At 65.1% G+C, this 112,443-nt stretch carries 110 protein-coding genes, 1 other RNA gene and 1 pseudogene (2 of these 112 only partly in view); 73 read left to right on the top strand and 39 right to left on the bottom strand.

Annotation, left to right across the window (positions count from 1 at the left end; genetic code table 11):
- From H4W01_RS15130 to H4W01_RS15160, 7 genes are all read left to right on the top strand, one after another.
- Positions 1 to 563, top strand: partial view of a hypothetical protein gene (locus H4W01_RS15130; RefSeq protein WP_006023610.1) — the 3' portion only. Its footprint begins 16 nt before the window's first position; only the last 563 of its 579 coding nucleotides appear in the window; its start codon lies beyond the left edge, outside the window; it ends in the stop codon at positions 561 to 563.
- 1 nt (position 564) lies between these two features.
- On the top strand, positions 565 to 3,966 hold the full coding sequence (locus tag H4W01_RS15135) for a UvrD-helicase domain-containing protein (protein WP_006023609.1): 3,402 nt from the start codon (positions 565 to 567) through the stop codon (positions 3,964 to 3,966).
- Between the two features lie 81 nt (positions 3,967 to 4,047).
- Positions 4,048 to 4,794 carry a multiubiquitin domain-containing protein gene (locus H4W01_RS15140; protein WP_006023608.1) on the top strand — a complete coding sequence of 249 codons (747 nt, stop codon included), beginning with the start codon at positions 4,048 to 4,050 and terminating at the stop codon, positions 4,792 to 4,794.
- Positions 4,769 to 5,941, top strand: coding sequence for a ThiF family adenylyltransferase (locus H4W01_RS15145; RefSeq protein ID WP_006023607.1), 1,173 nt, complete (start codon positions 4,769 to 4,771; stop codon positions 5,939 to 5,941). The genes H4W01_RS15140 and H4W01_RS15145 overlap by 26 nt, the downstream gene beginning before the upstream one ends.
- Positions 5,938 to 6,378 carry a DUF6527 family protein gene (locus H4W01_RS15150; RefSeq protein ID WP_006023606.1) on the top strand — a complete coding sequence of 147 codons (441 nt, stop codon included), beginning with the start codon at positions 5,938 to 5,940 and terminating at the stop codon, positions 6,376 to 6,378. The genes H4W01_RS15145 and H4W01_RS15150 overlap by 4 nt, the downstream gene beginning before the upstream one ends.
- Before the next feature lie 277 nt (positions 6,379 to 6,655).
- Complete coding sequence (locus tag H4W01_RS15155) at positions 6,656 to 6,892, top strand: DUF2158 domain-containing protein (protein ID WP_006023605.1); 237 nt, start codon at positions 6,656 to 6,658, stop codon at positions 6,890 to 6,892.
- A gap of 11 nt (positions 6,893 to 6,903) precedes the next feature.
- On the top strand, positions 6,904 to 10,008 hold the full coding sequence (locus H4W01_RS15160) for a DEAD/DEAH box helicase (protein ID WP_006023604.1): 3,105 nt from the start codon (positions 6,904 to 6,906) through the stop codon (positions 10,006 to 10,008).
- Positions 10,009 to 10,314: 306 nt separating this feature from the next.
- Here H4W01_RS15160 and H4W01_RS15165 read toward each other — a convergent pair whose 3' ends face one another.
- A complete protein-coding gene (locus H4W01_RS15165) occupies positions 10,315 to 11,676 on the bottom strand; it encodes a tyrosine-type recombinase/integrase (RefSeq protein WP_006023603.1) in 1,362 nt (453 codons plus the stop codon).
- A 689-nt stretch (positions 11,677 to 12,365) separates the two neighbouring features.
- Complete coding sequence (locus H4W01_RS15170; RefSeq protein ID WP_209612059.1) at positions 12,366 to 13,259, bottom strand: LysR family transcriptional regulator; 894 nt, start codon at positions 13,257 to 13,259, stop codon at positions 12,366 to 12,368.
- A 110-nt stretch (positions 13,260 to 13,369) separates the two neighbouring features.
- Here H4W01_RS15170 and H4W01_RS15175 point away from each other — a divergent pair, with 110 nt between their 5' ends.
- From H4W01_RS15175 to crtI, 7 genes are all read left to right on the top strand, one after another.
- Positions 13,370 to 14,929, top strand: coding sequence for a proton-conducting transporter transmembrane domain-containing protein (locus H4W01_RS15175; protein ID WP_334685295.1), 1,560 nt, complete (start codon positions 13,370 to 13,372; stop codon positions 14,927 to 14,929).
- 31 nt (positions 14,930 to 14,960) lie between these two features.
- The gene (locus tag H4W01_RS15180) at positions 14,961 to 17,381 is read left to right on the top strand and encodes a YbcC family protein (RefSeq protein ID WP_209612062.1); all 2,421 of its coding nucleotides are present in this window, start codon (positions 14,961 to 14,963) and stop codon (positions 17,379 to 17,381) included.
- A 95-nt stretch (positions 17,382 to 17,476) separates the two neighbouring features.
- A complete protein-coding gene (locus tag H4W01_RS15185; RefSeq protein WP_209612064.1) occupies positions 17,477 to 17,749 on the top strand; it encodes a hypothetical protein in 273 nt (90 codons plus the stop codon).
- Positions 17,750 to 18,164: 415 nt separating this feature from the next.
- Positions 18,165 to 18,788: a LuxR C-terminal-related transcriptional regulator gene (locus tag H4W01_RS15190; protein ID WP_209612066.1), complete on the top strand. Its 624-nt coding sequence runs from the start codon at positions 18,165 to 18,167 to the stop codon at positions 18,786 to 18,788.
- A gap of 255 nt (positions 18,789 to 19,043) precedes the next feature.
- The gene (locus H4W01_RS15195) at positions 19,044 to 19,811 is read left to right on the top strand and encodes a bacteriorhodopsin-like (protein ID WP_209612069.1); all 768 of its coding nucleotides are present in this window, start codon (positions 19,044 to 19,046) and stop codon (positions 19,809 to 19,811) included.
- A gap of 4 nt (positions 19,812 to 19,815) precedes the next feature.
- Positions 19,816 to 20,760, top strand: a complete 945-nt coding sequence (locus H4W01_RS15200; RefSeq protein WP_209612071.1) for a Brp/Blh family beta-carotene 15,15'-dioxygenase — start codon at positions 19,816 to 19,818, stop codon at positions 20,758 to 20,760.
- On the top strand, positions 20,757 to 22,376 hold the full coding sequence (gene crtI, locus H4W01_RS15205) for a phytoene desaturase family protein (RefSeq protein WP_209612074.1): 1,620 nt from the start codon (positions 20,757 to 20,759) through the stop codon (positions 22,374 to 22,376). The genes H4W01_RS15200 and crtI overlap by 4 nt, the downstream gene beginning before the upstream one ends.
- Before the next feature lie 44 nt (positions 22,377 to 22,420).
- On the opposite strand, the gene H4W01_RS15210 is transcribed toward crtI, so the two are convergent.
- A complete protein-coding gene (locus H4W01_RS15210; RefSeq protein WP_209612076.1) occupies positions 22,421 to 23,308 on the bottom strand; it encodes an NAD(P)/FAD-dependent oxidoreductase in 888 nt (295 codons plus the stop codon).
- 90 nt (positions 23,309 to 23,398) lie between these two features.
- Complete coding sequence (locus H4W01_RS15215) at positions 23,399 to 23,824, bottom strand: fasciclin domain-containing protein (RefSeq protein ID WP_209612078.1); 426 nt, start codon at positions 23,822 to 23,824, stop codon at positions 23,399 to 23,401.
- 632 nt (positions 23,825 to 24,456) lie between these two features.
- On the opposite strand from H4W01_RS15215, the gene H4W01_RS15220 reads away from it, so the two are divergent.
- From H4W01_RS15220 to H4W01_RS15245, 6 genes are all read left to right on the top strand, one after another.
- On the top strand, positions 24,457 to 25,272 hold the full coding sequence (locus H4W01_RS15220; protein WP_209612080.1) for a sterol desaturase family protein: 816 nt from the start codon (positions 24,457 to 24,459) through the stop codon (positions 25,270 to 25,272).
- A gap of 45 nt (positions 25,273 to 25,317) precedes the next feature.
- Positions 25,318 to 26,403, top strand: a complete 1,086-nt coding sequence (locus H4W01_RS15225) for an AraC family transcriptional regulator (protein WP_209612082.1) — start codon at positions 25,318 to 25,320, stop codon at positions 26,401 to 26,403.
- A gap of 286 nt (positions 26,404 to 26,689) precedes the next feature.
- Entirely contained in the window at positions 26,690 to 27,049 is a 360-nt protein-coding gene (locus H4W01_RS15230) for a thiol-disulfide oxidoreductase DCC family protein (RefSeq protein ID WP_209612084.1), read from the top strand.
- Positions 27,046 to 28,389, top strand: a complete 1,344-nt coding sequence (locus tag H4W01_RS15235; protein WP_209612086.1) for an ABC1 kinase family protein — start codon at positions 27,046 to 27,048, stop codon at positions 28,387 to 28,389. The genes H4W01_RS15230 and H4W01_RS15235 overlap by 4 nt, the downstream gene beginning before the upstream one ends.
- A 557-nt stretch (positions 28,390 to 28,946) precedes the next feature.
- A complete protein-coding gene (locus tag H4W01_RS15240) occupies positions 28,947 to 29,558 on the top strand; it encodes a response regulator transcription factor (protein WP_010404657.1) in 612 nt (203 codons plus the stop codon).
- A 130-nt stretch (positions 29,559 to 29,688) separates the two neighbouring features.
- The gene (locus H4W01_RS15245) at positions 29,689 to 30,378 is read left to right on the top strand and encodes a PAS domain S-box protein (protein ID WP_209612088.1); all 690 of its coding nucleotides are present in this window, start codon (positions 29,689 to 29,691) and stop codon (positions 30,376 to 30,378) included.
- A gap of 17 nt (positions 30,379 to 30,395) precedes the next feature.
- On the opposite strand, the gene H4W01_RS15250 is transcribed toward H4W01_RS15245, so the two are convergent.
- Positions 30,396 to 32,525: a putative bifunctional diguanylate cyclase/phosphodiesterase gene (locus H4W01_RS15250; RefSeq protein ID WP_209612090.1), complete on the bottom strand. Its 2,130-nt coding sequence runs from the start codon at positions 32,523 to 32,525 to the stop codon at positions 30,396 to 30,398.
- A gap of 373 nt (positions 32,526 to 32,898) precedes the next feature.
- On the opposite strand from H4W01_RS15250, the gene H4W01_RS15255 reads away from it, so the two are divergent.
- Entirely contained in the window at positions 32,899 to 34,773 is a 1,875-nt protein-coding gene (locus H4W01_RS15255; RefSeq protein ID WP_209612092.1) for a methyl-accepting chemotaxis protein, read from the top strand.
- An 83-nt stretch (positions 34,774 to 34,856) separates the two neighbouring features.
- Here H4W01_RS15255 and flaF read toward each other — a convergent pair whose 3' ends face one another.
- Complete coding sequence (flaF, locus tag H4W01_RS15260; RefSeq protein WP_010404661.1) at positions 34,857 to 35,216, bottom strand: flagellar biosynthesis regulator FlaF; 360 nt, start codon at positions 35,214 to 35,216, stop codon at positions 34,857 to 34,859.
- Positions 35,217 to 35,371: 155 nt separating this feature from the next.
- Between flaF and motA the strand changes: the two genes are divergently transcribed.
- The 13 genes from motA to H4W01_RS15325 are packed head-to-tail and all read left to right on the top strand — an operon-like array spanning position 35,372 to position 44,737.
- Positions 35,372 to 36,256, top strand: coding sequence for a flagellar motor stator protein MotA (motA, locus tag H4W01_RS15265; RefSeq protein WP_010404662.1), 885 nt, complete (start codon positions 35,372 to 35,374; stop codon positions 36,254 to 36,256).
- Positions 36,231 to 36,557 (top strand): STAS domain-containing protein, encoded by a 327-nt coding sequence (locus H4W01_RS15270; RefSeq protein WP_334685296.1) that lies wholly within the window; start codon positions 36,231 to 36,233, stop codon positions 36,555 to 36,557. Before motA ends, H4W01_RS15270 begins: the two co-directional genes overlap by 26 nt.
- Positions 36,554 to 36,919 carry a response regulator gene (locus H4W01_RS15275; protein ID WP_010404664.1) on the top strand — a complete coding sequence of 122 codons (366 nt, stop codon included), beginning with the start codon at positions 36,554 to 36,556 and terminating at the stop codon, positions 36,917 to 36,919. Before H4W01_RS15270 ends, H4W01_RS15275 begins: the two co-directional genes overlap by 4 nt.
- On the top strand, positions 36,916 to 39,069 hold the full coding sequence (locus tag H4W01_RS15280; protein ID WP_209612095.1) for a chemotaxis protein CheA: 2,154 nt from the start codon (positions 36,916 to 36,918) through the stop codon (positions 39,067 to 39,069). The genes H4W01_RS15275 and H4W01_RS15280 overlap by 4 nt, the downstream gene beginning before the upstream one ends.
- Entirely contained in the window at positions 39,066 to 39,572 is a 507-nt protein-coding gene (locus tag H4W01_RS15285; RefSeq protein WP_010404666.1) for a chemotaxis protein CheW, read from the top strand. The genes H4W01_RS15280 and H4W01_RS15285 overlap by 4 nt, the downstream gene beginning before the upstream one ends.
- Positions 39,569 to 40,453 carry a CheR family methyltransferase gene (locus H4W01_RS15290; RefSeq protein ID WP_209612099.1) on the top strand — a complete coding sequence of 295 codons (885 nt, stop codon included), beginning with the start codon at positions 39,569 to 39,571 and terminating at the stop codon, positions 40,451 to 40,453. Before H4W01_RS15285 ends, H4W01_RS15290 begins: the two co-directional genes overlap by 4 nt.
- Entirely contained in the window at positions 40,450 to 41,490 is a 1,041-nt protein-coding gene (locus H4W01_RS15295; RefSeq protein ID WP_010404668.1) for a protein-glutamate methylesterase/protein-glutamine glutaminase, read from the top strand. Before H4W01_RS15290 ends, H4W01_RS15295 begins: the two co-directional genes overlap by 4 nt.
- On the top strand, positions 41,490 to 41,879 hold the full coding sequence (locus H4W01_RS15300; RefSeq protein ID WP_010404669.1) for a response regulator: 390 nt from the start codon (positions 41,490 to 41,492) through the stop codon (positions 41,877 to 41,879). The genes H4W01_RS15295 and H4W01_RS15300 overlap by 1 nt, the downstream gene beginning before the upstream one ends.
- A gap of 4 nt (positions 41,880 to 41,883) precedes the next feature.
- Positions 41,884 to 42,411, top strand: coding sequence for a chemotaxis protein CheD (locus H4W01_RS15305; protein ID WP_010404670.1), 528 nt, complete (start codon positions 41,884 to 41,886; stop codon positions 42,409 to 42,411).
- Complete coding sequence (locus tag H4W01_RS15310) at positions 42,411 to 42,743, top strand: hypothetical protein (protein ID WP_010404672.1); 333 nt, start codon at positions 42,411 to 42,413, stop codon at positions 42,741 to 42,743. The genes H4W01_RS15305 and H4W01_RS15310 overlap by 1 nt, the downstream gene beginning before the upstream one ends.
- A gap of 1 nt (position 42,744) precedes the next feature.
- Positions 42,745 to 43,575: a flagellar motor protein MotB gene (locus tag H4W01_RS15315; RefSeq protein WP_010404673.1), complete on the top strand. Its 831-nt coding sequence runs from the start codon at positions 42,745 to 42,747 to the stop codon at positions 43,573 to 43,575.
- A 13-nt stretch (positions 43,576 to 43,588) separates the two neighbouring features.
- Complete coding sequence (locus tag H4W01_RS15320; RefSeq protein WP_209612101.1) at positions 43,589 to 44,041, top strand: hypothetical protein; 453 nt, start codon at positions 43,589 to 43,591, stop codon at positions 44,039 to 44,041.
- Positions 44,042 to 44,095: 54 nt separating this feature from the next.
- On the top strand, positions 44,096 to 44,737 hold the full coding sequence (locus H4W01_RS15325; protein ID WP_209612103.1) for a PilZ domain-containing protein: 642 nt from the start codon (positions 44,096 to 44,098) through the stop codon (positions 44,735 to 44,737).
- Positions 44,738 to 44,778: 41 nt separating this feature from the next.
- On the opposite strand, the gene fliP is transcribed toward H4W01_RS15325, so the two are convergent.
- The 3 genes from fliP to H4W01_RS15340 are packed head-to-tail and all read right to left on the bottom strand — an operon-like array spanning position 44,779 to position 46,416.
- On the bottom strand, positions 44,779 to 45,546 hold the full coding sequence (fliP, locus tag H4W01_RS15330) for a flagellar type III secretion system pore protein FliP (RefSeq protein ID WP_209612105.1): 768 nt from the start codon (positions 45,544 to 45,546) through the stop codon (positions 44,779 to 44,781).
- Complete coding sequence (locus H4W01_RS15335) at positions 45,539 to 46,180, bottom strand: flagellar biosynthetic protein FliO (protein ID WP_209612107.1); 642 nt, start codon at positions 46,178 to 46,180, stop codon at positions 45,539 to 45,541. The genes fliP and H4W01_RS15335 overlap by 8 nt, the downstream gene beginning before the upstream one ends.
- On the bottom strand, positions 46,180 to 46,416 hold the full coding sequence (locus H4W01_RS15340; protein WP_010404683.1) for a FliM/FliN family flagellar motor switch protein: 237 nt from the start codon (positions 46,414 to 46,416) through the stop codon (positions 46,180 to 46,182). Before H4W01_RS15340 ends, H4W01_RS15335 begins: the two co-directional genes overlap by 1 nt.
- A gap of 112 nt (positions 46,417 to 46,528) precedes the next feature.
- On the opposite strand from H4W01_RS15340, the gene flgC reads away from it, so the two are divergent.
- The 5 genes and pseudogenes from flgC (at position 46,529) to flhB (ending at position 49,397) form a co-directional block, all read left to right on the top strand.
- Entirely contained in the window at positions 46,529 to 46,936 is a 408-nt protein-coding gene (gene flgC, locus H4W01_RS15345; RefSeq protein WP_010404686.1) for a flagellar basal body rod protein FlgC, read from the top strand.
- A 12-nt stretch (positions 46,937 to 46,948) separates the two neighbouring features.
- The gene (gene fliE, locus H4W01_RS15350; protein WP_010404689.1) at positions 46,949 to 47,269 is read left to right on the top strand and encodes a flagellar hook-basal body complex protein FliE; all 321 of its coding nucleotides are present in this window, start codon (positions 46,949 to 46,951) and stop codon (positions 47,267 to 47,269) included.
- A gap of 12 nt (positions 47,270 to 47,281) precedes the next feature.
- Positions 47,282 to 47,545: pseudogene (locus tag H4W01_RS15355) on the top strand (flagellar biosynthetic protein FliQ).
- A gap of 4 nt (positions 47,546 to 47,549) precedes the next feature.
- Entirely contained in the window at positions 47,550 to 48,335 is a 786-nt protein-coding gene (fliR, locus tag H4W01_RS15360; protein WP_010404693.1) for a flagellar biosynthetic protein FliR, read from the top strand.
- A 3-nt stretch (positions 48,336 to 48,338) separates the two neighbouring features.
- Positions 48,339 to 49,397, top strand: coding sequence for a flagellar biosynthesis protein FlhB (gene flhB / locus H4W01_RS15365; protein WP_209612110.1), 1,059 nt, complete (start codon positions 48,339 to 48,341; stop codon positions 49,395 to 49,397).
- A 3-nt stretch (positions 49,398 to 49,400) separates the two neighbouring features.
- Here the strand turns inward: flhB and H4W01_RS15370 are convergent, their stop codons facing one another.
- Entirely contained in the window at positions 49,401 to 49,817 is a 417-nt protein-coding gene (locus H4W01_RS15370) for a flagellar assembly protein FliX (RefSeq protein WP_209612112.1), read from the bottom strand.
- Positions 49,818 to 49,870: 53 nt separating this feature from the next.
- Here H4W01_RS15370 and H4W01_RS15375 point away from each other — a divergent pair, with 53 nt between their 5' ends.
- From H4W01_RS15375 to H4W01_RS15395, 5 genes are all read left to right on the top strand, one after another.
- Complete coding sequence (locus tag H4W01_RS15375) at positions 49,871 to 51,007, top strand: flagellar basal body P-ring protein FlgI (protein WP_010404699.1); 1,137 nt, start codon at positions 49,871 to 49,873, stop codon at positions 51,005 to 51,007.
- Positions 51,004 to 51,306, top strand: a complete 303-nt coding sequence (locus tag H4W01_RS15380; RefSeq protein WP_209612114.1) for a rod-binding protein — start codon at positions 51,004 to 51,006, stop codon at positions 51,304 to 51,306. Before H4W01_RS15375 ends, H4W01_RS15380 begins: the two co-directional genes overlap by 4 nt.
- Complete coding sequence (locus tag H4W01_RS15385) at positions 51,296 to 51,718, top strand: flagellar protein FlgN (protein WP_209612116.1); 423 nt, start codon at positions 51,296 to 51,298, stop codon at positions 51,716 to 51,718. The genes H4W01_RS15380 and H4W01_RS15385 overlap by 11 nt, the downstream gene beginning before the upstream one ends.
- 331 nt (positions 51,719 to 52,049) lie before the next feature.
- Positions 52,050 to 53,351: a sensor histidine kinase gene (locus H4W01_RS15390; RefSeq protein WP_334685297.1), complete on the top strand. Its 1,302-nt coding sequence runs from the start codon at positions 52,050 to 52,052 to the stop codon at positions 53,349 to 53,351.
- A gap of 78 nt (positions 53,352 to 53,429) precedes the next feature.
- Entirely contained in the window at positions 53,430 to 54,647 is a 1,218-nt protein-coding gene (locus H4W01_RS15395; RefSeq protein ID WP_209612121.1) for a histidine-type phosphatase, read from the top strand.
- On the opposite strand, the gene H4W01_RS15400 is transcribed toward H4W01_RS15395, so the two are convergent.
- Positions 54,644 to 54,937 (bottom strand): chorismate mutase, encoded by a 294-nt coding sequence (locus H4W01_RS15400; RefSeq protein WP_209613393.1) that lies wholly within the window; start codon positions 54,935 to 54,937, stop codon positions 54,644 to 54,646. The genes H4W01_RS15395 and H4W01_RS15400 overlap by 4 nt on opposite strands.
- Before the next feature lie 104 nt (positions 54,938 to 55,041).
- Between H4W01_RS15400 and H4W01_RS15405 the strand changes: the two genes are divergently transcribed.
- Complete coding sequence (locus tag H4W01_RS15405; RefSeq protein ID WP_209612123.1) at positions 55,042 to 56,058, top strand: polyprenyl synthetase family protein; 1,017 nt, start codon at positions 55,042 to 55,044, stop codon at positions 56,056 to 56,058.
- A gap of 99 nt (positions 56,059 to 56,157) precedes the next feature.
- Positions 56,158 to 56,346 carry a hypothetical protein gene (locus tag H4W01_RS15410; protein WP_102650788.1) on the top strand — a complete coding sequence of 63 codons (189 nt, stop codon included), beginning with the start codon at positions 56,158 to 56,160 and terminating at the stop codon, positions 56,344 to 56,346.
- Positions 56,347 to 56,359: 13 nt separating this feature from the next.
- Here H4W01_RS15410 and H4W01_RS15415 read toward each other — a convergent pair whose 3' ends face one another.
- Entirely contained in the window at positions 56,360 to 57,322 is a 963-nt protein-coding gene (locus H4W01_RS15415; protein WP_209612125.1) for a cation diffusion facilitator family transporter, read from the bottom strand.
- 125 nt (positions 57,323 to 57,447) lie between these two features.
- Here H4W01_RS15415 and hrpB point away from each other — a divergent pair, with 125 nt between their 5' ends.
- Together hrpB and H4W01_RS15425 are read left to right on the top strand one after the other, a co-directional pair.
- Positions 57,448 to 59,982 carry an ATP-dependent helicase HrpB gene (gene hrpB, locus H4W01_RS15420; protein WP_209612127.1) on the top strand — a complete coding sequence of 845 codons (2,535 nt, stop codon included), beginning with the start codon at positions 57,448 to 57,450 and terminating at the stop codon, positions 59,980 to 59,982.
- 9 nt (positions 59,983 to 59,991) lie between these two features.
- On the top strand, positions 59,992 to 60,273 hold the full coding sequence (locus H4W01_RS15425; protein ID WP_010404729.1) for an ETC complex I subunit: 282 nt from the start codon (positions 59,992 to 59,994) through the stop codon (positions 60,271 to 60,273).
- Between the two features lie 27 nt (positions 60,274 to 60,300).
- Here H4W01_RS15425 and H4W01_RS15430 read toward each other — a convergent pair whose 3' ends face one another.
- The 4 genes from H4W01_RS15430 to H4W01_RS15445 are packed head-to-tail and all read right to left on the bottom strand — an operon-like array spanning position 60,301 to position 63,003.
- Complete coding sequence (locus tag H4W01_RS15430; RefSeq protein WP_209612130.1) at positions 60,301 to 60,813, bottom strand: NUDIX hydrolase; 513 nt, start codon at positions 60,811 to 60,813, stop codon at positions 60,301 to 60,303.
- Positions 60,810 to 61,493, bottom strand: a complete 684-nt coding sequence (locus H4W01_RS15435; RefSeq protein WP_209612132.1) for a TPM domain-containing protein — start codon at positions 61,491 to 61,493, stop codon at positions 60,810 to 60,812. Before H4W01_RS15435 ends, H4W01_RS15430 begins: the two co-directional genes overlap by 4 nt.
- A complete protein-coding gene (locus H4W01_RS15440; protein WP_209612134.1) occupies positions 61,493 to 62,398 on the bottom strand; it encodes a TPM domain-containing protein in 906 nt (301 codons plus the stop codon). The genes H4W01_RS15435 and H4W01_RS15440 overlap by 1 nt, the downstream gene beginning before the upstream one ends.
- Positions 62,399 to 62,418: 20 nt before the next feature.
- Positions 62,419 to 63,003 carry a LemA family protein gene (locus H4W01_RS15445; RefSeq protein WP_209612136.1) on the bottom strand — a complete coding sequence of 195 codons (585 nt, stop codon included), beginning with the start codon at positions 63,001 to 63,003 and terminating at the stop codon, positions 62,419 to 62,421.
- Positions 63,004 to 63,085: 82 nt separating this feature from the next.
- Between H4W01_RS15445 and mscL the strand changes: the two genes are divergently transcribed.
- Positions 63,086 to 63,514, top strand: coding sequence for a large conductance mechanosensitive channel protein MscL (mscL, locus tag H4W01_RS15450; protein ID WP_209612138.1), 429 nt, complete (start codon positions 63,086 to 63,088; stop codon positions 63,512 to 63,514).
- 159 nt (positions 63,515 to 63,673) lie between these two features.
- Here the strand turns inward: mscL and H4W01_RS15455 are convergent, their stop codons facing one another.
- Complete coding sequence (locus H4W01_RS15455; protein ID WP_010404742.1) at positions 63,674 to 64,105, bottom strand: RrF2 family transcriptional regulator; 432 nt, start codon at positions 64,103 to 64,105, stop codon at positions 63,674 to 63,676.
- 58 nt (positions 64,106 to 64,163) lie between these two features.
- On the opposite strand from H4W01_RS15455, the gene ssrA reads away from it, so the two are divergent.
- Positions 64,164 to 64,506: a transfer-messenger RNA gene (ssrA, locus tag H4W01_RS15460) on the top strand.
- Between the two features lie 68 nt (positions 64,507 to 64,574).
- A complete protein-coding gene (dinB, locus tag H4W01_RS15465) occupies positions 64,575 to 65,663 on the top strand; it encodes a DNA polymerase IV (protein WP_209612140.1) in 1,089 nt (362 codons plus the stop codon).
- Positions 65,664 to 65,669: 6 nt separating this feature from the next.
- Here dinB and H4W01_RS15470 read toward each other — a convergent pair whose 3' ends face one another.
- From H4W01_RS15470 to H4W01_RS15480, 3 genes are read right to left on the bottom strand one after another with little or no spacing between them, the layout of a single operon-like run.
- The gene (locus tag H4W01_RS15470) at positions 65,670 to 67,055 is read right to left on the bottom strand and encodes a UdgX family uracil-DNA binding protein (protein WP_209612143.1); all 1,386 of its coding nucleotides are present in this window, start codon (positions 67,053 to 67,055) and stop codon (positions 65,670 to 65,672) included.
- Between the two features lie 11 nt (positions 67,056 to 67,066).
- Positions 67,067 to 68,317: a putative DNA modification/repair radical SAM protein gene (locus H4W01_RS15475; protein WP_209612145.1), complete on the bottom strand. Its 1,251-nt coding sequence runs from the start codon at positions 68,315 to 68,317 to the stop codon at positions 67,067 to 67,069.
- 57 nt (positions 68,318 to 68,374) lie between these two features.
- On the bottom strand, positions 68,375 to 68,782 hold the full coding sequence (locus tag H4W01_RS15480) for a hypothetical protein (RefSeq protein ID WP_209612147.1): 408 nt from the start codon (positions 68,780 to 68,782) through the stop codon (positions 68,375 to 68,377).
- A gap of 147 nt (positions 68,783 to 68,929) precedes the next feature.
- Between H4W01_RS15480 and H4W01_RS15485 the strand changes: the two genes are divergently transcribed.
- Positions 68,930 to 69,235 (top strand): hypothetical protein, encoded by a 306-nt coding sequence (locus tag H4W01_RS15485; protein WP_010404751.1) that lies wholly within the window; start codon positions 68,930 to 68,932, stop codon positions 69,233 to 69,235.
- A 5-nt stretch (positions 69,236 to 69,240) separates the two neighbouring features.
- Here H4W01_RS15485 and H4W01_RS15490 read toward each other — a convergent pair whose 3' ends face one another.
- The 4 genes from H4W01_RS15490 to H4W01_RS15505 form a co-directional block, all read right to left on the bottom strand.
- Entirely contained in the window at positions 69,241 to 72,642 is a 3,402-nt protein-coding gene (locus tag H4W01_RS15490; RefSeq protein ID WP_209612149.1) for a chromosome segregation SMC family protein, read from the bottom strand.
- A 162-nt stretch (positions 72,643 to 72,804) separates the two neighbouring features.
- Positions 72,805 to 73,548, bottom strand: a complete 744-nt coding sequence (locus H4W01_RS15495) for a thioredoxin domain-containing protein (RefSeq protein WP_010404753.1) — start codon at positions 73,546 to 73,548, stop codon at positions 72,805 to 72,807.
- 28 nt (positions 73,549 to 73,576) lie between these two features.
- A complete protein-coding gene (locus tag H4W01_RS15500) occupies positions 73,577 to 74,305 on the bottom strand; it encodes a thioredoxin domain-containing protein (RefSeq protein ID WP_209612151.1) in 729 nt (242 codons plus the stop codon).
- Positions 74,302 to 74,856, bottom strand: a complete 555-nt coding sequence (locus tag H4W01_RS15505; protein ID WP_209612153.1) for a DUF721 domain-containing protein — start codon at positions 74,854 to 74,856, stop codon at positions 74,302 to 74,304. Before H4W01_RS15505 ends, H4W01_RS15500 begins: the two co-directional genes overlap by 4 nt.
- A 14-nt stretch (positions 74,857 to 74,870) precedes the next feature.
- Here H4W01_RS15505 and H4W01_RS15510 point away from each other — a divergent pair, with 14 nt between their 5' ends.
- The 3 genes from H4W01_RS15510 to nudC are packed head-to-tail and all read left to right on the top strand — an operon-like array spanning position 74,871 to position 78,105.
- Positions 74,871 to 75,911 (top strand): A/G-specific adenine glycosylase, encoded by a 1,041-nt coding sequence (locus H4W01_RS15510; protein WP_209612155.1) that lies wholly within the window; start codon positions 74,871 to 74,873, stop codon positions 75,909 to 75,911.
- Positions 75,905 to 77,227, top strand: a complete 1,323-nt coding sequence (locus H4W01_RS15515; RefSeq protein WP_209612157.1) for a serine hydrolase domain-containing protein — start codon at positions 75,905 to 75,907, stop codon at positions 77,225 to 77,227. Before H4W01_RS15510 ends, H4W01_RS15515 begins: the two co-directional genes overlap by 7 nt.
- Before the next feature lie 11 nt (positions 77,228 to 77,238).
- Entirely contained in the window at positions 77,239 to 78,105 is an 867-nt protein-coding gene (gene nudC / locus H4W01_RS15520; protein WP_209613394.1) for an NAD(+) diphosphatase, read from the top strand.
- Between the two features lie 24 nt (positions 78,106 to 78,129).
- Here the strand turns inward: nudC and H4W01_RS15525 are convergent, their stop codons facing one another.
- From H4W01_RS15525 to H4W01_RS15545, 5 genes are read right to left on the bottom strand one after another with little or no spacing between them, the layout of a single operon-like run.
- Complete coding sequence (locus H4W01_RS15525; RefSeq protein ID WP_209612160.1) at positions 78,130 to 78,348, bottom strand: hypothetical protein; 219 nt, start codon at positions 78,346 to 78,348, stop codon at positions 78,130 to 78,132.
- 59 nt (positions 78,349 to 78,407) lie between these two features.
- Positions 78,408 to 79,388 carry a Rieske 2Fe-2S domain-containing protein gene (locus H4W01_RS15530; RefSeq protein WP_209612162.1) on the bottom strand — a complete coding sequence of 327 codons (981 nt, stop codon included), beginning with the start codon at positions 79,386 to 79,388 and terminating at the stop codon, positions 78,408 to 78,410.
- Complete coding sequence (locus H4W01_RS15535) at positions 79,385 to 79,996, bottom strand: septation protein IspZ (protein WP_209612164.1); 612 nt, start codon at positions 79,994 to 79,996, stop codon at positions 79,385 to 79,387. The genes H4W01_RS15530 and H4W01_RS15535 overlap by 4 nt, the downstream gene beginning before the upstream one ends.
- Entirely contained in the window at positions 79,993 to 80,769 is a 777-nt protein-coding gene (locus H4W01_RS15540) for a MerR family transcriptional regulator (RefSeq protein WP_010404770.1), read from the bottom strand. The genes H4W01_RS15535 and H4W01_RS15540 overlap by 4 nt, the downstream gene beginning before the upstream one ends.
- A gap of 60 nt (positions 80,770 to 80,829) precedes the next feature.
- On the bottom strand, positions 80,830 to 81,720 hold the full coding sequence (locus H4W01_RS15545) for a prephenate dehydratase (protein ID WP_209612166.1): 891 nt from the start codon (positions 81,718 to 81,720) through the stop codon (positions 80,830 to 80,832).
- A 156-nt stretch (positions 81,721 to 81,876) separates the two neighbouring features.
- Here H4W01_RS15545 and H4W01_RS15550 point away from each other — a divergent pair, with 156 nt between their 5' ends.
- Positions 81,877 to 82,506: a c-type cytochrome gene (locus H4W01_RS15550; protein ID WP_209612168.1), complete on the top strand. Its 630-nt coding sequence runs from the start codon at positions 81,877 to 81,879 to the stop codon at positions 82,504 to 82,506.
- 43 nt (positions 82,507 to 82,549) lie between these two features.
- Here H4W01_RS15550 and H4W01_RS15555 read toward each other — a convergent pair whose 3' ends face one another.
- The 3 genes from H4W01_RS15555 to H4W01_RS15565 all read right to left on the bottom strand — a co-directional run bounded on the left by H4W01_RS15555 (position 82,550) and on the right by H4W01_RS15565 (position 84,925).
- Entirely contained in the window at positions 82,550 to 83,488 is a 939-nt protein-coding gene (locus H4W01_RS15555; RefSeq protein ID WP_334685298.1) for a TIGR00730 family Rossman fold protein, read from the bottom strand.
- A gap of 184 nt (positions 83,489 to 83,672) precedes the next feature.
- Entirely contained in the window at positions 83,673 to 84,344 is a 672-nt protein-coding gene (locus tag H4W01_RS15560) for an extensin family protein (protein WP_209612170.1), read from the bottom strand.
- Positions 84,345 to 84,379: 35 nt separating this feature from the next.
- Complete coding sequence (locus H4W01_RS15565) at positions 84,380 to 84,925, bottom strand: DUF4328 domain-containing protein (protein WP_334685299.1); 546 nt, start codon at positions 84,923 to 84,925, stop codon at positions 84,380 to 84,382.
- Positions 84,926 to 85,162: 237 nt separating this feature from the next.
- On the opposite strand from H4W01_RS15565, the gene H4W01_RS15570 reads away from it, so the two are divergent.
- The 4 genes from H4W01_RS15570 to H4W01_RS15585 all read left to right on the top strand — a co-directional run bounded on the left by H4W01_RS15570 (position 85,163) and on the right by H4W01_RS15585 (position 89,577).
- The gene (locus H4W01_RS15570; protein ID WP_209612172.1) at positions 85,163 to 86,296 is read left to right on the top strand and encodes a phosphoserine transaminase; all 1,134 of its coding nucleotides are present in this window, start codon (positions 85,163 to 85,165) and stop codon (positions 86,294 to 86,296) included.
- 138 nt (positions 86,297 to 86,434) lie between these two features.
- Positions 86,435 to 88,012 carry a phosphoglycerate dehydrogenase gene (serA, locus tag H4W01_RS15575; RefSeq protein WP_209612174.1) on the top strand — a complete coding sequence of 526 codons (1,578 nt, stop codon included), beginning with the start codon at positions 86,435 to 86,437 and terminating at the stop codon, positions 88,010 to 88,012.
- A 66-nt stretch (positions 88,013 to 88,078) separates the two neighbouring features.
- On the top strand, positions 88,079 to 88,471 hold the full coding sequence (locus H4W01_RS15580; RefSeq protein ID WP_334685300.1) for an endonuclease domain-containing protein: 393 nt from the start codon (positions 88,079 to 88,081) through the stop codon (positions 88,469 to 88,471).
- On the top strand, positions 88,468 to 89,577 hold the full coding sequence (locus H4W01_RS15585) for an ATP phosphoribosyltransferase regulatory subunit (RefSeq protein ID WP_209612176.1): 1,110 nt from the start codon (positions 88,468 to 88,470) through the stop codon (positions 89,575 to 89,577). The genes H4W01_RS15580 and H4W01_RS15585 overlap by 4 nt, the downstream gene beginning before the upstream one ends.
- A gap of 7 nt (positions 89,578 to 89,584) precedes the next feature.
- Here the strand turns inward: H4W01_RS15585 and H4W01_RS15590 are convergent, their stop codons facing one another.
- On the bottom strand, positions 89,585 to 90,418 hold the full coding sequence (locus H4W01_RS15590; protein ID WP_435803910.1) for an alpha/beta hydrolase: 834 nt from the start codon (positions 90,416 to 90,418) through the stop codon (positions 89,585 to 89,587).
- Positions 90,419 to 90,703: 285 nt separating this feature from the next.
- Here H4W01_RS15590 and H4W01_RS15595 point away from each other — a divergent pair, with 285 nt between their 5' ends.
- From H4W01_RS15595 to H4W01_RS15620, 6 genes are all read left to right on the top strand, one after another.
- Positions 90,704 to 91,993, top strand: a complete 1,290-nt coding sequence (locus H4W01_RS15595; RefSeq protein WP_010404786.1) for an adenylosuccinate synthase — start codon at positions 90,704 to 90,706, stop codon at positions 91,991 to 91,993.
- 109 nt (positions 91,994 to 92,102) lie between these two features.
- On the top strand, positions 92,103 to 93,017 hold the full coding sequence (locus H4W01_RS15600) for a haloalkane dehalogenase (RefSeq protein WP_010404789.1): 915 nt from the start codon (positions 92,103 to 92,105) through the stop codon (positions 93,015 to 93,017).
- The gene (locus H4W01_RS15605; RefSeq protein ID WP_010404791.1) at positions 93,014 to 93,427 is read left to right on the top strand and encodes a DUF1330 domain-containing protein; all 414 of its coding nucleotides are present in this window, start codon (positions 93,014 to 93,016) and stop codon (positions 93,425 to 93,427) included. The genes H4W01_RS15600 and H4W01_RS15605 overlap by 4 nt, the downstream gene beginning before the upstream one ends.
- The gene (locus H4W01_RS15610) at positions 93,424 to 94,074 is read left to right on the top strand and encodes a 2-hydroxychromene-2-carboxylate isomerase (RefSeq protein WP_209612178.1); all 651 of its coding nucleotides are present in this window, start codon (positions 93,424 to 93,426) and stop codon (positions 94,072 to 94,074) included. The genes H4W01_RS15605 and H4W01_RS15610 overlap by 4 nt, the downstream gene beginning before the upstream one ends.
- A gap of 72 nt (positions 94,075 to 94,146) precedes the next feature.
- On the top strand, positions 94,147 to 94,533 hold the full coding sequence (locus H4W01_RS15615) for a DUF4345 family protein (RefSeq protein WP_209612180.1): 387 nt from the start codon (positions 94,147 to 94,149) through the stop codon (positions 94,531 to 94,533).
- Positions 94,530 to 96,221 carry a sulfatase-like hydrolase/transferase gene (locus H4W01_RS15620; protein WP_209612183.1) on the top strand — a complete coding sequence of 564 codons (1,692 nt, stop codon included), beginning with the start codon at positions 94,530 to 94,532 and terminating at the stop codon, positions 96,219 to 96,221. Before H4W01_RS15615 ends, H4W01_RS15620 begins: the two co-directional genes overlap by 4 nt.
- 147 nt (positions 96,222 to 96,368) lie before the next feature.
- Here the strand turns inward: H4W01_RS15620 and H4W01_RS15625 are convergent, their stop codons facing one another.
- Positions 96,369 to 97,424: an outer membrane protein assembly factor BamB family protein gene (locus H4W01_RS15625; protein ID WP_334685301.1), complete on the bottom strand. Its 1,056-nt coding sequence runs from the start codon at positions 97,422 to 97,424 to the stop codon at positions 96,369 to 96,371.
- An 828-nt stretch (positions 97,425 to 98,252) separates the two neighbouring features.
- Between H4W01_RS15625 and H4W01_RS15630 the strand changes: the two genes are divergently transcribed.
- The 6 genes from H4W01_RS15630 to H4W01_RS15655 all read left to right on the top strand — a co-directional run bounded on the left by H4W01_RS15630 (position 98,253) and on the right by H4W01_RS15655 (position 106,161).
- A complete protein-coding gene (locus H4W01_RS15630; protein ID WP_083834087.1) occupies positions 98,253 to 98,342 on the top strand; it encodes a potassium-transporting ATPase subunit F in 90 nt (29 codons plus the stop codon).
- 13 nt (positions 98,343 to 98,355) lie between these two features.
- Positions 98,356 to 100,047, top strand: a complete 1,692-nt coding sequence (gene kdpA, locus H4W01_RS15635; RefSeq protein WP_209612185.1) for a potassium-transporting ATPase subunit KdpA — start codon at positions 98,356 to 98,358, stop codon at positions 100,045 to 100,047.
- Between the two features lie 13 nt (positions 100,048 to 100,060).
- Complete coding sequence (gene kdpB / locus H4W01_RS15640) at positions 100,061 to 102,088, top strand: potassium-transporting ATPase subunit KdpB (protein ID WP_209612187.1); 2,028 nt, start codon at positions 100,061 to 100,063, stop codon at positions 102,086 to 102,088.
- Between the two features lie 11 nt (positions 102,089 to 102,099).
- On the top strand, positions 102,100 to 102,696 hold the full coding sequence (gene kdpC / locus H4W01_RS15645; protein WP_209612189.1) for a potassium-transporting ATPase subunit KdpC: 597 nt from the start codon (positions 102,100 to 102,102) through the stop codon (positions 102,694 to 102,696).
- Positions 102,693 to 105,335 (top strand): DUF4118 domain-containing protein, encoded by a 2,643-nt coding sequence (locus tag H4W01_RS15650; RefSeq protein WP_209612191.1) that lies wholly within the window; start codon positions 102,693 to 102,695, stop codon positions 105,333 to 105,335. Before kdpC ends, H4W01_RS15650 begins: the two co-directional genes overlap by 4 nt.
- 148 nt (positions 105,336 to 105,483) lie before the next feature.
- Positions 105,484 to 106,161, top strand: coding sequence for a response regulator (locus H4W01_RS15655; protein WP_209613400.1), 678 nt, complete (start codon positions 105,484 to 105,486; stop codon positions 106,159 to 106,161).
- A gap of 9 nt (positions 106,162 to 106,170) precedes the next feature.
- Here H4W01_RS15655 and H4W01_RS15660 read toward each other — a convergent pair whose 3' ends face one another.
- Positions 106,171 to 107,601: a glycosyltransferase family 2 protein gene (locus H4W01_RS15660; protein WP_209612193.1), complete on the bottom strand. Its 1,431-nt coding sequence runs from the start codon at positions 107,599 to 107,601 to the stop codon at positions 106,171 to 106,173.
- A 106-nt stretch (positions 107,602 to 107,707) separates the two neighbouring features.
- On the opposite strand from H4W01_RS15660, the gene H4W01_RS15665 reads away from it, so the two are divergent.
- Positions 107,708 to 108,268 carry a cytochrome b gene (locus tag H4W01_RS15665; RefSeq protein WP_209612195.1) on the top strand — a complete coding sequence of 187 codons (561 nt, stop codon included), beginning with the start codon at positions 107,708 to 107,710 and terminating at the stop codon, positions 108,266 to 108,268.
- Positions 108,269 to 108,281: 13 nt separating this feature from the next.
- On the opposite strand, the gene H4W01_RS15670 is transcribed toward H4W01_RS15665, so the two are convergent.
- The 4 genes from H4W01_RS15670 to tkt form a co-directional block, all read right to left on the bottom strand.
- A complete protein-coding gene (locus H4W01_RS15670; protein ID WP_209612197.1) occupies positions 108,282 to 109,091 on the bottom strand; it encodes a Cof-type HAD-IIB family hydrolase in 810 nt (269 codons plus the stop codon).
- Positions 109,088 to 110,071, bottom strand: a complete 984-nt coding sequence (gene gnd, locus H4W01_RS15675; RefSeq protein WP_209612199.1) for a phosphogluconate dehydrogenase (NAD(+)-dependent, decarboxylating) — start codon at positions 110,069 to 110,071, stop codon at positions 109,088 to 109,090. Before gnd ends, H4W01_RS15670 begins: the two co-directional genes overlap by 4 nt.
- Positions 110,072 to 110,082: 11 nt before the next feature.
- Entirely contained in the window at positions 110,083 to 111,192 is a 1,110-nt protein-coding gene (tal, locus tag H4W01_RS15680) for a transaldolase (protein WP_209612201.1), read from the bottom strand.
- Positions 111,193 to 111,304: 112 nt separating this feature from the next.
- Positions 111,305 to 112,443, bottom strand: partial view of a transketolase gene (gene tkt / locus H4W01_RS15685; protein WP_209612203.1) — the 3' portion only. The gene runs 946 nt beyond the window's last position; the window shows 1,139 of its 2,085 coding nt (coding positions 947-2,085); its start codon lies beyond the right edge, outside the window; the stop codon is at positions 111,305 to 111,307.

The following is a 112,443-nucleotide window of genomic DNA, read 5'->3' on the forward strand; positions in this document are numbered from 1 at the left end:
GACGTCCATCCCGCGAGGCCGTGCTCGACGCGTTCGCGGTCGAGAGCGAGCCTGGCCGGTCGACCTTGGAACGCTATCTGCGGCTATACCCGGAATATGCCGGGGAGCTCATCGACCTCTCGCGCGAACTCAGCCGCGAGGCTTATGAAGATGCCGCACCCCTCTCTGCTACCGATCGGGCGCTGATCGACGCTGCCTGGTCGCAACACGCGAAGGTTATGCCGGCGGCAGCAGCCGACCCTTTCGCGGCGCTGACGGTCGATGACTGGCGCGCCGTCGCGCAGCGTCTGGACGTGCCCCGGCAGGTCGTGACCGCACTGCGCGAACGGCGGGTCTCTCTCGTCAGTATCCCGCGACGCTTCCTGGCGATATTGGCGGATGCGATGCGCAGCTCTGTCGCACAGTTGGAGTCGTCCTGGGGGCCAGCGCACCTGATTGTCGCGCGCAGCTATAAGGCCGACAGCAAACCGGTGGCCGGCGAGCAGGTCACCTTCGAGCAAGTGCTGATCGATGCCGGCGTCCCGGCCGAGAAGCGCGCCCGGCTGTTGGCGGAGGCGGACTGACATGGACAGTGTGGAGCTCGCCAGGCAAGTCGCCGCCGAGCTTCACGCTCGCCTCGTTGCATCCGGCGCCGATCCCTGGTCGCCCTATGACTTTGCTGTCGCCGAGGCCAAGCGGCGGGGGATTGATGTCGAACGGACTGCCGCCGGCGCAGCCGTCCTCAATGGCGGCCGCGCGACTTTCGTCGCCGCCGACGATCTGATTCTTCACGAGAATATGGGCTCTCCGTTCGAGCAAGCTTTCCTCGTGGCGCATGAGATCGGCCATGTCGAGCTGGGCGACGATCCTGGTGGCGAAGCGGCGCCGATGATTGATCCGGCACGCCCGGCCGAGCCCTCACCAGTCGGAATGGATCGGGTTGTCGATTATGGACGCCGGCAACGCCGCGAAGTCCAGATGGACCTGTTCGCGCGCGAACTGCTGCTTCCGCGCACCGTCGCGCGGGCGCTCCATGTCGACCAAGGGCTCGCCGCGTCCGCCATCGCCGCGAAGCTCGGCGCGCCGTTCGAGGTCGTCGCGCAGCAGTTGTTCGATGCTTTGCTGCTGCCGCCCGTGCCTCCCGCCGCGACTGCGGCGCATGTCGAACGGCCGCTCAATCCGCTGCAAGCGGCCGCTGCGGCGCATCGCGGCGAAGCCTATCTGCTTGAGGCGGGGCCTGGCACCGGCAAGACGCAGACGCTGATCGCGCGCGTCGAGGGCCTTCTAGGCGAGGGCGTCGATCCACGGCGCATACTGCTGTTGACCTTTTCGAACAAGGCAGCGGGCGAGATGGCCGAGCGGATCGCGCGCAAGCGGCCCGAGGCTGCGGCCGCGATGTGGATCGGCACGTTCCATGCCTTCGGCCTCGATATCATCCGTCGTTTCCATGCGGAGCTCGGCCTGCCGAAGGACCCGCGGATGATGGACCGGACCGAAGCGGTCGAACTCCTCGAGGGGGAGTTCCCGCGGCTTAGGCTCGCGTACTACCGCAATCTTTACGATCCGACCCAGATCATTGCCGACATGTTGGCCGCCGTATCGCGGGCGAAGGATGAGGTGGTCGACGCCGAAACCTACGCCGCGCTCGCCGACGCCATGCAGGCGAAAGCCCAGGACTCGGATGCGCGCGAGGCGGCGGAACGCGCCGGCGAGGTTGCCCGCGTCTACGCGGCCTACGAACAGCTCAAGCGCAACGCGCATTGCATCGACTTCGGCGATCTTGTCGCCTTGCCGGTGCAACTGCTCGAAAAGGAGGCGGCCATCTGCGCGGCGCTGCAGGCGCAATATGATCATGTCCTGGTGGATGAGTATCAGGACGTGAACCGCAGCAGCGTGCGGCTGCTGAGCGCACTGCGGCCCGACGGCCGCAATCTCTGGATGGTCGGCGACGCCAAGCAGTCGATCTACCGGTTTCGCGGTGCCTCATCCTTCAACATAACCCGGTTCGGCAAGGAGGACTTCGCCGGTGGCAATCGCGGTCGATTGAAGCGTAATTATCGTTCGGTGCCGGAGATTGTCGCCAGCTTCTCCAGTTTCGCGATCACGATGCGCGCCGGCGATGCGGATAGTGGCCTCGACGCGGACCGCGACGCCAATGGACATAGGCCCGAGTTGCGCACGGTCCAGCGCGCCGAGCAGCAGCAGGTCGCCCTGGCCGACGCTATCGAGGAGCTGCGGCGTGACGGCTACGCCTATCGTGACCAGGCGGTCCTGTGCACCGGCAACGAAAAGCTGTCGACGATCGGGCAGGACCTGGAACGGCTCGGCGTGCCGGTCCTCTTCCTGGGAAGTCTGTTCGAGCGGGGTGAGGTCAAGGATCTCCTGGCTCTCCTCTCGATCCTGGTCGATCGGCGCGCCATGGGCCTGGTGCGCATTGCCTGCTGGCGAGACTTCGCCACCTCCTTTGCCGATGTGGTCGCGGTCTTCGACCATCTGCGGGCGGCCGAGCACGCGCCGGCGGGCTGGCTGCGGCATGGCGAGGCGATCCCCGGTTTGAGCGACAGGGGGCGGCAGACCGTTGCCAAGCTCGCGACTGCGCTCGATGGTTTCGATCAGACGGCCTCGCCCTGGACCGTGCTCGCGACGCTGTTGCTCGATCGCACACGCATCGCCGCGCGCCTGGGCGCGTCGGAGGATCTCGCCGACCGCACACGGGGCATCGCGATCTGGCAATTCCTCAACTTTGTGCGGGTACAACCGGCCGGACGCGGGCTGCCCATCACGCGCCTGCTCGATCGTGTGCGCAGGCTCGTGCGGCTCGGCGACGACCGCGACCTGCGCCAATTGCCGGCGGCCGCCCAGCATCTCGACGCCGTGCGGCTGATGACCATCCATGGCGCCAAGGGCCTAGAGTTCGGTGGCGTCCATATTCCTGGGCTTAACAGCGACACGATCCCACGCACGCCGCCGGCGCCGCCCTGTCCGGCGCCCGACGGGATGATCGCGGGGGCGGAGGGCAGTGCGCTGGAGGCGTTCCGCGCAGGTCAGGCCGAGGAGCAGGAGTGCCTATTTTACGTGGCGCAGTCGCGCGCCCGCGATCGCCTGATCCTTTATGCGCCGACCGAGAAGAGTAACGGCCACAACCGACCGCTTTCGCCATTCCTCGACCGTCTCGGGGCGACCTTAACACGCCGTTCGCTCGTGCCGGCACGGCCGCTTCCCGTGGCCGCGGAAGCTCGGGATATCGATTTGGTGGTCGACGGACGGCTGCGGTTAGGCGCCCCGCAGATCGCTCTTTATGAATCCTGCCCGCGTCGCTTCTTCTACACGCATGTCCTGCAGGTCGGCGGCCGGCGAACCGCGACCGCCTTCATGCATCTGCATGAGGCGGTTCGCGTGGTGGTCGAGGCGGTGATCGCGTCGGATGGACCCGTGTCCGAGCAGGCGCTGCAAGATCGCATCGATGCGGCGCTCGCCGGCGAGGGGCTCGGCGAGCACGGCTATCGCGCGGAATTCCGCGATCTGGCGCTGGCAATGCTGCGCTTCTTCCTGGCGAACCGCGCCGAAGCAGTCCCCGAAGCGCCGGTCGCGCTCAGCCTCAGTTTCGGCGGCGAGGAGATCATCGTTCGGCCGGACGAGGTGCTGGTGCGGCCGGACGGCATCCGCGCCGTGCGCCGCATTCGCACGGGTCACATGCGGTCGGCCGAGGGCAAGGATGTCGGCGCGGCGGCGCTGATGCTGGCGGTCAGGCAGTCCTTTCCCGGCGCGGTCGCAGAGCTCGTCCATCTTTCCGACGGCGAGGCACATGCGCTTGCCTTGTCCGATCGGGAGCTGAAGGGGCGCAAGGACAAGCTCGCAAAGTTTCTCGGCGACATCCGCGCCGGACGGTTTCCGGCCGAGGTTTCGTCGCGCACCTGCCCGAACTGCCCGGCCTTCTTCATCTGCGGGCAGACCCCCGACGGCCCCTTGCAAAAAAAGTTCGTCTGACCTTACCGGTCGGCCTCCCTCGCTCCGATTGGACCCTTAGAGCCGCGGCGCTGCCTCGGCCGAACCTAAGGACCCAATCTTATGAACACCGAAGAACTTCTTGATTACGACGATCTCGGCAACGCCCTGCGCGAAGGCCGGGCGTTGCGTCCGGCGCGGGGGTATCGCTTTCTCCTCGCGCAGGGCGATCTCAACTTCCAGTCCCGTGTGGTGAGCGATCCCGTGCCGCTCGGCCGCCAGTTGCTGGAAGCCGCGGCACTCGACCCGCGGGACGGTTACAGCCTCATCGCGATCCTGCCCTCGGGCGATTTCGAGGATGTGAGGCTCAACGAGCCGTTCGACCTGCGTGAGCGCGGCGCCGAGCGGTTCATCGCCTTCCAGACCGACCGCGACTTCAAGCTGACCCTCAACGACCACGAGCTGCTCTGGGGCAAGCCGGTCATCAGCGGCACGGTGCTCTACGGCCTCGCCAAGCCCGGCGAGGGGGAGGCCGTCTTCCTCGAGGTTCCCGGCGGTGAAGATCGCCTGATCGAGCATGGCGAGCTGATCGATCTGGTCCAGCCCGGCATCGAGCGGTTCATCACCGCGCGGCTGACGTTCGAGATCATCGTCAATTCGCGGCCGCGCACGGTGAACGCCCGCACGGTGACGTTCGAACAGATCGTCCAGCTCGCCTTCCCGGGCCAGCACGAACCCAACGTCGTCTTCTCGATGACCTATCGGCACGCGGCGTCGACGCCGCCCGCCGGTGAGCTCGGGGTTGGCGGCTCCGTCGACGTCAAGAAGAAGGGCACGGTGTTCAATGTCACGCGCACTGTTCAGTCGTAATCCGGACCTCAAGCGGCTGCGGGACGAAGGCTACTTCGTCCAGCAGCAGGGCGGGTATCTCGTTATGCGCGAGGTGCCGTATGTCGATGCGCGCCGGGAGGTGCGCATCGGCACCCTCATCTCCAGCCTCACGCTGGCCGGAGATCAGACGCGCCCGCCCGACACCCATGTCATCCACTGGGACGGCGATTTCCCGTGCCACGCCGACGGCAGGCCCATCCAGGGCATCTCGCATGCGGCCGGCGCCTTCGATCTCGGCCACGGCCTGAAGGCGACGCACAGCTTCTCCAGCAAGCCAGACGGCGGCTACTCGGACTACCACCACAAGATGACGAGCTACGCGAATATCCTCGCGGGCCCGGCCGCAGTGCTGAAGTCCGGCGCGACGCCTCGCACCTTCCGCGAACCGGAAGAGGAGGAGGACAGCGTCTTCAACTATGTCGAGACCGCCTCCGACCGTGTCGGGATCGGCGTCCTGACCGAGCGACTCGTCAACGAGCGGGTCGCCATCATCGGCGTCGGGGGGACCGGCGGCTACATCCTGGATTTCGTCGCCAAGACGCCTGTCCGGGAAATCCGGCTGTTCGACAGCGACGAGTTCCTGACCCATAACGCGTTTCGCGCGCCGGGCGCTCCGAGCCTGGAGGAATTGCGGGAAGCGCCCAAGAAGGTCGAATACCTGAAGCGCATCTACAGCCGGATGCACCGGAACATCGTGGCGCACGATGTCGCGCTCGGCGTCGACAACATTCACCTTCTCGACGGCGTCACCTTCGCGTTCCTGTCCCTCGATGCGGGTGACGCTAAGCGGCTGATCGTAGAGAAGCTCGAGGCGATCGGCGCCGCGTTCGTCGATGTTGGCATGGGGCTCGAGCTCGACGAGGGGTCGCTGGGCGGCATCCTGCGCGTCACCGCCAGTACGCCGGAGAAGCGCGATCACGCGCGGCAGCGCATTTCCTTCGTCGGCGGCGGCGCCAAGGACATCTACGCCTCCAACATCCAGGTCGCGGATCTCAACGCCCTGAATGCTGTCCTCGCGGTCGTCAAGTGGAAGAAGATTCGCGGCTTCTACCGCGACCTCGAGCGCGAGCATCACTGCACCTACACCACCGACGGCAACATGCTGATCAACGGGGATCTCGCGTGATACGGCACAAGCGACTCGAACATCGTTTCGTCGAACACATCCCTGAGCGCCTTGAGGCAGGCATTCTCTATGTTTCGATGGAATATGCCACATCAGCCCACAGCTGCTGCTGCGGTTGCGGCGAGGAGGTCGTCGCCCCCTTCACGCCGACGGACTGGAAGATGACGTTCGATGGCGAGACCGTCTCCCTTCGGCCGTCGATCGGCAATTGGACGCTGAAATGCCGGTCACACTATGTGATCGACCGCAGCAAGGTGATCGAGGCCGGCCCCTGGAGTGACGAGCAGGTCGAAGCCGAGCGTCGTCGTGACCGCGCTGCCAAAGCGCGCTTCTACGGGCAGACGCCAGCGATCGAACTTGCCGTTCAGCCCGCTCCCGTCAAGGCGGCTCCCGGCTTCTGGCGCCGCGCCTGGCGTTGGCTATCTGGCAGATCGTGACGATAGGCCCGACGGCAGGTTGCCGTCGGGCTATCCCGCTTCGGAACGCAGCGCAGCCCTAAGAGACAAATCAAGAACATCTATCAGGAGCTTACACGGTCTTCGCCGAAATCCTTGTGCAAGGAATGACCGACACACCATATATTGATGTTAGGCATGGGGCGATCTCCTAGCACGTGCGCGTCTCCACTCATGGTGGTGGGGACGTGGGCGAGCTTCTTGCGACCTCCTCCGGTGCCTGGCGAGGACAGATAGGCATCGAGAAGGAGCGTGGAGAATGGATGCTACCGAATTCAAGCCCGGCGATCTTGTGCGGGTGAAGTCAGGCGGGCCGATCATGACGGTCGAGCAGGTCGGGAAGACGGCCATGCTGGAGGAGGATGCCGTCTGGTGTGTCTGGTTCGAGAAGGTGGGCAACAAGCAGGTCGCGCGGAAAGACACGTTCGCGCCGGTCGTGCTGGAGAAGGCTGAGAAGCCACGAGCCGCGTTCTCCGTCGGCGTCGTTCGGGCGTAGCGTGGTGCCTCATGCCGTTTCGCGGCCTGTTCATCGGCATCGACCGTTATAGCTCGACCGGCATTGATGAGCTGACCTGCGCGCGTCGCGACGCGACGGCGCTGGAGGCACTGTTCTTCGACACGCTGGGCGGCAGCACAGTCTTGCTGGCAGATGCGGAGGCCACGCGGCAGCGGATTGAGGACGCATTTGCCGACCTGGCCGGCTGCGGCCCCGAGGATACGGTGGTGATCGCGTTCTCCGGCCATGGGTCGGAGACACATGAGCTCGTCACCCACGACGCGAATCCAGATGATCTCGCCGGCTCCGCGATCCCGCTCGAGCTGTTGCAGGAATGGTTCTCGCGGATACCGGCAAAGCGCCTGATCCTGTTCCTCGACTGTTGTTTTTCCGGCGGCATTGGGGCGAAGGTTCTGCACGTCGATGCGAAGCCGCGCAGCCTTTTGTCCGCCGAAGCGCGCCTGGCTCAGCTTGGCGGCGCTGGTCGGATCATCTTCACCGCCTCCGCGGCGACCGAGCCCGCCTATGAGCACCGCCGGTTCGGGCACGGCTTTCTGACCCACTTTCTGCTTGAGGCGCTATGTGGCGCCGAGGAAGTCGTGAGCGGCGGCAAGCTCTCGCTCTACCGCCTCCTCGAGCATGTCACGAGCCGCGTCCGGGCGGCCGCGCTGCAGGGCGGCAAAGAGCAGAACCCGACCATGCGCGGGAGCATCGACGGCGATGTCGCGTGGCCCGTGTTCGTGCCGGGCGCTAAGTATCGGGCGGCCTTCCCGGCGCGTCTGCCTGCCAAGGTGACGTCCGATCTTGCCAGCCTCTCGTCGGCCGGTTTCCCCGACGCGCTTGTCACCGCCTGGGCTGGAGCGATCCCGTCCTTGAATGCGCTTCAGATCTCCGCCATCACCGACTTCGGCGTGCTGGACGGCGAGAACCTGGTGGTGTCGGCCCCGACATCCTCGGGCAAGACGATGGTGGGCGAGCTCGCGGCGCTCCGGAACGTGCTGGATCGCAAACGGGCTTTGTTTCTGCTGCCGCTTAAGGCCCTTGTGGCAGACAAGCGGCGGCACTTCGAGAGCGTCTATGGCGGTTTCGGGGTCCGCACGGTGGAAGCGACGGGCGAGACGGACGACATCGCGCCTCTGCTGCGGGGCCAATACGATGTCGGTCTCCTGACCTATGAGAAGTTCGCCGCGATCGCGCTGACATTCCCTCATGTGCTGGCGCAGGTCGGCGCGATCGTGATCGACGAAGCGCAGATGATCGCCGACCGTGGCCGCGGCGCGAATCTGGAGTTCATTTTGACGCTCATCCGGATGCGCCGGCGTGAGGGGATCGAGCCCCAACTGATCGCGCTTTCGGCTGTGATCGGGGACACGAACGGCCTTGAGCAATGGCTCGGCGCGCGGCTCTTGCGGCGCACGGAGCGGCCCGTTCCGCTTGAGGAGGGCTTGTTGCTCGGCACCGGGCATTTCCGCTTTCTTGACCCGGAGAATGGCAATGAGCAGGTTGAGGGGCCGCTCGTTCGGCGTCTTGTCGGCGGCAAAGGATCCAGCCAGGATTGGATCATCCCGCTGGTGCGCAAGCTTGTGGCCGAAGGCCAGCAGGTGATCGTGTTTCGCGAAACCAAGGGCGAAGCCCGCGGCTGCGCCAACTATCTCGCAGAGTCGCTCGGATTGCCTCCGGCTGCCGAGGCGCTGACGCAGATGCCCGGCGGCGATCCCTCGCAGGCCAGCGCCGACTTGCGGAGCGCGCTGGGGCGCGGCGTCGCTTTCCACAACTCGGATCTCGACCGCGAAGAGCGGCGCGTCATCGAGGAAGAATTTCGCCGTAGCGGCTCGGGCCTGCGCGTCATCGCAGCCACGACGACGCTGGCGATGGGCGTGAACACGCCCGCGTCATCGGTCATCATCGCCGGCTTGAATCATCCCGGCGACGAGCCCTATTCGGTAGCCGAATACAAGAACCTAGTCGGTCGCGCGGGAAGGCTTGGCTTCGCCGAGAAGGGAGCTTCGTATCTGCTGGCGCTCGATCCGCGCGCCGAGCATGATCTGTGGTCGCGATACGTGACCGCGGAGCCGGAAGACTTGGTGTCCCGCTTCCTCGACGGTACAACCGACCCACGCTCCCTGATTATCCGCGTCCTAGTCGCGGCACAACGAGCGGCCGGCGAAGGCGTGCCGAGCGAGGAGATTGTCGAATTTCTGGAATCGAGCTTCGGCGCGTTCCAAGCCCGGCGCGCCCATAGCGCGTGGCAGTGGAGCCGGCCGGATCTGCTTTCGGCCCTAGCGGATTTGGAACGCCACGGCCTGGTGCAGAAGAACGCTACAGGCGCGTATGAATTGACCAAGCTGGGCCGTCTCGCTGGCGAAAGCGCGGCAGAGGTCGGGTCCATCGTCGCGCTCGTAGATTGCCTCGGCTCGCTTCAGCCCCAAGAAATCAGCGATCCCGTCCTGATTGCCGCAGCTCAAACGACGGTCGAGGTCGATCAACTCCTTTTTCCGATCAACCGAAAAAGCACGCAGAAAGAGCCTCAGCTATGGCCCAACGAGCTGCAGAGGCAGAATGTGCCGTGGCACGTCCTGAACGCGCTTCAGCGCGGGACAACAGAAGATCATCAGGCGACCCTGCGTGCGAAGAAGGCGGTCGCTTGTCTTTTGTTCGTGTCCGGTCGTGCCATGAGCGAGATCGAGCGCGTGCTGACGCAGTTCGGTGGTGCGTTTGGCGGCGCCGCCGGCCCCATACGCGCGGTCGCAGCGCGGACTTGCGATCTGATGCCGGTCGCGGCTCGCGTCGCCGAGATCCTGCACCCCACGCTCGATCTCGGTGACCGTGTGAGACGTCTGGCGATCCGGTTGACATATGGCGTGCCCAGCGCCGCCGTCGACCTCGCCCAATTCGCTGGAGCCGATTTGCTGCGGGGCGACTATTGCCGCTTGGCCGCCGCGCAGCTCTGTGAGCCCGAACAGATCGACGCCGCAACTGATGACCAAATTCTGGCATGCGTGGACAAGGACAGGCGCAAGCTTGCACTTGTCCGCGATGCGGCGAAGCGCGTTGCCAAGCGTCGGGCCGAAGCGGTGGCGCCTTCCGCCCCGATCCTTGAAGTATATGTGCCCTAAATTGCGCGCAACGGGGGCGTGAGGCGATTGCGTCAGATGCCCCCTCTGCGAGACGTTCCTGCCTCAGAAAGTCTCCAATGCTGGCGGAGCCAATGCGGCAGCGGGCGATCAAGCGGTCGAACGAGACAACGCGCCGCTACGGCTGCGCTCGGTGTGCAGGAGTGTCAGGATGGTCTGCCGGTTCGGAGCAAATGACCTGGTCGCCGATGGCGCCAAACCGAAGATCGTCGATTTCTTCAAAAAGCTTTTTCGACTGCATCGTGGGCGGCGATGAATTGCTCGCCGACCAGTGGCTGATCGCAAGCCTCAAGCTGCCAAGCGACGCTCCTCGTCCTCGGCTTCGTTCCCCGGCTCTCCAACCGCTTTGGTCAGGAAGAGGTCAAGCGCAGCTCGACGAGAATCACGATCCAATGCGTAGGCCGTCTGTTTGAATTCGATCCCCTCGAGTAGCCCTTGGATGTAACCGGAGATCGTGTCGGCGGCCATGATGAGCGCAGTGTCGAGCGTGTGAATGTATTTGCTCGTCACCGAGCCCTTGGAGTGGCCGACGAGCGCCGCGATGGTCACCTCGGTGAAACCGAGATCGTTGGCGATGCTGGCAAAGCTGTGACGCAGGACATGCGGGGTGACGCCGGCGAGCGGACTGTCGCTGAAAATCTGTTCCCAATGGTTCGGGAAGCTGCCGAACGCATGGTCCTCGCCCTGACCTGGGAAGACATAGGTGCCCGCTGCGGTCTTGCGCCGTTCCTCCAGATACTCGACGACGGGCAATCCGATTGGACGAATGGACTCACCTTCCTTGCTGTCCACCAGGCGCATGCAGCTCGCGTCGGTGTCAGCTTCGATCCACATTAGCGAGATCATTTCCGAGCGGCGGCAGCCGGTGAGCGCGATCTGCCGGATGATGTCCACGGTCATGGCGTATTTTTCGTTCGCCGCGGCATCGCGAAGCATTTGCCCGAGGGTGCGATACTCCGCCTCGGTCAGCCTACGATTCCGAACATTGTCCTTGGGCTTCTTGATGCCGTGCGCCGGATTGACCTCTATAATCCCAGCATCGACAGCGTAGGTGAGGATTCCGCCCAATAGGCCGACGGTGCGCGTGGCGGTGCCCGCGCCACCACGAACAATGGCCTTTCCTCGCAGCTTTTTCGTCTTGACGGCGACGCGCGTCTTGCCGGCCATGATGTCCTTCAAGACCTTGTTGATGTCGGCCTTGGTGAGATCCTTGACCCGGCGCGCGCCGATCAGCGGGATGATGTGCCGCTCGATACGGCCAGTGTCGGTGACGATGGTGGTGGGCTTTTTCGGTCGCCCGCCCTTACCCAGAATGAGGCCCGCGTTCAGATCAGCGGTATAGAGGGCGCAAAGCTCCTTGACCGTGATGGCCTTGTGATCGAGCTGACGTTCTTCGGAAGGGTTGTCGCCGCGCGCGACGCGCCCGAGTTGGACCTTCGCTTCTTGCCGGGCTGTCTCCGGCGTCCACACGCCATGCAGGCCGATGGTGTAGCGTCGCGTGCGTCCAACAGCGCGATATTGGATGAGGTAGCTGCGCTTGCCGGAGGCGAACACGCGGAGGCCGAAACCGGGCAGTTCGTCGTCCCAGATAAAATAGTCCTTCTCGCGAACATCGGCAGCGTCCACGATCCGCTTGGTCAGCTTTGCCATGAGGTGTTCCCCTCGCTAGTGAGGGGCTGCTTCCGCGGAAGCACCACGGAAGCAACCGGATGGATATCGGAGCGAAATTCTGGATAGACAGTTCGGCGCGGAAATACGAATTGTCTAGTATCTTCAGTTACATATCGCATTGTAGCGTGCCCTGTCGTGCATTTAGGATAGGCAGGCTAAATTGCTCCGAAGGCAGAGGCCACTGGTTCGAATCCAGTCGGGTGCACCATAAAATCAATGACTTAGCTGGTCATCGCAGTCGCCGTACGGAAAACGTACGAAAAACATCATCGGACAAAATGCGATTAGATGAACTCGCGATAAAACGAATCGTCAGGCGCAGCCGGTTGCAATTCAGATGGGGTCTGCTCTCAACACAGATCGAATACGAATTCGCGGGAGAAATTTGAGTTTTTCGGATAATAATCCGATATAGCAAGGTTAATTATCAGGTCAGAGTATCCACTCAAGCTTTTCCTACCAGAGAATTTGCGACTTTCTGGTCCGACCTGAAACAACTTCGGACCGCTGCCCTCCCATTCTGTCGTTCGACGAGCCAAGCGTTGATGCCAATGTCAGTACGCGCTTAGGATAAGCTTACGCCTGAAATACACCGGCAAGTGCCTTCGTACCAAAAGCCGTCACCCCGGACTTTGGGTGGAAAGCGCCAATCGGGAAGCGACCCATCTTCAGGAGACAGGGAATGTCCCGTCCGCGCCATCCAGAAGCGACCGGACAATCGAGTTCGGAAAGCGGCGACCGATTGTGACCGCGTAAAACGTCTCGGCCAGACCAGGAAGTGCATCCGCTTCGATAAGGGCACCCGACGCAAGCTCGTCGCGGACGGCAATCGAGGGCAGGACCGCCAGAGCAAATCCCTCACGGGCAAGCAGGCGCATCATCGCAATGTCGTCGACCTCAGCGGCGATTTGCAGTCTGACGCCCAAACGGTCGGCGAGCGCGTCGCACTCGGCACGGATGCTGTTGCCAAGGGTCGGCAAGATGATGGGATAGGCCGCGAGGAGCGTGGCGACCGAGCGCACCTTGCCGAGCAACGATGGTGATCCGATCAGACTGATGGGCTGTTCGGAAAGCTTGTGTGTGATGAACGGTGTGAGCGCGTCGCTGGCCGGCGTCTGATTGGTCAGCACCACGTCGAGCTTGAGCGATTGCAGGCCAGCCAGAAGTTCCAGCGGACTACCCGAACGCAGCACGATTTCGACGTCGCTCCGGTGGAGCAACGGCCGCAGGAAGCTGATCTGAAAGTTGCGCGAGAGTGTCGCAAGGGCACCGATTCGCACAACCTGCCGCGCCGAGCCGGTTTCACGTAGCGTGCCGAGCAATTCCTCACCCGTCGCAAAGATCGCGTCGGCATGATCGAGCGCAATCCGGCCCGCCTCGGTCAAATGGAGCTGACGCGCCCGCCGCTCGAACAGCTGATGGCCCAGCTGATTTTCCAATTTGCCGATTTGCACCGACAAGGCCGATTGCGAGACATTCAGCCGCTCGGCGGTGCGCGTCAGATTGCCATCCTGCGCGACGGCCCAGAAATAGCGCAGATGGTTGTAGTTCAGATCAGCCATATTCATTCATAAAACAGAATGATTTCGGCTAAACAATGAATTTTTTTTGCATGCCCAGTGTGCGCTAGCGCGTCATTGACGCCACCAGGCCGAGCAACCGGGGATTTTTCTTGTCCATCTTCATCCTGCCCCTCGCGGCCCCCTTACTGATGTCGATCGCCGCGCTGATGGGTTTTCTGAAGCCGTATCGACCATCAGGGGGGCTGCTAAAGGCCATCGAATTTTTCTCTGCGCTTGCCGTCGCGGCGGCCCTTGCGTGCGCGGCCCTTCTTATCGGGGCGGGGCCCGGAACCAGCGCTGTTCTCGGGTCAGACGGCTTCGGCTTGTCCGCACGGCTCGACGGTGTGAGTGCGGCGATGCTGCTGCTCGTGACGTTCATCGGCTGGATCGTGGTGCGGTTTTCGGTGGTCTATCTCGATGGGGAAGCACGCCAGGGCGCTTTCATGGCCTGGCTGTGTCTTACGCTGGCCGCGGTTATGCTGCTCGTCATCGCCGGGTCGCTGGTGCAACTGGTCGCGGCGTGGATGGCGGTCAGCTTCTGCATCCACCGATTGCTGCTATTCTATCCCGATCGGGTCGCGGCACAGCGGGCCGCGCGCAAGAAGCTTGTATCGGCGCGCCTCGCCAACCTCTCGTTGGTCGCGGCGGCCGGCTTGCTGGCGATCGCATACCGGACGAGCGATATTGCGACGATCCTGGACGCCGCCCGTGGTGGCCAAGGCGGTGGCGTGGCGCTGGCGGCGGCCGGGCTGCTGGCGGTCGCGGCGGTGCTCAAGTCCGCGCAGTTTCCGCTGCATGGCTGGCTGACGGAAGTGATGGAAGCGCCCACGCCGGTCTCGGCACTGCTCCATGCCGGCGTGATCAATGCCGGGGGGTTCCTGCTGATCCGCTTTGCCGATGTCATGCTGCTCGCACCGGCCGTGCTGGCGGTGCTGGTGATGATCGGCGGGTTCACCGCGCTGTTCGGCGGGCTGGTCATGCTGACCCAGCCGGCCGTCAAGACCTCGCTTGCCTGGTCGACCGTCGCGCAGATGGGGTTCATGATCATGCAATGCGGGCTCGCTTTGTTTCCGCTCGCTTTGCTCCACATCCTCGCGCACTCGCTCTACAAAGCGCATTCGTTTCTTTCCTCGGGTGGCGCGGTCGAGCGGGTTGCCGCGCTCCGCCGCCCGGGATCTGTGGCAATCCCCAATGCCAAGGCGGTCGGTCGCGCCTTTATTGCAGCACTCGCGGCCTATGCCGGGATCGCGCTGGCGTTCGAGTTTCAGGCGCCATCGGTGCAGGGGACCGCGCTCGGCGCGATCCTGATCTTTGGCGTCGCCTATCTGCTCGCCCAGGGGCTGGCCGATGCCGCGCCGCACGCCTTGACGCGGCGCATGGCAGCCTATTCGCTCGCCGCATCGCTTGGCTATTTCACATTGCACGCTTTGGCGAACTGGCTGACGGCGGGCACGTTGCCCGCCACGCCCGCGCCGGGTCCGCTGGAATGGACGCTGATCGTGCTCGGCGTCCTGAGCTTCGGCGTCGTCGCCATCGCGCAAGCGATGTTCCCGCTATGGGCGTATCACCCGGCGGCAGCGGGCCTTCGCGTCCACCTCTCAAATGGCCTGTATGTCAATGCCTTGCTCGATCGCCTGCTCGGCGGCTGGACAGTGCGGCAGTCGCATTGAGCCGGCCGACATTCCTTCGGAGACATTCCCAATGCTGCCCCATGGTGACCCCCTAATCCTGACAAGCGACGCGCTCCATGCCGCTGCCGACGCTGCTGCGCTGGCCGTTCCCCCGGTCTGGCCGCTGGCTTCCAGCGTCGCGGTAAATCCGTATCTCGGACAGGCCGACCGTGATCTTGCCGAGACCGCAGCGTTGCTCGGGCGGGTTGCGGGAACGCCGGTGACGATGCCACGCGGCTGGTATCGCGATCAAATCGCCAGGGGCGTGGTTTCCGACGCCGATCTGACAGCGGCATGGGAAAACACCCGCTCTCCACAGCGCCCGCCTTCGGTGGCGGCGCTCAAATTGGCCCTTGAGCAGCCGAGCGCCGAACTCGTGCCCTTGCCGACGATCGCCGATCTGGCGGCGAATGCGGCAGGAATCGATTGGCCTGGCGTCCTTGCCGAGCGCTTCGGTGCCTGGGCCGGGGGCTATTTCGATCAAGGTCAAGCGCTGTGGGCTGCACCGCGCGGCCAGAGCCCCTATGCCGCCTGGCGAGCCGTCGCGACGCATGACCTCACGCCGGAGATCGTCGGGCTGCGCGGTTTTGCCGCCTTTGTAGCGGATGCGCACGGCAATGCCGCTGACGCCATCGCGCGAGCCGCGAGGCGGCTCGGCCTGACCCAGCCCGCGCTCCAAACCTATTTCCACCGGCTGCTGATCACTTTGGGCGGATGGGCACAATATGCGCGGTTCCACCGGTGGCAAGCCGAGCTTGCCGGGCGCGACGACGACACGATGACCAGTTTTCTGGCGATCCGCCTGCTCTGGGAAGAGGCGCTGTTCGTGCAATATGAGGCGACGATCGGCGCAGAATGGGCCGAGACGATTGCGGCCTTTGCCCAGCCGATCGCGCCATCCGAGGCGCAGATAGTCGATGCGATCCTGCAGGAAGCGTGTGAGCGCGCGGCGCACCGTGCCTTAGCGGAGATACTCGCAAGTGCGCCGGTCAATCACTGCTCCATGCCGCCCGTGCTGCAAGCGGCGTTCTGCATTGACGTCCGCTCCGAGGTCTATCGCCGCGCGCTTGAATCGATGGACCCGCGCATCCAGACGCTTGGCGCTGCCGGCTTTTTCGGCATGACCGCGTCGCACCGGCGCTTTGGTTCGGATGTCGCTGAACACCGGCTGCCGGTGCTGCTGAAGGCCGGGCTGACTTCACGATCAGGCGGCGATGCCGATCAGGCGGCCGATCGTTCGCTGCGCTACCGTGAGCGGGCAACGCGGGCGTGGGGGCGATTTAAGCTGGCCGCTGTATCCTCATTCGCGTTCGTGGAGGCGACCGGGCCCGCCTACATCGTCAAACTCGTGCGCGATGCTTTGGGCCTCCATCCAAATGGCGTGCCCAACGATCCGGTCCCCCAGCCTGATCCCGCGATTGATCTGCCGACGCGGATTGCGATGGCGACGTCGATCCTGCGCGCTACCGCGTTGACCGAAACCTTCGCGCCGCTGGTCCTGCTGGTCGGCCATGGTGCCAATGTCGTCAACAATCCGCATGCGAGCGGCCTGAATTGCGGCGCCTGCGGTGGCTATTCGGGTGAGGTCAACGCGCGGCTGCTGGCCGGATTGCTCAATGATCCAGCCGTGCGTAACGGGCTGGCGGGCGAGGGTATCGTCGTCCCCGAAGAGACGCTCTTCATCGCCGGGCTGCACGATACGACGACTGACCGGGTTTTCCTCTATGGTCAGGACCATTCCGCCCCAGCGCATGCGGCCGATATCGCCCGTGCCGAAGCCTGGCTGTCGGCGGCGGGGATGATTGCCCGCACCGAACGCGCGCTGCGTCTGCCCCGCGTCCGCAGCGGGGCGCATATTGCGCGGCGCAGCCGTGACTGGGCCGAGACCCGGCCCGAATGGGCGCTGGCCGGATGTAAGGCGTTCATCGCCGCGCCGCGCCGCCGCACCTCCGGCAAAAACCTGAACGGTCGCGCATTTCTGCATGAGTATGACTGGCGGCAGGATACGGGCTTCGGCGTGCTCGACCTGATCATGACCGCGCCGGTTGTCGTCGCCAGTTGGATCAGCTTGCAATATTATGGATCGGCAGTCGCGCCCGCGCTGTTCGGCGGCGGCAACAAGCTGCTCCACAACGTCATCGGCGGCATCGGCGTGGTCGAGGGCAATGGTGGTATGCTGCGGGCTGGTCTGCCTTGGCAATCGGTGCATGACGGTGTTGCCTTGGCCCATGAGCCGCTGCGGCTCAGCGTCTGCATCGAAGCGCCGCGCGAGGCGATGACCGCCATTCTCGCCCGGCACCCTGGCGTCCGAGCGCTGTTCGACAACGCGTGGCTGCATTTGTTCGCGCTCGACGACGCGGGTCGGATGGCCTGGCGCTACCATGGCAATCTGCGCTGGGTGCCGATGATCGAGAGTGAGGTCAGCGCCCCGGTGGCAGAATTGGTTGCCTGAACCATGCGGATCGCTACGCTATATGGGGGCGCCGAGCAGGCCGTGCTCGCGACGATGCGCGGAGCCAGCCTTCCGCAATATGGGGTGCGCAACCCATGATCCCGCGCGTGACCCCGTTTGCACGGCAGGAGCCCGAAATCCTCCGGTCACGCGCCAATGCACGGATAGCGTGGGTGCTGAACCATCCCCATATGAGCGATTGGCTGAAAGCAGCTTTGCGATCCGCCCAGGCGCTGGACCCGATCGCGATTCAGAATGACATTGAAATACTCCGCCACCTGATCACGTTGCGTGTAAATGCCGAGGTCGAGCTCGCATTGAGCCGCTCCTCGACCGGCGAGTGCCCGATGTCGCCTGAGGCTGATTGAAAGGCGGCGATCAATTTGTGCCTATGACAACACTGTTAAAGTTCGGACCATTTCATGCCGCGCTCGCCTGGGGAATCGAAGCGTTCGTATCAACCAGCGTTTGGAGGCAAGAACTGCGGCAGGTGGGTTGAATGGCCGGATTCGGCGCGCGTCCGCGTTCTGGAAATGCCGTGCTTTGGGCATGGCCGCCATTTCTACAGCTCCGTGGCTTCCGGGCATTTTGGCAAATGCAATGGTGAACAGGTTTTGAGAAAGCGGCTTCCTGGATCGCCGCTGGGGGTAACCCGCAACCCGGCTTTTCGCTCAGCGCTCCCAATCGGGAAGGTCGGAAATCGCAGATCACGGTCAACAATTTGAGTGCCACATCGTCGCGCCATCGGTATGCAGGTAGATATGCATCGGACTAGCAGCTGACATGGCACAACAGGCCGATTTCTCTCCCACACGGGACCGTCATCTACGTCTCGTCGCCGATAGCCCGATCCCCTCGGTGATCAGCGATCCGCGGTTGCCCGATAATCCAATCGTCGCGTGCAACGACGCGTTTTGTGAGCTCACCGGATATCCGGTCGAGGATGTTGTTGGACGCAACTGCCGCTTCCTTTCGGGGCCAGCGACCGAGCCGTGGCTGACCGAGGAGATCCGGCGTGGCGTGCGCGAGCATTGTCCGGTGCTCGTTGAGATCTTGAATTACAAGCGCAACGGGCAACCGTTTCGCAATGCCGTCCTGGTCGCGCCAATCTACGATGAGAATGACGCGCTGCTCTATTTCCTCGGATCGCAGATCGAGATCGATTCTGCTGCGGCGACGCCGTCGAGCATGCGGCGCATTCGCGCCGCCGAGATGGTCAAGGCACTGTCGCCACGGCAGAGTCAGGTGCTCAAGCTCGTCGCGAATGGCCTGCTGAACAAGCAGATCGCAGCGGAGCTCAATTTGGCGGAAAAGACCGTCAAGATGCATCGCGCCATTCTCATGAACCGACTCGATCTGCACACAACCGCGGACCTCATCCGCCTTGCCGTCGAGGCTGGCCTGTAACGGCTAAGGATCTCGCTACGGCACAAAGCCCGTATCGCTGAAAAAACGACTCCGGCCTACGTATCCAATGTCGCCACAGCGGCGTTGCCGCACGCCTTCCGCCATTCGGCGTGCGGTCGGGCCAACCCTCACCCATCTGGTGCTGCTGTGGCGACATATTCGGGGAGATATCGGTCCGTCGCAACAGTTTGGCGACATCCCGCATGCTCCCTGCCCGGTACAACCGTGCCGCGGATCATTGCGACGGAGATTTCGATGGATATCGTCACGCCCTTCCAATTCTCGCTCGTCTACAACGCGTTTTCCTTCACCTTCGCGGCGATGGGGGCCGCCACCGCCTTCCTCTGGCTCAGTCGCGCACAGGTCGCGCCGGCCTATCGGACTGCGCTCACCATTTCGGGGCTGGTCACCGGCATCGCGGCCTATCATTACTTCCGCATCTTCGAGAGCTGGAACGCCGCCTATACCTTCAAGGATGGCGTGGTCACCGCGACGGGTTTTGCGTTCAACGACGCCTATCGCTATGTCGACTGGCTGCTGACCGTGCCCTTGCTGCTCATCGAACTGGTGCTCGTGATGCGACTGTCGCGTGAGGAGACGTCGTCCAAGGCGATCCGCCTCGGCTCGGCCGCCGCGCTGATGATCGTGCTCGGCTATCCGGGCGAAATCGCCAGCGACATTCCGACGCGCGCGATCTGGGGTACGCTGTCGGCGATCCCGTTCCTCTACATCGTGTGGGAATTGTTCAGCGGCCTCGGCGCTTCGATCAAGCAACAGCCTGCGGGTGCACAGGAGCTCGTCCGCAAGGCGCGCTTGCTGACCTTCGCGTCATGGGGCTTCTACCCGATCGTTTACATGGCACCCTATGCCAGGCTGACCGGTGGGACCGCGACCACGACGATCCAGATCGGCTATACGATCGCCGACATCGTCGCCAAGGCCGGGCTCGGGATCCTGATTTTCCTGATCGCGCTCCGCAAATCCGAAGCTGAAACTGACGGGCATAAGGGCTACGCCGCCTGATATCATGACCGCGCTTACCTATCACCGTAGGCCGCTGCACCGCCGTGCTCCTGTGGAGCGCGGCGATGTCGTTTATCCGGCCTATTGGATCGCCGCTGGCGCGCTGATCGTGGCGGCGCTGTTCCGAGTGCCGCTGGGCCAACCGGCGGCGGTGGCGGCAGCGACGATCGTCTTCATCGGCGGCGGGCTGCCGCACGGTGCCTATGACATCGCGCTGTTGCGGCGTTCGGTCGCGCTGGGCCGAGCGGGCGTCGGGCTCGCCGTCGGCGGATATGCCGCAACAGCGTTGCTGATGGTGGTGCTATGGATGACCGTGCCGTTGGTGGCACTGGTGCTGTTTCTGGCGGTCGCCGCAGTGCATTTCGGCGAGGATTGGCTGATGCTCGAAGAGCCGCTGCTGCGTTTCGCAGCGGGGGTTGCGGTGATCGCAGCGGCCACGATCGGCCATCCCGCCGAGGTGTCGGCGCTGTTCGTCGGGATGAGCGATCCGCGCGCTGCGGTGATCGCCCGGATCATCATAGCCGCAGCGCCGGTTGCGTTACTGGTCACCGCAGTCGGAATTGCCGCCGCGTGGCGGGACGGGAGCCGACACTGGGCCGCAGCGATGGCGCTGTGCTTCGCGCTGCTGCTGGTCCTGCCACCGGTCGCGGGGTTCGCGCTGTTCTTCGTCTTCCTGCATTCTCCGCGGCATCTGGCGCAGACCCGCACCCTGTTGCGCGACCTGACGCTCGGCCGATGGCTCGGCAGCGGTGCGCTGCTGTCGGGCCTCGCCATCCTCGGCTGGTGGGCGATACGATCGTTAGCACCGTCGACCTTCGCGCCAATATTTGTGGCTCAGGCGTTTCAACTGCTGGCATCGGTCGCGGTGCCGCATTTGCTGCTCTCGCACTGGCTCGAAGGACGGCTCCGCGCCGTTGCTTCCTTTGAAGAAAAGACCCTCACAGTATGACGCGTCGCACTGCTATCGTGATCGGCTCGGGCATTGGCGGCATCGCTTGTGCAATCCGCCTCCAGAGCCTCGGCTTCGACACACGCATCGTCGAGCAGCTCGATGATGTCGGGGGCCGCGCCTATGTCCGGCGTGCCGAAGGGTTCACCTTCGACATGGGGCCGACGGTGCTGACCGTGCCGCATTTCATCGAGGAATTGTTCTCGCTCGAGCGCGATGTGGCAATGCTGACCGCGCCCGATTTTCCAGACGACGTGCTGGGCGATGGCCAGCGGATCGTGTCGGGCATCAGCGGCGGCCCCCACACCAGCCGCTATCTCGACATCGTGCCGGTGCTGCCGTTTTACCGCATCTATTTCGACGACGGCACCTTCTTCGATTACGACGCCGATCCGGTGAACGTCCGTGCCCAGATCATGCGGCTCGCACCCGAGGATCTCGACGGCTACGACCGCTTTCACGAGGCGGCGCGCGCGATCTTCCAGCGCGGTTTCCTTGAGCTCGGCTATACCTATTTCGGCAGCCTTGGCGCGATGCTCAAGGTCGTGCCAGACCTGTTGAAACTCGGCGCGGTTCAGCCGCTCTTCTCGCTCATCAGCAAATATTTCAAGAGCGACAAGATGCGGCAGGTGTTCAGCTTCGAGCCGCTCCTGATCGGCGGCAATCCACTCAAGGTGCCCGCCATCTATGCGATGATCCACTTTGTCGAGAAGACCTGGGGCGTGCATTATGCAATGGGCGGCACCGGCGCCCTGGTGAAGGCGCTGGTCGTCAAGTTCGAGGAATTGGGCGGAACCGTGCAGTTGAACGCCAAGGTGGCGCGGATCGACGTCGCGAAGCGCGGCCGCAAGCGCGTCGCGACGGGCGTCACGCTCGCCGGCGGCGAGACGCTGGCGGCCGATCTCGTCGTGTCGAACGGCGATTATGCGACGACCTATCTCAAGCTGATCGACAAGCCGCACCGGCGGATCAACCGCGACGCGGTGGTCAAGTTCCGCAAGCAGAGCATGTCGCTGATGGTGATCTATTTCGGCTATGCGATGCGCGACGGCGATCCCGATCTGCGGCACCACAACATCATCCTCGGGCCGCGCTACGAGGAGCTGCTGACCGATATCTTCGAGCGCAAGATCCTCGCCGAGGACTTTTCGCAATATCTGCATATCCCGACGCTGACCGATCCGAGCCTCGCGCCGCCGGGGCACCATGCCGCCTATACGCTGATCCCGGTGCCCAACACGCTCGGCGAGGTCGATTGGGACGCGGTCGGCGAGGGGTTCGCGCAGAAGGTGCTGACCTTCCTCGACGAGCGCGGCTACATTCCGGACCTGCGCGAACGGCTGGTCTATCGCAGCTTCGTCACGCCCGACTATTTCGAGCAGGTGCTCGGCGCCTATGCCGGCAACGGCTTCGGGGTCGAGCCGCGGCTGACGCAGACCGCGTTCTTCCGCCCGCACAATCGCAGCGAGGACGTCACCAACCTCTACCTCGTCGGCCAGGGGACGCAGCCAGGCGGCGGAACGCCGTCGGTGATGATGTCCGCCAAAATGACCGCGCGCGAAATCGCGCGCGATCATGCCATCGATCCGCACATCGTCGCAGGGATGCCCGGCTAGCGATCGACCGCGAGGATTCGCTCGGCGAGGATTTGCCCGGACAGTCAGGCGCTTTCGATGCGCGGTGCCAGCAGCCAGTCGCCGACCGCGCCGATCCGCATCGCCTCGTTCCACAGCGCGCCGTGTTGCGTGGCCTTGGCGCGCGCGTAGCGCCAGCGATGGCCGATCTTCACGACGGGCGTTGGAAGCGCGTGCGCCGCGTGCGCGGCAAACGCCCCGAGCAGCGCCTCGACCACGCTGGCCTCGTCGTCCTCGAGATGATCGCGCGACCAGTCTGGCGTAGCCTGGATAACCCAGGATTCGATCCCACTCCGGCCGGGTTTGGCGCTGTTGCGCGCCGCCCAACCGATAATGCCCGCATCGCGAAGAATGTCCTTGGCGATCGCGATCCGGTCGCCGAAGCCCAGCATTGCCGTCCAGCATGGCGCGGACGGGCAGGCTTGCGCCATCGCCGCCATTGCCGGGTCGTGTGCAACCAGCAAGGGTGCGGCTTGCTCGGCAGGGGTTGCGACGATCACTGCGTCCAATGGTTCGTCGGAAACGGGATCGAGGAACCAGGTGCCATCGATACGGCGAAGGGCGTCGACACGGGCATTCGCCTCGACAGCCAAAGCTTGGGCCATCGCTTTCACGACGGCGTTCATTCCAGGAGTTCCCACCCAGGCATCGTCACCCGCGCTTGGCCAGGGTGCCACGATGCCGGACGCGTCCCATTGCGCCACCGTCGATGCAAAATGCGGATCGCGCGCTGTGAAATATTGCGCGCCATGGTCGAATGAGACGGCGCCGACGGGCGATGCAATGTGCCGGGTCGCCATTCGCCCGCCAACGCCGCGTCCCTTGTCGAAGACCTTGACGGTATGCCCGGCCGCCTGGAGCCGCTGTGCGCAGGAAAGCCCCGCGATCCCCGCGCCGACAATGCCGATGCTCATTCTGCGGGTCATATGGGGTCCAGTCGAGCTCGATGGCGATCGTGCCAGCGACCCGGGGGCTTCGCTCCCCCAGGTCGCTGGTCGAGAGGATCAGCCCTTGGGCAGAAGCACGGTGTCGATCACGTGAATCACGCCGTTTGTGCAGTCAATGTCGGCGGTCACCACCTTGGCACCATCGACCGTGACGCCGTCGGTACCATCGACATGAACCGTCGCGCCACCGGCGGTGGTCGGGTTGAGCACCTGGCCCGCAACATCCGCTGCCATCACTTTGCCCGGGAGGACGTGCAGCAGCAGGATCGCGGTGAGTTTCTCCTTGTTTTCGGGCTTCACCAGATCGTCGACGGTGCCGGCGGGTAACGCAGCGAACGCATCGTCGGACGGCGCGAACACGGTGAACGGTCCGTCGCCCTTCAGCGTATCGACCAGGCCTGCCGCCGTAACGGCTGCGACCAAGGTATTGAAGGAACCTGCGGCGACGGCGGTATCGACGATGTCATGGGTCGTATCGGTCATGTCTGTTCCTCGAGTTGGGCAGGGTTCAGGCCGGAGCGAACGGTTTCAAGGGGCCTGAAATGGGCGAATCCTGCAAGCGCTGCTTCGCCCACGCAGCTGCCCTCGCATTGCCCCACCTTGTCCTCAATACGGGCTTTGAACCATCTTGCGCTTGATTGAGCCCCGCGCAGGATCGCGCTCTCGATCGAGCCCGTGGCACTTGATATCGGGACTGGATCTCGAACTCGCGGCTGATGTTGCAAAGAAGCTCGGCAGACCGAGCGCAGGGCGCATCAAGATCTGGACAAACGGCAGGTTTCGGGATGCGGGAAACCGGCCTCGGTGTCGCGTATTGGATGCTCATATCCGTGCACTCGGAGATCGCCTAGCGGCCGGTCCCTCCACACAACTCTCTCTCAAAATCGTGTTAGCTGAGGAATACGGTTGAAACCGGGACGCAACCTACGGTGCGTTCCTCGCAATGCGTCCAATGTGATCGGCGCAGCAAGGCGGCGATGCCAAGGTCGGCCGCGATCAGATATCGGTGCCGTACAGCGGTCGATTTCCGAATTTGACCAGCCCTTTTCGAGTTTTTGCAGGGATTGAGCGGTCGCACTCCGCCAAATGTTGCGGGCCCTCTTGGAGTACGCCCGATGAATTACGCCGACGCGCTCGCGATCGCGGTCAACGTCACCCGTTTCTATCTGCCCTACGAGCTCACGCGCTACTTCGTCGCAGCGGGCGTAATCGCCGGCCTGGTCTGGCTGACCAAGCGCACGCCCTGGCGCTCACGCCAGATCCAGCCGCGTCTCCCGGCGCGAAAGGACCGCGTGCGCGAAATCGCCTCGTCGCTCAGGACATGCTTCGTCTATCTGCTGGTCGCAATTCCGCTCGCCTGGGCCATGCATGCCGGATTGCTGTCGCGCGACGCGGCTGCGCATTCGCTCGGCTACATCCTGCTGTTGCTCGCTGCCATGATCGTTGGGCACGACGCCTATTTCTACTGGACGCATCGAGCGATGCACACGCGCTGGCTGTACAAGACCTTCCACCGCCATCATCACCGCTCGGTGACGCCTTCGCCTTGGACGGCCTACAGCTTTGCGACGCCCGAGGCGTTCGTCAACGCGCTCTACTTCCCGCTGTGGCTGTCGCTGGTGGCGACCCCGCATGTCGTGACCTTCAGTTTTCTCGGCGTGCAGATCTTTCGCAACACCGTGGCGCATGCCGGGCTCGAACTGCACCCACGCTGGTGGCTGCGCACGCCGCTGACAAGCTGGATCAGCACCACGACGCACCACGATTTGCATCACAATGGTGCCTTCCAGCACAATTACGGTTTCTGGTTTACCTATTGGGATCGGCTGATGGGTACCGAGCATCCGCAGTATCGCGAAGTTTTTGCACGGGTTACCGCGTCGGCACGCGATCCGCAGCGGAATCTGCTTCCCCAGCCAGCCGGGGAATGATCCACGCGCTTGTGGTCATGCAGGCGAACTGACAGCATTGCGCCCATGACTCTGACCGACCTCGATCTGGTCGCGCGCGGCGGCGCGCTGGCGCTCCTGCTGTTGCTGGGGGCGGTGCTGTTGCGCGACCAGCGCGCGGCGATACCCGCGCGGATGGGGGTCGCACTGATCGCCGCGATCGCCTGCAACCTGATCGCCGAGGGCTACGGGTTACAGCGATTCCCACAGCCTGTCGCGATCGCATTGATCCTCGGCGAAGGGGCGATCTCGGGATTTTTCTGGCTGTTTGTCCGCAGTTGGTTTGATGACGAAGCGCACTTCGGATGGTTCAGTTGGTCCGTCGTCGGCGCGATCGCGGGGGTGTCCCTCGCCAACTACCTGCTTTGGTCGCCTACCGCCGGGGGGTATTGGCCAACGGATTTGGTGATGCACGCGTCATGGATCACGCTGCCGGTCCTTGCGCTGTGGATCGCCTGGCGTGGTCGAGACGACGACATGGTCGAGGCGCGCCGGCGGCTGCGGATCGGCTTCGTTTGGGCGACAGGAGGCGCGCTGCTGCTCATCAACCTCATCCACGTCACCAAGAATGTGCTGGCACCTGGACAGCGCGCACCGCTGGTACACATATCTACCGCGCTGCTCACGCTGAGCGTGGTGGCCGGGCTGTGCTACATCCTGCTGCACATGCGCCGCGCCGACATTTTCCTCGGCGCGGCGGCACCGACGAGCGCAGCCGCGGCCGATCAAGACCCGGCCGCTAAGGCGCTGGTGGCACGGCTGCAGGCGCATATGCGCGCGCAGCGCTGCCACCGCGACGATACGCTGACCATCGCCGCGCTGGCCCTGCAACTGGGGGTGCCCGAGTATCGCCTGCGCCGCACGATCAACGGCGAGCTTGGCTTCCGCAACTTCGCGGCGTTCCTCAACAGCTATCGGCTGAGCGAAGTGAAGGCGGCGTTGAGCGACCCCGCGCAGCGTAGCGTGCCGATCTTGACGATCGCGCTCGACGCAGGCTTCGGATCGCTCGCGAGCTTCAACCGCGCGTTTCGCGTCAGCGAGGGGCTGACGCCCAGCGCGTTTCGGACTGCCTCCCAAGCGAAGCCCGCTGCGGACCAGCTATTCCTCAGTTGACCGGGTCCGTTTCCGTGGGCCCCGGTTAATGGCCACGCGTTCAATGTGCTTGGTCGTGCTGATCGAGGCGGTGGTCGCGAAGCTAAATCGTCGAATCTAAGCTGACAGATCAGAAAAATTTCCCAATGACCTGAGTGCCCATCTTCTCCATGCCGGGTGCACCATTCTCAAAATCGGGCGCATCTCAGCCGCCACGGCGCGGCGACAGACGCCGCCCTCCCCTTCCCGACCATCATAATTTCACGAATGCTGTGCGACGGCGACGATGCCGCCCTACATAGTGCCCATGACCACGCTTATCGTCTGGCACGATGGTGCCTGCCCCCTCTGCGCCCGGGAAATCGCAGTAATGCGGCGGCTCGATCGCCGCGGCGCAATTCACTTCATCGATGCCGCCGCCGAGGACACGGTCTGCCCGATTGACCGGGCGGCGCTGTTGGCGCGCTTTCACGCTTGCGAAGATGGGGCGATGCTGAGCGGGGCCGCCTCCTTCGCGGCAATGTGGCGCGCCATCCCGGTGCTGCGCCCGCTCGGGCTGGCGGCGCGCACTCCATGGGTGTTGAGGCTGCTGGAACGAGGCTACCAAGCCTTCTTGCGCATACGGCCGCGTTTGCAGCGCCTCGCCAGGACACGGTGGCCCGCATGACCGACGACACGGACGGACGGCGCGATGCAAAGGCGCGCGCGGTGCCGAGCGGTCGATTGTCGCGATTGGGCCAGTTCGGGCGGCTGGCGGGCGGCGTCGCGGGCGGCATGATCGCCGAGGGCGCGCGGCGGCTGGCCGAGGGCGAACGCCCGCAGATGCGCGACATGCTGCTAACCCCTGCCAATGTCGGCCGCATCGCCGATCGGCTGTCGCATTTGCGCGGGGCAGCGATGAAGCTTGGGCAGATGATTTCGATGGATGCCGGCGACATGTTGCCGCCGGAATTGGCCGACATCATGGCGCGGCTGCGCCAGAACGCCCACCGCATGCCGCCCCAGCAATTGCAGCAAGTCCTCGCCGCGCAATGGGGCAAGGACTGGCGGACGCGCTTTGCCCGGTTCGAGGTAACACCGATCGCAGCCGCCTCGATCGGGCAGGTGCATCGTGCGCGCACCCGCGATGGCCGCGACCTGGCGATCAAGGTGCAATATCCCGGCGTGCGCGAAAGCATCGATGCCGATGTCGACAATGTCGCCACCTTGCTGCGCGTGTCGGGCCTGCTGCCGCGCGATCTCGACATCGCGCCGCTGCTCGCGGTCGCCAAAAGCCAGCTGCGCGAAGAGGCGGACTATTTGCGCGAAGGCGAACAGATGACGCTGTTCGGCGCGCTGCTCGCCACCGACGCCGACTATGTCGTTCCCGCGCTCGACCCCGCTTTCACCACGCAGCACGTGCTGGCGATGGACTTTGTCGAAGGCCAGCCGATCGAAACGCTGGTCGATGCCCCACTTGCCACGCGCAATCGCGTGATGGGTGCCTTCATCGCCTTGGTGCTGCGCGAGCTGTTCGAGTTTGGCGTGATGCAGACCGATCCGAATTTCGCCAATTATCGGTATCAACCGGCGACGGGTCGGTTGGTGCTGCTGGACTTTGGCGCGGCGCGCCCGGTTCCGGCGGCCATCTCAAAGGGCTATCTGGATCTGCTGCGCGCCGCGATGGCGGGCGATCCCGATTCGGTCCGCGCGGCAGCGCTGGCCGCGGGCTTTGTCGGTGCGGGCGCGATCACCCACCACCGCGACTCGATTGACCGGATGATCGCGGTGGTGGTCGCCGAGATGCAGCGGACCGGCCCGTTCGACTTTGGCGACCGCGGCTTTGTCGAAGTGCTGCGCAACCAAGGGATGGAGGTCGCCGCCGATCGCGCCGCGTGGCACATCCCCCCGCCCGACATGCTGTTTGTCCAGCGCAAGATCAGCGGCACCGCGCTTTTGGCGGCACGGCTCAAAGCACAAATCGATGTCGGGGCGATGCTGGAGCGCTATCTCGCGCCCAACGGGTGATCCGCAAACTCAGTTGGGTGGTGATCCAAGACCGGCCAAAGCTTGTCGCGTGCCCGCAGCCGTCACGCGCGAGCGCGTCGCTATCGTCTCACGCGATAGCGTGCGATGACGGGACCGACCCGTTGGTTACGCCGGAACGCAGGCCTCGGTGCGCGACCGAGAGCAGCTTTGTCGCCAAAGTAAATCCCTTTTTTCCCCAATCTCATCATCCATTTTTGTTATGGAAAGTGCTTTTTTTAGGTGTAATGATGAAATGTGGTTTTACGAGCAGTATCCTCGATCCATACATCTAACCGGCGCAATTGTCGGCTTGAATCTGTTGTACGTTTTTCATGTCGCCATCGGACACGTCACAACAGCGACAACGCCCCTGGCGCGGATGTGCATTTGCACAATATTGCTGCAGCGCAAGAGAGACCGCTTTGGTCGACTCGCTTTTATTGCGGTGAAATTGCTTCCATCGACCGCGCCGATCGCCATGTGATCCGTGCGCCGCCGTTCCTTGTTGCGAAGAACGGGTTTCAGAGAACAAGTTCGCCACGGCCAGCGGGGTAGGTATGTTGAAACAGATTTATATCGTGGACGACGATGAGCCAGTGCGCAAGTCGCTGCAATCCTTGCTCAACATGCGTTCCGAATTCATCATTCGCACCTTCAGCTCGGGCGACGAATTTCTGGCGGCGGCGCAAACCCTCGAACCCGGCGTCGTGCTGCTGGATGTGCACATGACGGGCGCGTCCGGGATGGACGTGTTGACGGCGATCAGCGCGCGCGATTTGCCGCTGATTTGCGTCATCATCACCGGGCATGGCAATATCAGCATGGCGGTCGAGGCGATGAAAGCGGGCGCAATCGATTTTCTGGAAAAGCCGTATGATCACGGGTCGCTGATCAACACCATCGAACGCGCTTATGATCGCCTGCAAAAGGTCGGGGCGGACGCCGCGCGTGTCCTGGCTGCACAACAATCGATCGCGCGCCTTGCTCCGCGCGAGGTCGACGTCTTGATGGGTTTGATCGCGGGGAAGGTCAACAAAGTGATCGCGCACGAACTCGACATCAGCCCGCGCACGGTCGAGGTTTATCGCGCCAATTTGATGACCAAGCTCCATGTCCGCTCGCTACCCGATGCGCTGCGCATCGCGTTTGCTGCCGGGCTGGTGGATTGATCAAGCTGCGCTGTGGTGGAGCTTCAGTCCGCGGCGGCAGCGGTGACACTGCGCGCGGCTCTCCGTGCGGTGTCGTCTTTTTCCGACAAGCGCTCCACTATTCGCCCCAATAACCGTTCCGATATGGTGTATGGTGCCCGGCATCATGGGCTGTGAGCGAACGGTGATGAACGGTGCGCGGGAATCGGACAAGCCAGCGGATGACGATCATGCGGTCGCGCGCGCCATCTTGGCCATTGTTCCGTTTCCGATGATGATCGTCGACGATCGCGGCATTCTGCAGTCGTCCAACCAACATGCCGAGATGTTGTTCGGCCTTGAAGGCAGGCTCGCCCCGGGCCGCAATATCAGCGACTTGATACCGCAACTGTACCATCACATTTGCGATAAGACCGTTGCGGACTATGCCGCCAGCGTGGACGGCGAACGGATCGCGGAAAGTCGCGTGTTCATCGCGCGTCATCGCGACGGCTACGAAATTCCGGTGGCGGGCCTCGTCAGCAAAGTGGTGATCGACGGGCAACGGGTATTTGCCTGTTCCTTACAGACCCTTTCGGACTGGCTTGGCACCGGTGCCCCCACCGCGCATCTGGACGACGGGGATGCGAACGCGATTGGATCGGACCATATCGCGGCACTGCTGGTGCATGAGCTGAACCAACCGATGACCGCGATGACCAATTTTCTGGCCGCCGCGCAAATCGCCCTGATGGCGGGCTCCGCGCCCGAAACGATCACCGGCTTCGTCAAGGATGCCAGCGCGCAATCCCTACGCGCGCGCGACCTGCTGCAACGCCTCCGCACCATCTTCGCGAGCTGAATCCACGATCGCAACCGTCAAGAGCGCATCGGCACCGCGCGGAGCGACGGCCGTGCGAGCCCGCCCAGTTCCCGCCCGCCAGTCGCGATCAGGGCTTTGGCCTTGCCGGCGGGCATGCCCTTGCCGAACAGATAGCCCTGGCCAAAATCGCACCCCCAATCGGACAGATGTGCCCATTGGCTCATCTCTTCAATGCCCTCGGCAGTGATCGCAAGATCAAGGCTTTTCCCGAGTGTGATCATGGCGCGCACGATCCCCTCGTTCTTGCTGCCCTGGTCGAGCCCGCGCAGGAACGACCGGTCGATCTTGATCTTGTCGAACTTGAATTCGCGCAGATGATTCAAACTGGCATAGCCGGTCCCGAAATCATCGAGCGCAACGCGGATGCCGTTCTTTTGCAGACGACTGAGCACTTTCTTGGTCGTACCAAAGTCGGTGATCAGGGCATTTTCGGTGATCTCCACCTCGATCCGCTGCGGCGCGATGCCATAGCGATCCAGGATAGCAACCAGCTTCGATGCGATCTGCGGATCGCGCAATTGGCTTGGCGCCAAGTTGATCGAGAAGGTCAGCGTCTCCGGCCATTCCTGAACCTCGCGGCAAACCCGTTCCAACAGCCGATAGGTCAAATCCGTCAGCACGCCGATTTCATCCGCTACTGGAATGAACACGTCGGGCATGACGACCCCGCAGTGCGGATGAATCCACCGCGCCAGCACCTCGAACCCGACGAGCCGTCCGCCATCGATCGCAACCAGCGGCTGATAATAAGGCACAATTTCGCCCGCGCTCACCGCGCGCCGGACATCGGCATGCATCATGGCGCGCGCCTGGACATTGTCTTCGATCGCCGGATCGAAGAATCGATAGCGTCCGTCCCCGCCCGTCTTGGCTTGATACATGGCAAGATCGGCCGCTCGCAGCAGCGCCGCCGGGCTGGTGCCATCGTGCGGGAAGAGCGCGATGCCGATCGCCGCGCCGACCTCGACCACCGCATCTTCGAGTTGAATCGGGCGGGAAATGATGACGCTGAGCAACTGGGCAACGCGCGCGGCATGGCTGCGATCGGTCGAAGAGGGGAACACCACGGCAAATTCGTCGCCGCCAAGGCGCGCAACCGTACCCAGTTGGTCGCGATGGGCCATGAAACGTTGCGCGAGTTCACTGAGCACGATGTCGCCGGCATCATGCCCATAAACGTCGTTGACCGGCTTGAAGCGATCGAGATCGATCATCAGCACGGCGGCAGGATGGTCCGCATTGGCGGTGACGCGGCCCAGCATCTCGGTAAAGAACCGGCGATTGGGCAGCCCCGTCAACGCGTCGTGCCGCGCCAACCGCTCGGCGCGCGCTTGCGCCTCAAGCGTGCGCTCATGCTCCGCCTCGATCAAACGGGCCTGGGCGCGGAACACATCCAGCGCCCGCACCATCGCGCCGATCTCGTCGCGGCGTTCGCTGCCGACCAGCACGACGTCGGTTTTGCCCGCCGCCAGCGCGCTCAGCGACTTGGTGATATCGACCAGCGGCCGCACCACCCGTCGGTGGATGAAGATCTGGATCAGGAAGCGCGCCAGGATACCAATCGCCGAAAACGACAAGACGAACACCGCGACAAAATGCGCTGCCTCGGTTGCGGTCTGGCCGGATTGATCGGCATTGGCGCGAAACTGATCTGCCAAAGCATCGGCGTGACGGTCGAAATCGAGATATTTGGCCTCCAGCTCGCCGCGGAAGAGGCCGAGCGCGTCCGCGGCATGCCCAGCCCCGATCGCGGCGACCATGCGCTGTTGCGTCTTTTGATAGGCCACCCAGTCCTTCTCCATCCTATCGACCATCGGTCTGAGCGGACCGGGCGGCGTCAGGCCGCATAACCGCGAGAGTTCGGCGGTCAGCGCGCGGCTGCGCGTGGCCAGCAATGCGCGGGCAGCCGCGCCGTTCTCCAGCAGCAGCGATGCCTGGGCGACACGATTTTCGGAAATCAGATCCGCGACTTCCATCACCGACGAGACGCGGCGGATGTCCTGAACATTCTGCTGCATCGCCAGGCTGGTCTGATGCATTCCGCCAACGACCAGCGCCGCGACTGCAAAAAACAGCGCGGCACCGAGCACCTGCAGCCTTGCAATCCTGGTTCCGATATTGGTCATGCTCATATCCCGCGCGGTGACACGGCGCGCGACGGCGACGCAGCCATGCGCAAGGTTCCGGGCCAGATCCCTAACCTTCATCATAGAGGATTTGCGGGAGAGGCCGTCGTTCTGTGGTCGCGCGACCATCATCTCTTGGGATGGCTGCCGCCCCCCGCAAACGCGCAGTGACGATTCCCGCTACATTCGCGGCGTGTCGAATTCAGCGACCACGCGGACGCTCAACCTCCCGCGTTCCCGCTGCCTGGACTGTGCCGCTGCGCAGAGGTGAGTGCCCAATTTGCACAGGACGCCGCCAAGATCGCCGCAAACATCCTATAATTCCTACGAAACGGACAATTGCTTCCTTTCCCCGCCCACCCCGGAGAGTTCAATGCGCTTTCTCGACAATATGAAAATCGCCCAGAAGATCATTTCACTGCTTGTCTTTCTGGGTTTGATCACCGCGCTCATCGCCTATCTCGGCGCATCGTCTGTTACGCAGACAAACGCGAGCTATACCAAACTCGCCGAACACGAACTGCAGATTCCAGCAATGCTAACGCGCGCCAATCGCCGCGCCGTCACGATGGATCTGATCGCCTATCAGGCGATGGTCTATGATGCGTCTACCACGACGGCGAAGACCGCCCCGGCGAGGCAGGAGGAATTCTACAAATCTGCGCTCGACTATCTGCGCCAGGCGAAGGAACTCACGCCCCGCTACACGGCCGAACTCTCGCAGTTCGAGGATCGCATCAACCAATTGCATGCCATCACCGAGAAGGCCACCAAGCTCGGCGCGCTCAACCGTAATGCCGAAGCGACCGCATTGCTGCGCCCTGCTGACGAAATGCTCGAGCCACTGGCGAAGGATATTTCGGCGTTCAACGACCGCTTGATCGCCGAAGGCAAGAAGCAAACCGCTCAGTTGAATGCAAATGCGGCGTCGACGACGATGACGCTCACGATCGTGAGCATCCTCGGCATCGCGATTGGCATCGGCCTCAGCATGGTGGTCGCACGCAAGGGCATTACCGGCCCGCTCGCCCGCCTGCAGCACACGATGGCGACGCTCGCCGCCGGAAATAATGCGGTCGAGATTCCCTTTGCCGATCGTACCGACGAAATTGGCACCATGGCCGACACCGTCCGCGTGTTCCGCGACGCGGCGCTGGAACTGGAAGCCGCGCAGATGGCCAAGGCCCAGGAAGACGCGACGCAGCAGATGGTCGTCGCGACCGTCGGCGAAAATCTCGGCGCACTGGCCGCAGGCGATCTGACCGCGACGATCAATACCGAATTCCCTGGCAACTATGCCGAACTCAAGACCAACTTCAACGCCGCCACCGCAGCGTTGCGCGGTCTCATCGGCGGGGTCGTGGAAAGCACCTCGGCGATCGGCACGGGTTCGAATGAAATCGCGCAGGCGTCGGAAGATCTCGCACGCCGGACCGAAGGCAATGCTGCCAGCCTGGAAGAAACCTCCGCCGCGATCACGCAGATCGACGGTCGCCTGAAGGCGAGCGCCGATGCCGCCGGGCGCACCGTTGCCCGTGCCGACGGCGCGATCGCCACCGTCTCGGGCGGTCGTGAAATCGCCGATGAAGCGGTGCAGGCCATGGGCCGCGTGTCCGAAAGCGCCAAGGGCATCGACAGCGTGATCGAAGGCCTCGACAAGATCGCGTTCCAGACGCGCGTTCTGGCGATGAACGCGGCCGTGGAAGCGGGCCGTGCAGGCGATGCCGGTCGCGGCTTCGCGGTCGTCGCCGATCTCGTCTCGGCGCTGGCAATGCGCGCCGAAGAAGAGGCCAAGCGCGCCCGCGACCAGTTGACCGTCACGCAGAGCGAAATCCTGTCCGCGGTTGGCGCGGTGCAGAAGGTCGATGGCGCGCTGGTCAACATCGCCGGTGACGTTGGCGAAGTGCACAAGCTGCTGGGCGATATGGCCGCCGACAACCAGGCCCAGGCGGCCGCGATCTCGCAGATCAGCGTTGCCGTCGGCAGCATGGATCGCGCGACGCAGCAGAACGCCGCGATGGTCGAGCAGACCTCGGCTGCCGCCCGCAACCTGACCACCGAGGTCAGCTCGCTGTCGCAGCAGACCGCCCGCTTCGACATTGGCGGCAACGCCGCCGCTCGCCCGGTGGCCCGGCCCGCTGCAAAGCCCCGCGCCGCAGCACCGGCCCGGAAGGAAAAGGCCCCTGCCTATACGTCGCCGGTGAAGGCGCTTGAATCGGTCAATGGGGAGGATTGGGCCAGCTTCTGAGCCCATCCGACCCAAATAAAGGGGCACCGCAGATCTTCTGCGGTGCCCCTTTTTGTGTCTGGGCGACGGGAGCGGCGGGAGGGTCAGTTCACCAGCGCGGGCGCGCGCAGCCCTTCCATGATCGTGCGGTTCAAATCGATCAGCGTCTCGATCTTCTCCCGGCCCATCATCACCTCGGTGGTGAAGCGATCCACGAACAGCGCCAGCGAAATGATCTGCGCGCGCAATGTCTCGGGCAGCGCATTGCCGGGCGCGGCGCAATCGCTGGCAAAGGTGCACCACATCTCGCGATTGCGGTGCAGCGGCTGGATCAGCGCCCCGCCCGACAGGCGCGCGGCCTGCGCATCCATCAGTTCGCCGGTAATCTGGCTCAGCAGGCGGGCCTCGGCCGCGCGCGGCGTTTCGGCGCGGCTCCGGGCGCTTTGATAAGCATGCAGTGACATGAAATCTCCTCTTACGGTTCTGTTATCATTCTAGGCGGTCGGAGGCCGTCATCTTGGGAGGATTGCAGATTTAGTATCGTTCCAGCGCCCAAGCGCGCGCGTTCATCCTATAATCAAAGGGTCACCCACCTTTCATTGCGGACGCGTTATCCATCATGCTGAACGGTATCGGCTTCATAGTGATCCTCGGCTGCGTCTTCGGGAGCTTCCTGCTCTCGGGCGGCAAGCTGGCGGTCGTGCTGGAGGCGCTGCCGCACGAACTGATGGCGATCATGGGCGCAGCGATCGGGTCTTTCATCGTCGCCAATTCGCTTGGCACGATCAAGAAGGCGATGGGCGGCTTGCTGCGCGCGTTCAAAGGCGAGCGCTGGAAGTCGAGCGACTATCGCGATCTCTTGACCATGATGTTCGGCCTGCTCACCACCTTCAAAAAGGGTGGCGCGACCGGGATCGAACCGCATCTGGACACGCCGTCGGAGAGCAAGCTGTTCTCGCCCTATCCCCGGCTGCTCAAGGACCATCACCTGATCGAATTCATCTGCGACTATCTGCGCATGATGACGGTCAATTTCGAAGACCCGAACCAGCTTGAATCGGCAATGGAAGCCGATATCGACAAGCACCACCACGAGGAATTGGCCCCGCAGCACGCGCTGCAGATCATGACCGACGGCTTGCCCGCCATCGGCATCGTCGCCGCCGTGCTCGGCGTCATCAAGACAATGGGCTCGATCGACCAGCCGGTCGAAGTGCTCGGCGCGATGATCGGCGGCGCGCTGGTCGGCACCTTCCTCGGCGTGTTGCTGTCTTACTGCATCGTCGGCCCGCTTGCGTCGAAACTGCTCGAAGTGATCGAAGCCGATTCCAAACCCTTCCTGGTCGCGAAGTCCGCGATCGTTGCCTACGCGCAGCACGTGCCCGTCCAGGTCGCGGTGGAAATAGCCCGACGCATGGCGCCCTCGGCCCATGCCCCAACCTTCCAGCAGCTCGAAGCCGCACTCGACGAGGCGAAAAATGAACTCAATGCCAAACCCGCTTGACCCCGAGACCGCATCGTCGGTGATCCACCTGCCGTCGCATGCGACGACGGTGACCGCCGAGGATCTGCTCACTCGGCTGATCAGCGCCGCCGACGATGGCGTAACGACCATCGACGCGTCCGCGAGCGAGAGCCTCGGCCAGGCCGCGCTGCAAGTGTTGCTGGCCGCGCGCATCGAAGCGCGCGACGCCGGACAGGAATTTCACATCATCGACCCCAGCCCCGCCTTTCTCGAACGGATCGAGAAGTGCGGTCTTGCCGACGCGATCGGCCTCATCAAAACCATCGGAGACCAGGCGTGAGCAAGTTGATCCTGACCGTCGATGATTCTGCCAGCATGCGTATGCTGCTGAAGGCATCGTTGACCGCACAAGGCTATCGTATCGAAAGTGCCAATGACGGCGAGCACGGGCTGGAGCGCATGCGCGAAGTCCAGCCCGACCTGCTCATCACCGACATCAATATGCCCAAGATGGACGGGTTCGAGCTGATGGAGGCCGTGCGCGCAGAGCCCGCCTTCCGCGGCACGCCGATCCTCGTGCTGTCCACCGAATTCTCCGACGAGAAGAAGATGCGCGCCCGCCAGGCCGGCGCGACGGGATGGATCACCAAGCCGTTCGACCCGGCAAAACTGGGAGCCGCCATTCGGCGGGTGTGCTCATGAGCGACGAAATGGACGAAATCCAGGGCATCTTCTTTGAAGAATGCGCTGAAGGACTGGCCGTCGCCGAACAGGGCCTGTCGGCCATGCGCGCGGGCGACCTGTCGTCGGAAACCATCGCCGGTGTGTTCCGCGCGGTGCATTCGATCAAGGGCGGGGCCGGCGCATTCGGTCACGCAGCGCTGACGGCGTTTGCCCATCGTTTTGAAAACGTGATGGACGAAGTCCGTGCCGGCCGCATTCCCGCAACGCCCGGCGTGACCGACGTCATGCTGTCGGCGTTCGACATCCTGACCGACCACGTCGCCGCCGCGCGTGGCACCGCGCCCTTGCCACAGGATTCTGCTGTTCTGGCCGCGCTGGAGAATGTGCTCGAAACAAAAGGCGTCGGTGTCGGCGGCGGTGCGACCGCTGCATCCGCGCCAGCCACGCCCGAAGCCCCCCAGCCCGAGGCCGAGGAAAGCGACGAGGACGAATTCGGGTTCCGCCCGGTCGGTGTCGCGCTCGACATCTTCGATACAGCGGAAGAGCCGGTCGAGCCCGACTGGATCATCGATTTCGCTCCATCGCACGCCGCCTTGGCCAATGGCGGCGAGCCGCTGTTGCTGGTGCGCGAAGTCGAAGCGCTTGGCGGCACGATTGCAAATGTCGATCTGTCGGCGCTGCCGCCGCTGCGCGCAATGGAACCTGAGCAGAGCTATTTGCGCTGGACCATCAACGTCCCGGCAAGCGTGGAAGAATCCACGCTGACCGACTGTTTCGATTTCGTAGCGCCGGATTCGGTCGTCAGCATTGTCCGCGCGGAATCCGCCGCTCCCATCGCTTCGGTCACGGCCACAGCCGAGCTCGACCCGATCCGGGAAGACCTTGCAGAGGCGGCACCCGAACCGTCGGCACCGACGCTTACGCTGGTTCCAACGGCGTCGCCGTCGCCAAGCGCCGTCCCGCCCGAGCGCGCGCCTGAACCCGCCGCCCAGACCATCCGCGTCGATCTGATCAAGCTCGACCTGCTGCTCAACCTGGTCGGCGAGCTTGTCATCCGCAACTCGATCCTCGCCGATCGCTTGACCCCGGCTGACCAGCAGCGCGTCGAACTGCCCGAGCTGGCGCGCCTCACGCGCCAGATCCAGGACAACGTCATGTCGCTGCGCGCGCAGCCGATCCGCCAGGCATTCAGCCGCGTGCCGCGCATGCTGCGCGATCTCTCGGCCGAAACCGGCAAGCAGGTTATCCTGGAAACCACCGGCGAGACGACCGAAGTCGACAAGGGCGTGATCGAGAAGATCGGCGATCCGCTGACGCACATGATCCGCAATGCGATCGACCATGGCATCGAGCCGCCCGCCGACCGCATCGCCAAGGGCAAGGACGCCCATGGCACGATCCGGCTTTCGGCCGAACAGAAGGGCGCGCGCATCTTCGTCCGCGTGGCCGATGATGGCCGCGGCATCGACCGCGTCCGGGTCCGCGCCAAGGCGATCGAAAAGGGCATCATCCAGGCGGATGCGCAACTGACCGACGAAGAAATCGATCAGCTGATCTGCGCGCCCGGCTTCTCCACCGCCGAGACGATCTCGAACATTTCGGGTCGCGGCGTTGGCATGGACGTGGTCCGCTCGAACGTCGAGGCACTGGGTGGCCGCGTCGAGATCGCCTCGACCCCCGGCGAAGGCACGACCTTCACGATGATCCTGCCGCTCACGCTAGCGATCCTCGACGGGATGATCGTGCGCCTCGGTGGGCAACGCTACGTCCTGCCACTGGCGAACGTGATTGAGACCGTCCAGCCCGCCCCCGGCCAGGTCAAGCGCACCAGCCCGACCAACGAAGTGATCGACATGCGGGGCCAGTATCTGCCGGTCAAGCGTGCGACCGACATCTTCGATCTGCCCGGCAGCAACCGCAGCCTGGAGGATTCGCTGGTGGTGATCGTCGAAAGCGAAAGCGCCGGCCATGTCGGCCTGATCGTCGACACGATCGATGACCGCCGCGAGGTCGTCATCAAGAGCCTCGACCAGAATCTCTACCCGATCCGCGGACTGGGTGGCGCGACCATCCTGGGTGACGGATCGATCGCCCTCATTCTCGATATCGAGGCGCTGGTTGCCTCGAACAGTTTCAACCGCTTCACTCCAAAAGGAATCGCAGCATGAGCTCGCTCGACCACCGCACCGCGAACAAGCAGGCCGACCGTAAGATCGTCACCTTCTCGCTGGGTCATCAGACCTTCGGGATCGACATGCACTCGCTGATCGAAATCCGCGAGTGGGAAGAGCCGACCCCGCTGCCGACCGTCCCTTCCTTCATCAAGGGCGTCACCAACCTGCGCGGCAACGTCGTCCCCGTCATCGGCCTGGCCGAGCGCCTGGGCTGGGAGCCGAGCAAGATCCATGCACGCAGCTGCGTACTGGTCGTGTCGATCGGCGAAAAGCAGGCCGGTTTCCTGGTCGACGAAGTCAGCGACATCGTTTCGATCGGTGACCAGGAAATTCAGCCGGCACCCGATGTCGAAATCGGCGAGCCGAGTGTCATCCTCGGCCTCGTTCGCGTCGAATCCCGCACGATGGAAGCGCGCGGCGACGACACCGGGCAGATGATCCTGCTGCTCGATCTCGACGGCCTGTCGCTGACCCGCCATCTGGAACTCGTAGCGTGAGCGCGGCCGGGGGCGCCCCCGCCGCGCCCGCCGGCGGCACGACCATGACCAACGCAGAACTGACGTCGTCGGATTTCGCAGCGATCGCGGCAATCATGCAGAGCGATGCGCGAATCTCGCTCAGCGCGGGCAAGATGACGTTGGTCCAGTCTCGGCTGGCCAAGCGGCTTCGACAACACGGCTTGGCGCAGTTTCGCGATTATGTCGCGATGGTGCAGTCGGACGAGACGGAACGCGCGTCGATGGTGGTCGCGCTGACCACCAATCACACGCATTTCTTTCGCGAGGTCCATCACTTCGACCATTTCCGCAAAGTCGTTGTGCCCGAACTGAAGCAGCGCGCTGCCAAGGGGCACCCGATCCGCATCTGGTCGGCAGGATGTTCGAGCGGAGAAGAAGTGTACAGCATCACCATGTGCCTGCTCGGCCCCGATCGGGCGTCGGCAAGCTGGGTGCGGCACGCCGATATCCGCTTGCTCGCGACCGATCTGTCGCCACCCGTGGTCGAAGCGACCAGGCGCGCGGTCTATGACGCCGCGACCGTCCAGCCCATCCCCGCCGAGTATCGCTCGACATGGATGCGCCAGGAGGGCGAGGATTACGTCATGGTCGACGAAGCGCGCGCGCTCGTCACCGCCAAGGTGCTGAACCTGTTCGAACCATGGCCGCTGCGCCAGCTCTACGACGTGATCTTCTGTCGCAACGTGATGATCTATTTCGACGAAGAGGCGAAGGCCGAGTTGGAAGAACGCTTCGTCGATCAGCTCGCGCCAGCGGGACATCTCTACATCGGCCATTCGGAACGTCTCATCGGGGTCTCGGCGACCAAGATGCGATCGAGCGGCCAGACCATTTACGCCAAAATCGAGGGCCGCTCATGACCCGCCGTGTCCGAACCCTGATTGTCGACGACAGCGCCACGATGCGCGCGACGCTCAAAATGATGCTGTCGGCCGACCCCGAAATCGAAGTCGTCGGCATGGCTCCCGAGCCGTTTGCCGCCCGCGAAATGATCAAGTCGCTCAATCCTGACGTGCTGACGCTCGACGTCGAAATGCCGGGAATGGATGGCCTGTCCTTCCTCGAACGCGTCATGCGCCTGCGGCCCATGCCGGTGGTGATGTGTTCGACGCTGACCGCGCATGGAGCCGAGGTCACGATCGAGGCGCTGCGCCTGGGGGCGGTCGATTACATCGCCAAGCCCACCGGCACGCCCGAAGATATCGCCCGCGACGCGACCCTGCTGTGCGAAAAGGTGAAGGCCGCCGCCCGCGCTTCGGTGCGGCCGGGACCGACGCCAAATCTCACGCCGGCCAAAGGTGGCGGCGTCAGCAAGGGGTCGATCATTGCGATCGGCTCGTCGACCGGCGGTGTCGAGGCGTTGTTCTCATTGCTGAAGGCCATGCCCAAGGACAGCCCGCCGATCCTGGTGGTCCAACACATGCCCGCCGCGTTCACCCGCAACTTCGCGGCACGCCTCGATGGGGAATGCGCCGTAAAGGTGGTGGAAGCGACCAATGGCAGCCCGGTCGAGCAGGGAACCGTCTATATTGCTCCTGGGGGGAGAGCACATATGGAACTCGCGACAAACGGCGAACGCCGCATCAAACTTCGCGAAACCGACCCGATCAGCGGCCATCGTCCGTCGGTCGACGCGCTGTTCCGTTCCTTCTGCCCGGTCGCGTCCGGATCGGTCGGGGTGATCCTGACCGGCATGGGTGCCGACGGGGCCCAGGGCCTGCTCGAAATGCGGCGCGCCGGTGCGCGCACGCTGGGGCAGAACCGGCAGACGTGCGTCGTCTACGGCATGCCGCGCGCGGCGATGGAAATCGGCGCAGTGATGGAAGAAATCAGCCTGTCCGCCATGCCCGAGGCGATCCTTGCGGCATGCCGGGCCAAGCCTCTGGGAATTGTCTGATGCCTGCCGCTGCACAGATCAAGGTTATGGTGGTCGACGACCAGACGAGCATGCGCGCCATGATCCGGCGCACGCTCCAGGATCTCGGCTTCAAGGACGTGCGCGACAAGGGCAGCGCGACCGAAGCGTTGAGCGCGGTCCGCAGCGACCGCGTTCATCTCATCATTTCCGATTACAACATGCCCGAAATGGACGGGCTCCAGTTTCTGGAGCAAGTCCGTGCTGATCCGGTGATCGGCAAGACCGTCTTCATCATGCTGACCGGTTCCTCGGACCGCGATCTTGTACAGAAGGCGGCGGCGCTCGGCGTCAACAACTACGTCGTGAAGCCGTTTGCGCCGGCTGCCCTCAAGGAAAAGATTGAGCGCGTCTTCGGCGCGCTGACCTGACGCCATGCGGAGGATCAACATCATCCAGGGCGAGCATTGCGTCGTATCCGAACCGGATACGATGGTGACGACCCTTCTGGGCAGCTGCATCGCAGTCTGCCTGAACGACAGCGTCTCGCGGATCGGGGGCATGAATCACTTTCTGCTCGGCGAACCGGGAGCCGATGTCAAACCGCGGCCCGACGAGATGCAACGCTATGGCGTCCACGCCATGGAATTGCTGATCAACGGGATGATGGCAAAGGGCGCGTCGCGGGCGCGGCTGAAGGGGCATATATATGGCGGTGCCAATATCATCGCCGGGCTCGGCTCGATCGGGTCGCAAAATGCGGAGTTCGCGCGTCGATTCCTGGAAACCGAAGGAATCGAAATCGGGCACGTCGATATTGGCGGGCGATCCGCCCGCAAGATCGAGTTCATTCCCTATCAAGGGCTGAGCCGCAGCAAGAATGTGTCGGATCCGGTTCCCGTCGTCCGCGCCCCCGCCCCTATCCTTGCCCCGGCCAGCGATGGCGAACTGGAGTTGTTTTGATGGCCTATCTTCCTTCGATCACAACCCAGGACGGATCCCCTGCCACCGGTTTCGATCCCTTTTCGGGCCTGTTGCACGGGGTCATGGCGGCCGAGCTGCGCGAAATTCGCGAGCAGTTGGAAGGCCTGGCCGAAGTGCTCGTCGCCGACGAGCACTTCGTGACCAGCTTTCTGGAGCAATTGCAGAGCTTCGATTATCTGATCCAGCATGCCGATGAGTGCGCCAATCTGATGGATCGCATCGCGGCTGGCGAAAATTCGCTCGAGGCGATCAAGCACGTTCGGCTTGGCGCGGTGCAGGAGCGCCTGCGCATCGCGCTGATCGGAACCTGACATGGCCGGCAAAGCTGCCGATGATCGCCCGATCATCATCAAACGCGTCAAGAAGATCGCCGGCGGCCATCATGGCGGGGCGTGGAAAGTGGCCTATGCCGATTTCGTGACCGCGATGATGGCATTCTTCATGCTGCTGTGGCTGTTGTCGAGCCCCGACAAGGCGAAGCTGAAGGGGCTGGCCGAATATTTCACGCCGTCCCCGCCGAGCAGCGCGAGCGGAACGGGCCCGCAAGGCGGCGCACCGGGATCCGGCGCGGGCAGCCGCTCCAAGGGTAAGACCTCGACCGAGCAAGCTGCGGCTGGACCAGCGCGCGGCGGCACCGCGACCGTGCCCGATGCGTCGCAACGCGTGGTTGCCGCAGAATTGCAGATCGCGATCGACAGCATCGCCCAGCCCAGTGACGGCAAGAAAAACGTCACGCTGGCGGTGGCCCGCGATGGGCTGCGCATCACCTTGATGGATAATGACCGTCAATCGATGTTCCGCCCCGGGACCGCCGAGCTCAATCCTTATGCCCGGATCATGCTGGGCAAGATCGCCGAAAAGCTGTCGCACACCTCTGCCCAATTGGCGATCGAGGGCCATACTGACGGGACCGGCGGCCAAAGCGACGCGAACTGGCAGCTCTCGGGCGCGCGCGCGCTCGCTGCACGATCGGCGCTGATCGCGGCGGGCATGACGCCCGATCGCTTCGCCGAAATCGTCGCGCTGGGGGCGAGCCAGCCAGTCTATCCCGAACAACCCGATCGCCCGGAAAACCGGCGCATCACCGTCGTAGTGATGGGCCAGCAATCGGCGCTGCCAAGCGACGCCAGCTTCAAATTCTAAGGATATCCGGGTCGTGAAACGCGTGCTCTCCCTGTTGTTGCTGCTCATCCTCGGCGTCGCGATCGGCGGCGGCGCTGGCTATGGCGCGGTGCTGTTGTTCGCCAAACCGGGCGGCGGCGAGCCCAAGGCGGCCGCGACCCCCGCCGCAGAACCGCCGCGCAGCTTCGTCTCCAGCGCCAAAATCCTGGCGCCGCTGGTCTTTCCAGACGGTCGCCTGGCCGGTTACGTCAATTTCGACGTGTCGCTCGAGGTGGCGGGCGACAAGGCCGAGACGGTCACGTCGAAGCTGCCGCTGATGCTCCACGCGATCAACATGCGCACCTGGCGGACCCCGCTCGCGACCGGGCCTGACGGGCTGCTCGCCAATATCGGCGGCTTCCGCGACGTCGTGCGCGCCGCCTCGACCGAGGCCTTCGGTGCCGGCACGGTCAAGCGCATCGCAATAACGCGCGCCGAGCCCGCCTGAGGGGGGACTATCATCCTATAAAAAGAGGAATACTCTTTTTAGCGAGAGACGATCATGGCCCCTATCGAACGTCACTTTCCGGCCGATCCCCCCATCAACCCTACGGAGGGATTCCAGCCGCGCGCGCAGCGCACGGTTACGACGCTGATCGCGGCGAAGCTGGAGCTCGGCCCGGGCAAGGAAGCGCTGTGCCGCTTACGCAACGTGTCGACCACCGGTATGTTGGTCGAGACCGGTCAACCGCTCACCCGCGACGACACGGTGGTGATCGAACTCCGCTCGGGCGAGCGTTTGTCGGCCACCGTCGTGTGGGCCGACGAAGGCCGTGCCGGCATCCAGCTCGACCGCGAAATCGATGTGGCGAGCACGTTGCGGCCGCAGGTGGTGAAGGCCAAAGGCCATGTTCCGGCGGTCGGCCGCGCCCCGCGCTTCGCCGTCGCCGCGCCAGGTCGGTTGAGCAGCCTCGGGCGGTCCTGCCCGGTCACGGTCGAGAACCTGTCGCAAAGCGGCGCGCGGCTCACACTGTCGAGCGACATTCCGCTCGGCGCTCCCGTTACGCTTACCATCGCGGGCCTGTCCCCGCGCGCCTGTTCGGTGCGCTGGCGCAACGACCTGCATGTCGGTGTCGCCTTTATCGATTTGATTTCTTATGCCGAGCTGTCGGCATGGCTCGCAGGCGCAAGCCACAATAATTAAGCCCCGCCCCACCCCCGCCGCAGCGGGGGTGGGATGCCGGTTCACGTCGTCCCGAAGCTCTTGACCAGCGAGCCAGCGACCAGCGCCCAGCCATCGACAAGCACGAAGAAGATGATCTTCATCGGCATGGCGATGGTCGGTGGGGGCAGCATCATCATGCCCATCGCCATCAGCACCGCCGCCACCGCCAGATCGATAACGAGGAACGGCAGCAGCAGCAGAAAGCCGATCTCGAACGAGCGGCGCAGTTCGGAAATCATGAAGGCCGGGGTCAGCGTCGTCAGCGCGACATCCTTGCGCGCGGTCGGCTTGGCATGCGCCATGTCGATGAACAGCTTCAGGTCATCATCGCGCACTTGCTTCAGCATGAACTGCCGGAACGGCTCAGCGGTCGCGGTGAACGCCTGTTCCTCGGCGATCTTGCCCGCGGTGTAGGGCTTGATCCCTTGCTCCCACGCCTTTTCGAAGGTCGGGGCCATCACGAAAAAGGACAGGAACATCGCCAGGCTGATGATCACCGGATTGGGCGGCACGCCCTGCGCACCGATGCCGGTGCGCAACAGCGACAGCGCGACGACGATGCGCGTGAAGCTGGTAACCGTCATCAGGATGCCGGGCGCAAGGCTCAGCACCGTCAGCATCAGCACCAGCTGAATCGCCCGGCCCGAAACCGATCCGCCTGCGCCAGCACCGGGCAAGCCCAGGGCGGACGCGCCCAGGGCGGACGGAGCCACTGCAGACTGGGCGTGCGCGGCGAAGGGGATCAACAGCGCGCCTGCGGCGAGCGCGAACAGGACCGACCTACGCAACGACGTTCGCCTGGTGATGCTGCTCGGTCAGATGATCGAACAATGCCGCCACGGAACGACGCGGCGTGGACGAAACCGGCGAGACGGGTGCAGACGGTTCGCGCGCCGACGAAAGCGAGGCCTGGATCAAGGCCGCTTTGTCGCGCCGCGACTGGAGATGGTCGAGCAGCAGCGTCAGGGCGGTGCGCAACTCGGTTTCGGGTTCCGGTGCGGTCGCCTGATCGACGGTGGCCTCTGCGGTGTTTCCAAGCACGGGCTCCGGTGCCGGGGCTACGGGTTCGGGCGCTGCCAGTTCCGAGGTTGGCGTTTCAGCGCTTTCGCCCGCATCCGTCGCGGCGACAACGGTAGCCGTGACGTCGGCCGGGACAGACGGCAGGATTCCGCTTTCGACCACCATCTGCCCATCCGGGCCGATCAGGATGAGATGTTCGCACCCGTCGCGCCGCACCAAAGCGAGCGAGCGTTTGCCGTCGAGCGTGACTCGCTCGACCACTTCCAGCCGCCGCCCGCGACCGAGGGTCACGCGCCCCGGCAAGGCGATATTGTAGCGCCGCACCACCCACAGCGCTCCGCCGAGCAAGCCAAGCACGACCCCGAGCGCCCCCATCGTGCGCAGCAGTGACAGCACATCCATCAGTTGCGGCTCTTGCGGGTGAGTTCGGTCACCTCCAGCGACATTTCCTCGCTGTTGACCAGGATCCGGCCCTTGGCGATCAACTCGCCATTGACGAACACCAGGGTGGGATCGTCCTGCCCGCAATCGAGCGGGATCATCGCGCCGCGGCTCATTTGCAGGATCTGGCGGATCTGCACCTGAGCCGAGCCCAGGACGATCGACAGCTCGACTTCAATATCTTCGAGGATGGACAATGCACGGCTCCTTCCCCCGAGTTATAGGATTATTTTTCCGCATTGACGGTCGGGCTAGGCAATAATTGCCTATGAAGGAGGGGTGCCGGCACGGAGCCGGTGGAGCGACCTCATGGATCTCAAGACATCGTTGGCGGTTTCGGCATCGGGCTTGCGCGCACAATCGCTGCGCATGCGGGTGATTGCGGAAAATCTCGCCAACCAGGATTCGGTTTCCCGTACCGCAGGCGGCGATCCCTATCGCCGCCGGGTAGTGAGCTTTCAGGCTGAAGTTGACCGGGCCAATGGCGGCACCGCCGTCAAGATTTCCAGCGTCGACGCCGACAAGACCGCCTTCACCAAGGTCTACATGCCCGGCAGCCCGGCCGCCGACGCGCAAGGCTATGTCCTGAAACCCAACGTCAATCCCCTGCTCGAGGCCGCCGACATGAAGGACGCGCAGCGCTCCTACGAAGCCGACCTCAACGCCATCGAAGCGGCCAAGAACCTGACGATGCGCACCATCGATTTGCTGAAATAAGGAAGAGCGACAATGTCCATCGGATCTCTCGACGCGACCTCGGCTTATGGCCGTACCCTTGGCCTTGGCAGCCCGCTCAAGACCGGCTCGACCAAGGAAACCGCGCCCGGCGCATCGGGCGGCTTTGGCGGCATGGTCGAAGCGATGATCACCGACACCTCGACGCAATTGCGCGCCGCCGAAAGCGCCTCGGCCAAGCAAGTCGCGGGCAAGGGCGACCTGATCGACGTGGTGACCGCGATCGGATCGGCAGAAACCGCGCTCGACACCATGGTCGCGGTGCGCGATCGCGTCGTGAACGCCTATTCCGACATTATGCGTATGCAGATCTGAGGGCGCAGGCCAATGGATGCGCTCGCCGCGATGGAGCTTGCCCGCGCTTCCTTGATTCTGGTGATGACGATCGTCGGACCGCTGCTGATCACCTCGTTGATCGTCGGCGTCGCGATCGGCCTGTTGCAGGCGCTGACCCAAATCTAGGAAATGACGCTGACCTTCGTCCCCAAGATCATCGCCATGGGCGTGGTGATGCTGTTGTGCCTGCCGATGATCGGCGGGGCGCTGTCCGATTTTATGGCGCGGATCAGCAGCATGATCATCGCCGGCTGACAAAGTGCCCGCCGCCCTCGCCCCGCCATCGTTCGACCTGTCGCATCTCGATGTGCAGGCGACTGCATTCCTGATCCTGTTCGCGCGCGTCGGCACGGTGTTGATGCTGCTCCCGGTCTTCTCCGAGGATGCAGTGCCCGGGCGGATCCGCCTGCTGATCGCGCTGGGCATGAGCATCGGCCTGTGGGGCGTGCTGGCGCCGTTGATGCGCACGGCGGCCGCCGCAGGCGGGGCGCTGCCGGCGGTGCTGCTGGCGGAACTGGTCACCGGGCTCGCGATCGGCGCGCTGGTCAAGATCGTGTTCAGCGCGGTGTCGATGGCGGGGTCGATCATCAGCTCGCAGATCGGCCTGTCCTCGGCACTGCTCTATGATGCCTCGCAAGGCGGCCAGGCGGCGTTGCTGTCCAAGTTCGTAACCGTCGCCGCCGCCGTGGTGTGCATGTCGCTGCACGTCCATCACCTCTGGATCGGCGCGATCATCGAATCCTATCGCACCTTCCCGATCGGCGGCATGCCCCCCGCGCATGATTTCCTGCGCGCCGCGCTCGACGCGGTGGCGCGCGCGATGACCTTGGGCATCGGCTTGTCGGCCCCGTTGCTGGTCTACGGCATCGTGTTCAACGTGGCGCTCGGCCTGTCGACGCGAATTGCGCCTGCGATCCAGCTCTTCTTCATCGTGCAGCCGCTCAACATTCTGCTGGGCCTCGCGGTGATGGCGATGACGATGGGCGGGCTGCTCACCGGCTTCGCCCAGGCGATGGCCGCGTATATGCAGACAAGCTGGAACTAGGTCGTGGCCGACAACGACCAGAAAACCTTCGACCCCACCGAAAAGAAGCTGGCCGACGCGCGCGCCAAGGGGGACATGCCCTCGTCGCCCGAGATGAAGCACGCCGCGATGTTCGCGGCCGCCATCGTCGTGGTCGGCGGCATGGGCACCTATACCGTGCAGCAGCTCGGCGTCATCTTTGTGCGGTTATGGGGCGGCGCGGACGATTATCTGTTCAACGCCCAAGGGGCCGAGAATTTCGCGATCGGGTTTCTCGGTGCGGTCGGCATAGCGGTCGCCCCCCTGCTGGGCGTGCTGTTCGTGTTCGCGCTGCTGGGCGGCGTGTTGCAGGGCCGACCAAGCTTCGCGCTCGCCCGGCTCAAGCCGCAATGGTCCAAGCTCAACCCGTTTTCGGGCCTTGGCCGAATGTTCGGCCCGCGCGCGCTGATCGAATTCGGCAAGACGCTCGCCAAGATGACCGGCGTCATCGTGATCGCCACCAATGTCATATGGCCCAAGATTGTCGGCCTGGACCAGTTGGTCGGTGCCGATCCCGCCGCGATCACTGCAGCAACGCTCGGCGTCGTGCTCGCCATGATCAAGGCGGTGGCGATCCTGGTCGCCGCGCTCGCCATTTTCGATTTCGTCTATCAGCGCTGGTCCTTCACCAACCGCATGAAGATGTCGCTGCAGGAAATTAAGGACGAGCATAAGGAACAGGATGGCGACCCGCTGATCAAGAGCAAGATCCGCCAGATGCAAATGCAGCGCGCGCGCAGCCGGATGATGTCGGCTGTCCCCGAAGCCAGCGTGATCGTGACCAACCCGACCCATTATGCGGTCGCGCTCAAATATGATCACGGGGCGATGGCCGCACCGATCGTCGTCGCCAAGGGCGTCGATGCGATCGCGTTGAAGATCCGTGAAGTCGCGACCGCACACGGCGTGCCGATCGTCGAGAATGTGCCGCTTGCACGCGCACTTTATGCCAGTGCCGAGCTGGAACGCCCGATCCCGACCGAACATTATGCCGCGGTCGCGGAAATCATCAGCTACGTCCTGCGGCTCGCGCGCGGACGCTAACCGCTATACTTCGATGTCGTGCTTTGCCAGTTCCACGCGGACGCGCACGTCGATGTCGTGGAAGATTTGCGCCAGCACCGGGTCCTCGGGGTGCTCGGCCGTCTGCGCCCACTCAACGATCTCGCGCAACCGCGCCGGTGCCGGAACGCCGACCAGCAATTCCTGGTGCAACCGCTCGAGCATGTCGAGGCCACGGCTCGCATCGCGGGCGATCCGGCGGCGGCGGTCGACCGGCGCTTCGCTCATCGCCAGCGTGACGAGCATTTCGACGCTCGGCATTGCGGGCGCGGTCGGTGCCGGGGTTTGGGTCGGCACGGTATGGGGATGCAAATCCTGCGCAGAAAACTGTGCCGCCACCTTTGGCAGCGCCCCCAAGAGCAGGGTCCGTGTCACCGGCACTGTCAGGGCATCGATCCGCACCGAAACTTACACCTCCAGACCGCCATCGGCCATACCTATCCTATAAGAGATTCATGAGATCTTTTCCACGAATTCGCCGCTTTATCCGACATGCGCTGCGCGCCTCCGCGACGCTTGCGGTTCTGCTCGGGTGCGTGTCGCCCGGCGTCGCGCGCACGCGGATCAAAGATATCGTCAATGTCGAGAATGTCCGGCCCAACCAATTGGTCGGATATGGCCTGGTGGTGGGCCTGGCCGGCACGGGCGACCGGATGCGCAACTCGCCCTTCACCGAGGAATCGATGCAGGCGATGCTCGAACGCATGGGCGTCAACATCCGCGGATCTGACATGAAGACGCAGAATGTGGCAGCCGTGTCGATCACCGCATCGATGCCCCCCTTTTCGCGCACCGGCTCCAGCATCGACGTGCAAGTCGCCGCGCTTGGCGATGCTTCCAGCCTGCAAGGCGGCACGCTGATCGCCTCGTCGCTGCGCGCGCTTGATGGGGAAATCTACGCCGTGGCACAGGGCCCGGTGGCGGTGTCGGGCTTCAAGGCGCAAGGGGCCGCCGCCAGCATCAGCCGCGGCGTTTCCACCTCGGCGCGGATCGCCGGTGGCGCGATCGTCGAGCGCGAGGTGCCGTTTGCGCTGCGCACCGCGACCAGTCTGAAGCTCGCGCTGAAAAACCCCGACTTTACAACGGCACAGCGCATCGTGACGGCCATCAACGGCCGTTTCTCGGGGACAGCCGAGATGCTCGACCCCGCCACCGTCGAAATCGCGCCGCGCGGGGGCTTTCAGGGTTCGGTCGTCGATCTGATGACGCAGATCGAGACGATCGACGTCGATGTCGATCAGCCAGCGCGCATCGTCATCAACGAAGCGTCGGGCACCGTCGTGATGGGCGCGGACGTCCGGATCAGTTCGGTCGCCGTCGCACAGGGCGGGCTGACCATCAGCGTCACCGAAACGCCGCAAGTGTCGCAGCCAGGCCCGCTCTCCAGCGGCCAGACGACCGTCGTCCCGCGCACGCAAGTGTCGGTCAACGACGGTGGCGACGCCCATCTGGCGCTGATCGGCGGCGGCGCATCGCTCAAGACCCTGGTCAGCGGGTTGAACGCTCTGGGCGTCTCACCCCGCGACCTGATCACCATATTGCAGGCGGTGAAGAGTGCAGGCGCGCTCCAGGCCGACATCGAGGTCCAATGACAATGGAAGCTCCGCCCGCTGCCGCTACCGTCGGCGCGGCACCTGCGAAAACCGCGACGCCCGCACAAAAGGCGACCGCGCAATCCTTTGAGGCAGTGTTCCTCGGGCAGATGACGCAGTTGATGTTCGAAAGCGTGCAGACCGGGGAGTTTTCCGGCGGGCATGGCGAAGAGATGTTTCGCGGCGTTCTCGCCGAAAAGCTCGGGACGGCGGTCGCCCAAAAGGGTGGGATCGGCCTGGCCCCGGCGGTGCTCGCGCAGATCCTAAAAATGCAGGAAAATGCTGACAATGGACGATGAATTGATCGATCTCGCGACGTCGCTCTCGCATTTGATGGAGCAGGAGAGCGAGGCGCTGACACGGAACGGCCATGCGCAGGGCCTGGCCGAACTCGTTGCTGCGAAATTGCGCCTGGCGGGACAAATTGAGGCCGAGGTGACCAAGCGCGAACGCGAGGCCCCTGACTGGGCCGATACGCTGTCCGAGGAACAGCGTGCCGAGATGGCACTGGTCTTTGGACATTTGCGCGATGCCTCGATCGTCAATGCGCAGATCCTGGAACGGCAAATCGCGTTTTCGAGCGACTTGATGCGCGCGATCGCAGCCGAAGCGCAGCGCGTCACCGGCAAGCGCAGTTCTACCTATGGGGCGTCTGGCGACATGATGCGGATCGATTTGCCCGCCCCGATCTCGATCAACGCGCGCCTCTAGCCGCGTCGCTTTTAGCGAGCGCCTGACGATCGGCGCATCGTGCTTGAGAGCCGCGCATCGATTTCATCAAGGTGTCCCTTCCGGGACCGAGAGCGGTCGCGGCGGGCCAAAATCGACTCGTCTGCGGGGTCATACGCAAACGTTTGCGGGGCTGTTTTCGCCGCGCGCATGGCACCCGAAATGGGATGAAAGCGACATCGACACTCGCTGGCGGCTAAAAATCTGGCCAATTCGGCCCATTTTCATACTATAAGACGATGCCGAGAGGCCATTCATTGCCTTTTTATTCTTATAAAACCGTGGCATCCGAGATCGCAGAAAGGAAATATCGATGCGATCGAGCAACGCCTTACGGATTTATGACAACGGTATCATTCCTTCGAATGATGATGGCGTTAGTCCGTATCTGGGACTCTTGGCGGATTGCGCAGCACAAATTCTGTGCGCCTCCGATACTGCGTCGATGCTCAACGCCCTTTTTGAATCGGTCCGGGTCAAACTGAACCTGAGTGTGTATTTCTGCTATCGTTACGACGGGACCAACAGCCTCTTCCTTGAAGAACATGGCGGCCTGACCCCGACGCAAAGCGGCGCGGCGTCGCATCTCGTGCTTGGGCAAGGCCCGTGCGGGCTGGTGGCGGCGGATCGCGCGCCGCATATTTTCAATCGCGTTCGGGGCTCCAAAGACGCCCGGCTCGCTTACGCCCGGGCAATCGGCCTGGCGGCCTATGTTGGAACGCCGCTGATGCAGGGCGACACCTTGCTCGGCACACTCGGCTTCGGTCGCAAAGCGACGATGCCGTTCAGTCGCGCCGAAGTCCAATTCCTGCGCGCCATCTGCAGCTTCGTTGCGATCGCGAAGAACCGTCTGCAGACCGAACGAACGCTGCGCGAGACCACCTATGCCCGCGATGCGCTTGCGATCGAGCAAGCGCGGCTCGTCGATCGCATCGAAACTTTATCGAGATTGTCAGATACATCGGCGGTCGCTGCAACGCTTGCCCATGAAATGACGCAGCCGCTCACCGCTGCTGCAAATTATATCGCCTCGGCCGAAATGGCGCTCGGCGGGCTGGGGGATGCCGATATCCTGCGGCGCCTCGTTCAGGCCCGGACCCAGATCACCCGATCAGCGCAGATCATCGCCAAAGCACGACACTTGATCGAAACCGGAACGGTGATCAACGATCACACCAATCTTTGTGAGGTGCTGTCGGATTCGCTCGAACTCGCGCTAGCGGACCATCATGGCCCTGTACCGGCGATGATCTATGACATTGACCCAAGTGTGACCGCTCTTGTCGCAGACAGCGTCCAGATCACGCAGGTGCTGACCAATTTGCTGCGTAATGCCGCGACCGCGTTGCGCGGCACCGCAAACCCGACCATCACCGTTTCCTGCCGGCGGACGCAGGATGGCACGGTCGAGATCGGCGTGATCGACAATGGCCCTGGCTTCGATCCGGAAGCCGATAGTGCGCGTTTCCACCAGCGGGCGACTTCGACCACGGGGGGACTCGGTATTGGCTTGTCGGTATGCCGATCGATCGTCGCCGCGCACAATGGCGTCATCCGCGCCGAAAACACCGCCCGAGGCGGCGCGGCGGTCTACTTTACGCTGCCGGGCGCTTAAAAGCACCGCGAGCCCCGACCTTCAGGGATTGCCATGCTGTCATAATTGTGCGGCATAGCGCCCGAAGGAGATGGTCGCATGCGCATTTCAGGAACCGGACGAACGCTGGCGGCACTGGCCGCACTGCTGGCCAGTGGCCCGCTGACGGCTGAAACACCCGCGGCACCCTTACAGGTCGATCGCGTCGTCCTGATGATGCGCCACGGCATCCGCCCGCCCACCAAAGCCCAGCCGATGCCGATCGGCACGGCAAGTGCTGCGTGGCCAAGCTGGAGCGTCAAGCCGGGGTGGCTGACCGAGCATGGCGCGAACGCAATCGTGGCGGTGGCCGATTTTGACCGGATCGGTTTCGTCAAAGCGGGGCTGCTGCCATCGACCGATTGCCCCACCCGGATCGCGCTGCTCGCCGATAGCGACCAACGCACCATCGCCACCGCAGCGCATTATGCCAAGGGCCTCGCTCCCGGTTGCACGCTGACCATCGACCATCGTCCGCAAGACGAGCCCGACCCGCTGTTCAACCAGATTGACGACGGCCATGCGCCGCTTGACCCGAAGCGCGCCGCCGCTGCGGTTGATGCGGAGATCGGACCGGGCGGCATCGCCGCGCTCGAACGCACGATGAAACCGCTGCTGACCCGGCTCGATCGGGTGTTATGCGGATCGGCAGCCGCACCCTGTGGAGTCGCACGTGAGGCGACCAGCGTCGTCCCCGCTACGGCAACGTCGCGACCCAAGCTGAGCGGCGCGCTCGACCGCGCCTCGACCGCCGCGCAGATCCTGCTGCTGGAATATGCCGAGGGCAAACCGACGGCGGATGTCGGTTGGGGTCGCGTCAAAGCCGCCGATATCACCGCCTTTGGCGCGTTCCACGCGCTCGAATTTCGCCTGTTGGCGCGACCACCCTATATTGCGGCACAGAATCTGGCTGGTCTTTCGCCGCGAATCGCGAACTGGTTGAGCGATGACAGCCCAACGGCCGCGAAAGTGGCGATGATTGCCGGCCACGACACCAACGTCGCCAATCTGGCGGGGGTTCTGGGTCTGCACTGGCGCGTCCCAGGCATTGCCGCGGATGATCCCGTGCCAGGTGGGGCCATCCAGCTGGAACGGCTGAGCGACAGCAAGGGCAACCACTATGTCCGCGCGGTTTACCGCGCCCAATCGCTGACCGAATTGCGCGCGGCGACCGCCAAGACGCCGTACCGCAAGGTGCTGCCGATCGCGGGGTGCAAGGCGCGCGGCGTCGATGGACTGTGCACGCTATCGGATTTTCTGGCGAAACTTCGTGGTTAACGTGCGTCGGTAACGCGGACGCGCTCATGATGACGAATGACTTCGTCAATGATAAAGCGCAAAAACTTCTCGCTGAAATCGGGGTCGAGATTTGCATCATGGGCAAGGCCCCGCAACCGCGCGATCTGCGCTTCCTCACGGCCGGGATCGGCCGGAGGCAGGCCCGCTTGCGCTTTATAGCGGCCGACCGCCTGTGTTGTCTTGAAACGTTCGGCGAGCAGAAAGACGAGCGCGGCATCGATATTGTCGATGCTCTGGCGGTATCCGTTCAGCGTTTCGTCGGTCACCATCCACTCCTCATCAGCCGTCGACGCTCTTTTGCGTGCGCTGACGGCCCGGCGCAACCCGAGAAAGACTTGCCTTTAGCGCGCCACGCCGCCACATCGCAGCGCAGATGAGCGCCACCATTCTCCGCATTGATCCTTCGCGTGCCCAGCCCTCGCTGGAGCCCATGGTGCAACTCGTCGCGGGTGACCTGAATTTGGTCAACGCGGTCATCCTGTCGCGGATGCAGTCCGAAATTCCTCTGATCCCGGAACTTGCGGGGCATCTGATCGCGGGCGGTGGCAAGCGGATGCGCCCGATGCTGACGCTCGCCAGCGCACGTTTGCTGGGCTATCTGGGGTCTCGCCACCACCGGCTGGCCGCCGCCGTCGAATTCATCCACACCGCCACGCTGCTGCACGACGATGTGGTTGACGGGTCGGATCTGCGCCGGGGCAAGCGTACCGCCAATCTCATCTGGGGCAACCCGGCCAGCGTGCTGGTCGGCGATTTCCTGTTCAGCCGCTCGTTCGAACTGATGGTCGAAGACGGCTCGCTCAAGGTGCTGTCGATTCTGGCGGGCGCGAGCGCTATCATCGCCGAAGGCGAAGTCAACCAGTTGACCGCCGCGCGCCGCATCGACATCCCGGAAGAACGCTATCTCGACATCATCGGGGCCAAGACGGCCGCGCTGTTTGCGGCGGCTTGCCGTGTAGCCGCTGTGGTCGCGGAGCGCCCCGAGGCGGAAGAACTCGCGCTCGACGCATATGGCCGCAATCTCGGCATCGCCTTCCAATTGGTCGACGACGCGATCGATTACGTGTCCGACGCGGGCACGATGGGCAAGGACGCCGGCGATGATTTCCGCGAGGGCAAGGCAACGCTCCCCGTCATCCTCGCTTATGCGCGCGGTGACGCGGCGGATCGCGCCTTCTGGAAAGCCGCGATCGAGGGCCATCGCAATCGCGATGAGGATTTTGCGCGGGCGATCGAACTGGTGCGCTCGACCCATGCCGTCGACGATACGCTGGCGCGCGCGCGCCATTACGGCCAACGCGCAATCGACGCGCTTGGCATCTTCGCCAATGGCAAGGCCAAGGATGCGATGGTCGAAGCCGTCGAATTCGCGATCGCGCGCGCTTATTGACGCTCATCGGTGCCGCTTCGGCTCCTGTGTCGCCGATCTTCCTTTGTCACGGCGCATGACTTTCGATACCTTCAGCACCTGACAGCAGGAGCGCCGGAGATGTTCGTCGATTTCCAAAATGGCTGGCCGCCGCCGGAACGCTGGGAAGCCGAGCCCAAGCCGCTGCCAAACCCGCGCCGAGAAAGCATCGCGGCATGGATCATCGGTTTCAACCTGGTGATGCTGTTGGTTGGCCCGCTGGCGGGAGTAACGCTGTTCGACGCGATCATCGCCGCTTTGCGCCACTGAACGACGGCAACCCTTAGCAGCCGCGCGCCTCGGCATCGCCTGCCTCGGCACCGGACAGTTCAACCTGCAGCGTCGCATGGCCGATGCCGAAGCGCTCCTTCAACATCGCGCGCGTTGTATCCAGGAAGGCGTCGCCCGGATGCCCCGCCGGAACCACCAGATGCGCAGTCAGCACGGTCTCGGTCGTGCTCATTGGCCAGATATGGACATGGTGGACGCGCGCGACGCCCGGCAGCGCGCGCAGCGCCTCCCACACCTTGTCCGAATCGATGCTGCGCGGCACCGCCGCCAGCGCCATCTCAACCGATTCGCGCAGCAAGCCCCAGGTCTGCAGGAAGATCAGCACCGCGATGACGATGCTGACGATCGGATCGATCCAGGTCAGGCCGGTCCACCAGATCACCAGCCCCGACACGACCACCCCCGCCGACACCATCGCGTCGCTCGCCATGTGGAGATAGGCACCGCGAATATTGATGTCGCCCTCGCGCCCGCGCAGGAACAGCAAGGCGGTGAAGCCATTGACCAGGATTCCCGCACCCGCGACCCACGCCACCGTCGGCCCGTCCACTGGCGCGGGCGTCGCCAACCGCTGCACCGCCTCGAGCAGGATCGCGCCGAGCGCGACCAGCAAGAGCAAAGCGTTGAGCAACGCCGCCAGGATCGTCGAGCCCTTCAGGCCATATGTGAAGCGCTTCGACGCCGCCCGCCGCCCCAGCGCGATCGCCGCCCACGCCGCGCACAGCCCGAGCACGTCGGAGAGATTGTGGCCCGCATCCGCGAGCAGCGCGACCGAGCCCGCGATCAGACCGAACACGGCCTCGCCAACGACAAAAGCAAGGTTCAGCCCAATGCCGATCGCAAACGCGCGGTCATGCCCTGCCACCGGCGCATGGCTATGCGAGTGCCCATGCCCGTGGCCGTGCGCATGCCCGTGATGATCGTCGTGCCCGTGGGAATGGCCATGCCCCGCCATATCGGTCTCCAATGTCCTGGCGCGGGCCTAGCATTTCAATTCCGTGAGATACTAGCACGCCGCACATGACAATTGCGTCACACCGCGGTGGTTCCAAAACCGGTGCGAAGCGGTAGGAACGAGGCGTGACCTCCACCCTCCCCATCCATGCCGTGCTGCCCGACCTGCTCCGCCACCTGCGCGCTGCGTCCAACGCCGTGCTGGTCGCGCCGCCTGGGGCGGGCAAGACCACCGCCGTCGCGCCCGCCTTGCTGGACGAGCCATGGTGCAGCGGCGAAATCCTGCTGCTCTCCCCCCGCCGCCTCGCCGCGCGCGCCGCCGCCGAGCGGATGGCCGCCACTGCCGGGGAAAATGTCGGCCAGACCTTCGGCTATGCCACGCGGATGGATACAAAGCGCTCGACGGCAACGCGGGTGACGGTGGTGACCGAGGGCATCTTCGTCGCGCGCATCCAGAACGATCCCGAACTCGCCGGGGTCTCTGCGGTGCTGTTCGACGAAGTCCATGAACGCAGCCTCGACAGCGATTTCGGCCTGGCGCTCGCGCTGGATGCGCAAAGCGCTTTACGGCCCGATCTCAGGCTGGTGGCAATGTCGGCAACGCTCGACGGCGCACGCTTTTCCGGCCTGATGGAGGGCGCCCCCATCCTCGAAAGCGCCGGGCGGATGCACCCTCTAACGCTGCGCCACCTCGGTCGCGCCGCCGAGGCGCGGATCGAGGATTCAGTCGCCGCCGCGATCCGGCTGGCACTGCGCGAGGAGACCGGCGGGATCCTCGCCTTCCTGCCCGGCGTCGCCGAGATCGAGCGCACCGCCGAGCGGCTGGAGGGGCTCGGCCCCGATATTCTGCTCCACCGCCTCCACGGCAGCCTCGATCCCGCCGCACAGCGCGCCGCGATCGCGCCCGACCCGCAAAAGCGGCGCAAGGTCGTGCTGGCGACATCGATCGCCGAGACCAGCCTGACGCTCGACGGCATTTCGGTCGTGGTCGATTCCGGCCTCGCGCGCCGCCCGCGTTATGATCGCGCGGCGGGGATGACGCGGCTGGTGACCGAACGCGCCAGCCAGGCCGCCGTCACGCAGCGTGCCGGCCGCGCCGCGCGCCAGCAGCCCGGCATCGCGTATCGCCTGTGGGAGGAGGCGGCGACCGCTGGCCTGCCGCGCTTCGATCCGCCCGAGATTCTGGAGGCCGATCTATCGGCGCTGACGCTCGACTGCGCCTTATGGGGCGTCGCCGACCCGCGCGCGCTGCGCTGGCTCGATCCCCCGCCAGAAGCCGCCGTGCAGGAAGCCCGCACGCGCTTGCGCACGCTCGAAGCACTCGACGCCGATGGCCGCCCGACGCCGCACGGCCACGCCATCGCCCGCCTGCCGCTGCCCCCGCGCCTCGGCCATATGCTGGTGCGCGCGGGCGAACTCGGGCTGGCGGAGGTCGCAGCGGAAATCGCCGTGCTGCTCGGCGAACGCGGGCTGGGCGGCAACGATGTCGATCTCGAATCCCGCCGCCGCCGCTGGCGCACCGAACGCGGCGCGCGTGCCGAAGCCGGGCGCAAACTGTCGAGGCGGTGGACGAATCTCGCTCCCCTCCCGCTTGTGGGAGGGGCTGGGGGAGGGAACAAAACCCCCGCCGCGCACCCCGCATCCCCTCCCCCGCCCCCTCCCGCAAGCGGGAGGGGAGGCGAAGCCACCGCCATCGCGCTCGCTTTCCCCGATCGCATCGCGCGCCGTCGCGACGGCTCGGGCGAGGCCTGGGCCTCGGTCGGCGGGCGCGGCTTCAAGCTCGATCCAACCAGCGCGCTCGCCCGCGAGGAATGGCTGGCGGTGGCCGAAACGCAAGGCATGGCCTCGGGCGCGCGCATCCTCTCCGCCGCCGCGATCGACCTGGCCACGATCGAGGCGCTGTTCGGCGAGTCGATCGCGACCCACCGCACCGTCACCTTCGACCCCGCCACCGGCGGCGTCCAAACCACGCGCGAGCGTCGCCTCGGCGCGCTGCGGCTCTCGAGCGGCCCCGATGCGCAAGCCGATCCAGACGCGATCGCCGCCGCCTTGCTGGCGGGCGTTCACGCCCACGGCCTCGCGCAATTGCCGTGGAGCGACGCGGCGCGCGCGCTGCGCCACCGCGCAGCCTTCGCGCAGGACCATGGCGGCGCGGAGCTCGCGCTCGACGACGCCGCCCTGCTCGCCCGCGCCGACGAATGGCTCGCCCCCTTGCTCGTCGGCAAACGCAGACTCGATACGATCGACTCGGGCGCGCTGACCGATGCACTCCGCACGCTGATCGGCTGGGACGCGCTCAAGACGATCGACCGCCTCGCCCCCACCCATTTCACCAGCCCTGCGGGAAGCAACCACCCGATCGATTATGACGCCGAGGGCGGCCCGCGCGTCGACTTGCGCCCGCAGGCGCTGTTCGGTCTCGCCACGCACCCGATGATCGCGGGCGGGCGCGTGCCGCTGGTGCTCAGCCTGACCTCCCCCGCCGGTCGCCCGATCCAGACGACGCGCGATTTGCCGGGCTTCTGGGCCGGGAGTTGGGCCGCCGTGGCGAAGGAAATGCGCGGCCGCTATCCGCGCCATCCCTGGCCCGATGACCCCGCATCGGCCAATGCGACGCTGCGCACGAAAAACGCAGATGCGCGCGCGAAAGAAGCACGGTAAGGAGGCGCCATGTCGATCGCCCGAATCTATCAGCGCCCGAAGAATTCCATGTCCTCGGGCCGCGCACGCACCAGCATCTGGATGCTGGACTTCGCCCCCGCCGAGGCCAAGCAGCCCGACCCGCTCACCGGCTGGGCCGGCTCGGGCGACACGCGCGACCAGCTCCGCCTCACCTTCCCGACGCAGGAAGCGGCGATCGCTTATGCCGAGCGCGAAGGGCTGGCCTTCACCGTGCTTCCTGCACCGGAACGCACGCTGAAGCTGCAAAGCTACGCCGACAACTTCCGTTAAGCGCTGCGGCGCGGCAGGGTGCGGCGGCTAGCCCGCCAGCATCCCCGCGCCCAGCAGCAGCAACATCTTCACGTCGATCGCCACGCCCTCGGCGCGCTTGGCGGCGACCACGCTCGCAATCTCCGCGACCGGCACGCGCAGCACGGTGATATTCTCGCCGTCGATCCCGCCGCCATCGGCAACACGCTCCAACCCGGTCGCGCGCACCAGCGTGAATCCTTCGGACACCATGCCGGGCGAGGAGTGGAAAAGGCCCAGTTGCTCGATCTTGGCAGGCCGATAGCCGGTCTCTTCCTCAAGTTCGCGCGCCGCGGAGGCTTCGACGCTCTCGCTTGCCTCCTCGTCACCGACCAGCCCCGCCGGCAATTCCAGGCAGCGCCGCCCGAGCGGCACGCGATATTGCTCGACCAGCAGGACATGCCCGTCCTCGACCGCCAGGATCACCGCCGCCTGAATGCCGCGCGCGCGCGACACATATTCCCAGGTGCCGTCCTTAACCGCCTTGATGTACTTGCCTTCCCAAACGACCTCAGCACTCATAATTCGATCAGCCTGTCCGGGAGTTCGTTGCGGTCGTCCGCCGTTTTGGGGAAGGTTTCCGAGAGCATCGCGCCGATCCGCTCAACCGCCGCCGCCATGCCCGCACCGGGCTTGCCGTTGCGCGTTTCGGCGACCAACGCCGCCATCGCTTCGCCCCAGCGCTCGGCGGGGACGGCGCGGTGGATCGCTTCGTCGGCGACGATCTCGGCCATGCGCTCATCGCGCGAGAGATAGAGCAGGATGCCGACGCGCGCCGTGGTGCGGCGTTCGGCGCCGACCTTGAAATATTGGATCGCGCGCCGCCGCACCCGCCGCGCGCGCGTCGCCTTGGGCACCAGCGCCATCCGCAGTGGCATATAGGCGAGCGCAAAGCGCACGATCAGGAAGACCAACGCCTGCGCCGCCAAGATCACCCCCAACAGCAAGCGCGGATCGGGCGCATCGTCCCACCCGGCGGTGAAGCCGCTCAGCCATGTCTCGATCGCGAGCGGGTTGATCGCCGCAAGCGCGAGCACGATCAGCATCGCCGCGATCGCATAGTGCAGCGCGGCGTCATGATAACTGTCCGAACGCTCGGTCACGATCGTGACGATTTCGCCATCGGTGCCCGCTTCGGCGCGCGCCACCGCGGCCAGCACCTGCGCATGGTCGTCGCGCGTCAGCCGTGCCGTTCCCGCCATCACCAATCCCCCGAAGCGCCACCGCCGCCGAAATCACCGCCGCCGCCGCCGGTAAAGCCGCCGCCGCCCCAGCTTCCGTCCGAGCCGCCACCGCCACTCGATCCACCGCCGCCGCCAAAGCCGCCAAAACCACCGCCGGAGCCACCACCCCAGCCGCCGCCCCAACCGCTGCCCCATCCGCTGCCAAGCCCCGAGCCCCACAGCACCGCCGGAGCCACGCCGCTACGATAGTCCTGGCCGCGCCGACCGCGCCGCAAACTCGACAGCACGATGAAACCGATCACAAACAGGATCATGATCACGCCAAACGGAATCCCGCCGCCACTGCCTGCGCGGCTGCGCTGATGCACCTTGTCGAACTTCGCCGCCGCCGCGTCGACAGCCGCCTGGGCCTCTTCGGGTGAGGCGCGCAGCTGTGCAATCACCGCGTCGGTGCCCGCTTCCATCGCCCCGGCAATGTCGCCGGATTGCGTCAGCTTTGGCATCATCTTCTCGCGGATCATCGTGCCCGCGAACGCATCTGTGAGGATCGGCTCGAGGCTGTATCCCACTACCAGCCGTGGCCCACGGTGCCCCTTCGGCGCATTAGGCGCGATGAACAGGATCGCGCCGTTATTGGCACCCTTGAGGCCAACGCCCCACGCCCGCCCAAGCCCGACGCCATATTCTACGATCTCCTGCCCCTGCAGGTCCGGGATCGTCGCGACCACCAATTGCCGCTTGGTGTCCTTCTGCAGCGCTTCCAATTTGGCCGTCAGATCGGCCTTGGTCGCGGGCGGCAGGACGTTGGCAGCGTCCACCACCAGCCCGGTGAATTTGGGATAGGTCTGCGCTGCCGCCGGGGTAACCCCCAGCAGCAGCGCAACCAACGTCACTAGCATTGCCTGAATCAGGCGCATCGGCATTGGGCCTCCGGCCCGGTAACTTAGTTGGTGTTGCCGAAGTTGACGGTCGGAGCCGCTTCGGCCCCCGGCGTGGTCGCCTTGAACGGCACCAGCGGCTTGGCCCCGTAAAACACCTTCGCGCCAATCGCGTCGGGGAAGGTGCGGATCGTCGTGTTATAGGCCTGCACCGCGTCGTTATAATCGTGCCGCGCGGTCGAGATGCGGTTTTCGGTGCCTTCGAGCTGGTCCATCAGCGTCTTGTAATTGTCCTGGCTCTTCAGCTCGGGATAGGCCTCCTGCAGCCGCTGCAGCGACAGCGTCACGCCCGCCTGCGCTTTTTCATACGCCGCAACCTTGGCCGGATCATTCAGATCGGCCCCCGAAACCTTGACCTGCGATGCCGAGGCGCGCGCTTGCGTCACTTCGACCAGGATCGATTTTTCCTGCGCGCCCGCCGCCTTCACCGTCGACACCAGATTGGGGATCAGATCGGCGCGGCGCTGATAGTAATTTTCGACATCGGCCCATTTCGCCTTGGCGTTCTCTTCCGCCGTCGGCACGCTGTTCAGGCCGCAACCCGCCAGCGCGAACGCGCCGCCAAATGCGATCAGAGTGCGATACTTCATGGTGTTCATCCCTCCAGGCCTTGCGCCGCCATGATAGCCGGGTAGCATGGCCGCGAGAAACGAAATCGGATTGGGAGGCTCCATGTTCAAGGAGTTCAAGGCATTCATCGCGCGCGGCAACGTGCTGGATTTGGCGATTGCGGTCATCATCGGTGGGGCGTTCGGCAAGATTGTCACGTCGCTGACCGACGACGTGATCATGCCGGTGATCGGTAAAATTTTCGGCGGGCTCGATTTTTCGAGCTATTTCGTGGTGCTCGGCAAGGTGCCGCCAGCACTCGTCGGCTCGTCGGATTATGCCGCGCTGAAAAAGGCCGGCGTACCGCTGCTCGGCTATGGCGCGTTCGTCACGGCTGCGGTCAATTTCCTGATCGTCGCCTTCATCATCTTCCTGCTGGTGCGCGCGGTGAACCGGCTGATGCCCAAGGCACCGGAAACGCCCGCAGAGCCGGTCGAACCCGCCGACGTGACGCTGCTGCGCGAAATTCGCGACGAGCTGAAACGGCGGTAAGGGGGCGCTCTCGCTTCACCTACATTCCGTTCGGGCTGAGCCTGTCGAAGCCCCCCTTCCACGCAAGCCGCTCTCGGCGAAGGCCCTTCGACAGGCTCAGGGCGAACGGGCTTGGGGATTGGCCGCCGAAGCCTCAACCCGTCATTCGCGTAAGCGCGGTCAGGCCGCGACCAACTGCTCGGCGACCGAATCCGCGAGGCTCGTGCCGTCGAGGATCCGCGCGGTCTCGTCGCGCACGCGCATCATCGCGTGGCGGATCGCGCAGCTCGCTTCGTCCTTGCAATCCTTGCAACTGCGATAGGCGGTGCGGCTGACGCACGGCACCAGCGCCAGTGGCCCCTCGATCACGCGGATGATCTCGCCCAGCGAAATCAGATGCGTCGGGCGCGACAGGCAATAGCCGCCCATCTTGCCACGATGGCTGTGCAGGAAACCCGCCTCGCGCAAATCGGCGAGAATCAGTTCCAGGAACTTGCGCGGGACATTCGCCTCTGCGGCAATCCGGTTCATCGGGATCGGCGGGCCCCCGGGGGGTGCTTCAGCCAGGAACATCATCGCGCGAAGCGCGTAGCGGGAACGTTGCGTCAACATGATACTATACCCCATGCACCCGATTTGTGGCGAGTGGAAGGCACAAGGTGTCAAACCGGGCCTTTTCATTGCGCCAGGCTCTGCCTATATCGCGGGTGCCGGGTTCGCCCGGCTATGGTGATAAAGTGCAGCGTAGACTAGATGCAGCGGACCCGGGGGCAGTACCCGGCGACTCCACCAAAACCCCTCTTGCCGGAGGGGCTCTGACGGGGTCGAACCAGGATCGACGTGTGTTGAAAGGCGCTGTTTTTGCCCGGGCTGAGTAACCTGTAAAAGGCTCAAAACCACAAGTGCTAACGATAACGAAGCACTCGCGATTGCGGCGTAACTAAAGGCCTAACGGCCTAGGTTACCCCAAAAGAACGCGGTTCGGGCTGCACCGGGCAACAGAAGCAGACACCGGCGGTCCGGGGAGTACCGAGCAACAGAAACTCCCCACCCTTTCCCGTCGCGGCTATCAGGGTTTTGCATGGCCGATTCCGCCGACGCCCCGCCCCAGCGCAAGATCATCCATATCGACATGGATGCCTTTTTCGCGTCGGTCGAACAGCGCGATGACCCCACCTTGCGTGGGCGACCCGTCGCGGTGGGCGGGTCGCGCGCGCGCGGTGTGGTCGCCGCCGCCAGTTACGAGGCACGCGCCTTCGGGGTGCGCAGCGCCATGCCCTCGGTCACCGCGCTCCGGCGCTGCCCCGATCTGGTGTTCGTGCCGCCCCGCTTCGAGGCGTATCGCGCGGTTTCAGCGCAGATCCGCGCGATTTTCGAGGGCTATACCGATCTGGTCGAACCTCTCTCGCTCGACGAAGCCTATCTCGACGTGACCGAGGACCGCCATGGCCTTGGCTCCGCCCGCGCCATCGCCGAGCAGATCCGCGCGCGCATCAAGGCCGAAACCCAGCTCACCGCTTCGGCCGGGGTCAGCTACAACAAGTTCATCGCCAAGCTCGCGTCAGACCAGAACAAGCCCGACGGCCTGTGCGTCATTTCGCCCCGCCACGGCGCGGCATTCGTTGCCAGCTTGCCGGTCAAGCGCTTTCACGGCGTCGGACCGGTCACCGCACGCCGCATGGCCGCGCTCGGCATCGAGACCGGTGCCGATCTGCGCGAGCGTCCGCTTGCCTTCCTCCACGCGCATTTCGGCAGCTATGGCGACTATCTTTATGGTGCCGCGCGCGGGGTCGATCACCGCCCGGTGCGCAGCGAGCGGCCGAGCAAATCGGTCGGGGCCGAACGCACCTTCGAAACCGACCTGTCCGCGCCGGGCGATCTCCACGCAGCACTCGACCGCGTCGGCGAAGCCGCCTGGGTGCGGATCGACCACCACAGCGCGCGCGGCCGCACCGTGACGCTGAAGCTGCGCTTCTCCGATTTCCGCACGATCACCCGCGCGCGTTCGCTCCAGAGCGGCGTGGTCGCCCGCGACGCCTTCTTCGCGATCGGACACGCCTTGCTCGATGCGCATCTGCCGCTGCCGCTTGGGGTGCGACTGCTCGGCCTGACGCTGTCGGGCATGGTCGATGGAGAGCCCGAGGCCGTCCAGCCCACTTTGCCGCTATAGCCGCGCTCAGCCGACGCGCTCGCCCGCGCGCCGCAAATCCTGGACAAAGCGCACATATTCCTGCTCGGCCGCCGCTCGATCGGGCAAGCGCAGCAAGTAACTTGGATGGACGGTGATCCACGCCTCCCCTCCCTCGGGCAGCGCCAGCGCACGCCCGCGCTCCTTGCCGATCGTTACCACCCGCCCGAGCAAGCTGCGCGCCGCAGTCGCCCCCAAGGCCACCGTCACCTTGGGCCGCACCAGCAAGCGCTCCTGCTCGATCCACCAGCGGCACGCGCTGATCTCCCCCGCATCGGGTTTGCTATGGATGCGCCGCTTGCCGCGTTGCTCGAACTTGAAATGCTTGACCGCGTTGGTGACGTACACCCCCGCCCGATCGATCCCCGCCTCGGCCAGCGCGCGGTCGAACATCTGCCCAGCCGGTCCGACAAAGGGCTCCCCCGCCAGATCCTCCTGGTCGCCCGGTTGTTCGCCGACGAACATCAACGCCGCATCGACCGGCCCCTCGCCGAACACCGTCTGCGTCGCGGGCTGGTAGAGCGGGCAGCGCGTGCAGCCCGCCGCCTCCTCGCGCAGCGCCGCCCATGCCGCCTGCGCATTGCCGCCGACCGCGCTCTTCGCTTTGGCGATCATCCCGCTCTCCCGCGCCTGCGCGCTGGCAATCAACCCCGGCACCAACGCCGTCTCGGGCATGTTCTTCCAATATTTGCGCGGCATTTCCTTCAGCATCGCCCCGATCTTCACGCGCGCCGGGTTAAAGATCGACGCGTAATAGGTCTTCCACACCTCCTCGATCGGGTCGCCCTCGGGCGCATCGCGCTTGGTCGCGCCCGGCCCCTCCGCCAGCGTCTCGCCGTCCCAATGCAACGAAAGCTCGGGCGTCAGGATCGACCAGCGCATGCTCGCGAAGCGATCGAGAAAGAAACCGGCATTGGCGCGCACGATATGATGCTCGGGCTCGAACCACGCGACGAAGCGCGCGTCGCCGCCCTCCTCCACCTCGCGGAAGCGCAGGAAGGCGCGCATCTTGTGAATGTCCTTGCGCACTTCGCGCGCAAAACCCTCCAGCCGCCGCAGCAACGGATCCGCCCGATCCTCGATCGCCCCCGGCTGGCGGCGCAAGCGCAGCAGCAAGGTATAGAGCAAGGCAAAGCGTTCGGCGTCGCGGTGCAAAACGACGCTGCGCGCCAGCGCCATGAAGGCCGCAGGCACGGTGAAGGCCGGTTGCGTCGGCACCGGTGGCGGCGTGCCCGCCAGCGCGAACAGATCGTCCGCCGCCCCGCCGACTTGCCACACCACCTCCTCGGGCGGCACACCCGCCCCCGCCAGCCCGCGCGCGGCATCGCGCCAGCCATCCAGATCGTCGGGTTCGGCCAAAGTGACGACGTGCATCGTGTCTCCCCTCAGGCCGCAAACAACTCCAGTTGCTCGGTTTTGGGTGCAACCTGCGGCCGCAGATCGGCGCGGTCGCTCAGCGCCACCGGCCGCCAGTCCTCGGCGATCAGGAACGGCCGCAGCTTGGCGATCGACACCGTCAGCCGCGCGACATCAGACAGCCGCAACCGCCGCCAGCGCCGCGCCGACAGGATCGCGGCAACCGCTTTCACTCCCAGCCCCGGCACCCGCAGCAGCGCTTCACGCGGCGCGCGGTTGACATCGACCGGAAAGGATCCCCGAAATTTGAGCGCCCAGGCGAGCTTGGGGTCGATGTCGAGCGGCAGCATCCCGGTCGTCGCGTCGGTCGCCGCCACCACATCGGCGGGGGAATAATCGTAGAAGCGCATCAGCCAATCCGACTGATACAGGCGATGTTCGCGCATCAGCGGCGGACGCTGCAGCGGCAACACCGCACTCGCATCGGGGATCGGGCTGAACGCCGAATAATAGACCCGCCGCAAGCCGAACCGATCATACAGCGAGGATGCCCGCGTCACGATGTCGCCATCGGTCGCGGCATCCGCCCCCACGATCATCTGCGTGGATTGCCCGGCAGGCGCAAAGCGCGGTGCCGATTTGAAGCGCTTGCGGGCGTCGCTGGTATCGGCAATCGCCAGCTTGGTCCCCGCCATCGCCCCTTCGATCCGCGCCGCCGATTTCTCGGGCGCGAGCCGCGTCAGCCCAGCCAGCGTCGGCAATTCGACATTGATCGACAAACGATCGGCATGGAGCCCCGCTTGATGCACCAGTTCGGGGTCGGCATCGGGAATGGTCTTGAGGTGGATATAGCCGCGAAAATCATGATCCTCGCGCAAGCTGCGCGCCACTTCGACCATCTGCTCCATCGTGTAATTGGACGAACCGATGATGCCCGAGGAGAGGAACAGCCCCTCGATATAATTGCGCCGATAGAAAGACAGCGTCAGCCGCACCACCTCCGCCGCCGTGAAGCGCGCACGTCGCACGTTCGAGCTTTTGCGGTTGATGCAATAATGGCAGTCGAAGATGCAGCTGTTGGTCAACAGGATCTTGAGCAGCGAAATGCAGCGGCCATCGGGCGCATAGGCATGGCAAATGCCCATGCCCTGGTCGGTCGAACCCAGCCCCTTGCCATCGCGCGAGGTGCGCTTGACCGAGCCCGAGGATGCGCAGGACGCATCATATTTCGCGGCATCCGCCAGGATCGCGAGCTTTTGCTGAACATCGAGCTGGGCCATATGTTCTTCATATGTTCACAACACGCTCGGCGCAAGCGGCGCTGTTCGTCATCCGGATCAGTGGTCCGTCAGCAGCCCCGCCATCTTTTCGAAAGTCACATCGGTTTTGGAGCCGAACAGGCGCATCGGCCTGCCCTCGTCGCATTCGACCTGCGCGACGATACGAATCCAGCGCCGCGTCGGGCCAACGGCGATTTCGGGGTCCAAGGTGAAGCCGGAGCGATCGCGAATAGCCGCCATACGCCGACATTCGAGCGCGATGCGGGATCCGGGTGTATAGCGCGCCGCTGCGGCGTGGCGATCGATGCGGCTACCGCGCGGGGCTCCGAACAGATCATAGACGCCATCACTCCAGGTCAGCCGTTCGGTCGCGAGATCGCACGACCACAGCCCAGCCGAAACCGAGGCCGGAACATCGGTGAAGCGGCCGCCAACCGCATGGGACAATGCTGGAATGATGTTCATGCAAACCCCTTTCCGATTGCGGTGCAACCCCGTGCTTGCCGGACAATGGTTAAGCTGAGGTTTTGAAAGGCCCGACTAGTTTCGCGGATGCAACCCGCAGGCGGTTAAAACGTTACGCCCACACAAAGATCAAAAGGGACCGATATCATGCGTTCACTGTTTCTCAGCCTCGCCGCCGCTTCGCTCGTTGTTCCGGTGACGATGGCCCTCCCGGTCGATAAGGCCGAAGCGCGCAAGCATCGCTATTATGGCAAAACCAGCCGTCACTATCGCTGCCATCGCTCGTCGGGCACGACCGGCTTGATCGCGGGCGGTGCCGGTGGTGCATTGGTCGGCAATGCGCTGGGCGGCGGTGTGCTTGGCACGGTTGCGGGTGGCGTCGGCGGTGCACTCCTCGGCAAGCATCTCGACAAGAAGCATGACGCGGCCCAGAACCGCCGCAACGGCTGCTGATCCGTTTACTCGGCGGCGAGGAGCGATTCCGCGCCGCCGAGATCCACCGAAACAAGGCGGCTGACGCCTTGTTCGACCATCGTCACGCCAAACAGCCGGTGCATCCGGCTCATCGTCACGGCATTGTGCGTCACGATCAAATAGCGCGTCTGCGTTTCGCGCGTCATCGCATCCAGCAACCCGCAAAAGCGTTCGATATTGGCATCGTCCAGCGGCGCATCGACTTCGTCGAGCACGCAGATTGGCGCGGGGTTGGTCAGGAACAAGCCGAAGATCAGCGCGACCGCGGTCAGCGCCTGCTCGCCCCCCGATAGCAGCGTCAGCGATTGCAGCTTCTTGCCCGGCGGCTGCGCCATGATCTCGAGGCCCGCCTCCAGCGGATCATCCGAATCGACCAGTTCGAGATGCGCCTGTCCGCCATTGAACAAAGTGGTGAACAAGCGCCGGAAATGCCCATCGACCGCCTCGAACGCTGCCATCAGCCGCTGCCGCCCCTCGCGGTTGAGCGTGCCGATCGACCCGCGCAGGCGGTTGACCGCCAGCCCCAATTCCTCCCGCTCCGCCGCATTGCCCTTGGACGCGGCTTCGAGTTCGGCCAGTTCGCTTTCGGCGACCAGATTGACCGGGCCGATCCGCTCCCGATCGACCATCAATTTCTCGTGCGCCCCCGATTCCTCCCCCGGCGAACGCACCGTATCGCCCTCAAAGCCTACCCGTTCGGGCAGCAGCACCGACGGGCATTGGAAGCGTTCGCCCGATAGGCGGTTCATCTCGACGCGGCGCAATTCCTGATTTTCCGCCCGCGCCGCCGCTCCCGCCCGCGCTTCGCGCGCTTGCGCCAGCGTTTCGGCGGCGGCGCTGGCTTGCGCTTCGGCCGCGCGGAGCGCCGCTTCGGCGGCGCGTTCGGCGGTGGCGGCGGCATCCGCCTCCGCGCGCGCCGCAGCATGCGCCGCCTCCAGCGCTTCGATTTCAGCGGCGAGCGCCTCGGGCCGCCCGACCAGCGCCTGCGCTTCGGCGGCAAGGTCGCCGTCGCGCTTGTCCATCTCGGCGATGCGCCGCGCCGCCTCCCCTGCCCGCGCGCGCCAGCTTTTCGCCTCGGCGCTCATCGCAGCCAACCGTTCGCGCGCGCTGCCGACATCGCGGTCAAGCCCGGCGCGATCGGCGCGCGCGGTGGCGATCGCGGTGCGGCGCGCCTCGGCCTCGCCGGACAGCGTCCGCACGCGCTCGCGCGTCGCGCTGCCATCGGGCAGCGCCGCCTGCACGGCGCCAGCGCGCGCGACCTCCGCCTCGGCTTCCTCATGATCGGCGACGATGCGCTGCCGCCGCGCCGCCAGATCGGCGCGCTGCGCCTCGATCCGCTCGATCGCCGCCGCCGCGCGGTCTTCGGCGCGCGCCGCATCGCGCGCGCGCGTCTCGGCGCTCTCCAGCAAGCGCCTTGCCGCCACCGCACCGCTACGCGCCTCCGCAATCGCCGCGTCGATCCGCGCGAGTTCGCCATCCGCTGCCTCGACCGCACGCACCGCCGCCGGGCGCGCCGCCTCGATCGCGCGCAGCCGGTTCATGCGTTCCAGCCGCTCCGCCGCCGCCGCCCCGCCCGATTTGGCGACATAGCCATCCCAGCGCCGTAACACCCCGGCGAGTGTCACCAGCCGCTGCCCGACCGCGAGCGACCCGCCCGCATCGCTCTCAGCCACGAAAACCTGCGCCAGCCGCCGCGCCAGCGCCGCCGGGGCCGCGACATGCCGGCCAAGCGGCACCGTCCCCTCGGGTGCCGCCGGATCACCCGGCGCAACCTCGGCCCCCGCCCAGAAGCGCTCGCCCGCCGGGTCGAGCCCCGCCTCCAGATCATCCCCCAAAGCCGCCGCCAGCGCGCGCTCATAGCCGGCCTCGGGCTGCAACCGGTCGAGCAACCGCTCGCGCCCCTCGCGCCGCGTCGCCTTGGTCAGCGCGGTCGCTTCGCTGTCGAGTGCCGCCAGATCGGCATGTGCCGTCGCCCGTGCCGCCTGCGCCCGGTCGCGCTGGTCGCGCGCACCGCGCTCGTCGGCATCGGCGCGGGTGAGCGCCGCGCGCGCATCCTCGCCATGCTGCACCGCCTGCGCGCGCGCCGCCGCTGCCGCCGCGCGCTCGGCAATCAGCGGCGCGGCATCGCCCAACGCCGCACTTTCCGCCGTCACACGCGCCAGATCGCGCGCGCTGCGCTCGGCCCGCACCCGCGCGGCGGCGAGCGCCGCTTCGGCCACCCGCGCATCAGCGAGTTCAGTCGCTTGCGCCGCCAAAGCCTGCGCCAGCGCCACTTCGGCATCGCGCCCGGCGCGCTCGGCCTCGCTCAGCCGCGTCTCCAGCTCCGGGATGCGCGCGGTCGCCTCGGCCAGCCGCGCCTCCAGCGCCTTGCTCTCCTCGGCCAGCCGCGCGATCGCTTCGGCGGCATCGCTCGCCAGCGATCCCTCGCGCGCACGGTCCTCGGCCAGCCGCACGCGCGCCGCCGCCAGCTCCTGCGTCCGCCGCAGCGCCGCCGCCTGCTCGCTGCGCAAGCCGCCGAGCTGATGCCCCGCCTCGCTCGCCGCCTCGCGCAGCGCCTGCGCTTGCCCCCGCGCGTCCGCCAGCGCCTCGGTCGCCGCCAGCGCATAGGCTGCCGCCGCGCGCTGCGCCTCGCTCGCCTCGGCCACGCGCGCCTCGCACGTCGCCGCCTCGGCCTTGGCGGCATCGGCCGCCTGTTGCGCATCGCGCCAGCGCGCAAAGATCATCCGCGCCTCCGCCACGCGGATCTGCTCGGACAAAGCGCGATAGCGCTCCGCCTGCCGTGCTTGCCGCCGCAGCGCATTGGCGCGGCCATCCTGGTCGGCGATCAACTCATCGAGCCGCGCGAGATTGGCCTCGGTCGCGCGCAATTTCTGCTCGGCATCCTTGCGGCGGACGTGCAGCCCGGCGATTCCGGCGGCTTCCTCCAGCATTGCGCGGCGCTCGGCCGGCTTGGCGGCGATGATCGCGCCGATCCGCCCCTGGCTGACCAAGGCGGGCGAATGCGCCCCCGTCGCCGAATCCGCGAACAGCAACGCCACGTCCTTCGCGCGCACATCGCGCCCGTCGATCCGGTACGCCGACCCCGCCCCGCGCTCGATCCGGCGGACGACTTCGCTTTCTTCCCCCGCGCTTTCGATCAGCATCGAAACTTCGGCGAAATCGCGCGCCGGGCGCGTGTTGGTGCCCGCGAAGATGACGTCGTCCATCCCCGCCCCGCGCAGGGACCGCGCCGAGGTTTCCCCCATCGTCCAGCGCAGCGCCTCGAGCAAATTGGATTTGCCGCAGCCATTGGGGCCGACGATTCCGGTCAGCCCCGGCTCGATCCGCAGATCAGCGGCGTCGACGAAGCTTTTGAAGCCCGAGAGCCGGAGACGCTTGATCTGCATTCAGAGCCCCCCGGCTAGAGTGGATGACGGTTTACAAAATCCTCGCTTCCGTTCGCCCTGAGCCTGTCGAAGGGCTCCTCGCCCCCCGCGTCGCGCTTGCGGCGGGCGGGGCTTCGACAGGCTCAGCCCGAACGGACTTGTCGTTGACCGAGACGGGCGCGCTTACGCCCCCGCGCGCTTCAACGCCGCCTCGACATCGGGCCAGGACACGCCCTCAACCTTGGTGCCGTTCAGGATGAAGGTCGGCGTGCCGGAGACGGTCGCGCCCTCGCCCTTGTTCATCAAGCCGATCAGTTCGTTCAGCGCCTTGCTGTCGGCGATGCACGCGCGCGCCTTGGCTTCGGGAATGCCGCGCTGCTTCACGAACTCGACATAACCGAGATAGTCGCCCCAGGCGGCGGCCATCTGGTTCGGCGTCTTGCCCTGCAATTGCGCCTGCAGCGCGTTGGTGGCGGCCTGGTCGGCGAGCTTGGCCTCAAACTGCGGCTGGCTCAGGTACATTTGTTCGAGCAACGGGAAGAAGGCCGACGGATCGACGCAGCGCCCGAGCAGGCTCGGCGCGAAATCCGCCTGATTGTGGACCATATAGTCGCGGAATTCGTAGGACACCTTGCCGGTGGTGACATACTTCTCGGTCAACGGCTTCTGCCCGGTCTGGCCGAACGCGCCACAGGTCGGGCAGGTGCGCGATCCATATTCGACCAGCTTGATCGGCGCATCGGGGTTGCCCATGCGATAGCCACCCTCGGGCGTCTTGGAGACCACTTCGGTCCAATTCTGCCCGGCGGGTGCCGGCTTGGCCGCCACCGGCGCAGCGGCGACGCTGTTGCCGCCCGATGCGCCGCCACCGCCGCACGAAGCGAGCGAAACGGCAGCCAGCGCGGCGAACAGGATGCGAGGGGTCATCGAATAAGCTCCTTGGAGAAAACGCATTTTACTTGGCAACGGCGGCGCGTACCAGCGGCTCCAGCGCCGCCCAGGTGAAGGTGTTGGCTTGCGCCACGCCGTTGATGAGGAAGGTGGGCGTGCTGTTCACGGCATAGGCCTTGTTGGCCGCACCGGCGCGCTGCGCGACCAGATCGACTGCCTTGGTGTCGGCCAGGCACGCAGTGGCCTTGGCCAGCGGCATGCCCTTCTGCACCACCAGATCGGTATAGCCATAGAATTTGGCGAGATAGGCGGCGATCTCGGTCGGCTTGGCCCCCTGCAATTGCTGCTGCTTGTCGGCGGGCACCTGGTCCGGCCGACCGACGAGCTTCTCCTGATTGGCCATCATCGCGTTCAACAGCGGGAAGAAGGCGCGCGTCGGCACGCAATGCCCAAGCAGGATCGGCCCGAGATCGAGCGCGCCATGGATGGGGAAATCGCGAAATTCATAGCTCACTTGGCCCGTGGCTATGTAGCCGCTGCGCAGCGCGGGCAAACCCTCTGCATCGAATCGCGCGCAATGCGGGCAGGTGCGCGATCCAAATTCGATCAGCTTCACCTTGGCACTCGGGTTGCCGATCCGCACCCCGCCCTCGGGCGTGGCGACGATCATGCTGGCCCAGGCAATTTTCGCGGGTGCCCGATGCGCCACCGCCTTCTTCTCCGGTACGGCCTGCGCTGCGGAGGCCGCGCCAATCACCATGGCCATTGCCGCCACCACCAACCGCATGTTCATCCCTCGCTCCCACCAACGATCGGCGCGCCGCGCGTCGCCGCTACCCCTGCGGCCAGCGCTTCCAGCACCGCCTTCAATTCCGGATCGGCGATCGTGCGCAAGCTCGCGCCCAGTTCGACCGGCACCGGCCGCAGCGACGGCGGAGCCGCGCGCGGCGCGGGCGCCGGCACGTCGCCCTGGCGGATCTGCACCCGCACGATCGCCTCATAGCCAAAGAAGCGATTGACCCGCTCAACGATTTCGGGCGCGATATGCTGCATCATGGTGGCATGCGCGCCGCGCACCACGAGGCTCAGCGTGCCGCCGGTGCGTTGCCCATGCGGAAATTTGATCGATTCGGGGGCCGACACCCCGGCATAGCGCGGGCCGACAATCTCGCCCCAGCGGCTGACCACCGCGCTCTGCACGAAGCCGAAGCGGCGGAACGCCGCGCGCCCGGCATCGGGCAGCAATTCCGCGACCGAGCGCGCACGTCCACCACGCGCCTTTTCCGGCTCGGCGCGTTTGATCACAGGCTTGGCGGGATCGCGTTTGCTCATCGGCCCGTCCATGCCATAGCGATGCGGTGTCCGCCAAGCATCCTTCCACCATCGCCGCCCGATTGCTCGCCTGGTATGATGCCCATGCCCGCGATTTGCCGTGGCGCGCCGCCCCCGGCAGCAACGCGCCCGACCCGTACCGTGTGTGGCTGTCCGAAATCATGCTGCAACAGACCACGGTGGCGGCGGTACGCCCGAAGTTCGCGGCGTTCGTCGCGCGCTGGCCCTCGGTCGAGGCGCTTGCCGCCGCGCCCGAGGCCGATCTGATGGCCGCCTGGGCGGGCCTTGGTTATTATGCCCGCGCCCGCAATTTGCACGCCTGCGCACGCACAGTGGCCGAGCGCGGAGGCTTTCCCGACACCGAAGAAGGACTGCGCGCACTCCCGGGAGTCGGTGCCTATACCGCCGCCGCCATCGCCGCGATCGCCTTTGGCGCGCGCGCGGTGGTGGTCGATGCCAATGTCGCGCGCGTGGTCGCGCGGGTGTTTGCGATTTCACGCCCCTTGCCCGGCGCGATGCCCGATCTGCGCGACGCGACCGACCGCATCACCCCGGACACCCGCTCAGGGGATTTCGCCCAGGCGATGATGGATCTGGGGTCCTCGGTCTGCACCCCACGCGCGCCGCACTGCCTGGCGTGCCCTTTGGCCGAGGACTGCGCCGCCTATCGCGCGGGCGACCCGGAGGGTTTCCCGATCAAGCTCGCCAAGGCGGCCAAGCCGCAGCGCCACGGCACCATCTTCTGGGCAGAGCAGGAGGGGCGCGTGCTGCTGGTGCGGCGTCCGCCGTGCGGGCTGCTGGGCGGGATGCGCGCATTGCCGACCGGGCCCTGGGCGGACACACCGCCTGCGCTCGCCGATCCGCCATTCGCCGCCGCCTGGCGGATGCTGCCGGAGACGGTCTCGCACACCTTCACCCACTTCCGCCTTGAACTGGCGCTTGCGGTCGCGCGCGTGGATGGGCATGGGCCAATCGGGGAGTGGTGGAGCGTGACCGAGATGGACTCGGCGGGCTTGCCCACGGTCTTCGCCAAGGCGGCAACGGCAATCAGGAGGGCACGATGGTAGCGACGCGGTTCAAGATGGCAGCGAGCGCCTTGCTCATCGCGGCAACCGGAACGGCGGTTGCGCGGCACGTCGTACATGCCCCCGTGGTGCTGCGCACCGCGCCGCGCCTCCCGCAAACGCAGGCGGTGTTTTCGGGCTATGTCGCGGCAAAGAAGATCCCCGGCGTGGTCGGCGTGATCGGCCGCGGCGATGCGCCCTTCGCCGTCGTCGCGGCCGGGCGGATCGGCGATGAACCCGGTGCCCCGCTCGCCGACAAGGACAGCCTGTGGCGCGTCTATTCGATGACCAAGCCGATCACCGCGATGGCGGCGATGATCCTCATCGAAGAAGGTAAGATGCGGCTCGACCAGCCGGTCAGCGACTTCATCCCCGCCTTCAAGACGATGCGCGTTCAGGTCAGCCCGGATTCGCTCGACACGCGCCCCGCCACGCGCCCGATCACGATCCGCAACCTGCTGACCCACACCGCCGGGCTCGGCTATACGATCATTACCAAGGGCCCGTTGCTCAAGGCCTATGAAGACGCCGGCATCACCCCCTTCACCTCCGACGCCAAGACCGAGGCACAGCTTCGCCTCAAGCGCCCGCCGACGCTGGAAGCCTTCGCCAACAAGGTCGCCACGCTGCCGCTGATCGCCGAACCCGGCACCAAATGGAGCTATTCGATCGGCCTCGACGTGATGGGCCGCGTAATCGAGGTCGCCTCGCATCAGCCGTTCGACCGCTTCCTGCAGACGCGCATCTTCACGCCGCTCAAGATGCGCTCGAGCTGGTTCACAGTGCCAGGGTCGGAGGCGCACCGTCTCGCCACCGGCTATTTCATCACCCCCAATGGGCGCACCCCGGTCGATCCGGGCGCGACCTCGGTCTATCTCAAAGCCCCGAGCTTCCCGTATGGCGGGGCCGGGCTCGTCACCTCGGCTTATGATTACGACCGCTTCCTGCACATGCTGCAAAATGGCGGGACGCTCGACGGCGTGCGCATCCTGAAGCCCGCCACGGTCAAGCTTGCCATGTCGAACCTGCTGCCGAACGGCGTCGTCTATCCCGGCGCGGTGGCGGCGACCGGCGGCACCACCAATCCGCAGGGCTTTGGCGCGGGCGGATCGGTCACGCTGCACGATACGCCCGGCGGCCCGGCCAAGGGCACCTATGGCTGGGGCGGTGCGGCCGGCACGATCGCGTGGGTCGATCCGATCAACAAAATCCGCGCGACGATCATGGTCAATTATCTGCCGGGCGACCGCTGGCCGCTGCGCGCCGATTCGACCAAGGCGGTCTATGCCGATCTCGCGCCGGTAGCGCCCAAGAAGTGAGCGCAGCGGCGATGCTGACACCCGGCTTTACCGGCGGTCTGCTCGACCGCGCCGATCCGCTGCGCCACGATGAAGCCGCGCTCGCCGCTGCCAAAAGCGACTGGCGCGCGCGGCTGCTCAAGCTCGAGAATTTCGAGCCCGAGCTCGATGATATGGGCATGCTCGGCTGGACGACGCTGGCCGATGCGCCCGACGATGCCGAACTGGTGCTGCTCGGGCTCGACAATGGCCGTCCGCATTTCGCCGCCTTCACGCCGGGGATGCGCGCGCCGAAAGGCCGCTCGGCGCGGCTGTTTGGTCTGCTCGACCGCTTTGCGCCCGGCGAAGCCGCGACCTATGCCGCCGCGCGCAGCGTGCTCGACTGGCACAGCCGCCACCAATTCTGCGCCAATTGCGGGCATCAGACGGCGATGTTCCGCGCCGGATGGGGCCGCACCTGTCCCAATTGCCAGGCCGAGCATTTCCCGCGCGTCGATCCTGTGGTGATCATGATCGCCGAGCATGACGGGCGGGCGCTGCTTGGCCGCCAGCCGTCTTTCCCGCCCGGCCGCTATTCGGCGCTGGCGGGGTTCCTCGAACCCGGCGAATCGATCGAGGAAGCGGTTGCGCGTGAAATCGCCGAGGAAGCCGGCGTGCGCGTGCGCGACGTGCGCTACATTGCCAGCCAGCCCTGGCCCTTCCCCTCCTCGCTGATGGTGGCGTGCGTCGGCATGGCCGAGGACGACACGATCACGCTCGACACACATGAGCTGGAGGATGCGATCTGGGTCCCGCGCGACGTGGTGCGCGCGGTGCTGGCGGGGGAACCGGGGCCGTTCCTGCCGCCCCCGCCTTATGCGATCGCACACACGCTGTTGACCGCATGGGCCGCAGGGTAAGTCGCAAACCGGGCCGAACGAGAATTACAGCCTCAGCCAGCCCTTGCGGTCCGCACAGATGAGCGGCGTGACAACGCCAAACCCCGCCAGCCCCCCAAAAGCGATCGCCCACAAAACGCCGATCTGCGGGAAAGTGAGCGATGTCTCGCCCGCTAACGGTGCGACAAAAACCCCAAGTACGATGGGGAAGATGTAGCCACAGAGCGTAGCCACCGCGAGCAGGACGTAAACGAAAACCCTCATTTTTGTTCTCCTTACGTTCAATGTGACACACTTCCTCGCGAGTCGCTACCCTTGGCGCTTCAGCTCAGCACGCTGACCACCCGCCTTGTTTCCGGCATCTCGCGCGCGTCCGGTCGCGCCGCCAGCGCGATCAGCCGACGGGCCGCGAGGGTGGTGGCGTCGGCCTCGACGCTTTGTTCGAAGGCATCGCCTTCCAGCGCATAAGCGCGCTGCGCTGATTCCAGCACGGCACGGTCCTGCGCCAGAATTTCAGGCTCGGTCGACGACCAGAGCGGCGGTTGCGGCGTCTCGACCGGCCCGCGCTGCAACAACCAATGCTGGATGCAGCGCCCGGGCACGGTCGGCACATGGTGCAGCACCAGACGGAAGGCCTCGCCGCTCGCCACCGTCACCCGATCGGGAACATCGAAGCGCAAGTGCGTGCCCGGCCCGGTCACGGTCAGGGCCGTGGCGGTGCTTTCCACCGCATAGCGCGTCGGCAGAAACCCAACCGCCTGCACCCGGAACCATTGCGGATGCATATTGGGATGGGTGAAGGCGGCGTGGCAAATGTCAAGATTGTTTTCGATCGGCAGGATCGCCTCGCAGGCCAGCTCCATCGCGCCCTGCAGCCATTGAAACCGGTCGAATCCGTCAATCGCCAACGGTGTGCCGGTGGGCGCGACGTCGCCCGTCCACAGCCAGACATAGCCGTCCTGCTCCACCACCGGATAGCGGCGGACGGGCGCGCTCTTGATCGTCTGATCCTGGCGCAAGGACGGGATATGGCGGCAGCGCCCGGCTCCATCGAAACGCCAGCCATGATAAGCACAGGCAATCGTCCCATCGCTAACGGTGCCGAGCGACAGCGCGACGCCGCGATGCGGGCAACGATCGTGCAGCGCTTGGGCCTGACCGTCGGCATCGCGAAACAGCACGATCGGCGCGCCCTGCAGCGTGATCGCAACGGGCGCATCGCGCAATTGCGTGCTCGCCACGCCGACATACCACGCGTCTTTCGCCAATGGGACGCGATCCGCAACGAGGGTGGGGGCGTTCATCGAGCATTGTCCTTGACGGGTTTGAAGAAGCCGAGCCGCTGGCACGCGTCGAACACGCGGCGGCCATTGAAGGAGGCGAGCAACATCACCCCGATACTCACCCACGAAACCACCGCGCGGATCGCCAGCGCCTGCGCCAGCGGAAACGCGCTCATGACCCACAGAAACGCGCCTGCCCGCGCCACGAAATACAGCGCCCAAGCGAGCGTGAAGGCGCGGAAGAAGTGCACCACCTCGGGGCGGTCCGCCGGAATATCGGGTTTGCGCTGCCGCGCGATGCGCAGCACCAGCGGCTCCTGCCCCGACGCGCCGACCAGAAACACGCCAGCCGTCAGCAGATTGATGATGGCACCTTCATAGCGGATCATGAATGGGGTTTGCGCCCACAGGTCGATCGCGCCGAACACCAGCGCCGCGCCGTTGGCCAGCAGCCATAAAGGCGGGAACGGACGCCGGGTCGCGAGCCGCCAGCCGCCCTCGACGACAATAAACCCAAGCGCGACCGCGATGGCCGGCTTGATGCCGAAAGCGAGCAGCACCGCCCAATACAAAAGGAGCCCGCCAAAGGTGTGGAACACCGCCGCAAGAAAGGAGCGCAGACGCATCATTTCGAGTCTCCGTCACGGGCATGGGCGGCCATCGCTTCGCCCAGGAACAGCCATCGCCGCCGATCGAGCGGAAGCGAGGCGGCAAGCGCCGGATCGGCAAAACCATCCTGCCAAAACTGCGTCAGCGCGGCGTGCAGGCCCCCGTCGTCACCGGTCATCCGCGCAATCAGCGCCGCCGCGCGCGCGCCCAGCGCACGTGCCTGTGGCGTGTCGGGCGCGCCATCGACGAGCGTGTCGAGCTCGGCATAGAGCTCGGCCCATTCCGCCGCGATGGTTGGCGCGACGTCGGCCAGGCGGCGTTGCTGAGCGGGGGTGAAAACGCGTGCGCCGAGCGCCTCCAGCGCCGGGGTCCAGCGCAACCGCAACGGCTCGGCGCGCGCGAGGTCGGCCAGTGCCGCCGCGTCGATCGTGCCGCCTGCGCGCAGCTTGCGGCGGGCATGGGCGATCAGGATCAGCGAATCCTCGACCCGGTTGCGTTGATCGATCAGCGCCTGTTCCTGCAGATCGAGCACCGCCGCCACATCGGGCGCGCCCTCATCGAGCAACGCGCCGATCCGCGCGATCGTCAGGCCAAAACGCCGCAACAGCAGGATAACGTGCAGGCGCTCGCACTCCGCCTGCCCATATGTGCGCCAGCCATGCGCATCGCGGACGGGCGCGAGCAAGCCTGCGGATTCATAGAGCCGCAGCGTTTTGATGGTGATGCCAAAGCGCCGGGCGACATCGGCGGCACCATCGGGAAACTGGGCGGAAGGGCGCTTGATTCGGGTCATGCGCCAGGTTGTACGGTCGTCCCTTGGGGACGACGCAAGCGGATTGTCCGCGCCCCCGCTTTACCCGCGCGCGCGTGCCTGACGATAGGTGCCGAGCACGCGCACCCATTTCGAATGGAACGCCAATTCGGCCAGCGCCCGGCCCAGCCCCGGATCGCTCGGGCGACCCTCGACATCGGCATAGAATTCGGTCGCGGCGAAGCTGCCGCCACGCTGATAGCTTTCCAGCTTGGTCATGTTGACGCCGTTGGTGGCAAAGCCCCCCATCGCCTTGTACAAAGCGGCGGGCACATTGTTTACTTCGAAGATCAGCGTCGTCATCCACGGACCGTCGCCAACCGGCTCATGCCCCTCGCGCGCCAGCACGACGAAGCGCGTGGTGTTATGTTCGGCATCGGCAATGTCGCTGGCCAAAGTGTCCAGCCCGTACAACGCCGCCGCGCCGGGCGGGGCGAGCGCCGCCAATGTCGGATCGTGGCGCTCCGCCACTAGCGCCGCCGCCCCTGCGGTATCGGGATAGGCAACCGGCGCAATGCCATGATCGCGCAGCCACAGGCGGCATTGCCCCAACGCCTGCGGATGGCTCATCGCCTCGCGCACGCCCGCCAACGGCCCACTCCCCATCAAGGCATAGCGAATGCCGAGGAAATGTTCGCCAGTGATGACCAGCCCCGATTCGGGCAGCAGGAAATGCATGTCGGCGACGCGGCCATGCAGTGAATTTTCGATCGGGATGATCGCGCAATCCGCCCGAAAATCACGCACCGCATCGATCGCATCGGCAAAGTCGAAGCACGGCAGCGGCAGGCAATCGGGAAACGCTTCGCGCGCGGCGATATGCGAATTGGCACCGGGGGCCCCCTGAAACGCAACGGTACGGGCAGGATCGGCGGCGGCGGCGGCAGTCATCTCGGCGACGAGGGCGCGGGCGGGTTCGGGGAAATTTTCCATGGGAGCCGGGCGGTACTGCGCTGGCCGCCGCGCCGCAAGCCATCGCCACCGCCCGCGCCGACGACGCTTGCGATGCACGCCGCGCGAATCTATGGGTTGGGGCGACTTCGTGGCTCTAACAGGGGCCGTCCCGCGGCAGAAGATATAGGACGAGACATGGACAACCGGACCAATACGATTGCTGGCTGGGTTTTGGGCTCCATGGGCGTCGCGCTCGCGCTCGGCATCGCCGGGAATATGATCGTCCATCCGATCAAGGCCGAAAAGGCGGGCTATCCGATCGAGGGTGGCGCGGAAGACGGTGCTGGTCCGGCGGCCGCAGACAAACCAATCGGCGAAATGATGGCCACGGCGGACACCGCGCACGGTGCTGAAGTGTTCAAGAAATGCTCTGCCTGCCACACGATCGCACAGGGCGGGGCCAATGGCATCGGCCCCAATCTGTGGGCAACGGTCGGCGAAGCGATCGCACAGGGCAAGGCCGGCTACGCCTTTTCGGACGCCCTGAAGACCGCAGGCGCTGGCAAGAAATGGGATTTTGAGGAGCTCAACAAGTGGCTCACCAGCCCGCGCGCCTATGCGGCGGGCACCAAGATGACCTTTGCCGGTCTGACCAGCGCCAAGGATCGTGCCGACGTGATCCTGTATCTCAACGCGCAAGGCTCCAACCTGCCGCTGCCGACGGCTGCGGCTCCCGCCGCTGCCCCGGCTGATGCCAAGGCACCCGCCGCCGAAACCGGCAACGCGACCGCGCCCGCTACCGCGAATACGGCGACCGCACAGTAAGGCGAAACGCGCCCCCACCGCACACGCGGTGGGGGCCGCAGCCTCAGTCTTTATCGCGGTAAAACGCCTTCACCACGTCCCACCCCTCCTGGGCGGTTTCGACGAAGGTGAAAATCTTCAGGTCCTTGGCCGAGACCACGCCTTCCTCGACCAGCGCGTCGAAATTGACGACGCGGTTCCAGAACTCGCGGCCATACAGGAGCACCGGGATCGGCGCGATCTTGCCGGTCTGGATCAGCGTCAGCAGCTCGAACAGTTCGTCGAACGTGCCGAACCCGCCCGGGAACGCCGCCAGCGCACGCGCGTGCAGCAGGAAGTGCATCTTGCGCAGCGCGAAATAGTGGAACTGCATCGACAGCGCCGGGGTAACATAGGGGTTGGGCGCTTGCTCATGCGGCAGCACGATGTTGAGCCCGATCGATTCGTGCCCGCAATCGGCGGCACCGCGGTTCGCCGCTTCCATGATCGACGGGCCACCGCCCGAACAGACCACGAAATGCCGCTTGCCATCGGTATCGACCGGGAAGCTGCTCGCCAGCCGCCCAAGCTCGCGCGCCACGTCATAATATTTGGATTTGGCTACCAGCCGCTCGGCGATGCGGATCGCCTGTTCGCGGTCACCTTCGGCCGCATGCGCGATGTCGAGCAGCGCTTGCGCCTTGGCGGGTTCGGGGATGCGCGCCGATCCATACATCACGAAGGTCGAGGCGATATTGGCCTCGTCCATGATGAGCTGGGGTTTCAGCAGTTCGAGCTGGAAGCGAACGGGGCGCAAATCCTCGCGCAGCAGGAAATCCATGTCCTGAAAGGCAAGGCGATAGGCCGGGTTCTCGGTCTGCGGGGTGCTGACGCCCGTCTTGGCGGTTTCGGCATCCTGGCGCGCGCGGGGGAAAACGCGCGACGGCACATGCGTGTCACGCGCATCGGACTCGTGGACGAGCGAATCTTGGGCTGGGGCGTCCGGGTTGGGAGTATCGTTCATCCACCGCTCCTAAGCCACCACGCCGCGAATTTGAAGCCTCGAGCGCGCCGCCGCTTGGTCGGGCCTAATCCCTGTCCGTTCGATCTCCTTGCCCGTTCGTTTCGAGCGTAGTCGAAAAACCAGGCACAGCGCTTGCGGCTGTTTCTCGACTACGCTCGAAACGAACGGGTTCAGGCAAAGACAGCTAGCGGCAAAATCCGGCATGATCGTCTTCCAGATGCAGATGGTTGTAATGCACGGCATTGTAATCCGGGCTCAGCACCGTGCCGAAGCGCTTGCACGCCGACGCGCGGATCGTGCGCAGGAAGGCGCGTGCTTGCGGCTCGCCGCCATTCCAATTCTGCTGGATGGTGATGCGACGGCCATCCTTCAGCACGAAGCCCGATATATCGACTGCATTGGCGGTGGCATGTCCCGACAGCCGCCCGCCCGCCCCCGGCGCACCCACCACCGCCCGGCAGGCATAGCTGCCCATGCTCTCCACCCGCACCAGATCGCTGCCCAGCATCTGCCGCGCGGCCGGGGCTACGGCATAGCTGACCCAGGCGGTGAAACTGCGCGCGAGGCCACAGCGCATCGCCTTGAGGTTGGTCACCGGCACGCCGATGTCGATCAATTGCAACGTGCCGATCAACCGGCAGCCCCCGCCGAAATCGCGGTCGGGCAAAGGCGAAAAGCGCACATCTTCACGCGACAGGTCGGTATAGCAGGCCTGCGTTTCGCGGCTGGTCGGCAAGGCCAGCGTCACCGGCCTGGCACCCCGCGGCCGCGGCGGCGGGCGACGATCATTGCCGCCGCCGAAACTACAGGCGGAGAGCAACACAGGAACGATCAGGGCGGCTAGAATACGCGACATGCGGTTCCCCGTATCGCTATGCGCCGCTCACCGCGCTATTCAAAAATGCGCGTGTCGACGACTGCACGCTGGTTTGCGGTAAGCCGTCGCATCACGATGATCAACGCAATCACCAGGGGGACGTCCACCACGAACGTCGCGATCTCCAGCCAGGCGACCACCCACGCCTCGCGAAACGACATTGTGTTGAAACTGATCCGCGAACTCACGTTGGACAGGATGTTGCTGGCCACCCACAGGCCCCACCAGATTCGCATCACGGCCGGCACCGGCGCGCTATACGGGTCGCTCGGGCACACGCTCACCTGCCATGTCTCGCGCATCGCCTGAAACGGTTTGAACAGACTGGCGATCGGGATGAAATACCATCCGACACTCCAGCCCGGCGAAATCATCATCGCATCCGACAGCGTGTGCGCATTGGCATTGGCGCGATAGATCCAGCGCCCGACGCAGATGGCAGAGACCAGGAAGGCCAGCATGTAGAGAAGGTCCGCCACCGTCGAAAAGCGATCCATGGTCTGCAATTCGGCAGCCGAGAAAATCGTCGCCGCCTCCCGACCCGTGGTGGATGCCGTCACTACCGATCCGACCGTCGTCAGGAAATCGCAGACTAGCCAAACAAGCACCGCGATCGTCGCAAGTCGCTCCCGCCTATCAAGATTTTTTCATTCAGTCCCCCGGGGTTAGCGTTCACCCTGCCGCAGCATCGTGCCCCGGTCCAGCGATCGCGCTTGACGGCTCGCCGCATTTCTATAGGGCGGTCGACGGGCCACGCGGTCCCAACGCCGCGCGTGCTCTCTGTAAGGAGAGACTACATGACTGACCTTCCTGCGCGTCCCGCGCATCTGCCTGCACGCCCGTATTTTTCCTCGGGCCCGTGCGCCAAGCCTCCGGGCTGGACCCCCGCCAATCTCGCCACCGAATCGCTGGGGCGCTCGCACCGCTCGAAGATCGGCAAGGCGCGGCTGCAATATTCCATCGATCTGATGCGCGAGCTGTTGAAGCTCCCCGAAACGCACCGCATCGGCATCGTCCCCGGTTCCGACACCGGCGCGTTCGAAATGGCGATGTGGACGATGCTGGGTGCAAAGCCCGTCACCGCGCTCGCCTGGGAAAGCTTCGGCGAAGGCTGGGTGACCGACGCGGTCAAGCAACTCAAGATCGATCCCACCGTGCTGCGCGCCGATTACGGCCAATTGCCCGATCTGAACGCGGTCGACTGGTCGAACGACGTTTTGTTCACCTGGAACGGCACCACCTCGGGCGTGCGCGTGCCCAATGCCGACTGGATCCCCGACACGCGCGAAGGCCTCAGCTTCGCCGACGCGACCAGCGCGGTGTTCGCGTATGACATTGACTGGGCCAAGATCGACGTCGCCACCTTCTCCTGGCAGAAAGTGCTGGGCGGCGAAGGCGCGCACGGCGTGCTGATCCTGGGCCCGCGCGCGGTCGAACGGCTCGAAAGCTACACCCCCGCCTGGCCGCTGCCGAAGGTGTTCCGCCTGGTTTCCAAGGGCAAGCTCACCGAAGGCGTGTTCAAGGGCGAGACGATCAACACCCCCTCGATGCTCGCGGTCGAAGACGCCATCGCCGCGCTCGAATGGGCCAAGACCGTCGGCGGCGCCGAGGGGCTGATCGCCCGCAGCGACGCCAACGCCGCCGCGCTCGACAAGATCGTCGCGGAGCGCGCGTGGCTCGGCCATTTGGCGGCCGACCCGGCATCGCGCTCCAGGACCAGCGTCTGCCTGACGGTAGAGGGGGCCGACGAAGCCTTCATCAAAGCCTTCGCCGGTCTGCTCGAAAAGGAGCATGCCGCCTATGACATCGCCGGTTACCGCGATGCCCCGGCGGGCCTGCGCATCTGGTGCGGCGCGACCGTCGACACCGCCGACATCGTCGCGCTCGGGCCCTGGCTCGACTGGGCCTATGCGAGCCTGAAAGCCGCGTAATTCTTCCCCCTCTCCCCGCCTGCGGGGAGAGGGCCGGGGAGAGGGGCAGTCCAGCACGCCACCTCCCCCCGAATTTTCCACTTCCCCTCTCCCCGACCCTCTCCCCCGAAGGGGAGAGGGAGCAGAAGGACAAAACCGATGCCAAAAGTGCTTATTTCCGACAAAATGGACCCAAAAGCGGCGCAAATCTTCCGCGAACGGGGTGTCGAAGTCGACGAAATCACCGGCAAGACCCCCGAAGAACTGATCGCGATCATCGGCGACTATGATGGTCTGGCGATCCGCAGCTCGACCAAGGTGACCAAGGCGATCCTCGCCGCCGCGACCAATTTGAAGGTCATTGGCCGCGCCGGGATCGGCGTGGATAATGTCGATATTCCAGCAGCTTCGGCGCAGGGCGTGGTGGTCATGAACACCCCCTTCGGCAACTCCATCACCACCGCCGAACATGCCATCGCCCTCATGTTCGCGCTCGCCCGCCAATTGCCCGAGGCCGACGCCTCGACCCAGGCCGGCAAGTGGGAAAAGAACCGCTTCATGGGCGTGGAATTAACCAGCAAAACCTTGGGGCTGATCGGTGCCGGCAATATCGGCTCGATCGTCGCCGACCGCGCCCGCGGCCTGAAGATGAAGGTCATCGCCTTCGATCCCTTCCTCAGCCCAGAGCGCGCGCTCGAACTCGGCATCGAAAAGGTCGAACTGGACGACCTCCTTGCCCGCGCCGATTTCATCACGCTCCACACCCCGCTCACCGACCAGACCCGCAACATCCTCTCGGCCGAGGCACTCGCCAAGACCAAGAAGGGCGTGCGCATCGTCAATTGCGCGCGCGGCGGGCTGATCGACGAGGCCGCGCTCAAGGCCGGGCTCGATTCGGGCCATATCGGTGGTGCAGCACTCGACGTGTTCGTCGAGGAGCCGGCCAAGGCCTCGCCCTTGTTCGGCACCCCCAACTTCGTCTCGACCCCGCATCTGGGGGCATCGACGACCGAAGCGCAGGTCAATGTCGCGATCCAGGTCGCTGAACAAATGGCCGATTTCCTCGTCGCGGGCGGCGTTACCAACGCGCTCAACATGCCGAGCCTGTCGGCCGAGGAAGCCCCGCGGCTGAAGCCGTATATGGCGCTGGCCGAAAAGCTCGGCAGCCTCGTCGGGCAGCTCACCCATGGCGCAATCGCCCGCATCTCGGTCCATGCCGAGGGTGCCGCCGCCGAGCTCAACCAGAAGCCGATCGTCGCCGCCGTGCTGGCCGGGTTCCTGCGCACGCAGACCGACACCGTCAACATGGTCAACGCGCCCTTGCTCGCCAAGGAACGCGGCATCGAAGTGCGCGAAGTCCGCACCGAACGCGAGGGCGATTACCACACGCTGCTGCGCGTCTCGGTCAAGACCGATGCGGGCGAGCGTTCGGTCGCGGGCACGCTGTTCGGCGATTCGGCCCCGCGCGTGGTCGAACTGTTCGGCATCAAGGTCGAAGCCGATCTCGCCGGCCATATGCTGTATGTCGTCAACGAGGATGCGCCGGGCTTCATCGGACGTCTCGGAACCTTGCTCGGCACTGCGGGCGTCAACATCGGCACCTTCCACCTCGGCCGCCGCTCGGCCGGTGGCGAGGCAGTGCTGCTGCTGTCGATCGACGATGCAGTGACGCCCGACCTGCTCGCGCAAGTCCGCGCGCTGCCGGGCGTGAAGACCGCGATGGGCTTGGCGTTTTAAGGCAATTGCGCCACCTTCTTCTCCCTCTCCCCGCTTGCGGGGAGAGGGCTGGGGAGAGGGGGACATATGCAACGCTCACACGGCACGATGCTGCAGCGTGCAAAAGCAATGCGCCGCGAACTCACCATCGCCGAGGCGCGCCTGTGGTACCATCTGCGGGCGAGCCGTCTCAACGGAATCAAATTCCGGCGTCAGGTCCCGCTCGGCCCATTCATCGTCGATTTCGTCGCGCTTGCGCACAAAGTGATCGTCGAGGTTGACGGAGACACGCACGGCGGCAACGAGGCATATGACCGCAGCCGGACGGGTTGGCTGCAAGAGCAGGGTTACCGCGTGATTCGATTCAACAATGCCGATGTGATCGGAAATGAGGCGGCAGTTCTCGAGGCGATCATCGCCGCGCTCGCGAGCCCCCCTCTCCCCGACCCTCTCCCCGCAAGCGGGGAGAGGGAGCAGTGAGCACCACCGCCCTCCTCCCGACCGGTTTCCGCGACCGGCTCCCCCCCTTCGCCGACGCCGCCGCGCGCCTCGAAGCCGCTGCGCTCGCGGCGGCCTATGCCTATGGCTATGAACGCGCCGACCCCGCGCTCGCCGAATTCGAAGCCGGCCTCGCCGGTCGCCTGAAAGCCGCGCGCGCGCAGGATGCGGTGCGCTTCGTCGATCCGGTCAGCCAGGCGACGCTCGCCATTCGCCCCGACATGACCGCGCAGATCGGCCGCATCGCCGCCACCCGCATGGGCCACCACCCGCGCCCGGTGCGCCTGTCCTACGCCGGCCCCGTGCTGAAACTGCGCGCCTCACAACTCGCCCCCGAACGCGAATTGCGCCAGATCGGCTGCGAGCTGATCGGCCTCGATACCGCGGCGGCGGCGCGCGAAGTGGTCGAAGTCGCGGTCGCAGCGCTCGAAGCGGCGGGCGTCAGCGACATCTCGATCGACTTCACCCTGCCCGATCTGATCGACGTCCTCGCCAGCGGCCCCTTCCCGATCGAGCCCGCGCAGATCAACGCCTTGCGCGACCGGCTCGACGCCAAGGATGCCGGCGGCGTCGCCGCGATCGCGCCTGCGTATCTGCCGCTGATCGAAGCGGCCGGCCCGTTCGAGACCGCGCATGACCGACTCTGCGCCTTCGACGCAGGCGGCGCGCTGACCTCGCGGCTCGATGCCCTGTGGAAGATTGCCGAGGGCCTGCAAGGCCGCGTCGCGCTCACGCTCGACCCGACCGAGCGCCACGGCTTCGAATATCAAAGCTGGCTCGGCTTCTCGATCTTCGCTGGCGGCGTGCGCGGCGAAATCGGGCGCGGCGGCACCTATACGATCATGCACGAAGGCGGCGCCGAGGAATCGGCGGTCGGCTTCTCGCTTTATGCCGACGCGATCGTTGCCGCCGGTCTGGCCGAGGTCGACCGCCGCCGCCTGTTCGTGCCGCTCGGCACCGATCCGGCGGTGGCCGCAGCGATGCGCGCCGTCGGCTGGGTCACCGTCGCCGCACTGGAAGCAGGCGATACGCCCGAGGCGCAATTGTGCACGCATGTGCTGGCCGAGGGCGAAGCGCGCGCGGTCTAGCCACCGCTCACGCGAACACCCGGTCGAGATAGGCGTCGACCACCGGCGTCGCGGGATAGTCCTTCTCGCACAATTGCCGGTTGATCGCCATGTGCCCTTTCAGGCCGCTTCCCGCAAAACCCTGCACCTCGGCCGGTGTGCCCGCCTTGCGCAAGACTTCGCCCAATTGTTCGGACTGCGCGGTGCCGTCGGCGCGTGCGACGTGGAGGATGAGGAAGCTCGGCACATTGGGCGCGGCGGCATGGAAGGTCGGCGACAGCGCCTTTTGCCGCGCCGGGTCGCTCCCAAAGGCCTCCAGATAGCGATCGTGCATGAACGTGCCGCCCTCGGCGATTTGCCGCGGCACGTCATACGCGGCACCGTCGAGCAGGATCACGCCCTTCAGCGCATCGGGGTGCAAATGCGCATGGTCGAGATAGTGCGGATCGGTGCCGACCAGCGCCGCGAGATGCGCACCCGCGCTATGCCCCATTAGCACGATCCGCCGCGAATCGATGCCGAGCGTCGCGGCTTGCCGCACCAGCACCGCGATCGCATCGGCGACATCCTGCGCTTGCTGCTCGACCGTTGCGGACGGCACCAGCCGATAGCCGACAGAGGCGAAGGCATAGCCGCGCTCAAGACTGTGGCTGACCTTGGCCGAGCCGCGCGCCATCTCCTTGTCGCCTTTCTCCCACCCACCGCCATGGACGAAGATCACCAGCGGTGCGGCACCATCCTTGCGCGTCGCCCGCCAGAAATCGAGGTGCTGAAGCGGATCGCTGCCATAAGCGATGTCGGTCCCGGCGGGGCCGGATTGCTGCTGCTGTTGCTGGCGCTCCATCCAGCGCTTCATCATCATCTTGCGCAGCGGCCCTTGCGCATCGGCTGCCGTTGCGAACGTGAGCGCCGCCACCATCACGCCAGATAAAGGGGTTTCCGCATCACAAAGCTCCCGGACCTTGGTCATTACGCGTGCGCAACTTGGTAAGCGCCGGTCTTTTGCGCCGCAAGAAAACAAGTGTCGCAGGGTGTATCACGGGGCCCGATGCCCCGGCCGAACGCGCAGCGCGCAATAACAATGGACCCTCTGCCCCCTGCGCATTAGGGCTGCACCGAAAACGTAACAATCAGGCAGCAAGACACCGTGGGAAACGTAGCAGTGATCGGTGCCCAATGGGGCGATGAGGGCAAGGGCAAGATCGTCGATTGGCTGGCGGAGCGCGCCGATGTCGTCGTGCGCTTCCAGGGCGGCCACAATGCTGGCCATACGCTCGTCGTCGGCGAAAGCGTCTACAAGCTGTCGCTGCTCCCCTCGGGCATCGTGCGCGGCACGCCCTCGGTCATCGGCAATGGCGTGGTGCTCGATCCCTGGGCGCTGAAGGCCGAAGTCGAGAAATTGCGTGGCCAGGGCGTGACGATCTCGCCCGACACGCTGATGCTCGCCGATACCTGTGCGCTGATCCTGCCCTTCCACCGCGATCTCGATGCGTTGCGCGAAGATGCCAGCGGTGCCGGCAAGATCGGCACGACGCGGCGCGGCATCGGCCCGGCTTATGAGGACAAGGTCGGTCGTCGTGCGATCCGCGTGTGCGATCTGGCGCATCTGGACTCCCTCGGTGCCCAACTCGATCGCCTGACCGCGCATCACGACGCGCTGCGTGCCGGTTTCGGTGAGCCGCCGATCGACCGCGATGCGCTGGTCGCCGACTTACGCGAAATCGCCGATTTCGTGCTGTCCTTCGCCAAGCCGACGTGGCGCGTGCTCAACGATGCGCGTGCGAACGGCAAGCGCATCCTGTTCGAAGGCGCGCAGGGCGTGCTGCTCGATGTCGACCACGGCACCTATCCCTTCGTCACCTCGTCCAACACCATTTCGGGCACGGCAGCGGGCGGCTCGGGCCTCGGGCCGAGTGCGGTCGGCTTCGTGCTCGGCATCGCCAAGGCCTATACCACGCGCGTCGGATCGGGTCCGTTCCCGACCGAGCTGGAGGATGAAACCGGCGTGCGCTTGGGCGAACGCGGCCATGAATTCGGCACCGTCACCGGGCGTAAGCGCCGCTGCGGCTGGCTCGATGCGGTGTTGCTGCGGCAATCGGCGGCGGTCGGCGGCATCACCGGCATCGCGCTGACCAAGATCGACGTGCTCGATGGCTTTGACGAAGTGAAGATCTGCACCGGCTATCGCCTGCGCGGCGAAACGCTCGACTATTTCCCGGCCCACGCCGCCGATCAGGCCGAGGTCGAGCCGATCTACGAAACCATGCCCGGCTGGCAGGAAACCACCGCAGGCGCGCGGAGCTGGGCCGATTTGCCCGCACAGGCGATCAAGTACATCCGCCGCGTCGAGGAACTGATCCGTTGCCCGGTCGCCTTGGTTTCGACCAGCCCCGAGCGCGAAGACACCATTCTGGTCCGCGATCCTTTCTCGGACTGAGACCTAACCGACCGTAAAGACCGATGACGGTGCCCCCACGGGGGTGCCGCTATCGGCGCTTGACGTCTCGCGACTCTATTGGCACGATGCGTGCCATAAGGAGAGCGCGGTGGAGATTCTGCAAACGCCCGAGGAACGGTTCGAGCGGCTGGCCGATTATCCGTTCGCGCCGCACTATCAGAGCGTGACCGATGCCGACGGCACGGCCCTCCGCATCCACTATCTCGATGAGGGGCCGCGCGATGCCGCGCCGGTGTTGCTGCTGCACGGCGAGCCGAGCTGGTCCTATCTCTATCGCAAGTTCGTGCCGCCGCTCACCGCCGCCGGACACCGCGTGATCGCGCCCGACCTGATTGGCTTCGGCAAATCCGACAAACCCGCCGCACGCGCCGATTACACCTATGAACGCCATGTCGCGTGGATGTCCGACTGGCTCACCGCGCTCGACCTGCAGGGTATCACGCTGTTCTGCCAGGATTGGGGTGGGCTGATCGGGCTACGGCTGGTCGCCGCCTTTCCCGATCGCTTCGCGCGACTGGTGGTGGCCAATACCGGGCTGCCCGTTGGCTCCGGGTCATCGGCGGGGTTCGATGCCTGGCTGGCCTTCAGCCAGAACGTGCCGCTCTTCCCGGTCGGCGCGATCGTCAATGGCGGCACTACGCGCGAGCTGAGCGCCGACGAAATCGCCGCTTATGATGCGCCCTTCCCCGACGAGCGTTACAAGGAAGGTGCGCGGCAATTCCCAACGCTGGTGCCGATCACGCCCGAGCACGCCTCGGTCGCCGAGAACCGCGCGGCCTGGACGGTGCTGGAGCGTTTCGACAAGCCCGTCCTCACCGCCTTTAGCGACAAGGACGCCGTGACGGCGGGCGGCGAGAAGATCTTTATCGAGCGCATCCCCGGCGCACGCGGGCAGCCGCACACCATCATCACCGGCGGCGGCCACTTCCTGCAAGAAGACGCGCCCGAGCAACTGAGCACGCTGATCGACAGCTTCATCCGCAGCACCGGAGCACCCGCATGAACGTTACCAACGCGGTCTTTCCGCCCGCCGAGCAGGCCGCTGCCTTCTTCAGCGCGCCCGAGGACGGGCCGTTTGTCATGGTCAACCTGCTGAAGTTCAAAGACCATGCCGAATATCCCGACGGCTCCGATGCCACGCTGAGCGGGCGTGAGGCCTATGCCCGCTATGGGGCAGCGGTGCGGGGGTGCCTGGCGGCGGTCGGCGGCGAGGCGCTCTATGCCGGTGCGGTCAGCGAGTTGATGCTCGGCGCAATGGACGAACCGTGGGATATGGTCGCGCTCGCCCGCTACCCGTCGCGCGCGGCGATGCTGGCGATGGTGCAGTCACCCGAGTATCAGGCGATCGAGAAGCACCGCGTCGCGGGGCTTGCCGGGCAGCTCAACATCCGCACCAAGCCGATCGGCGCATGACGCTCACCTACGACCTCTATTGGTCGTTCCGCTCGCCTTATTCCTATCTGGTGACGCCGCGGCTGATCGCCCTCGAACGCGATTTCGATGTCGCGGCGCGGGTGCGCCCGGTCTATCCGATCGCGGTCCGCCAGCCCGATTTCTTCACCAGCAACGATCCGTTGTGGCTGAGCTACTTCCTGCGCGATATCGGGCGCAGTGCCGCGTTCGTCGGCATGCCGTTCCGCTGGGCACAGCCCGACCCGGTGGTGATGGATTTCGCGACGCGCACCTATCCGCTCGAACAACCCTATATCCACCGCCTGACGCATCTCGGCGTTGCGGCGGCGGAGCGCGGGCATGGCCTCGCCTTTCTCGAAGCGGTCGGACGGCTCATTTGGAGTGGCGAGGTCAGCGGGTGGCATGAGGGCGATCACCTTGCCCGCGCGACCGCCGAGGCGGGCCTCGATCTCGCCGAACTCGACGCCGCGATCGCGGCCGAGCCGGAGCGCTATGCCGAGATCGTCGCGACCAACCAGACCGCCCAGCGCGACGGCGGCCATTATGGCGTGCCGCTGATGGTGTTCGAGGGCGAACCGTTCTTCGGACAAGACCGCTTCGATCAGCTCCAATGGCGGATGGAGCAACACGGGCTGACGCGCCGATAATGGCACGCCGCGTGCCGTGACATTGCAGAGTCGCACGAGGCTGCTACGATGAGAAAAACAAGGGGGCGAGCGATGCGGAACCTGATGCGCACGGTGGTGGGGCTGGTCGGCCTGTTCAACATCGCCTTGGGGATGGCGTTTCTGTTCGATCCCGCACAGGCTGTCGCACGCTTCTTTCTTACACCGCTCGGGACGCAGGGCCTCGCGACGGTGCGCGCCGATTTCACCGCCTTCTTCATCACTGGCGGAGTGTTCGCGCTGGTTGGGGCCTGGCGCGAGGACACCGCCCCGCTGCGCGTGCCGCTGTCGCTGCTGGGGATCGCAATTGGCGGACGTGTGGTGAGCCTGGTCCTTGACGGAGCGCCCAACACGGCCTTTCCGCCGATCAGCGTTGAAGCCGGCATGATCGCGGTGCTGCTGCTCGCATCGCGCACCTTAGCCGGGCGCGCAGCGCGATGAGACACTGGGGCAAAATCACGCTCGTCGTGCTGGCCTTGATGGTCGGCGCTGTGGTTGCATCGAAAGACTATATCCTGCTGCATCTGCCGGGCTGGATGGGGCCGCACATTGATCCGACGCACGCGGTGATCTGGCAGCGTGGTCCTGCGCCCGCCATGCCGACGGGCCAGCGCCCGCCCAACATTGTGCTGATCGTCGCCGACGACCTTGGCTATAACGACATCAGCTTCAATGGCGGCGGGGTTGCGGGCGGGCTGGTCAAGACGCCTAATATCGATGCGTTGGGGCATGACGGCGTCACCTTCGCCGATGGCTATGCCGGCAACGCGACCTGCGCACCCAGCCGCGCCGCGCTGATGACCGGGCGCTATCCGACGCGCTTCGGCTATGAATTTACCCCGGCCGATACGCACCCGCCCGCCTGGTTTCCCTCCAGCCTGATCCGCACCGACGCGATGTTCTCGCGTACGATCGCGAACTTCCCAACGACATGGGAACACAAGACGATCTTCGACGAAGACGCCGCGCGCCAGCCCGCCTCGACCGCGCCCAAGGGCGTGCCCGCAAGCGAAGTGACGATTGCCGAGCTGCTGCGCGGCAAGGGCTATCACACGATGCACCTCGGCAAATGGCATCTCGGCGAAGCCAAGGGGATGCGCCCCGAGGATCAGGGCTTTGACGAGAGCCTGGGCTTCCTGATCGGCGGGCAGATGTATTTGCCCGAAGCGAGCCCCGACGTCGAAAATTCGAAACAGCCGTTCGATCCGATCGACAAGTTCCTGTGGGCGAACCTGCCGTTCAGCGTGCAATATAATGGCGGTGAGCGCTTCCACCCCGATCGCTACATGACCGATTATCTGACGGTGCAGGCCAAGGCCGCGATCACTGCCAATCGCAACCGGCCGTTCTTCCTGTATCTTGCCTATAACGCGCCGCACACGCCGCTACAGGCGTCGAAGGCCGATTATGACGCGCTCCCCCAGATCACCGACCATCGCCTGCGCGTCTATGCCGCGATGATCCGCGCGCTCGATCGTGGGGTTGGGCAAGTGATGGCGACACTCAAACAACAGGGGCTCGACCAGAACACGCTGGTCATCTTCACCAGCGACAATGGCGGTGCCAATTATATCGGCTTGCCCGACATCAACCGCCCGTATCGCGGCTGGAAGGCGACCTTCTTCGAAGGCGGGGTGAAGGTGCCGTTCTTCATGCGCTGGCCCGCGCGGATCAAGCCGGGCACGCGGATCGCCGGTCCGGTCAGCCATTTCGATATCTTCGCCACCGCAGGCGATGCGGGCCACGCAAGCCTGCCCCGCGATCGCGCGCTCGACGGGGTCGATCTGCTGCCCTTTATCGACGGCAAGCAGAGCGGAACGCCGCACCAGACATTGTTCTGGCGCAGCGGCCGCTATCGCACCGTGCGCGACGGCGACTGGAAGCTGCAGGCGCTCGATCTGCCGCATGTCGAACTGCTTTATGACATGAAGGCCGATCCGACCGAACGGCATGACGTCGCCGCCCAGCACCCCGACGTCGTCGCGCATCTAAACGATTTGCTCGCCGCGCATGACCGCGCCAGCGTCAAGCCCGCCTGGCCGTCGCTGATCCGGTCCCCAATCGCGATCGACCGGCCGCTCGGCACCAAACCGAAACCGGGCGAGGCGTATATCTACTGGTCGAATTAGATGAAGCGGATAGTCTCCTTCCGACTCGATTTTGGACATTTCGGCAACTCCGCAAATCCATAGCGGTGCATCGACACCCAGGCCGAGAGTGCCGACGCACGGTAATTGGAAGACCGGCGGCGGACAGTCCGCAAGCTTTTGATCCGCTCATTTCGTCAACTTGACGGCATGTATACCCGTGAATGTAGTTACAATCAAATAATCTTCGGGAGTAATCGCAATTCTACCCCCGAATGGCGAAGTCCAAACCACCGGAAGATTGGTGTTATTTAAACTAATCGCAAATACTGTTTTGTTACTTGACACAAACATATGACTATCCGTCAGCACTACATTGCTAGTCAAATTATCGGATCCGCCGACATCGACTGACGCGACGATAAGCCCTGTATCGACATCGAGTGCATCAACAATTGTCGAAGAGGCGCGAACGGCATAGAGTTTGTTTCCATGAACCGCGGGTTGCCCGACGTAGCTATGGCTTGATCGCCAGACCGCGTTGTCGCTGGCAAGCGAAAAACCTGCAATCGGAAGCGCGGTACCGTTCAAAGGGTACGTGCTATCATCGACGTAGTTGTCAGTAAAAGTGAAGATATGGCCGTTACCGTCTAGTATCGGGGCTCCGTCGTATTCACCAAAATAACTGAGTCCATTTTTGGAGAAAAATTGATTCGTAATCGACTTGATGAGCTGCCCATCACGTTGCAAAACAAATAGCGACCCCGCGTTGAAAAAATATACGTAGCTTTGATCGGCGGAAACGCTTTCGCCATACATTACGTATCCACCATATTGTTTGGTATATACGTTACTCCAATTTTTAGCCCCGGTAGCAGCATTGACGCTATACACTTCGTTACCGTAATAGCCTGCGGAGAAGAAAAGATCGTTCCCTACAGGTGTTGCAACACCGCCCTTGTACCCCTGAGCCTGAAAGGTTGGCGAACTGATATAGGCCCCATTGTTAGCATTTAGGACATCAATTGGAGACGCGCTTGAGCTTAAGTTAGATCGAATGGATTCGACGCGCTCGTTGGCATAGGCCGGCCCGAACGGGCGCATATTTTTAGGGACATTTTGGTACCCCCAATATCCAAGATCGTATTCCCACAGCCGCGATCCGGACGTGGTGGAGACTGAAGTCGTGAACAAGTTGCCGTTCGAGTGAGCGACATTGAAGAAAATGCTTCCCGTCTTTGCCACAACCTCGCTCGGCGAATAAGTGGTGTCGATAGTCCACGCATCGCTAAAATCCGAAGTGGAGTAGGACTTTGAAACGTAACCCGTGTGACCTGCATCGCGTTGCAGTGTCGACCAGTTGGGATCGCTCGGTAGAGCCGCCGGTTTCAGAATTAGTGTAGCGGTAGGCGTAGGCGTAGGCGTAGGCGTAGGCGTAGGCGTAGGCGTAGGCGTAGGTGTGGATGTCGGAACAGGCGTGGGGACAACAACTACGGGACTTCCGCCAGCCCCGGTTCCACCGTCTCCTCCGCAAGCGCCCAAGAATAGAGCAAAGGGCGTTGCTGCCCAAAACGATAACCTCATTGTTCGCCCCCTATCCCTGATTATTTTATGGTGTAGCAGCACCAAGCACGGACAGGTCAATTAATTTCTGCGCTCATCCAGCGCCGCCACGCGTTTCGTAAGATGTCGTTTTGATGTGGAAAATTCCGGAGCCGACTTGCCAACCCCTAACGCCGTCGGCGAGAAGGTCATACAGGCTGGGGTCGTCAGGTCTGGATGCCCCCACGATAGTAGGCCTGCCGCCCGCTCCCGATATCAAGCCGGCGATTAACAGCTTTCGGTCATAATTTACGCCCAGGGAGAGGAGGTTTCCCGCACAATGACCGCAGTCCAACTTTTTGCCGTTGCGTCCCTTGCAAAGGCAGTCCCCGTTTCATGGGTTCACCGTCTAGCCGAGGCGGGCACCCCCCACACTTTACGCCCGCTTTACGCACCCCGCCCGCAATCCCCCGCGCGGGCTAACGCCGTTTCGGCGCAGGGACGTCGCCTGAACCATCACAGGCGGGCCCAATGTCCTTTGACCTCTTACTCGGCGGCGTCGTCGCCATCATCGTGCTGATCTATCTGCTGGCTGTGCTCGCACAGCCCGAGCGGTATTGAGGGAGGCGCGGCCATGACCCTCACCGGCTGGAGCATGATCCTGCTCTTCACCGTCCTAATCATCGCGCTGGCCAAGCCAGCCGGGGATTGGATGTATGCCCTCTATTCGCGCAAGGAGATGCCGCTCGGCTTCGTCGAACGCGGTTTCTACAAACTCGCCGGGATCGATCCCACGGCCGAGCAAAGCTGGGTCGGCTATGCCGTCTCGCTAATGGTGTTCAATGTGGGCGGCATTGCGCTGCTGTTCGCGATCCTGAAATTGCAGGGCGTGTTGCCGATGAACCCGCAAGGGTTTGGCGGCATGGAGACGTTGCTCGCCTTCAACACCGCGGTCAGCTTCGTCACCAACACCAATTGGCAGAATTACGGCGGGGAATCGGCGCTGTCGAACCTCAGCCAGATGGCCGGGCTGACGGTGCAGAACTTCCTGTCCGCCGCCGTCGGCATGGCCGTCGCCTTCGCCTTCATCCGCGGCTTCGCCCGCAAGCAGGCCTCGGGCATCGGCAATTTCTGGGTCGATGTCACCCGCGCCACGCTGTATCTGCTGCTGCCGATCTCGATCGTGCTGGCGCTCGCTTATGTCGTAATGGGCGTGCCGCAGACCTTTGGGCCCTCGGTCGTCGCCACGACGATGGAAGGCGCCAAGCAGACCATCGCAGTCGGCCCGGTCGCCTCGCAGCTGGCGATCAAGATGCTCGGCACCAATGGTGGCGGCTTCTTCAATGCCAACTCCGCCCACCCCTTCGAAAACCCCAGCGCGCTCAGCAACTTCCTGCAGATGATCACGATCTTCGTGCTCGGCGCAGGGCTCACGCTCACCTTCGGCAAAGCCGTCGGCAACATCCGCCAGGGCTGGGCGATCCTCGCTGCCATGATGCTGCTGTTCCTCGTCGGCGTCGCGGTCGCTTATGGGGCCGAGGCAGCCGGCAACCCGATCCACCACGCGCTCGGCGTCGCCGGGGGCAATATGGAGGGCAAGGAAGTCCGCTTCGGCATCGCCGCCACCGCGCTCTTCGCCGTCGTCACCACCGCCACCTCCTGCGGTGCCGTCATCGGCATGCATGACAGCTTCACCGCGATCGGTGGCCTCGTCCCGATGTTCAACATGCAGCTTGGCGAACTCGTCATCGGCGGCGTCGGCTCGGGTCTCTATGCGGTGCTGATCTACTGCATCCTCGCGGTGTTCATCGCCGGGCTGATGGTCGGCCGTACCCCCGAATATGTCGGCAAGAAGATCGAGGGGCGCGAGATGAAGCTGGCGGTGATCGCCATCGCCGTGCCGCCGCTCGCCATCCTCGGCCTCACCGCCGTGGCCTGCGTCACCGGCGCGGGGCTTGCGGGCCCGGCGGCCAAGGGCGCGCATGGCTTTAGCGAGATCCTCTATGCCTTCAGCTCGGCCGCTGCGAACAATGGTTCGGCGTTCGGCGGGCTCAGCGGCAACACGCCCTTCTACAATCTGCTGCTCGCGCTCGACATGTTCGTCGGCCGCTTCGGGGTGATCCTGCCCGTGCTCGCGATTGCCGGTGGCCTGGCCGCCAAGCGCCGCGTGCCGGAGGGGCCGGGCTCGTTCCCGACCACCGGGCTGCTGTGGATCGGCCTGCTCGCGGCGATCATCGTGATCGTTGGGGGTCTCACCTTCCTGCCCGCGCTCGCGCTGGGTCCGATCGCGGACCAGGCGCAGGTCGCCGCCGGCACTTTGCTCTAAAAGGTCCAAGCCAATGGCAAACCAGAACGCTTCGCTCTTCACCGGCCCGCTGCTCGCCGCAGCGGTCCGGGATGCCTTCCTCAAACTCGATCCGCGCAAGCTGATCAAGACGCCGGTGATGTTCGTCACCGCAATCGTCGCCAGCCTCTCGACCGTCCTGCTCATCAAGGGCCTCGCCACCGGCACCGGCCATGCCGCCTTTGAAGGGCAGCTCGTCTTCTGGCTGTGGCTGACGGTGCTGTTCGGCAACGTCGCCGAGGCGCTCGCGGAGGGCCGCGGCAAGGCGCAAGCCGCCGCGCTGCGCGCCACTAAGGCGGATCTCCGCGCCAAGAAACTGATTGGCGTGGCGGGTGCCTGGGAATGGGTCGACGCCGCCCGCCTGCAAGTGGGCGACGAAGTGCTGGTCGAGACCGGCGATCTGATCCCGGCCGATGGCGAAGTCGTCGCAGGCGTGGCCAGCGTCAACGAAGCCGCGATCACCGGCGAAAGCGCCCCCGTCATTCGCGAAGGCGGCGGCGATCGCTCTGCGGTGACCGCAGGCACGCGCGTCATCGCCGATGCGATTACGGTGCGCGTGACGGCGGGCGCAGGCCAGGGCTTCCTCGATCGCATGATCGCGTTGGTCGAGGGTGCGCAACGCCAGAAGACCCCGAACGAAATCGCCCTCACCATCCTGCTGGCGGGCCTGACGCTGATCTTCCTGATCGCGGTCGGCACGCTGCCTGCCTTCGCCGCCTATGCGTCTGGCGGCATCGCGGTGCCGGTGCTGGTCGCCTTGTTCGTCACGCTGATCCCGACGACCATCTCGGCACTGCTGTCGGCGATCGGCATTGCCGGGATGGACCGGCTGGTGCGCTTCAACGTGCTCGCCAAATCGGGCCGCGCGGTGGAAGCGGCGGGCGACATCGACACGCTGCTGCTCGACAAGACCGGCACGATCACCATCGGCGACCGTCAGGCGACCGCCTTCCTGCCCGTACCCGGTGTCACCGTTGCCGAACTGACCGCCGCCGCGCGGCTCGCCAGCCTCGCCGACGAAACGCCCGAAGGTCGCTCGATCGTCGTGCTCGCCAATGCCGATGGCAGCGCCGCTGTCGCGATGCCCGAGGGGGCCGAGGAGATCAAATTCACCTCGCAGACGCGCGTTTCGGGGCTGCAGATCGGCGATCGTGCCTTGGTGAAAGGCGCGGTCGACGCGATCCTCAAGCGCTTGCCGACCGCCCCCAATGCCGATGCGCTGCGCAAGATCTCGGACGAGATCGCGCGTGGCGGTGCCACCCCGCTCGCGGTCGCCGATGGCAATCGCCTGCTCGGCGTCGTCCAGCTCAAGGACATCGTCAAGGCCGGCATTCGCGAACGCTTTGGCGAGCTGCGTCGGATGGGCATCCGCACGGTGATGATCACCGGCGACAACCCGCTCACCGCCGCCAGCATCGCTGCCGAAAGCGGTGTCGATGACTTCCTCGCGGAAGCGACCCCCGAGGACAAGCTCGCGCTGATCCGCAAGGAACAGGAAGGCGGCAAGCTCGTCGCGATGTGCGGCGACGGCACCAATGACGCCCCCGCCCTCGCCCAATCCGACGTCGGCGTGGCGATGAACACCGGCACCCAGGCCGCGCGCGAGGCGGGCAACATGGTCGACCTCGACAGCGATCCGACCAAGCTGATCGAGATCGTCGGCCTCGGCAAACAATTGCTGATGACGCGCGGCGCGCTGACCACCTTCTCGATCTCGAACGACGTCGCCAAATATTTCGCGATCCTGCCCGCGATCTTCGTGGTGCTGTATCCGGGGCTGGGCGTGCTCAACGTCATGCATCTGGCGAGCCCGGAAAGCGCGATCCTGTCGGCGATCATCTTCAACGCGCTGATCATCCCGGCGCTGGTGCCGCTCGCGCTGAAAGGCGTGAAGTACCGCCCCGCCCCGGCCGGCACGCTGCTCGCACGCAACCTCGCCGTTTATGGCGTTGGCGGGCTGATCGCGCCGTTCATCGGCATCAAGGCGATCGACCTGGTCGTCGCTGCTCTCCATCTCGCTTGAAGGACCTTTCGATGTTCACCGAAACGCTTCGCGCGCTCCGCCCGACGGCGGTCCTGCTCCTGCTCGTCACGCTCGTCACCGGGCTGCTGTATCCAGCCGCTATCGCGGGCATCGCGCAGGTGGTGCTGCCGGTCCAGGCCAATGGCAGCATCCTGTCGGACGCGCACGGCAATCCGATCGGCTCCGCGCTGATCGCCCAGAATTTCACGGGGCCACGCTACCTCCATCCGCGTCCCTCTGCCGCTGGCAAGGATGGCTATGATGCGAGTTCGTCGTCCGCGACCAACCTAGCGCCCGGGTCGAAAGACCTGCGCGACGCCATCGCCAAGCGCGTAACCAACGCGCGGGCGGAAGGGATGACCGGGGATCTACCCGCCGACCTGGTCACCACTAGCGCCTCGGGGCTCGACCCCGATCTGAGCCCCGAGGCGGCTTTTTTGCAGGCACCGCGCATTGCCAAGGCACGCGGCCTGGATGTCGCCAGGGTGAAGTCACTGATCGCCGAACAGACCGATCAGCCCGTGCTCGGCATCATCGGTGAACCGCACGTCAACGTCCTGCTGTTCAATCGACAGCTCGACCTGCTTTCCGCTAACACGTCGAAGTGAACGAGACCCGCCCCTCCCCCGATGCCTTGCTGAAAGCCGCCCAAAGGGAGGGGCGAGGTCGTCTCAAGATTTTCCTGGGGGCGGCCCCTGGCGTCGGCAAGACCTTCGAGATGCTGCGCGAAGGCGCGGAGCTGCTGCGCACCGGCACCGACGTCGTCGCAGGCGTTATCGAAACGCATGGCCGAGCCGATACCGACCGGCTCACCGCCCCGTTCGAGATTTTGCCGCGCGCGAAAATCCTGCATGGCGCGCATACGCTTGAGGAATTCGATCTCGACGCGATGCTCGAGCGGCATCCGCAAGTCGCGCTCATAGACGAATTCGCCCATACCAACGCCCCCGGCAGCCGCCATCCCAAACGCTGGCAGGATATCGAGGAACTGCGCGCGGCGGGTATCGACGTGCTCACCACGCTCAACATCCAGCATGTCGAGAGCCTCAACGACGTCGTCGCCGGCTTCACCCGCGTGCGGGTGCGCGAGACCGTGCCCGATGCGGTGCTGGACGATGCCGAGATCGAAGTGGTCGATCTCCCGCCCGACGAGCTGATCGACCGGCTGAAGGACGGCAAGGTCTATATCCCCGCCGAGGCGACGCGCGCGCTCGGCCACTTCTTTTCCAAATCGAACCTGTCGGCGCTCCGCGAACTGGCGTTGCGCCGCGCCGCGCAGACGGTCGACCGCCATTTGCTCGACCATGTCGCCAGCCTGGGGGAAAGCGGCACCTGGGCCGGGGGCGAGCGCGTCGTCGTCGCAGTCGGCGATCAGCCGGGCAGCAAGACGCTGATCCGTTCGGCCAAGCGCCTGGCCGACGCACTCCGTGCGAGCTGGACCGCGGTGGTCGTCGAAACCCCGCGCACCGCCACGCTCTCCGCCGAAGCCCGCGCACGCATGGCCGATGCGCTCGATCTTGCCACCAATCTCGGCGCGACCATCGCCACGATCCCGGCGCGCAGCGTATTGGAGGGTCTGGTCGCGCAAATCCGCGAGGCGCGGGCGACTGCCGTCGTCATCGGCAAATCGCGCCGTTCCTGGTGGTTCGAGCTGCGCCACGGCTCGATCGTCGACCGGCTGGTGCGCGCGCTCGACGGCGTCGCGATCCATGTCGTGCCCGTCGCCGTGCCGAGCGAAACCGTGCGGGAAGCACCGACGACCCGCCCGATCCTGGCGCGCGGCAGCCTGATCGGGCTGGCGTTCGTCGCCGCCACCACCGCGCTGGCCACGCTGGTGCAGCCGCTGGTCGGCCCCAATGCGATGGACTTGCTGTACCTGCTGCCGGTGATTGCCACCGCCACGCTCTATGGCCTGCGCCCCTCGCTCGTTGCCAGCCTCGGTGCCGCGCTGGCGTACAATTTCTTCTTCCTGCCGCCGCTGTACACGCTGACCATCACCGATCCGCAAAATGTCGTCACGCTGGTGGTGTTCGTGATCGTCGCGGTCGTCGCCAGCCATCTCGCCGGACAAGTGCGGCGCGAGGCCAATATCGGCGCGCGCACCGCCACCGAAAATGCCGCCCTTGCCGCCTTCGGCCAGCGCCTCGCCGCCGTCGCCGATGAAACCGGCACCGCGACCGCTACGTGCGAAGAAACCGCCGCCTTGCTCGGTGTGTCCACGGTCCTGCTCAGCCAGCGTGATGGCCGCCATGTCGCGATCGCCGGGGCCCCTGAGCTCCCGCAATTGAGCCCGATCGACATCGCCGCCGCCGACTGGGCGTTCGATCGCGGCGAGGTGACCGGGCGCGACAGCGGCACGCTGACCGCGAGCGAGTGGCAGTTCCACCCGCTCAAGACCGCGCTTGGCGTGCTCGGCGTGCTGGGGGTTGCGCGCGACGGCGATGGCGACCCGATCCCTGCCGACAAGCGCGTGCTGTTCGCGACGCTGATCGGACAGGTCGCGCTGGCGCATGAACGCCTGCAACTGGAAGCACAGGCGCGCGAGGTTAGCGCGCTCAAGCAGCGCGACGATTTGCGCGCGACCCTGCTTTCCTCGATCGGGCATGACCTCAAGACGCCGCTCACCGCCGTGGTCGCCGCCGCCGATCAACTGGCGAGCGAATATGGGGCCTCTTCCACCACCGCCACCTTGCAGAGCGAGGCGCGACGGTTGCGGCGCGTGTTCGACGATTTGGTGGAGATGACGCGGATTGAGGCGGGCGCATTGGTTGTGCGGCGGGAAGCGACCGACCTGACCGACGCGGTCGCCGCCGCCGCGCATGATCTGCGTGCCGAACTCGCCCGGCATACATTGATCCTCGACGTGCCGCCGACGCTGCCGCTGGTCGAGGCCGATCCACGCATGCTGCACCATGTGCTGATCAACCTGCTCGGCAACGCCGCCAAATTCGCGCCTGCCGATACCGACATCGTGATCGAGGGGCGGCGCACTCCTGACGGCCTGACGCTCGGCGTGCTCGACCAGGGGCCGGGGCTGCCGCCGGGGCGCGAGGCGCATTTGTTCGATCGCTTCACCCGCGTCGACGGTGACGATCGCAGCGGCGGGACCGGGCTTGGCCTCGCCATCGTCCAGGGCTTCGCACAGGCGATGGGATTGAGCGTCAGCGCCGCGAACCGCGAAACGGGCGGCTCGGCGTTTTGCGTGACATGGCCGAACGCGCTGATCCGGCGTACGGTCGAGGGATGAAGCGTCCCCATCTCTCCCCACCATACCTCCCCGGCAAAGGCCGGGGCCCAGTTGCGATCCGGTCGAAAACTGGGCGCAACGCACCTTGCTGCCGTTTCGCGACTGGCCCCCGGCCTTCGCCTGGGTGGAAAAGATGGCGGACGATACAATGACCGCACAGATCCTGATCGTCGACGATGAATCCGCCATCCGTCGGCTGGTGCGCGGGGCGGTCGAGCGCGCCGGGCTCACCGCCGACGACGCCGCCAATGCGCACGATGCGCTGACCGCAGCGCGCCGTCCGGGATGCGAGTTGGTGCTGCTCGATCTCGGCCTGCCCGACCGCGACGGAATCGAACTGGTGCCGCTGCTGAAGGCGATGGACCGCGCCGTGATCGTGCTCACCGCGCGCGACGCGACGGCGGAGAAGGTCGCCGCACTTGATCTTGGGGCCGACGATTATGTCGTCAAACCGTTCGACACCGAGGAATTGCTGGCGCGGATCCGCGTCGCGCTGCGGCGGCATAATGCGGTTGCGGTCGGGCAGGACCGGCTGAAGGTCGGGTCGGTCGAGATCGATCTCGCCGCGCATCAGGTCTGGCGCGACGGCGTTGCGGTGAAGCTGACCCGCAAGGAATTCGCGCTACTGGCGGAACTGGCGCGTCATGCGGGCAAGCTGCTCACCCATGCGCATCTGCTGCGCGTGGTGTGGGGCGAAGGCCATGTCGACGACGTCGAATATCTGCGCGTCGCCGTGCGCGCGCTGCGGCTGAAGCTCGAAGCAGACCCGGCGGCCCCCGCGCTGGTGCTCAACGAACCGGGCATCGGATACCGGCTGGTGGCGTAAGCGCCGGCGCTATTCCGCCGGTGCCGTGATCGCGGTGCGCTGCTGTCGCCCCCAGCTTTCGCGGCCCGTGAGGAAAGCGTGCCAGCCCCACACCGCGCCGGCATGGCGAAGCAACTGAAAACTGAACGGCTCCACGATCGCCGCGATCAGCGCCGGGAACAGCCCCAGCCCCTCGCGCTGCCCGGTCCAATTCTTGTAAATGCCGAGCGACCAGAGGTGGAAGGTCAGGTCGATCGCGATCTTGACCAGCATCACGATCAGGATCGGCAACGCCACCATGAAGCGCCCCGTCACGACCAGTCCGATCAGGATCGCAAACGCCGCCAAGCCGTAAATCGGCTGGAGCGTATCGAGCGTCTTGACCGGCAGCATCGCCGTGCCAAGCCAGCCGAACCGCCGCGCACCAACCATGTCGCGATTCCAATGCTGCGTCTGCAGGAAACCGCCAAACCAGCGCCGCCGCTGGCGCAGGAACGCGAGCGGGCTCGCCGGAGCATCGGTCCGCGCCAGCGCACCGCCAACCACGCGTACCGTCCAGTCACGATCATGGTCGACCGCATGGCGGTGCAAACGGTGGATCAATTCATAATCCTCGACCATGCAATCGGGATCGAACCCGCCGACCGCGACGACGGCATCGCGCCGGAATGCGGCGAATGCGCCGGAAATCAACAACAGGCTGTTCAACCGCTCCCACGCGTGGCGCGACAGGAAGTTGCGGACATATTCATAGGTCTGGAACCACTCGAAGAAGCGCCCCTGCAGGTCCGGTCCACAAATCGGCGCGAGCACCCCAGTCGCCGCGACCAGTGCGGGCTCGGCGGCAAAGGCCGCGCGCATCGCCGCGATCGCGCCGGGTTCCAGCAGCGTATCGGCATCGACCGTCAGCACCACTTCGGTATCGACCTGCACCATCGCCGCGTTGAGCGCGCGCGCCTTGCCGCCGTGGCGCAACCGCAGCCAGCGCAGCGACGGCAGCACCGGTGACGGATCGCTCATCGTGCCAAACGGGGGTGCGACCAGTCCATAGCGGCGCGCCAGCACCGCGCCGGTGCCATCGCTTGACCCATCATCGGCAATCACGATCAGATCGGGGGCGGCCGCCTGGCCCGCCAGCCGGTCGATCACCGCCGCGATCACGCCCTCTTCATTATGCGCCGCGACGATCACCCCGAAACTGACCGACGTCGCCGGAGCCGCTTGTGGCGTCAGGCGCAGATCGCGGATGTTCCACGCAGTGAAGAGCAGCAGCGCGGTGTCATACAGGATATAGGCGATGCCGATCGACCACACCGCCAGCCCTTGCCGCTGGAACGCCTGCACCAGCAGCGCCGCGAACAGGATCGGCCCGAACGCACCGATCACGCGGCTGGCGACGGGAATCCGTCGCGGGGTCAAGCGCGGCGACTCTGCCACGAGCGTGTTGGAGAGCGAGGTCATTGCGGAGGCGATACCGATACCGGATGAACGAGCGATGACGCCGCCTAGCGCGCAAGCACAACTCCCGCTAGGTTAATGCGCATTCACCGCAAACGGGAGCACGATCTTGGTTCAGCGCTACACCAACGTCGCGATCGTGCTGCACTGGCTGGTCGCGCTGCTGATCATCACCAACGTCGCGCTCGCCTGGATCTGGCCCGTCCTGCCCGATGCGCAGGTGCGCCCGACCATCGACCTGCACAAGTCGATCGGCATCACCATTCTCGGCTTGGCGCTGCTGCGCATCCTGTGGCGCATTGGCCATCGCCCGCCGCCGCTGCCGCGCGGTTATGCCGGTTGGGAGGTCACCGCATCGCATATCGTGCATTGGGGGCTGTACGCGATCCTGTTCGCGATGCCGCTGACCGGCTGGATCATGGATTCAGCCTATGAGAAGGCCGCGACCACACCGATGTACCTCTATGGCCTGTTCCAATGGCCACGGCTCGGCTTCATTCTGGCGCTCGACCCTGCGACCAAGAAAGCGGTACACGACGGCTTTGGTGCGGCGCATGAGATCATCGCTTATGCGGTCTACGCGCTGGTCGCGCTGCATCTGGCGGGCGCGCTGAAGCACCAGTGGCTGGAGGGGACGAAGGAAATCCAGCGGATCTGGTTCGGGCGCTGATGCGACGGCGGGGCTAGCGCGCCGCCAGGATCGCGTCGATCGCCTCGGCCACGCCATCGCGGTCATTGCCCGCCACCACATGGTCGGCCTGCGCCCGCACCGCCTCCGGCCCCTGCCCCATGGCAAAGGACAGCCCCGCGCGGGCGAACATCGGCAGATCATTGGCCTGGTCGCCGAACACCGCCGTTTCGCTGAGCGGAACGCCGATCACCTCTGCCAGCGTCGCCACGCCATCGCCTTTGTTGGCGCTGAGCGCGGTGATATCGAGATAATAGGTCTGCGACTGGGCAATCGTCGCCTGCGCCGCATGGGGTTCCAGGGTCGCGTGAAGATCGGCGAGCAGCGTCGGCGCGTCGCTGACGAAGGTAATCTTGTCCACGCGGTCATACAGGCCCGAAAAATCCTGCGTCACGATCGGGGCCTGGTTCGACGCGATCCGCTCGCTGGTAACATGCGCGCCCGCATCGGTGCTGGCATACCAAAGGTCGTCGGCGAACACCCAGGTATCGACCGCCAGACCGCGCGCCGCCGCAAAGGCGGCCTCGACCACCACGCGGTCGACCACATGGTGGCACGTCACCCGCCCATCGCGGGTAAACACCGTACCGCCGTTGAACGCCCCCATCGGCGCGTCGATCGCCAGTGCCTCCGCGATTGGCATCAAGCCCGAGCGCGGTCGCGCGCTGATGATCGTGAACGGCAGCCCCGCCGCGCGCAGCCGCGCCACCGCCGCCGCCACGCCCGGCGTGATCTGCTTCGCGCGATCGACCAAGGTGCCGTCGACATCCGACACCACCAGCCGGACCGCGCTGGCGTCTGTCACTGCGGCATCTCGACATGGCCGCCAAAGCCGAAGCGCATCGCCGACAGCAATTTGTCGCCGAACGTATGGTCGACCCGGCTGCGATAGCGCGCGAACAGCGCGGCGGAGAGCACGTTGACGGGCACCGCTTCTTCCATCGCCGCCTCGATCGTCCAATGCCCCTCGCCCGAATCCGCGACCGAGCCGCTAAAGGCATCGAGCATCTGATCCTTGGCCAACGCCGCCGCCGACAAATCGAGCAGCCACGAGGAGATCACCGACCCGCGCCGCCATACCTCGGCGATGTCGGTCAAATTGAGATCGAAGCGCTCCTCTTCGGGCAGCTTTTCGGAAGACTTGCCCTTCAGAATATCGAAGCCCTCGGCATAGGCTTGCATCAGGCCATATTCGATGCCGTTATGGACCATCTTCACGAAGTGCCCCGAGCCCGCAGGACCGGCGTGAATATAGCCCTGTTCGGCACGGGCATCGTTCTTGTCGCCGTCGCGATCCGGCGTCCGCGGGATCGTTCCGATTCCGGGGGCAAGCGCGGCCAGAATGGGATCGACCGTGTCGACCGCATCCTTGGCACCGCCGACCATCATGCAGAAACCGCGCTCCAGGCCCCACACACCGCCGGAAGTGCCAACGTCGACATAATGGATGCCCTTTTCGGCGAGCATTTTCGCGCGGCGGATGTCGTCCTTGTAGAAGGTGTTGCCGCCGTCGATCACGATGTCGCCTGGCTTGGCGAAGCCACCGATTGTGGCGATGGTCTGTTCGGTCGGGTCACCCGCCGGCAGCATGACCCAATAGATCGCCACAGCGTCGAGCTTGTCCCGCATATCCTCGAGCGAGTCCGCGCCGATCGCGCCGTCCGCGACCAGCGCGGCGACCGCGGGCGCATTACGGTCGAACACCACGGTTTCGTGGCCTGCGCGCATGATTCGGCGCGCAATGTTCCCACCCATCCGGCCAAGGCCGATGATTCCGATCTTCATGGATACGTCCTTCAGGCGTGTGCGGGATGCTTGGCGGCGATTGCGCCGAGCAGATCGTCAAACGCCTTGGAGAAGGAGGCGACGCCCTCCTCGACCAGCGTATCGGTCACGCCGTCGAGATCGAGCCCAAGCCGCTCCGTCTCGGACAGGACATGCCGCGCGCCCGCGACATCCTCGGTCAGCGTCAGCTTGGCGGTGCCGCGTTCGCGGAAGGCGTCGAGCGTCTTGGGCGGCACAGTGTTGACAGTGTCCTTGCCGATCAGCGTGTCGAGATACAGCGTGTCGGGATAATCGGGGTTCTTGGTGCCGGTCGACGCCCAGAGCAGCCGCTGCACCTGCGCGCCCTTGGCGGCCAGCGCCTGCCAGCGGGCGGAGGCGATGAATTCCTCATACCAGGCATAAGCGAGCTTGGCATTGGCGATGGCGACCTTGCCCTTGAGCGGCTTGGCAGCATCGCCGCCAATACCGGCGTCGATCTTGTCGTCGATCTTGGAATCGATCCGGCTGACGAAGAAACTGGCGACGCTGGCGATATGGTCGATCGGCTCACCGCGCGCGACGCGCTTTTCCAGGCCCTCGACATAGGCTTCCGCCACCGCCTGATAAGCGCTTTGCGAAAACAGCAGCGTCACGTTGACGTTGATCCCGGCATCGATCGTCGCGGCAATCGCAGGCACGCCGGCGGGGGTACCGGGGATCTTGATCATCAGGTTCGCCCGATCGACCGCCGCCCACAATTTCTGCGCCTCGGCGATGGTGCCATCAGTATCGTTCGCGAGATAGGGCGACACTTCCAGGCTGACATAGCCATCCTTGGTGGCGAGCCGATCATAGACCGGGCGGAGCGTGTCGGCCGCCGCCTGGATGTCGAGGATCGCGAGATGTTCGTAACGCTCCATCGTCGACGCATCGGGATTGGCCTGGTCGAACGCGGCAAGCTCGGCATCATAGGCATCGCCATGCCCCATCGCCTTCTCGAAGATCGACGGGTTGGAGGTGACGCCGGTCAGCGAATCCTCGTCGACCAGTTTCTGCAGGCCGCCCTCGGCGAGGAACTTGCGGTCGACAAAGTCGAGCCACACTGCCTGACCGAGATTTGCGAGATCGTTCAAACGGCCCATCAGTACTTCTCCGTATATCGTATGTGCGTCACCCGGCCTTGTTCCGGGTCTCTTACGCCAGCCTAGCAATGCATTTGGGCATGACGGTTACCGGAACAAGGCCAATCGACGATCAGGCGGTTTCGCCCAGCATTTCGGTTGCAACCTTGACGACATTGTCGACGGTGAAACCGAACTTGTCCTGCAATTTGGCGATCGGTGCAGAGGCACCGAAGGTCGACATGGTGATGGTGCGCCCATCGAGCCCGACATAGCGATCCCAGCCGATTTCGCCCGCCATCTCGATCGCGAGCCGCGCCTTCACGCCCTTAGGCAGCACCGATTCCTTATACGCCGCATCCTGCAATTCGTAGCGATACCAACTCGGCATCGACACGACGCGCGACGCGACACCCTGCGCGACCAATTTGTCGTGCGCGGCCAGCGCCAGCGACACTTCCGAGCCCGTCGCGATCAGGATCACCTCAGGGTTTTCGCTGTCGGCGAGCACATAGGCACCCTTGGCCAGCCCGTCCGCACTCGCATATTTCGTGCGGTCGAGCGTCGGCAGCGCCTGGCGCGACAGGATCAGCGCGGTCGGGTGACCGGCGTCGGCCATGATCGCACGCCACGCCGCCGCCACTTCATTGGCATCCGCCGGACGGATCGTATCGAGCCCCGGAATCGCCCGCAGCGTCGCCAGATGCTCGATCGGCTGATGCGTCGGGCCGTCCTCGCCAACGCCGATCGAATCGTGCGTGAACACCCATACCGATCCGATTTCCATGATCGCCGACAAACGCACCGGTGCACGCATGTAATCGACGAACACCAGGAAGGTGGAGCCATAACCGCGCAGATGCGACAGCGTCATGCCGTTGACGATCGCGCCCATGCCATGTTCGCGCACGCCGAAATGGATATTGCTGCCGCCATAAGAGCCCGGCTCGAACGACGCCGCACCCTTGATGTCGGTCTTGGTCGAAGGCGACAGATCGGCCGAACCGCCGAGCAGCCACGGCACCTTCGCCGCAATCGCATTGAGCACCTTGCCGCCCGCGTCGCGGCTGGCGACGCCCTTGGCATCGGCCTCGAACACCGGGATATCGGCGTCCCAACCCTCGGGCAGGCGGTCGCTGAAGATCGCGTCGAGCTGCGCCGATTCCGCAGGGTGTTCGGTGGCGTAGCGGGCGCGCAGGGCATCCCACGCTTCGCGCAACGGCGCGCCGCGCCCAGCGATTGCCGCGTGGAAATGCTCGGCGACGCCGTCGG

It is taken from the genome of Sphingomonas sp. PL20, assembly GCF_017875905.1.
Taxonomy (GTDB): domain Bacteria; phylum Pseudomonadota; class Alphaproteobacteria; order Sphingomonadales; family Sphingomonadaceae; genus Sphingomonas; species Sphingomonas echinoides.

What these genes read in the sequence shown, in the direction of transcription:
- H4W01_RS15135 (WP_006023609.1), top strand. Translation starts at nt 565, where the DNA reads ATGGACAGTGTGGAGCTCGCCAGGCAAGTCGCCGCCGAGCTTCACGCT.
- H4W01_RS15140 (WP_006023608.1), top strand. Translation starts at nt 4,048, where the DNA reads ATGAACACCGAAGAACTTCTTGATTACGACGATCTCGGCAACGCCCTG.
- H4W01_RS15145 (WP_006023607.1), top strand. Translation starts at nt 4,769, where the DNA reads ATGTCACGCGCACTGTTCAGTCGTAATCCGGACCTCAAGCGGCTGCGG.
- H4W01_RS15155 (WP_006023605.1), top strand. Translation starts at nt 6,656, where the DNA reads ATGGATGCTACCGAATTCAAGCCCGGCGATCTTGTGCGGGTGAAGTCA.
- H4W01_RS15160 (WP_006023604.1), top strand. Translation starts at nt 6,904, where the DNA reads ATGCCGTTTCGCGGCCTGTTCATCGGCATCGACCGTTATAGCTCGACC.
- H4W01_RS15165 (WP_006023603.1), bottom strand. Translation starts at nt 11,676, where the DNA reads ATGGCAAAGCTGACCAAGCGGATCGTGGACGCTGCCGATGTTCGCGAG.
- H4W01_RS15170 (WP_209612059.1), bottom strand. Translation starts at nt 13,259, where the DNA reads ATGGCTGATCTGAACTACAACCATCTGCGCTATTTCTGGGCCGTCGCG.
- H4W01_RS15180 (WP_209612062.1), top strand. Translation starts at nt 14,961, where the DNA reads ATGCTGCCCCATGGTGACCCCCTAATCCTGACAAGCGACGCGCTCCAT.
- H4W01_RS15185 (WP_209612064.1), top strand. Translation starts at nt 17,477, where the DNA reads ATGATCCCGCGCGTGACCCCGTTTGCACGGCAGGAGCCCGAAATCCTC.
- H4W01_RS15190 (WP_209612066.1), top strand. Translation starts at nt 18,165, where the DNA reads ATGGCACAACAGGCCGATTTCTCTCCCACACGGGACCGTCATCTACGT.
- H4W01_RS15195 (WP_209612069.1), top strand. Translation starts at nt 19,044, where the DNA reads ATGGATATCGTCACGCCCTTCCAATTCTCGCTCGTCTACAACGCGTTT.
- H4W01_RS15200 (WP_209612071.1), top strand. Translation starts at nt 19,816, where the DNA reads ATGACCGCGCTTACCTATCACCGTAGGCCGCTGCACCGCCGTGCTCCT.
- crtI (WP_209612074.1), top strand. Translation starts at nt 20,757, where the DNA reads ATGACGCGTCGCACTGCTATCGTGATCGGCTCGGGCATTGGCGGCATC.
- H4W01_RS15210 (WP_209612076.1), bottom strand. Translation starts at nt 23,308, where the DNA reads ATGAGCATCGGCATTGTCGGCGCGGGGATCGCGGGGCTTTCCTGCGCA.
- H4W01_RS15215 (WP_209612078.1), bottom strand. Translation starts at nt 23,824, where the DNA reads ATGACCGATACGACCCATGACATCGTCGATACCGCCGTCGCCGCAGGT.
- H4W01_RS15220 (WP_209612080.1), top strand. Translation starts at nt 24,457, where the DNA reads ATGAATTACGCCGACGCGCTCGCGATCGCGGTCAACGTCACCCGTTTC.
- H4W01_RS15225 (WP_209612082.1), top strand. Translation starts at nt 25,318, where the DNA reads ATGACTCTGACCGACCTCGATCTGGTCGCGCGCGGCGGCGCGCTGGCG.
- H4W01_RS15230 (WP_209612084.1), top strand. Translation starts at nt 26,690, where the DNA reads ATGACCACGCTTATCGTCTGGCACGATGGTGCCTGCCCCCTCTGCGCC.
- H4W01_RS15235 (WP_209612086.1), top strand. Translation starts at nt 27,046, where the DNA reads ATGACCGACGACACGGACGGACGGCGCGATGCAAAGGCGCGCGCGGTG.
- H4W01_RS15240 (WP_010404657.1), top strand. Translation starts at nt 28,947, where the DNA reads ATGTTGAAACAGATTTATATCGTGGACGACGATGAGCCAGTGCGCAAG.
- H4W01_RS15245 (WP_209612088.1), top strand. Translation starts at nt 29,689, where the DNA reads ATGGTGCCCGGCATCATGGGCTGTGAGCGAACGGTGATGAACGGTGCG.
- H4W01_RS15250 (WP_209612090.1), bottom strand. Translation starts at nt 32,525, where the DNA reads ATGACCAATATCGGAACCAGGATTGCAAGGCTGCAGGTGCTCGGTGCC.
- H4W01_RS15255 (WP_209612092.1), top strand. Translation starts at nt 32,899, where the DNA reads ATGCGCTTTCTCGACAATATGAAAATCGCCCAGAAGATCATTTCACTG.
- flaF (WP_010404661.1), bottom strand. Translation starts at nt 35,216, where the DNA reads ATGTCACTGCATGCTTATCAAAGCGCCCGGAGCCGCGCCGAAACGCCG.
- motA (WP_010404662.1), top strand. Translation starts at nt 35,372, where the DNA reads ATGCTGAACGGTATCGGCTTCATAGTGATCCTCGGCTGCGTCTTCGGG.
- H4W01_RS15270 (WP_334685296.1), top strand. Translation starts at nt 36,231, where the DNA reads ATGAACTCAATGCCAAACCCGCTTGACCCCGAGACCGCATCGTCGGTG.
- H4W01_RS15280 (WP_209612095.1), top strand. Translation starts at nt 36,916, where the DNA reads ATGAGCGACGAAATGGACGAAATCCAGGGCATCTTCTTTGAAGAATGC.
- H4W01_RS15285 (WP_010404666.1), top strand. Translation starts at nt 39,066, where the DNA reads ATGAGCTCGCTCGACCACCGCACCGCGAACAAGCAGGCCGACCGTAAG.
- H4W01_RS15295 (WP_010404668.1), top strand. Translation starts at nt 40,450, where the DNA reads ATGACCCGCCGTGTCCGAACCCTGATTGTCGACGACAGCGCCACGATG.
- H4W01_RS15300 (WP_010404669.1), top strand. Translation starts at nt 41,490, where the DNA reads ATGCCTGCCGCTGCACAGATCAAGGTTATGGTGGTCGACGACCAGACG.
- H4W01_RS15305 (WP_010404670.1), top strand. Translation starts at nt 41,884, where the DNA reads ATGCGGAGGATCAACATCATCCAGGGCGAGCATTGCGTCGTATCCGAA.
- H4W01_RS15310 (WP_010404672.1), top strand. Translation starts at nt 42,411, where the DNA reads ATGGCCTATCTTCCTTCGATCACAACCCAGGACGGATCCCCTGCCACC.
- H4W01_RS15315 (WP_010404673.1), top strand. Translation starts at nt 42,745, where the DNA reads ATGGCCGGCAAAGCTGCCGATGATCGCCCGATCATCATCAAACGCGTC.
- H4W01_RS15325 (WP_209612103.1), top strand. Translation starts at nt 44,096, where the DNA reads ATGGCCCCTATCGAACGTCACTTTCCGGCCGATCCCCCCATCAACCCT.
- H4W01_RS15335 (WP_209612107.1), bottom strand. Translation starts at nt 46,180, where the DNA reads ATGGATGTGCTGTCACTGCTGCGCACGATGGGGGCGCTCGGGGTCGTG.
- flgC (WP_010404686.1), top strand. Translation starts at nt 46,529, where the DNA reads ATGGATCTCAAGACATCGTTGGCGGTTTCGGCATCGGGCTTGCGCGCA.
- fliE (WP_010404689.1), top strand. Translation starts at nt 46,949, where the DNA reads ATGTCCATCGGATCTCTCGACGCGACCTCGGCTTATGGCCGTACCCTT.
- H4W01_RS15375 (WP_010404699.1), top strand. Translation starts at nt 49,871, where the DNA reads ATGAGATCTTTTCCACGAATTCGCCGCTTTATCCGACATGCGCTGCGC.
- H4W01_RS15380 (WP_209612114.1), top strand. Translation starts at nt 51,004, where the DNA reads ATGACAATGGAAGCTCCGCCCGCTGCCGCTACCGTCGGCGCGGCACCT.
- H4W01_RS15385 (WP_209612116.1), top strand. Translation starts at nt 51,296, where the DNA reads ATGGACGATGAATTGATCGATCTCGCGACGTCGCTCTCGCATTTGATG.
- H4W01_RS15390 (WP_334685297.1), top strand. Translation starts at nt 52,050, where the DNA reads ATGCGATCGAGCAACGCCTTACGGATTTATGACAACGGTATCATTCCT.
- H4W01_RS15395 (WP_209612121.1), top strand. Translation starts at nt 53,430, where the DNA reads ATGCGCATTTCAGGAACCGGACGAACGCTGGCGGCACTGGCCGCACTG.
- H4W01_RS15400 (WP_209613393.1), bottom strand. Translation starts at nt 54,937, where the DNA reads ATGGTGACCGACGAAACGCTGAACGGATACCGCCAGAGCATCGACAAT.
- H4W01_RS15405 (WP_209612123.1), top strand. Translation starts at nt 55,042, where the DNA reads ATGAGCGCCACCATTCTCCGCATTGATCCTTCGCGTGCCCAGCCCTCG.
- H4W01_RS15410 (WP_102650788.1), top strand. Translation starts at nt 56,158, where the DNA reads ATGTTCGTCGATTTCCAAAATGGCTGGCCGCCGCCGGAACGCTGGGAA.
- H4W01_RS15415 (WP_209612125.1), bottom strand. Translation starts at nt 57,322, where the DNA reads ATGGCGGGGCATGGCCATTCCCACGGGCACGACGATCATCACGGGCAT.
- H4W01_RS15425 (WP_010404729.1), top strand. Translation starts at nt 59,992, where the DNA reads ATGTCGATCGCCCGAATCTATCAGCGCCCGAAGAATTCCATGTCCTCG.
- H4W01_RS15430 (WP_209612130.1), bottom strand. Translation starts at nt 60,813, where the DNA reads ATGAGTGCTGAGGTCGTTTGGGAAGGCAAGTACATCAAGGCGGTTAAG.
- H4W01_RS15435 (WP_209612132.1), bottom strand. Translation starts at nt 61,493, where the DNA reads ATGGCGGGAACGGCACGGCTGACGCGCGACGACCATGCGCAGGTGCTG.
- H4W01_RS15440 (WP_209612134.1), bottom strand. Translation starts at nt 62,398, where the DNA reads ATGCCGATGCGCCTGATTCAGGCAATGCTAGTGACGTTGGTTGCGCTG.
- H4W01_RS15445 (WP_209612136.1), bottom strand. Translation starts at nt 63,003, where the DNA reads ATGAAGTATCGCACTCTGATCGCATTTGGCGGCGCGTTCGCGCTGGCG.
- mscL (WP_209612138.1), top strand. Translation starts at nt 63,086, where the DNA reads ATGTTCAAGGAGTTCAAGGCATTCATCGCGCGCGGCAACGTGCTGGAT.
- H4W01_RS15455 (WP_010404742.1), bottom strand. Translation starts at nt 64,105, where the DNA reads ATGTTGACGCAACGTTCCCGCTACGCGCTTCGCGCGATGATGTTCCTG.
- dinB (WP_209612140.1), top strand. Translation starts at nt 64,575, where the DNA reads ATGGCCGATTCCGCCGACGCCCCGCCCCAGCGCAAGATCATCCATATC.
- H4W01_RS15470 (WP_209612143.1), bottom strand. Translation starts at nt 67,055, where the DNA reads ATGCACGTCGTCACTTTGGCCGAACCCGACGATCTGGATGGCTGGCGC.
- H4W01_RS15475 (WP_209612145.1), bottom strand. Translation starts at nt 68,317, where the DNA reads ATGGCCCAGCTCGATGTTCAGCAAAAGCTCGCGATCCTGGCGGATGCC.
- H4W01_RS15480 (WP_209612147.1), bottom strand. Translation starts at nt 68,782, where the DNA reads ATGAACATCATTCCAGCATTGTCCCATGCGGTTGGCGGCCGCTTCACC.
- H4W01_RS15485 (WP_010404751.1), top strand. Translation starts at nt 68,930, where the DNA reads ATGCGTTCACTGTTTCTCAGCCTCGCCGCCGCTTCGCTCGTTGTTCCG.
- H4W01_RS15490 (WP_209612149.1), bottom strand. Translation starts at nt 72,642, where the DNA reads ATGCAGATCAAGCGTCTCCGGCTCTCGGGCTTCAAAAGCTTCGTCGAC.
- H4W01_RS15495 (WP_010404753.1), bottom strand. Translation starts at nt 73,548, where the DNA reads ATGACCCCTCGCATCCTGTTCGCCGCGCTGGCTGCCGTTTCGCTCGCT.
- H4W01_RS15500 (WP_209612151.1), bottom strand. Translation starts at nt 74,305, where the DNA reads ATGAACATGCGGTTGGTGGTGGCGGCAATGGCCATGGTGATTGGCGCG.
- H4W01_RS15505 (WP_209612153.1), bottom strand. Translation starts at nt 74,856, where the DNA reads ATGGACGGGCCGATGAGCAAACGCGATCCCGCCAAGCCTGTGATCAAA.
- H4W01_RS15515 (WP_209612157.1), top strand. Translation starts at nt 75,905, where the DNA reads ATGGTAGCGACGCGGTTCAAGATGGCAGCGAGCGCCTTGCTCATCGCG.
- nudC (WP_209613394.1), top strand. Translation starts at nt 77,239, where the DNA reads ATGCTGACACCCGGCTTTACCGGCGGTCTGCTCGACCGCGCCGATCCG.
- H4W01_RS15525 (WP_209612160.1), bottom strand. Translation starts at nt 78,348, where the DNA reads ATGAGGGTTTTCGTTTACGTCCTGCTCGCGGTGGCTACGCTCTGTGGC.
- H4W01_RS15530 (WP_209612162.1), bottom strand. Translation starts at nt 79,388, where the DNA reads ATGAACGCCCCCACCCTCGTTGCGGATCGCGTCCCATTGGCGAAAGAC.
- H4W01_RS15535 (WP_209612164.1), bottom strand. Translation starts at nt 79,996, where the DNA reads ATGATGCGTCTGCGCTCCTTTCTTGCGGCGGTGTTCCACACCTTTGGC.
- H4W01_RS15540 (WP_010404770.1), bottom strand. Translation starts at nt 80,769, where the DNA reads ATGACCCGAATCAAGCGCCCTTCCGCCCAGTTTCCCGATGGTGCCGCC.
- H4W01_RS15545 (WP_209612166.1), bottom strand. Translation starts at nt 81,720, where the DNA reads ATGGAAAATTTCCCCGAACCCGCCCGCGCCCTCGTCGCCGAGATGACT.
- H4W01_RS15550 (WP_209612168.1), top strand. Translation starts at nt 81,877, where the DNA reads ATGGACAACCGGACCAATACGATTGCTGGCTGGGTTTTGGGCTCCATG.
- H4W01_RS15555 (WP_334685298.1), bottom strand. Translation starts at nt 83,488, where the DNA reads ATGAACGATACTCCCAACCCGGACGCCCCAGCCCAAGATTCGCTCGTC.
- H4W01_RS15560 (WP_209612170.1), bottom strand. Translation starts at nt 84,344, where the DNA reads ATGTCGCGTATTCTAGCCGCCCTGATCGTTCCTGTGTTGCTCTCCGCC.
- H4W01_RS15570 (WP_209612172.1), top strand. Translation starts at nt 85,163, where the DNA reads ATGACTGACCTTCCTGCGCGTCCCGCGCATCTGCCTGCACGCCCGTAT.
- serA (WP_209612174.1), top strand. Translation starts at nt 86,435, where the DNA reads ATGCCAAAAGTGCTTATTTCCGACAAAATGGACCCAAAAGCGGCGCAA.
- H4W01_RS15580 (WP_334685300.1), top strand. Translation starts at nt 88,079, where the DNA reads ATGCAACGCTCACACGGCACGATGCTGCAGCGTGCAAAAGCAATGCGC.
- H4W01_RS15590 (WP_435803910.1), bottom strand. Translation starts at nt 90,418, where the DNA reads ATGATGATGAAGCGCTGGATGGAGCGCCAGCAACAGCAGCAGCAATCC.
- H4W01_RS15605 (WP_010404791.1), top strand. Translation starts at nt 93,014, where the DNA reads ATGAACGTTACCAACGCGGTCTTTCCGCCCGCCGAGCAGGCCGCTGCC.
- H4W01_RS15610 (WP_209612178.1), top strand. Translation starts at nt 93,424, where the DNA reads ATGACGCTCACCTACGACCTCTATTGGTCGTTCCGCTCGCCTTATTCC.
- H4W01_RS15615 (WP_209612180.1), top strand. Translation starts at nt 94,147, where the DNA reads ATGCGGAACCTGATGCGCACGGTGGTGGGGCTGGTCGGCCTGTTCAAC.
- H4W01_RS15620 (WP_209612183.1), top strand. Translation starts at nt 94,530, where the DNA reads ATGAGACACTGGGGCAAAATCACGCTCGTCGTGCTGGCCTTGATGGTC.
- H4W01_RS15630 (WP_083834087.1), top strand. Translation starts at nt 98,253, where the DNA reads ATGTCCTTTGACCTCTTACTCGGCGGCGTCGTCGCCATCATCGTGCTG.
- kdpA (WP_209612185.1), top strand. Translation starts at nt 98,356, where the DNA reads ATGACCCTCACCGGCTGGAGCATGATCCTGCTCTTCACCGTCCTAATC.
- kdpB (WP_209612187.1), top strand. Translation starts at nt 100,061, where the DNA reads ATGGCAAACCAGAACGCTTCGCTCTTCACCGGCCCGCTGCTCGCCGCA.
- kdpC (WP_209612189.1), top strand. Translation starts at nt 102,100, where the DNA reads ATGTTCACCGAAACGCTTCGCGCGCTCCGCCCGACGGCGGTCCTGCTC.
- H4W01_RS15655 (WP_209613400.1), top strand. Translation starts at nt 105,484, where the DNA reads ATGACCGCACAGATCCTGATCGTCGACGATGAATCCGCCATCCGTCGG.
- H4W01_RS15660 (WP_209612193.1), bottom strand. Translation starts at nt 107,601, where the DNA reads ATGACCTCGCTCTCCAACACGCTCGTGGCAGAGTCGCCGCGCTTGACC.
- gnd (WP_209612199.1), bottom strand. Translation starts at nt 110,071, where the DNA reads ATGAAGATCGGAATCATCGGCCTTGGCCGGATGGGTGGGAACATTGCG.
- tal (WP_209612201.1), bottom strand. Translation starts at nt 111,192, where the DNA reads ATGGGCCGTTTGAACGATCTCGCAAATCTCGGTCAGGCAGTGTGGCTC.